The sequence below is a fragment of the Chitiniphilus shinanonensis DSM 23277 genome, from assembly GCF_000374805.1.
In the GTDB taxonomy this organism is placed as follows: domain Bacteria; phylum Pseudomonadota; class Gammaproteobacteria; order Burkholderiales; family Chitinibacteraceae; genus Chitiniphilus; species Chitiniphilus shinanonensis.
Map to the genome: position 1 here is coordinate 55,499 of NZ_KB895340.1, position 112,009 is coordinate 167,507.

General features: G+C 65.7%; 111 protein-coding genes and 1 other RNA gene (2 of these 112 cut by a window edge). 59 read left to right on the plus strand and 53 right to left on the minus strand.

Annotated features, from left to right (window positions below):
* The 4 genes from sdhA to C556_RS0108410 all read right to left on the minus strand — a co-directional run.
* Positions 1-525, minus strand: partial view of a succinate dehydrogenase flavoprotein subunit gene (gene sdhA, locus C556_RS0108395; protein ID WP_026262923.1) — the beginning only. Its footprint begins 1,248 nt before the window's first position; only the first 525 of its 1,773 coding nucleotides appear in the window; it begins with the start codon at positions 523-525; the stop codon falls past the left edge of the window.
* Positions 525-872 (minus strand): succinate dehydrogenase, hydrophobic membrane anchor protein, encoded by a 348-nt coding sequence (gene sdhD / locus C556_RS0108400; RefSeq protein ID WP_018747797.1) that lies wholly within the window; start codon positions 870-872, stop codon positions 525-527. The genes sdhA and sdhD overlap by 1 nt, the downstream gene beginning before the upstream one ends.
* On the minus strand, positions 866-1,240 hold the full coding sequence (gene sdhC, locus C556_RS0108405; protein ID WP_018747798.1) for a succinate dehydrogenase, cytochrome b556 subunit: 375 nt from the start codon (positions 1,238-1,240) through the stop codon (positions 866-868). The genes sdhD and sdhC overlap by 7 nt, the downstream gene beginning before the upstream one ends.
* A 142-nt stretch (positions 1,241-1,382) precedes the next feature.
* A complete protein-coding gene (locus tag C556_RS0108410) occupies positions 1,383-2,108 on the minus strand; it encodes a GntR family transcriptional regulator (protein ID WP_018747799.1) in 726 nt (241 codons plus the stop codon).
* A 235-nt stretch (positions 2,109-2,343) separates the two neighbouring features.
* On the opposite strand from C556_RS0108410, the gene C556_RS0108415 reads away from it, so the two are divergent.
* From C556_RS0108415 to C556_RS19810, 6 genes are all read left to right on the plus strand, one after another.
* Positions 2,344-3,321, plus strand: coding sequence for a malate dehydrogenase (locus C556_RS0108415; RefSeq protein WP_018747800.1), 978 nt, complete (start codon positions 2,344-2,346; stop codon positions 3,319-3,321).
* A gap of 348 nt (positions 3,322-3,669) precedes the next feature.
* On the plus strand, positions 3,670-5,943 hold the full coding sequence (gene pflB / locus C556_RS0108420; protein ID WP_040430824.1) for a formate C-acetyltransferase: 2,274 nt from the start codon (positions 3,670-3,672) through the stop codon (positions 5,941-5,943).
* Positions 5,944-6,060: 117 nt separating this feature from the next.
* A complete protein-coding gene (gene pflA / locus C556_RS0108425) occupies positions 6,061-6,864 on the plus strand; it encodes a pyruvate formate-lyase-activating protein (RefSeq protein WP_018747802.1) in 804 nt (267 codons plus the stop codon).
* A 104-nt stretch (positions 6,865-6,968) separates the two neighbouring features.
* Positions 6,969-8,204, plus strand: coding sequence for a lipoprotein-releasing ABC transporter permease subunit (locus C556_RS0108430; protein ID WP_018747803.1), 1,236 nt, complete (start codon positions 6,969-6,971; stop codon positions 8,202-8,204).
* Positions 8,197-8,892 carry a lipoprotein-releasing ABC transporter ATP-binding protein LolD gene (lolD, locus tag C556_RS0108435; RefSeq protein ID WP_018747804.1) on the plus strand — a complete coding sequence of 232 codons (696 nt, stop codon included), beginning with the start codon at positions 8,197-8,199 and terminating at the stop codon, positions 8,890-8,892. Before C556_RS0108430 ends, lolD begins: the two co-directional genes overlap by 8 nt.
* 278 nt (positions 8,893-9,170) lie before the next feature.
* On the plus strand, positions 9,171-10,778 hold the full coding sequence (locus C556_RS19810) for a DEAD/DEAH box helicase (RefSeq protein ID WP_018747805.1): 1,608 nt from the start codon (positions 9,171-9,173) through the stop codon (positions 10,776-10,778).
* Between the two features lie 139 nt (positions 10,779-10,917).
* Here the strand turns inward: C556_RS19810 and C556_RS0108445 are convergent, their stop codons facing one another.
* On the minus strand, positions 10,918-11,256 hold the full coding sequence (locus C556_RS0108445) for a YkgJ family cysteine cluster protein (protein WP_018747806.1): 339 nt from the start codon (positions 11,254-11,256) through the stop codon (positions 10,918-10,920).
* 114 nt (positions 11,257-11,370) lie between these two features.
* Here C556_RS0108445 and C556_RS0108450 point away from each other — a divergent pair, with 114 nt between their 5' ends.
* The 3 genes from C556_RS0108450 to C556_RS0108460 all read left to right on the plus strand — a co-directional run bounded on the left by C556_RS0108450 (position 11,371) and on the right by C556_RS0108460 (position 13,574).
* Complete coding sequence (locus C556_RS0108450; protein WP_018747807.1) at positions 11,371-11,865, plus strand: GNAT family N-acetyltransferase; 495 nt, start codon at positions 11,371-11,373, stop codon at positions 11,863-11,865.
* A 75-nt stretch (positions 11,866-11,940) separates the two neighbouring features.
* A complete protein-coding gene (rnk, locus tag C556_RS0108455; protein ID WP_018747808.1) occupies positions 11,941-12,318 on the plus strand; it encodes a nucleoside diphosphate kinase regulator in 378 nt (125 codons plus the stop codon).
* A gap of 77 nt (positions 12,319-12,395) precedes the next feature.
* Positions 12,396-13,574: a DUF2863 family protein gene (locus C556_RS0108460; protein ID WP_018747809.1), complete on the plus strand. Its 1,179-nt coding sequence runs from the start codon at positions 12,396-12,398 to the stop codon at positions 13,572-13,574.
* A gap of 57 nt (positions 13,575-13,631) precedes the next feature.
* Here C556_RS0108460 and C556_RS0108465 read toward each other — a convergent pair whose 3' ends face one another.
* A complete protein-coding gene (locus tag C556_RS0108465; protein WP_018747810.1) occupies positions 13,632-14,789 on the minus strand; it encodes an aminotransferase-like domain-containing protein in 1,158 nt (385 codons plus the stop codon).
* Between the two features lie 321 nt (positions 14,790-15,110).
* Between C556_RS0108465 and C556_RS19815 the strand changes: the two genes are divergently transcribed.
* The gene (locus tag C556_RS19815) at positions 15,111-15,596 is read left to right on the plus strand and encodes a MarR family winged helix-turn-helix transcriptional regulator (RefSeq protein ID WP_040430827.1); all 486 of its coding nucleotides are present in this window, start codon (positions 15,111-15,113) and stop codon (positions 15,594-15,596) included.
* A gap of 68 nt (positions 15,597-15,664) precedes the next feature.
* Positions 15,665-16,612, plus strand: a complete 948-nt coding sequence (locus tag C556_RS0108475) for a dihydroorotate oxidase (protein ID WP_040430830.1) — start codon at positions 15,665-15,667, stop codon at positions 16,610-16,612.
* A 62-nt stretch (positions 16,613-16,674) separates the two neighbouring features.
* On the opposite strand, the gene C556_RS0108480 is transcribed toward C556_RS0108475, so the two are convergent.
* Entirely contained in the window at positions 16,675-17,298 is a 624-nt protein-coding gene (locus C556_RS0108480) for a DNA-3-methyladenine glycosylase family protein (protein WP_018747813.1), read from the minus strand.
* Positions 17,298-18,629: a metalloprotease PmbA gene (gene pmbA, locus C556_RS0108485; protein ID WP_018747814.1), complete on the minus strand. Its 1,332-nt coding sequence runs from the start codon at positions 18,627-18,629 to the stop codon at positions 17,298-17,300. Before pmbA ends, C556_RS0108480 begins: the two co-directional genes overlap by 1 nt.
* A 76-nt stretch (positions 18,630-18,705) precedes the next feature.
* Between pmbA and yjgA the strand changes: the two genes are divergently transcribed.
* Genes yjgA through C556_RS0108505 form a run of 4 tightly spaced genes read left to right on the plus strand, consistent with a single transcriptional unit; the run spans position 18,706 to position 21,180 of the window.
* A complete protein-coding gene (gene yjgA, locus C556_RS0108490; protein WP_018747815.1) occupies positions 18,706-19,260 on the plus strand; it encodes a ribosome biogenesis factor YjgA in 555 nt (184 codons plus the stop codon).
* Positions 19,257-19,916, plus strand: a complete 660-nt coding sequence (locus C556_RS0108495) for an HAD family hydrolase (protein ID WP_018747816.1) — start codon at positions 19,257-19,259, stop codon at positions 19,914-19,916. Before yjgA ends, C556_RS0108495 begins: the two co-directional genes overlap by 4 nt.
* Positions 19,913-20,506, plus strand: a complete 594-nt coding sequence (mog, locus tag C556_RS0108500; protein ID WP_018747817.1) for a molybdopterin adenylyltransferase — start codon at positions 19,913-19,915, stop codon at positions 20,504-20,506. Before C556_RS0108495 ends, mog begins: the two co-directional genes overlap by 4 nt.
* Positions 20,503-21,180, plus strand: coding sequence for an alpha/beta hydrolase (locus C556_RS0108505; RefSeq protein WP_018747818.1), 678 nt, complete (start codon positions 20,503-20,505; stop codon positions 21,178-21,180). Before mog ends, C556_RS0108505 begins: the two co-directional genes overlap by 4 nt.
* A 64-nt stretch (positions 21,181-21,244) precedes the next feature.
* Here the strand turns inward: C556_RS0108505 and C556_RS0108510 are convergent, their stop codons facing one another.
* From C556_RS0108510 to rpoE, 14 genes are all read right to left on the minus strand, one after another.
* Positions 21,245-22,954, minus strand: a complete 1,710-nt coding sequence (locus tag C556_RS0108510) for a cyclic-di-GMP receptor FimW-related protein (RefSeq protein WP_018747819.1) — start codon at positions 22,952-22,954, stop codon at positions 21,245-21,247.
* A gap of 13 nt (positions 22,955-22,967) precedes the next feature.
* Positions 22,968-23,342, minus strand: coding sequence for a SpoIIAA family protein (locus C556_RS0108515; protein WP_018747820.1), 375 nt, complete (start codon positions 23,340-23,342; stop codon positions 22,968-22,970).
* Positions 23,343-23,437: 95 nt separating this feature from the next.
* Positions 23,438-24,190, minus strand: a complete 753-nt coding sequence (recO, locus tag C556_RS0108520) for a DNA repair protein RecO (protein ID WP_018747821.1) — start codon at positions 24,188-24,190, stop codon at positions 23,438-23,440.
* Between the two features lie 10 nt (positions 24,191-24,200).
* Positions 24,201-25,127 (minus strand): GTPase Era, encoded by a 927-nt coding sequence (gene era, locus C556_RS0108525; protein WP_018747822.1) that lies wholly within the window; start codon positions 25,125-25,127, stop codon positions 24,201-24,203.
* A gap of 23 nt (positions 25,128-25,150) precedes the next feature.
* Complete coding sequence (gene rnc / locus C556_RS0108530) at positions 25,151-25,858, minus strand: ribonuclease III (RefSeq protein ID WP_018747823.1); 708 nt, start codon at positions 25,856-25,858, stop codon at positions 25,151-25,153.
* On the minus strand, positions 25,858-26,220 hold the full coding sequence (locus C556_RS0108535; protein WP_018747824.1) for a DUF4845 domain-containing protein: 363 nt from the start codon (positions 26,218-26,220) through the stop codon (positions 25,858-25,860). The genes rnc and C556_RS0108535 overlap by 1 nt, the downstream gene beginning before the upstream one ends.
* Positions 26,221-26,243: 23 nt before the next feature.
* On the minus strand, positions 26,244-27,200 hold the full coding sequence (lepB, locus tag C556_RS0108540; protein WP_018747825.1) for a signal peptidase I: 957 nt from the start codon (positions 27,198-27,200) through the stop codon (positions 26,244-26,246).
* A gap of 14 nt (positions 27,201-27,214) precedes the next feature.
* Positions 27,215-29,008: a translation elongation factor 4 gene (gene lepA / locus C556_RS0108545; RefSeq protein ID WP_018747826.1), complete on the minus strand. Its 1,794-nt coding sequence runs from the start codon at positions 29,006-29,008 to the stop codon at positions 27,215-27,217.
* Positions 29,009-29,079: 71 nt separating this feature from the next.
* Positions 29,080-29,316 carry a glutaredoxin family protein gene (locus tag C556_RS0108550; RefSeq protein WP_373279192.1) on the minus strand — a complete coding sequence of 79 codons (237 nt, stop codon included), beginning with the start codon at positions 29,314-29,316 and terminating at the stop codon, positions 29,080-29,082.
* Positions 29,317-29,321: 5 nt separating this feature from the next.
* Positions 29,322-30,743 carry a DegQ family serine endoprotease gene (locus C556_RS0108555; protein ID WP_026262928.1) on the minus strand — a complete coding sequence of 474 codons (1,422 nt, stop codon included), beginning with the start codon at positions 30,741-30,743 and terminating at the stop codon, positions 29,322-29,324.
* Positions 30,740-31,234 carry a SoxR reducing system RseC family protein gene (locus C556_RS19820; protein ID WP_157236031.1) on the minus strand — a complete coding sequence of 165 codons (495 nt, stop codon included), beginning with the start codon at positions 31,232-31,234 and terminating at the stop codon, positions 30,740-30,742. Before C556_RS19820 ends, C556_RS0108555 begins: the two co-directional genes overlap by 4 nt.
* A gap of 2 nt (positions 31,235-31,236) precedes the next feature.
* The gene (locus C556_RS0108565; RefSeq protein WP_083930504.1) at positions 31,237-32,235 is read right to left on the minus strand and encodes a MucB/RseB C-terminal domain-containing protein; all 999 of its coding nucleotides are present in this window, start codon (positions 32,233-32,235) and stop codon (positions 31,237-31,239) included.
* Positions 32,235-32,723, minus strand: coding sequence for a sigma-E factor negative regulatory protein (locus C556_RS21590; protein WP_018747831.1), 489 nt, complete (start codon positions 32,721-32,723; stop codon positions 32,235-32,237). The genes C556_RS0108565 and C556_RS21590 overlap by 1 nt, the downstream gene beginning before the upstream one ends.
* Before the next feature lie 29 nt (positions 32,724-32,752).
* Positions 32,753-33,370 (minus strand): RNA polymerase sigma factor RpoE, encoded by a 618-nt coding sequence (gene rpoE / locus C556_RS0108575; RefSeq protein WP_018747832.1) that lies wholly within the window; start codon positions 33,368-33,370, stop codon positions 32,753-32,755.
* 181 nt (positions 33,371-33,551) lie between these two features.
* Here rpoE and nadB point away from each other — a divergent pair, with 181 nt between their 5' ends.
* The 3 genes from nadB (at position 33,552) to C556_RS0108590 (ending at position 36,909) form a co-directional block, all read left to right on the plus strand.
* Positions 33,552-35,132 (plus strand): L-aspartate oxidase, encoded by a 1,581-nt coding sequence (gene nadB / locus C556_RS0108580; RefSeq protein ID WP_018747833.1) that lies wholly within the window; start codon positions 33,552-33,554, stop codon positions 35,130-35,132.
* Positions 35,133-35,287: 155 nt separating this feature from the next.
* Positions 35,288-36,451, plus strand: coding sequence for an AAA family ATPase (locus C556_RS0108585; protein ID WP_018747834.1), 1,164 nt, complete (start codon positions 35,288-35,290; stop codon positions 36,449-36,451).
* A complete protein-coding gene (locus tag C556_RS0108590; RefSeq protein WP_018747835.1) occupies positions 36,448-36,909 on the plus strand; it encodes a hypothetical protein in 462 nt (153 codons plus the stop codon). The genes C556_RS0108585 and C556_RS0108590 overlap by 4 nt, the downstream gene beginning before the upstream one ends.
* Positions 36,910-36,941: 32 nt before the next feature.
* On the opposite strand, the gene C556_RS22905 is transcribed toward C556_RS0108590, so the two are convergent.
* Positions 36,942-37,103, minus strand: coding sequence for a hypothetical protein (locus C556_RS22905; protein WP_157236033.1), 162 nt, complete (start codon positions 37,101-37,103; stop codon positions 36,942-36,944).
* Between the two features lie 34 nt (positions 37,104-37,137).
* Positions 37,138-37,470 (minus strand): hypothetical protein, encoded by a 333-nt coding sequence (locus C556_RS22910; RefSeq protein ID WP_157236035.1) that lies wholly within the window; start codon positions 37,468-37,470, stop codon positions 37,138-37,140.
* Positions 37,471-37,563: 93 nt separating this feature from the next.
* Between C556_RS22910 and C556_RS19830 the strand changes: the two genes are divergently transcribed.
* From C556_RS19830 to C556_RS0108615, 4 genes are all read left to right on the plus strand, one after another.
* On the plus strand, positions 37,564-38,025 hold the full coding sequence (locus C556_RS19830) for an organic hydroperoxide resistance protein (RefSeq protein WP_018747837.1): 462 nt from the start codon (positions 37,564-37,566) through the stop codon (positions 38,023-38,025).
* A gap of 120 nt (positions 38,026-38,145) precedes the next feature.
* Positions 38,146-40,494: a heavy metal translocating P-type ATPase gene (locus tag C556_RS0108605; RefSeq protein ID WP_018747838.1), complete on the plus strand. Its 2,349-nt coding sequence runs from the start codon at positions 38,146-38,148 to the stop codon at positions 40,492-40,494.
* A 39-nt stretch (positions 40,495-40,533) separates the two neighbouring features.
* Positions 40,534-40,743: a heavy-metal-associated domain-containing protein gene (locus C556_RS0108610; protein WP_018747839.1), complete on the plus strand. Its 210-nt coding sequence runs from the start codon at positions 40,534-40,536 to the stop codon at positions 40,741-40,743.
* Positions 40,727-41,038: a metal-sensitive transcriptional regulator gene (locus tag C556_RS0108615; RefSeq protein ID WP_040430834.1), complete on the plus strand. Its 312-nt coding sequence runs from the start codon at positions 40,727-40,729 to the stop codon at positions 41,036-41,038. Before C556_RS0108610 ends, C556_RS0108615 begins: the two co-directional genes overlap by 17 nt.
* Before the next feature lie 108 nt (positions 41,039-41,146).
* Here the strand turns inward: C556_RS0108615 and C556_RS19835 are convergent, their stop codons facing one another.
* From C556_RS19835 to C556_RS0108630, 3 genes are all read right to left on the minus strand, one after another.
* On the minus strand, positions 41,147-43,282 hold the full coding sequence (locus C556_RS19835; RefSeq protein WP_211214698.1) for a putative bifunctional diguanylate cyclase/phosphodiesterase: 2,136 nt from the start codon (positions 43,280-43,282) through the stop codon (positions 41,147-41,149).
* 272 nt (positions 43,283-43,554) lie between these two features.
* A complete protein-coding gene (locus C556_RS0108625) occupies positions 43,555-45,375 on the minus strand; it encodes a M61 family metallopeptidase (RefSeq protein ID WP_018747842.1) in 1,821 nt (606 codons plus the stop codon).
* 4 nt (positions 45,376-45,379) lie between these two features.
* On the minus strand, positions 45,380-45,985 hold the full coding sequence (locus C556_RS0108630) for an RNA-binding S4 domain-containing protein (protein ID WP_245559227.1): 606 nt from the start codon (positions 45,983-45,985) through the stop codon (positions 45,380-45,382).
* Between C556_RS0108630 and C556_RS22915 the strand changes: the two genes are divergently transcribed.
* Together C556_RS22915 and C556_RS21595 are read left to right on the plus strand one after the other, a co-directional pair.
* Positions 45,984-46,745, plus strand: a complete 762-nt coding sequence (locus C556_RS22915) for a substrate-binding periplasmic protein (RefSeq protein WP_018747844.1) — start codon at positions 45,984-45,986, stop codon at positions 46,743-46,745. The genes C556_RS0108630 and C556_RS22915 overlap by 2 nt on opposite strands.
* Positions 46,746-46,972: 227 nt before the next feature.
* Entirely contained in the window at positions 46,973-48,910 is a 1,938-nt protein-coding gene (locus C556_RS21595; RefSeq protein ID WP_018747845.1) for a methyl-accepting chemotaxis protein, read from the plus strand.
* An 86-nt stretch (positions 48,911-48,996) separates the two neighbouring features.
* Here C556_RS21595 and C556_RS23805 read toward each other — a convergent pair whose 3' ends face one another.
* Both C556_RS23805 and typA read right to left on the minus strand, forming a co-directional pair.
* Complete coding sequence (locus C556_RS23805; protein ID WP_018747846.1) at positions 48,997-51,024, minus strand: polysaccharide lyase; 2,028 nt, start codon at positions 51,022-51,024, stop codon at positions 48,997-48,999.
* 200 nt (positions 51,025-51,224) lie between these two features.
* Positions 51,225-53,039 (minus strand): translational GTPase TypA, encoded by a 1,815-nt coding sequence (gene typA / locus C556_RS0108650; RefSeq protein WP_018747847.1) that lies wholly within the window; start codon positions 53,037-53,039, stop codon positions 51,225-51,227.
* A gap of 267 nt (positions 53,040-53,306) precedes the next feature.
* On the opposite strand from typA, the gene putA reads away from it, so the two are divergent.
* From putA to C556_RS0108685, 7 genes are all read left to right on the plus strand, one after another.
* Positions 53,307-56,849, plus strand: a complete 3,543-nt coding sequence (gene putA / locus C556_RS19855) for a bifunctional proline dehydrogenase/L-glutamate gamma-semialdehyde dehydrogenase PutA (RefSeq protein ID WP_018747848.1) — start codon at positions 53,307-53,309, stop codon at positions 56,847-56,849.
* A 193-nt stretch (positions 56,850-57,042) separates the two neighbouring features.
* The gene (locus tag C556_RS0108660; RefSeq protein ID WP_018747849.1) at positions 57,043-57,972 is read left to right on the plus strand and encodes a branched-chain amino acid ABC transporter permease; all 930 of its coding nucleotides are present in this window, start codon (positions 57,043-57,045) and stop codon (positions 57,970-57,972) included.
* A gap of 13 nt (positions 57,973-57,985) precedes the next feature.
* Positions 57,986-59,098, plus strand: a complete 1,113-nt coding sequence (locus C556_RS0108665; RefSeq protein ID WP_018747850.1) for an ABC transporter permease subunit — start codon at positions 57,986-57,988, stop codon at positions 59,096-59,098.
* Positions 59,095-59,865, plus strand: coding sequence for an ABC transporter ATP-binding protein (locus C556_RS0108670; RefSeq protein ID WP_018747851.1), 771 nt, complete (start codon positions 59,095-59,097; stop codon positions 59,863-59,865). Before C556_RS0108665 ends, C556_RS0108670 begins: the two co-directional genes overlap by 4 nt.
* On the plus strand, positions 59,862-60,578 hold the full coding sequence (locus C556_RS0108675; RefSeq protein ID WP_018747852.1) for an ABC transporter ATP-binding protein: 717 nt from the start codon (positions 59,862-59,864) through the stop codon (positions 60,576-60,578). Before C556_RS0108670 ends, C556_RS0108675 begins: the two co-directional genes overlap by 4 nt.
* Before the next feature lie 70 nt (positions 60,579-60,648).
* A complete protein-coding gene (locus tag C556_RS0108680; RefSeq protein WP_018747853.1) occupies positions 60,649-61,404 on the plus strand; it encodes a YdcF family protein in 756 nt (251 codons plus the stop codon).
* Positions 61,405-61,500: 96 nt separating this feature from the next.
* The gene (locus C556_RS0108685) at positions 61,501-61,884 is read left to right on the plus strand and encodes a hypothetical protein (protein WP_018747854.1); all 384 of its coding nucleotides are present in this window, start codon (positions 61,501-61,503) and stop codon (positions 61,882-61,884) included.
* Positions 61,885-61,945: 61 nt separating this feature from the next.
* Here the strand turns inward: C556_RS0108685 and C556_RS0108690 are convergent, their stop codons facing one another.
* The 6 genes from C556_RS0108690 to C556_RS19860 form a co-directional block, all read right to left on the minus strand.
* Positions 61,946-62,719 (minus strand): peptidylprolyl isomerase, encoded by a 774-nt coding sequence (locus tag C556_RS0108690; RefSeq protein WP_018747855.1) that lies wholly within the window; start codon positions 62,717-62,719, stop codon positions 61,946-61,948.
* A gap of 46 nt (positions 62,720-62,765) precedes the next feature.
* Positions 62,766-63,032 carry a BolA family protein gene (locus C556_RS0108695; RefSeq protein WP_018747856.1) on the minus strand — a complete coding sequence of 89 codons (267 nt, stop codon included), beginning with the start codon at positions 63,030-63,032 and terminating at the stop codon, positions 62,766-62,768.
* 10 nt (positions 63,033-63,042) lie between these two features.
* Entirely contained in the window at positions 63,043-63,345 is a 303-nt protein-coding gene (locus C556_RS0108700; RefSeq protein ID WP_018747857.1) for a YciI family protein, read from the minus strand.
* 4 nt (positions 63,346-63,349) lie between these two features.
* The gene (locus tag C556_RS0108705; protein WP_018747858.1) at positions 63,350-63,916 is read right to left on the minus strand and encodes a septation protein A; all 567 of its coding nucleotides are present in this window, start codon (positions 63,914-63,916) and stop codon (positions 63,350-63,352) included.
* Between the two features lie 301 nt (positions 63,917-64,217).
* Positions 64,218-64,315, minus strand: an RNA gene (ffs, locus tag C556_RS22200) — signal recognition particle sRNA small type.
* A 39-nt stretch (positions 64,316-64,354) separates the two neighbouring features.
* Positions 64,355-65,341, minus strand: coding sequence for an asparaginase (locus C556_RS19860; RefSeq protein ID WP_018747859.1), 987 nt, complete (start codon positions 65,339-65,341; stop codon positions 64,355-64,357).
* Positions 65,342-65,405: 64 nt separating this feature from the next.
* Between C556_RS19860 and smpB the strand changes: the two genes are divergently transcribed.
* Positions 65,406-65,861 carry an SsrA-binding protein SmpB gene (smpB, locus tag C556_RS0108715; protein WP_018747860.1) on the plus strand — a complete coding sequence of 152 codons (456 nt, stop codon included), beginning with the start codon at positions 65,406-65,408 and terminating at the stop codon, positions 65,859-65,861.
* Between the two features lie 27 nt (positions 65,862-65,888).
* Here smpB and plsY read toward each other — a convergent pair whose 3' ends face one another.
* Complete coding sequence (gene plsY, locus C556_RS0108720; protein ID WP_026262930.1) at positions 65,889-66,503, minus strand: glycerol-3-phosphate 1-O-acyltransferase PlsY; 615 nt, start codon at positions 66,501-66,503, stop codon at positions 65,889-65,891.
* 87 nt (positions 66,504-66,590) lie between these two features.
* Between plsY and C556_RS0108725 the strand changes: the two genes are divergently transcribed.
* The 11 genes from C556_RS0108725 (at position 66,591) to C556_RS0108765 (ending at position 76,070) form a co-directional block, all read left to right on the plus strand.
* Positions 66,591-66,947 (plus strand): dihydroneopterin aldolase, encoded by a 357-nt coding sequence (locus C556_RS0108725; protein WP_018747862.1) that lies wholly within the window; start codon positions 66,591-66,593, stop codon positions 66,945-66,947.
* Between the two features lie 132 nt (positions 66,948-67,079).
* Positions 67,080-67,754 carry a Tim44 domain-containing protein gene (locus C556_RS19865; RefSeq protein WP_157236037.1) on the plus strand — a complete coding sequence of 225 codons (675 nt, stop codon included), beginning with the start codon at positions 67,080-67,082 and terminating at the stop codon, positions 67,752-67,754.
* 172 nt (positions 67,755-67,926) lie between these two features.
* The gene (locus C556_RS22205; RefSeq protein WP_211214699.1) at positions 67,927-68,193 is read left to right on the plus strand and encodes a hypothetical protein; all 267 of its coding nucleotides are present in this window, start codon (positions 67,927-67,929) and stop codon (positions 68,191-68,193) included.
* A 36-nt stretch (positions 68,194-68,229) separates the two neighbouring features.
* Positions 68,230-68,895, plus strand: coding sequence for a Crp/Fnr family transcriptional regulator (locus tag C556_RS0108740; protein WP_018747865.1), 666 nt, complete (start codon positions 68,230-68,232; stop codon positions 68,893-68,895).
* A 100-nt stretch (positions 68,896-68,995) separates the two neighbouring features.
* Positions 68,996-69,961 carry an L-threonylcarbamoyladenylate synthase gene (locus C556_RS19870; protein ID WP_040430835.1) on the plus strand — a complete coding sequence of 322 codons (966 nt, stop codon included), beginning with the start codon at positions 68,996-68,998 and terminating at the stop codon, positions 69,959-69,961.
* A gap of 142 nt (positions 69,962-70,103) precedes the next feature.
* Complete coding sequence (locus C556_RS22210) at positions 70,104-70,571, plus strand: type IV pilin protein (protein WP_026262932.1); 468 nt, start codon at positions 70,104-70,106, stop codon at positions 70,569-70,571.
* Position 70,572: 1 nt separating this feature from the next.
* Positions 70,573-71,091 (plus strand): GspH/FimT family pseudopilin, encoded by a 519-nt coding sequence (locus C556_RS22215; protein WP_083930510.1) that lies wholly within the window; start codon positions 70,573-70,575, stop codon positions 71,089-71,091.
* Entirely contained in the window at positions 71,091-71,843 is a 753-nt protein-coding gene (locus C556_RS22220) for a PilW family protein (RefSeq protein ID WP_157236039.1), read from the plus strand. Before C556_RS22215 ends, C556_RS22220 begins: the two co-directional genes overlap by 1 nt.
* On the plus strand, positions 71,836-73,137 hold the full coding sequence (locus C556_RS22920) for a hypothetical protein (protein ID WP_157236041.1): 1,302 nt from the start codon (positions 71,836-71,838) through the stop codon (positions 73,135-73,137). Before C556_RS22220 ends, C556_RS22920 begins: the two co-directional genes overlap by 8 nt.
* Before the next feature lie 2 nt (positions 73,138-73,139).
* Entirely contained in the window at positions 73,140-73,547 is a 408-nt protein-coding gene (locus C556_RS22225) for a type IV pilus modification PilV family protein (RefSeq protein ID WP_157236043.1), read from the plus strand.
* 252 nt (positions 73,548-73,799) lie between these two features.
* Positions 73,800-76,070 carry an arginine/lysine/ornithine decarboxylase gene (locus C556_RS0108765; protein WP_018747869.1) on the plus strand — a complete coding sequence of 757 codons (2,271 nt, stop codon included), beginning with the start codon at positions 73,800-73,802 and terminating at the stop codon, positions 76,068-76,070.
* A gap of 67 nt (positions 76,071-76,137) precedes the next feature.
* On the opposite strand, the gene C556_RS0108770 is transcribed toward C556_RS0108765, so the two are convergent.
* Positions 76,138-77,145 carry a DUF4344 domain-containing metallopeptidase gene (locus C556_RS0108770; RefSeq protein ID WP_157236045.1) on the minus strand — a complete coding sequence of 336 codons (1,008 nt, stop codon included), beginning with the start codon at positions 77,143-77,145 and terminating at the stop codon, positions 76,138-76,140.
* Between the two features lie 7 nt (positions 77,146-77,152).
* Positions 77,153-77,488: a hypothetical protein gene (locus C556_RS0108775; protein WP_018747871.1), complete on the minus strand. Its 336-nt coding sequence runs from the start codon at positions 77,486-77,488 to the stop codon at positions 77,153-77,155.
* A 406-nt stretch (positions 77,489-77,894) separates the two neighbouring features.
* On the opposite strand from C556_RS0108775, the gene C556_RS0108780 reads away from it, so the two are divergent.
* Positions 77,895-78,851 (plus strand): 5'/3'-nucleotidase SurE, encoded by a 957-nt coding sequence (locus C556_RS0108780; protein WP_026262933.1) that lies wholly within the window; start codon positions 77,895-77,897, stop codon positions 78,849-78,851.
* A gap of 11 nt (positions 78,852-78,862) precedes the next feature.
* Positions 78,863-79,510, plus strand: coding sequence for a hypothetical protein (locus C556_RS0108785; protein WP_026262934.1), 648 nt, complete (start codon positions 78,863-78,865; stop codon positions 79,508-79,510).
* A 98-nt stretch (positions 79,511-79,608) separates the two neighbouring features.
* Here the strand turns inward: C556_RS0108785 and C556_RS22925 are convergent, their stop codons facing one another.
* A complete protein-coding gene (locus C556_RS22925; protein WP_018747874.1) occupies positions 79,609-79,746 on the minus strand; it encodes a hypothetical protein in 138 nt (45 codons plus the stop codon).
* Between the two features lie 35 nt (positions 79,747-79,781).
* Complete coding sequence (locus tag C556_RS19875) at positions 79,782-80,306, minus strand: hypothetical protein (protein WP_157236047.1); 525 nt, start codon at positions 80,304-80,306, stop codon at positions 79,782-79,784.
* A gap of 223 nt (positions 80,307-80,529) precedes the next feature.
* Here C556_RS19875 and rlmM point away from each other — a divergent pair, with 223 nt between their 5' ends.
* The 5 genes from rlmM to C556_RS0108820 all read left to right on the plus strand — a co-directional run bounded on the left by rlmM (position 80,530) and on the right by C556_RS0108820 (position 85,324).
* Positions 80,530-81,597 (plus strand): 23S rRNA (cytidine(2498)-2'-O)-methyltransferase RlmM, encoded by a 1,068-nt coding sequence (rlmM, locus tag C556_RS0108800; protein ID WP_018747876.1) that lies wholly within the window; start codon positions 80,530-80,532, stop codon positions 81,595-81,597.
* A 76-nt stretch (positions 81,598-81,673) separates the two neighbouring features.
* The gene (gene mscL, locus C556_RS0108805; RefSeq protein ID WP_018747877.1) at positions 81,674-82,102 is read left to right on the plus strand and encodes a large conductance mechanosensitive channel protein MscL; all 429 of its coding nucleotides are present in this window, start codon (positions 81,674-81,676) and stop codon (positions 82,100-82,102) included.
* Between the two features lie 376 nt (positions 82,103-82,478).
* Positions 82,479-83,408 (plus strand): ABC transporter substrate-binding protein, encoded by a 930-nt coding sequence (locus C556_RS0108810; protein WP_018747878.1) that lies wholly within the window; start codon positions 82,479-82,481, stop codon positions 83,406-83,408.
* A gap of 222 nt (positions 83,409-83,630) precedes the next feature.
* A complete protein-coding gene (locus C556_RS0108815; RefSeq protein ID WP_018747879.1) occupies positions 83,631-84,533 on the plus strand; it encodes an ABC transporter permease in 903 nt (300 codons plus the stop codon).
* Entirely contained in the window at positions 84,530-85,324 is a 795-nt protein-coding gene (locus C556_RS0108820; protein ID WP_026262936.1) for an ABC transporter ATP-binding protein, read from the plus strand. The genes C556_RS0108815 and C556_RS0108820 overlap by 4 nt, the downstream gene beginning before the upstream one ends.
* A 217-nt stretch (positions 85,325-85,541) precedes the next feature.
* On the opposite strand, the gene C556_RS0108825 is transcribed toward C556_RS0108820, so the two are convergent.
* Positions 85,542-86,309, minus strand: a complete 768-nt coding sequence (locus tag C556_RS0108825) for an HAD-IIA family hydrolase (protein WP_018747881.1) — start codon at positions 86,307-86,309, stop codon at positions 85,542-85,544.
* A 179-nt stretch (positions 86,310-86,488) separates the two neighbouring features.
* Here C556_RS0108825 and rarD point away from each other — a divergent pair, with 179 nt between their 5' ends.
* Positions 86,489-87,364 carry an EamA family transporter RarD gene (gene rarD, locus C556_RS0108830; RefSeq protein WP_018747882.1) on the plus strand — a complete coding sequence of 292 codons (876 nt, stop codon included), beginning with the start codon at positions 86,489-86,491 and terminating at the stop codon, positions 87,362-87,364.
* A 7-nt stretch (positions 87,365-87,371) separates the two neighbouring features.
* Here rarD and C556_RS0108835 read toward each other — a convergent pair whose 3' ends face one another.
* The 3 genes from C556_RS0108835 to C556_RS21605 form a co-directional block, all read right to left on the minus strand.
* Positions 87,372-87,602: a putative signal transducing protein gene (locus tag C556_RS0108835; RefSeq protein WP_018747883.1), complete on the minus strand. Its 231-nt coding sequence runs from the start codon at positions 87,600-87,602 to the stop codon at positions 87,372-87,374.
* A gap of 139 nt (positions 87,603-87,741) precedes the next feature.
* Positions 87,742-88,056 carry a nucleotide pyrophosphohydrolase gene (locus C556_RS0108840; RefSeq protein ID WP_018747884.1) on the minus strand — a complete coding sequence of 105 codons (315 nt, stop codon included), beginning with the start codon at positions 88,054-88,056 and terminating at the stop codon, positions 87,742-87,744.
* A gap of 115 nt (positions 88,057-88,171) precedes the next feature.
* Positions 88,172-88,807 carry an Ivy family c-type lysozyme inhibitor gene (locus C556_RS21605; RefSeq protein WP_018747885.1) on the minus strand — a complete coding sequence of 212 codons (636 nt, stop codon included), beginning with the start codon at positions 88,805-88,807 and terminating at the stop codon, positions 88,172-88,174.
* 131 nt (positions 88,808-88,938) lie between these two features.
* Between C556_RS21605 and C556_RS0108850 the strand changes: the two genes are divergently transcribed.
* The 3 genes from C556_RS0108850 to C556_RS0108860 all read left to right on the plus strand — a co-directional run bounded on the left by C556_RS0108850 (position 88,939) and on the right by C556_RS0108860 (position 91,886).
* Positions 88,939-89,784 carry a 23S rRNA (adenine(2030)-N(6))-methyltransferase RlmJ gene (locus tag C556_RS0108850; protein ID WP_018747886.1) on the plus strand — a complete coding sequence of 282 codons (846 nt, stop codon included), beginning with the start codon at positions 88,939-88,941 and terminating at the stop codon, positions 89,782-89,784.
* A 42-nt stretch (positions 89,785-89,826) separates the two neighbouring features.
* Complete coding sequence (locus C556_RS0108855) at positions 89,827-90,831, plus strand: DUF475 domain-containing protein (RefSeq protein WP_018747887.1); 1,005 nt, start codon at positions 89,827-89,829, stop codon at positions 90,829-90,831.
* Positions 90,832-90,920: 89 nt separating this feature from the next.
* On the plus strand, positions 90,921-91,886 hold the full coding sequence (locus C556_RS0108860; protein WP_026262937.1) for a hypothetical protein: 966 nt from the start codon (positions 90,921-90,923) through the stop codon (positions 91,884-91,886).
* A 357-nt stretch (positions 91,887-92,243) separates the two neighbouring features.
* On the opposite strand, the gene C556_RS0108865 is transcribed toward C556_RS0108860, so the two are convergent.
* The 3 genes from C556_RS0108865 to C556_RS22930 form a co-directional block, all read right to left on the minus strand.
* The gene (locus C556_RS0108865; RefSeq protein WP_018747889.1) at positions 92,244-93,014 is read right to left on the minus strand and encodes a hypothetical protein; all 771 of its coding nucleotides are present in this window, start codon (positions 93,012-93,014) and stop codon (positions 92,244-92,246) included.
* 136 nt (positions 93,015-93,150) lie between these two features.
* Positions 93,151-94,782, minus strand: coding sequence for a hypothetical protein (locus C556_RS0108870; protein ID WP_018747890.1), 1,632 nt, complete (start codon positions 94,780-94,782; stop codon positions 93,151-93,153).
* Between the two features lie 303 nt (positions 94,783-95,085).
* Entirely contained in the window at positions 95,086-95,247 is a 162-nt protein-coding gene (locus C556_RS22930; RefSeq protein WP_157236049.1) for a hypothetical protein, read from the minus strand.
* Here C556_RS22930 and C556_RS0108875 point away from each other — a divergent pair.
* On the plus strand, positions 95,246-97,126 hold the full coding sequence (locus C556_RS0108875; protein WP_018747891.1) for an ATP-dependent metallopeptidase FtsH/Yme1/Tma family protein: 1,881 nt from the start codon (positions 95,246-95,248) through the stop codon (positions 97,124-97,126). The genes C556_RS22930 and C556_RS0108875 overlap by 2 nt on opposite strands.
* 327 nt (positions 97,127-97,453) lie before the next feature.
* On the opposite strand, the gene C556_RS0108880 is transcribed toward C556_RS0108875, so the two are convergent.
* The gene (locus C556_RS0108880; protein ID WP_018747892.1) at positions 97,454-97,786 is read right to left on the minus strand and encodes a c-type cytochrome; all 333 of its coding nucleotides are present in this window, start codon (positions 97,784-97,786) and stop codon (positions 97,454-97,456) included.
* Between the two features lie 168 nt (positions 97,787-97,954).
* On the opposite strand from C556_RS0108880, the gene cysG reads away from it, so the two are divergent.
* The 3 genes from cysG to clpB all read left to right on the plus strand — a co-directional run bounded on the left by cysG (position 97,955) and on the right by clpB (position 103,697).
* Entirely contained in the window at positions 97,955-99,343 is a 1,389-nt protein-coding gene (gene cysG, locus C556_RS0108885) for a siroheme synthase CysG (protein ID WP_018747893.1), read from the plus strand.
* A 134-nt stretch (positions 99,344-99,477) separates the two neighbouring features.
* Complete coding sequence (locus tag C556_RS0108890; RefSeq protein WP_018747894.1) at positions 99,478-100,770, plus strand: diguanylate cyclase; 1,293 nt, start codon at positions 99,478-99,480, stop codon at positions 100,768-100,770.
* A gap of 350 nt (positions 100,771-101,120) precedes the next feature.
* The gene (gene clpB, locus C556_RS0108895) at positions 101,121-103,697 is read left to right on the plus strand and encodes an ATP-dependent chaperone ClpB (RefSeq protein WP_018747895.1); all 2,577 of its coding nucleotides are present in this window, start codon (positions 101,121-101,123) and stop codon (positions 103,695-103,697) included.
* Positions 103,698-103,917: 220 nt separating this feature from the next.
* On the opposite strand, the gene C556_RS0108900 is transcribed toward clpB, so the two are convergent.
* From C556_RS0108900 to bioB, 3 genes are all read right to left on the minus strand, one after another.
* Positions 103,918-105,501 (minus strand): methyl-accepting chemotaxis protein, encoded by a 1,584-nt coding sequence (locus C556_RS0108900; protein ID WP_018747896.1) that lies wholly within the window; start codon positions 105,499-105,501, stop codon positions 103,918-103,920.
* Between the two features lie 303 nt (positions 105,502-105,804).
* Complete coding sequence (locus tag C556_RS0108905; protein WP_018747897.1) at positions 105,805-107,439, minus strand: ABC transporter ATP-binding protein; 1,635 nt, start codon at positions 107,437-107,439, stop codon at positions 105,805-105,807.
* A gap of 205 nt (positions 107,440-107,644) precedes the next feature.
* Positions 107,645-108,634 (minus strand): biotin synthase BioB, encoded by a 990-nt coding sequence (gene bioB / locus C556_RS0108910; RefSeq protein ID WP_018747898.1) that lies wholly within the window; start codon positions 108,632-108,634, stop codon positions 107,645-107,647.
* A 73-nt stretch (positions 108,635-108,707) separates the two neighbouring features.
* Here bioB and C556_RS0108915 point away from each other — a divergent pair, with 73 nt between their 5' ends.
* The gene (locus tag C556_RS0108915; protein WP_018747899.1) at positions 108,708-109,409 is read left to right on the plus strand and encodes a ComF family protein; all 702 of its coding nucleotides are present in this window, start codon (positions 108,708-108,710) and stop codon (positions 109,407-109,409) included.
* 290 nt (positions 109,410-109,699) lie between these two features.
* On the opposite strand, the gene C556_RS19885 is transcribed toward C556_RS0108915, so the two are convergent.
* Both C556_RS19885 and C556_RS0108925 read right to left on the minus strand, forming a co-directional pair.
* Positions 109,700-110,797 (minus strand): SGNH/GDSL hydrolase family protein, encoded by a 1,098-nt coding sequence (locus tag C556_RS19885; RefSeq protein WP_245559229.1) that lies wholly within the window; start codon positions 110,795-110,797, stop codon positions 109,700-109,702.
* Between the two features lie 375 nt (positions 110,798-111,172).
* On the minus strand, positions 111,173-112,009 hold the end of the coding sequence (locus C556_RS0108925) for a translocation/assembly module TamB domain-containing protein (protein WP_018747901.1). 3,015 nt of this gene lie beyond the right edge of the window; 837 of the gene's 3,852 nt are visible here — the last part of the coding sequence; the start codon falls outside the window, past its right edge — the gene reads right to left on this strand; the stop codon is at positions 111,173-111,175.

A 112,009-nucleotide genomic window follows, 5' to 3' on the forward strand; every position in this document is an offset into this window, starting at 1 on the left:
GCCCTGCTCGTCGCGCACCAGATCCAGCGCCATCCATTCGACGAAGAACTGGGTGTTGGCGCGCACGTTACGCTGGTACAGCGCGTGCAGCATGGCGTGGCCGGTCCGGTCGGCGGCGGCGCACGCACGGCGCACCGGCTTCTCGCCGAAATTGGACATGTGGCCGCCGAACGGACGCTGGTAGATGGTGCCGTCGGCGTTGCGGTCGAACGGCATGCCGAAGTGTTCCAGCTCGACCACGACGTTCGGTGCCTCGCGGCACATGAATTCGATGGCGTCCTGGTCGCCCAGCCAGTCCGACCCCTTCACGGTGTCGTACATGTGCCAGTGCCAGTGGTCCGGCTCGGAGTTGCCCAGCGAGGCGGACACGCCGCCCTGGGCCGCCACGGTATGCGAACGGGTGGGAAACACCTTGGACAGCACCGCGGTCTTGAGGCCGGCTTCCGACAATTGCAGCGCCGCACGCAGACCGGCACCGCCCGCACCGACGATCACCGCATCGAATTTACGAACAGGAACCGCCATCACGCACCCCACACAACATGAATCGAATAGATAAAGCTGGCGACCAGCCACAGGATGGTCAGCACGTGCAGCGTCAGGCGGATGCCCACCGGCTGGACGTAATCCATCCAGATGTCGCGGATGCCGACCCAGGCGTGCCACAGCAGCGCCACCACGGTGACGGTGGTCAGCACCTTCACCCAGGTACAGGCGAACAGTTGCTGCCAGGCTTCGTAGCTGGCCCCGGAGGCCAGCAGCAGGAAGGCGACGATGCCGATCGCGTAGACCAGCATGATGACGGCGGTGACGCGCTGCACCAGCCAATCGCGCAGGCCATAGTGCGCGCCGACGACTTGACGATTTACCATGCCACCACCCCGATCACAGCAGTCAGAACCAGGCTCACGGCCAGCACCAGCTTGGCGGTCAACCGTGCGGTCGGCAGGTCGACGCCCTTGTGGATGTCCATGAACAGAAAGCGGATGCCGGCACAGGCGTGATGCAGGAATGCCCACAGCACCACCAGCAGGGCCAGCTTGATCAGCGGATGGGCGATACAGGCGCGGAACGCGTCGAAGCGTTCCGCGGAGGACAGCGTGCCCGCCAGGGCATACAGCACGAAGGGAATGGCCAAGGCCAAGAGAGCGCCACTGATCCGGTGCAACCCGGAAACGATGGCGGGCACCGGAAACTTGATGTTCCACAGTTCCAGGTGCTTGGGGCGTGTTTTGCTCATACGCGCTTCCTTATCACTACGGTCTTCGCCAAGCCGAAGCGGCCGGCCCTTCTTCGCCCAACCCGCTGAGGCGGGCCGGATAAATCCGAAATCTTAACAAACCTTGCGAGGCCGCCGCACACTGCGCCGATCCCCATTGGCGTCATCCCGTACCGCCAGGCGGCGGCTCGAACGCCACCTGCTCGGTGCGGATCCAGGCCACGCTCCACATCTGCGGGCGCCCCTCGAAATCCCGCGCCAGCCGCACCAGTTGCAGCAGTGGCTCGTTCAGCTCCACCTGCAACAACTTGGCCTCCGCCGCGCTCGCCCCGACCGCGCGCAGGCGCAGATCGCCATCCTTCAGGCGCACGCCGAAGTCCAGCCAGCACAGCGCGCGCAGGTTGCACTTCAGTTCGCGGATACGCCGCACGTCCAGCACCGGGAACTGCGCCTCGGGCAGCAGCATCTCCTCCAGCCCGATCAGGCGCCCCTGCAGGCGGATCAACCGTCGCACCTGCCACAGCGTCGCGCCACGGCGCAGCCCCAGCATCTCCGCCAGCGCCTCGCCCGCATGGATCTTCACGCAGCCCAGCAGCTCGAAGCTCGGCGCCATCGATCCATCGCCGGTCAGCGACGAAAACCCCGCTTCCGCGAGATAATCGCGCACGCCGGTGACAAACGTGCCGACGCCCTGCCTGCGCTGCAACACATCCTCGACCACCAACTCGTCCAATGCCTTGCGCACCGTTCCCTGGCTCACGCCGAAACGCGCGCCGAGATCGATCTCGCTGGGCAATGCTTCGTCTTCCCGCCAGGTGCCCGCCTGGATCTCGGCAAGCACTTCTCGCATCACTTGGCGGTAGAGCGGCAACTGGGAGAGTTTGGCCATGTGGGCGCCATTAGAGCATGTTGCGCAGGGGGAGTCCACTACAGTCTTATATAAGACAAAAGACATACAGCGAAACCCCGCCAAACGGCGCCCCGCCCTCTTACATTCAGCGGCTCGCGTGATAAACTGCGCCCGCACTGCACCACCTCGAATCTCGCGCAGGGCCATTCGAGTGCGTCCTGCCGTAGTCGTCCCGGGCGTGACAACGCCACACGTACAAACTCGGAGTTACACAATGAAGAAACCTGTTCGCGTCGCCGTCACGGGTGCCGCCGGCCAGATTGGCTACAGCCTGCTGTTCCGTATCGCATCCGGCGCCATGCTCGGCCCGGACCAACCGGTCATCCTCCAACTCCTGGATATCACCCCCAGCCTGCCCGCCCTGAACGGCGTAGTGATGGAACTGGACGACTGTGCCTTCCCGCTGCTGGCCGGCATCGTGCAGACCGACGACCCGAAAGTGGCCTTCAAGGACGCTGACATCGCCCTGCTGGTCGGCGCCCGTCCGCGTGGCCCGGGCATGGAACGCAAGGACCTGCTGGAAGCCAATGGCGCCATCTTCACCACCCAGGGCAAGGCGCTGAACGAAGTGGCCAGCCGTGACGTGAAGGTGCTGGTGGTGGGCAACCCGGCCAACACCAACGCCTACATCGCCATGAAGAATGCACCGGACCTGAACCCGGCCAACTTCACCGCCATGATGCGCCTGGACCACAACCGCGCCCTGACCCAGGTTGCCCAGAAGACCGGCACCACCATCGCCGACGTGAAGAAGCTCACCGTCTGGGGCAACCACTCCTCGACCCAGTACCCGGATATCTTCCACGCCGAGGTAAAGAGCCAGAACGCAGCCCAGCTGATCAACAACCAGCAATGGCTGGAGTCGGAATTCATCCCGACCGTGCAACAACGCGGCGCCGCCATCATCAAGGCGCGCGGCCTGTCGTCCGCGGCCTCGGCCGCCAACGCCGCCATCGACCACATCCGCAACTGGGTGCTGGGCACGCCGGAAGGCGATTGGGTCACCATGGGCGTGCCGGCCAACGGCGAATACGGTTACAGCGACCTGATCTACGGCTACCCGGTCACCTGCAAGGACGGCAAGTACACCATCGTCCAGGGCCTGGAAATCAGCGAATTCAGCCGCTCCCGCATGGATGCCAGCGCCAAGGAGCTTTCCGAAGAGCGCGACGCCATCAAGCATCTGCTGTAATTTGCCGCGCGGACAGCCACGCCGCGCCAGCAAGAAAGCAAAAAGCCGCGAAGCGATTCGCGGCTTTTTTATCGGGCGTCAAAAAAGAAGAAATGCATGGATCGGGCGCAACCCATAGCTATTTTCACTCGCCCAAAGGGCAAAGAGTATACCGATGCCACCGAGCGGATAAATTGACTTGGCTCAACACCCCGTGAAATAGCTAGACCTATGATTTGCGTAGAAATTTGGGCGGATGACAAGCGAGTCGAGTGCTAAGCTCTTTTGCATCCCATTTGCAGTTCAGGGCAGTTTCAACCGAGGCTGCTTTGCGATCATCCCACGCATAATCCCACGAGGAGCATCACCATGAACGCACCGGAAACCCGTATGGGCGAGCAAGAACAACAGCTGGAAGCCTGGCGCGGCTTCAAGAGCGGCGAATGGCAGGACAAGGTCGCGGTCCGCGACTTCATCCAGCTCAATTACACTCCCTATACCGGTGACGACCAATTCCTGGCCCAAGCCACCGAACGCACCAAGGCTCTCTGGGACAAGCTGTCCGACCTGCTTGCACAGGAGCGCCAATCCCCCGGTCAGGTGCTCGATGTGGCCGCCGACCGCGGTACCCGCATCAATGCCTTCGGCCCCGGCTACATCGACAAGAGCCTGGAAAAGATCGTCGGCGTTCAGACCGATGCCCCGCTCAAGCGCGCCATCTTCCCGAACACCGGCCTGCGCATGGTCGAATCCTCGCTGGAAGAAATCGGCCGCACCCTCGACCCCAAGGTCGAAGAAATCTATCGCCTCTATCGTAAGGATCACAACTCCGGGGTGTTCGACGTTTACAACCCGCTGATCCGTGCCTGCCGCTCCTCCGGCGTCATCACCGGCCTGCCCGATGCCTATGGCCGCGGCCGCATCATCGGCGACTATCGCCGCGTGGCCCTGTATGGCATCGATGCGCTGATCAAATTCAAGAATGCCGAAAAGGCGGAAACCGACGATCTCGACTTCACCGAGGACGTCATCCGCCTGCGCGAAGAACTCTCCGAACAAGTGCGCGCCCTGGGCGAGCTCAAGGAAATGGCCGCCAGCTACGGCTTCGACATCGGCCGCCCCGCCGCCACCGCGCAGGAAGCCATCCAGTGGACCTACTTCGGCTACCTGGCCGCCGTGAAGGAACAGAACGGCGCCGCCATGTCGATCGGTCGGATCTCCACCTTCCTCGACGTCTACGTCGAGCGTGACCTGCAGGAAGGCCGGATCACCGAATCCGAAGCCCAGGAAATGGTCGACGACCTGGTGATCAAGCTGCGGATCGTCCGTTTCCTGCGCACCGAGGAATACAACAACCTGTATTCGGGCGACCCGACCTGGGTCACCGAATCCATCGCCGGCATGGGCAAGGATGGCCGCACGCTGGTCACCAAGAACAGCTTCCGCTTCCTGAACACCCTGTTCAACCTGGGCCCGGCGCCGGAACCCAACCTGACCGTACTCTGGTCCACCGAACTGCCCAAGGGCTTCAAGGATTTCGCCGCCAAGGTTTCGATCGAGACCAGTTCCATCCAGTACGAATCCGACGACGCGATGCGTCCGCACTGGGGCGACGACTACGGTATCGCCTGCTGCGTGTCGGCAATGGAAATCGGCAAGCAGATGCAGTTCTTCGGCGCCCGCTGCAACCTGGCCAAGGCCATGCTGTATGCCATCAACGGCGGCGTCGACGAGAAGAGCGGCAAGCTGGTGGTGCCGGGCTTCGAACCGATCAAGTCCGAGTACCTGGACTACGAGGAAGTCAACGCCAAGTTCGACAAGATGATGGACTGGCTGGCCAAGACCTACATCAAGGCCCTGAACGCCATTCACTACATGCACGACAAGTACTCGTACGAACGCATCGAAATGGCGCTGCACGACCGTGACATCCTGCGCACCATGGCCTGCGGCATCGCCGGCCTGTCGGTGGCCGCCGATTCGCTGTCGGCTATCAAGTACGCCAAGGTGAAGACCATCCGCAACGAGCAAGGCATCGCGGTGGACTTCGAGATCGAAGGCGAATACCCGGCGTTCGGCAACAACGACGACCGCGTGGATTCGATCGCCGTCGACCTGACCGAGCGTTTCATGAACAAGGTGCGCAGCCACAAGACCTACCGCAACGCCCTGCCGACTCAGTCGATCCTGACCATCACCTCCAACGTGGTGTACGGCAAGAAGACCGGCAACACGCCGGACGGCCGCCGCGCAGGCGAACCGTTCGCTCCGGGCGCCAACCCGATGAACGGCCGCGACAGCTCGGGCTTCGTCGCAGCGGGTGCCTCGGTGGCCAAGCTGCCGTATGAAGCCGCGCTGGACGGCATCAGCTGGACGGCCTCGGCCACGCCGGACGCCCTGGGCCATACCCTGATCGACCGGGTCAACAACCTGGCCAATTGCCTGGATGGCTTCTGCGGTGCCACCGGCTTCCACATCAACGTCAACGTGCTCAACCGCGAGACGCTGCTGGATGCCATGGATCACCCGGATCGCTATCCGCAACTGACCATCCGGGTATCGGGCTACGCGGTCAACTTCATCAAGCTGACCCGTGAACAGCAACTGGACGTGATCAACCGGACGTTCCACGTCCACGCTTGATGCAACACACCGCCCCGGCGTCAACCGGGGCGGTGGCCGGCAAGCCATTTGCCGTGCAACCAGCTAAGCTGAAAACGAAGGGCGGCATCGACCGCCCTTTTTCCATCTGGAGCCAACATGAACGCCATCGCCAAACCTCTGGGCGAGATTCCACCCGCTGTCGTCGACGAAAACGGACGCATGTGCGGCTTTGTCCATTCGATTGAAACCGGCGCCGCAGTCGACGGGCCGGGCGTGCGCTTCGTCCTGTTTGTCTCCGGCTGCCAGTTCCGCTGCCTGTATTGCCATAACCCCGATACCTGGAAGCTGCACAACGGCGCCCCCCGTCCGGTGGACGACGTGGTGGCGGAGATCGGCAAGTACGCACGCTTCCTGAAGTTTGCCGGCGGACTGACCATCAGCGGTGGCGAGCCGCTGATGCAGGCGCACTTCGTGCGCGAAGTGTTCTATCGGGTGAAGAAGGAATACGGCCTGCATACCGCGCTCGATACCCAGGGTTTCCTGGCCGCCCACCTGCCGGACGACTGGTTCGACCCGGTGGATCTGGTACTGCTCGACATCAAGCACATCGACCCGGCCAAGCACGAGGCCCTGACCTCCAAGCCCCTGCAACCCACGCTGGATTTCGCCGAACGCCTGGTCGGCATGCGCAAGCACATGTGGATCCGCTATGTGCTGGTGCCGGGCTGGACCGACGACTGGCACGATGTCGAACGCCATGCCGACTACGTGAAATCGTTGTCCGACCGGGCGCCCGGCTGCGTGGAACGGGTCGAGGTGCTTCCCTTCCACAAGATGGGCGAGCCCAAATGGCAGGAGCTGGGGCTGAAGTACGAACTGGCCGACACCCCGCCGCCCAGCACCGAGCTGACTGAACGGGTGCGGGAACAATTCCGCGCGCGCGGCCTCTTCACCTGTTGAATGAGCGCCGGGGTGACAATGGAATCTTTCACCCCGGTCGGCTTCGCCTGACACCACGATGCGCGTGCTACACTCGCCGCGCCTTTGCCCATCCTCGGTCCTCCATGTACGAACTGTTGATCGGCCTGCGTTACACGCGCGCCAAACGCCGCAACGGCTTTATCTCCTTCATCTCGTTGGTTTCCATCCTCGGCATCGCGCTGGGCGTGGCGGCGCTGATCATCGTGCTGTCCGTGATGAACGGCTTTCAGGAAGAGGTACGCAACCGCATCCTGGGGATGGCGTCGCATGTGCAGGTCACCGGCCCGGACGGCACCTTGCAGCACTGGAATAGCGTCGCCGGGCCAGCTTTGAAGTTCGAGCATGTCCGGGCCGCCGCGCCGTTCGTGTCGGGCCAGGGTCTGCTCAACTACAGCGGCCAGGTGCGCGGTACGTTGATCCGAGGCATCGATCCCAAGCTGGAACCGGGGGTCTCCGAAGTCACCCGCAAGATCATCGGCGGCAGCCTCGACCACCTGAAACCCGGTCAGTTCAACATCATCCTGGGCTGGCAACTCGCCGCCGAACTCGGTGTGCAGCCCGGTGACAAGGTGACGCTGATCACCCCGCAGGGTCAGGTCACCCCCGCCGGCCTGGTACCGCGCTTTCGGCAGTTCACCGTCGCCGGCCTGTTCCGCGCCGACTATTACCCCTACGACGCCGGCCTGGGTCTGATCGAGCTGAGCGACGCGCAAAAGCTGTTCCGCACCGGCGAAGCGGTGTCGGGCATCCGCCTCAAGCTCGACGATCTGTTCAACGCGCGCCAGGTTGCGCGCAACCTGGCCGATGCCATGCCCGGCCTGCTCGCCAGCGACTGGACCCAGGAGAACCCCACCTACTTCCGCGCGGTGGAAATCGAAAAACGCATGATGTTCATCATCCTGACGCTGATCGTGGCTGTGGCCGCCTTCAACCTGGTCTCCACGCTGGTGATGGTGGTGACAGACAAGCAATCCGATATCGCCATCCTGCGCACGCTGGGCGCTTCGCCGTTGTCGATCATGAAGATCTTCGTGGTACAGGGCGCGATCTCCGGTTTCATCGGCACCCTCACCGGCGTGGTCGGCGGAGTGTTGATCGCCTTCAACCTGGACGTGATCGTCCCGGCGATCGAAAAGGTGCTCGGCTTCCATATCCTGTCGCCGGATGTCTACCTGATCACAGAACTGCCGTCGCGGGTCGAGTGGTCCGACGTCGCCGGCATCGCCGGCATTTCGCTGCTGCTGGCCCTCTTCGCCACGCTCTACCCGAGCTGGCGCGCCTCGCGCGTGAACCCGGTGGAGGCGCTGCGCTATGAGTGAACTCGTCCTGCAAGCCCAGGGCCTGGGCAAGACCTACCGCAGCGGCAAGCTGGAAACGCCGGTGCTGTCGGATATCGATTTCACGCTGGCTCCGGGCGAGACCGTGGCCATCGTCGGCGCCTCGGGTTCTGGCAAATCCACCCTGCTGCACTGCCTGGGCGCGCTGGATCAACCCACCAGCGGCAACGTCAGTCTGCTCGGCAAGGATCCGTTCCGCCTTGGCGAACAACTGCGCGGCGCGCTGCGCAATCAGCACCTGGGTTTCGTCTATCAGTTCCACCACCTGCTGCCCGAATTCAGTGCCCTGGAAAACGTGGCCATGCCACTGCTGATCCGCCGCATCAGCAAGGCCCAGGCCTTCGACGCGGCCCGCGAGATGCTGACCCGCGTCGGACTCGGCCACCGGCTGGATCACAAGCCGGGCGAGTTGTCCGGCGGCGAACGCCAACGTGCCGCCATCGCGCGCGCGCTGGTCACCCGGCCGGCCTGCGTGCTGGCGGACGAACCCACCGGCAACCTGGATCGCGGCACCGCCGACGCCGTGTTCGCGCTGATGATGGAACTCAACACCCAGCTCACCACCGCCTTCATACTGGTGACCCACGACCCCGACCTCGCGGCGCGCTGCCAGCGGACCTTGCACTTGCGCGACGGCCGCCTGGTCAGCGAGCCGGCCCCCGCGCAATAACCACTGCCAATCGGGCCGACACGGGCTCGCCGCGAGGCGGGCAACCGTGGCGTCCGCCCGCACTTTTTACGAAAAATCATAAACTTGTTGCATCGCAACGGGGATGTGTGGATAATCCGCACCTTCGTCCGGCCCAAGCAGGGTCGGTGATCAACGAGATTCATCGCCTCTAGCCTTTTCCGCGGTTTCGAGCCTGGTTCCATGCAGGCGTGTGTTGCGGTTGTTCCGGTTAGCGTCGATGCCTTGCGCCACAGGGCGCCTAACCAAGGAATGACTGCATGACTCACCCCGTCCAGGGCGAGAGCGGCTTTGCTGCGCTCGGCCTTTCCACCGAACTCATCCGTGAACTGACCAAACAAGGCATTACCGAGCCGACGCCGATCCAGGCGCAGGCGATTCCGGTGATGCAGGAAGGCCACGACCTGATGGCTTCCGCGCAGACCGGCACCGGCAAGACCGCCGCGTTCCTGCTGCCCGCCATCAACCGCCTGTCCCGCCCCGCCACCCATCATGGCAAGGGCCCGCGCATCCTGGTGCTGACCCCGACCCGCGAACTGGCCGAACAAGTGGCCAAGGTCGCCATTTCCTATGCCCGCAGCACCCAGCGCTGCAAGGTCGTCACCGTCACCGGCGGCGTGCCCTACCCGGTGCAGCACCGTGAACTCGCGCTGCCGCTGGAAGTGCTGGTCGCCACCCCGGGTCGCCTGACCGACCTGATGCGCTCCGGGCGCATCGATTTCCGCCGCCTGGAACTGCTGGTGCTCGACGAAGCCGACCGCATGCTCGACATGGGCTTCATCGACGAAGTGGAAGCCATCGTCGCCCAACTGCCGCAAAACCGGCAGACCGCGCTGTTCTCGGCCACCCTGTCGGAAGCCGTGCAACGCTTTGCCGCGCCGATGCTGAAGGACCCGCGCAAGGTCGAACTGGCGCCGCAAGGCCTGCCCACCGCCAACGTGCAGCAAGCCGTGCACTGGGCCGACGGCTACGAGCACAAGCTCAAGCTGACCGCCAAGCTGCTGCAAGCCGCACCGGAAACCCAATCCATCGTCTTCGTCGCCACCAAGGCCGACGCCGACAGCATCGCCGACTGGCTGCGCCTGGAAGGCATCCGCGCCGACGCCATGCACGGCGACCTGCAACAGCGCGTACGCCGCAAGGTGCTCGACCGTCTGCGCCGCAGCGAGATCGATGTACTGGTCGCCACCGACGTGGCCGCTCGCGGCATCGACGTGGCCGGCATCGGCCAGGTGCTGAACTTCGACCTGCCCAAGTTCGCCGAGGACTATATCCACCGCATCGGCCGCACCGGCCGCGCCGGTCGCAAGGGTTCGGCGATCTCGCTGGTCACCAAGAACGACTTCGGCGCCTATACCCGCATCAGCCGTCGCTACGAAGTCCAGTTCGAGCAGATGGAACTGGAAGGGCTGGAGGCGCGCTTCCGTCCGGGCCAGGGCCGCCCGCAAGGCGACCGCGGTGCCCGCAAGCCGGGTGGCTACGCCGGCAACAAGCCGCGTACCGGCCAGGGAGGCGGTGGCTGGAAGGGCCGCGACCACGAGCATCGTGCGCCGCGTACCGACCGTCCCCACACCCACACCGAGGGTGGCGAGCGTCAGTTCGAACGCGCCCCGCGCGAAGGCTTCCAGCAGCGCGGCTACGAGGATCGCCAGCACAAGTCGTATGGCCATCAGGCACGTGAAGGCCAGCCGCGCGAATTCAACCGCGACCGCGCCCCGCGCGAAGACCGCTACGCCGGCAAGAGCGGCGAAGCCCGCGGCGACAAGCCCTATGGCAAGTCGTATCGCGACGGCAACCGCGACGGTCAGCGTCGTGAGTTCCATCACGACGGCCCGCCGCGCGGCAACGGCAATCGCTATCAGGGCTGATCGGGCCTAGGGAATCGCCCCGCCGGCATGGTCGCGCGGGTCGTTCTTCCTGAAATCGGTTCCATCACGGCGCGGCAACGCGCCGTGATTGCTTTGGGGCTCGCCCCACCACACCTATGGCGCATCCCTGCCCACCGCCTCAGTCGACGACTTCCAGCGGCGGCAGGCCGTGGCGGGCCCGGGCGCGATTGCAGGCGTCGCCGAAGATGCCAAGTTGTGCCAGCGGCGCGAACTCGCGACAGGGCCCGGGCCGCTCCAGGTAGATGCCGCAACGCACCGCTACGCCGATGTCGCCGACCAGCGCCAGGCAGCGCGGTCGCGCGTAATCGGTGCCCTTGAGCCGGGCCAGCGTCGCGTTCTCGCGGTCGGCCAGCCCGTCGGGCACGCACCCGCCTTCGCTCTCCAGCTCGGAGATATCGAAGCTCACGCGGAAGGCGGCGCAACAGGCGCCACACGAAAGACAGGGGTTGTCGCTCATGGTCGGAAAACGGCCGGGCAAAGGCGGAATGGTATCCGCGCCGCGCCATTGCCGCGACCGGTGAATCCGGGCTACCCTTGATCCTTGAATCACTAGAAAGGTTGTCGAGTACCCATGCAGCTTCGTCTGCTCCAGGAATCCGATCTGGACGCCGTGATGGCGATCCAGGCCCAGTGCTACCCCGAGGCATGGTTGGAAAGCCGGGCGGTGTTCGCCCGCAAGCTCACCGTCTCGCCCGAATCCAACTGGGTGGCGGAGGATCGCGAAGGCGTGGTGGGTTATCTGTTCACCCACCCATGGCGCGGTGCGCGCCTGCCCGAGCTGGATACCGCATTGCAAGCGTTGCCGCACGACGCCGACCAGCATTTCCTGCACGACCTCGCCGTGCATCCGCGCGGCCGCGGCCGTGGCGTGGCGGCCCGACTGGTGCTGCACGCGCTGGCCTGGGGCGTTGCGCGCGGCTTGCGCGAAGCACGGCTGATCGCCGTGCTGGGCGCGGATCGCTTCTGGCACGACTTCGGCTTCACGCCGCTTGCCGTGGCACACGACCAGCTCGCCGGCTATGGCGAGCAGGCGCGCGCCATGGGACGCGTGCTCGCCCCAACCTGACCGGACCAACCGTCATCACGGAGGGCCGGCCCACACAGCCGGCCCTCTTCTTTTTCAAGCCAAGGAATCTTCTTCATGAAACCGCACATCGTTCTCGCCGAATCCGACCTGGAACGCCTGGAAACCCTGATCGGGCGGCAGACCACGCGCACCCCCGCCATCGACGCGCTGGAGGCGGAGATCGCCCGCGCCGAGGTGGTCGCCGCCGATGCGCTGCCGCCCGACGTGGTCAGCATGGGCAGCACCGCGCGCTTCCGCGACCAGGCCACCGGCCAGGAATACGCCTACACCCTGGTCTACCCCCACGAGGCCGATATCGTCGCCGGGCGCATCTCGGTGCTGGCGCCGGCCGGCAGCGCGCTACTGGGCCTAGCCGTCGGGCAGACCATCGACTGGGTCGCCCCGGACAGCCGCGTACTGCACCTGCAGGTGCTGGCGGTCAGCCACGGCTGAGCCCCGCCGGCCGACCGGGCCGGGGATGCGCGGCTACGGTACAATCGCCTTCTTCGAATCCCGAGCAGGAGCAGCGCATGATCAAGCGCAATCGACCTTCGCGCCGAGGACGCAGCACCGCCAACGAAGCGGACCTGGTGCGTCTGGCCGAAGGCATGGCCGATTCCTCCAGCAGGCTGGAGGACGGCTTCTGGGCCGCGCGCCTGTCCGCCGCCGTGGCGCGCCTGATCGCCGAGCGCGACGAAGACACCCTCAACGCGGCGCTCGACCAGCTGAGCCAGCACGATCCGGATGCCTACAACGCATTGGCCGACGCGGTGGAAGGTGCCTGCGAATCGGCGCGCATCGAGCGCAACGGCGCGGCCTGGGATGTGCTGCTGTTCACCGCGCCGGTACTGGCGTGGTCGCGTTGGCAGATTCCTTCCGAGGGCATCGGCGCCGACGCCTTGCGCAACCTGCGAGTCCAGCTGGGCGCCCATGTGTTGGCGCGCGACGTCAAGGTGGCGCTCGCCGACTACCTGTTCAGCCCCGATCAATTGCCGCGCGGCTTCGTCCCGACCGCCGAACTCACCCAGGCCCTGGCCGAGGCGGCCTTCGGCGACGGCAGCCTGAAGGTGGCGGTTCGCGAATTGCCCGAAACCAAGCAGTTCCTCTCCGACACCCGCTATCTGATCGGCGCGGCGCTGGTGCCGGCCGGCGGCGCCATCTTCCGCTGGCAGGAAGAGGACGGCGACCGCGAGGAAGCCTTCAAGCAATGGACCAAGCAAGGCGGCGCGGCACTGCAACCGCTGTTGCCCGGCTGCGCGGTAGAGCCCTGCATGCCCGGCGCTTACCACGCCGCCTGGCGCGAAGCCGACCGGGAATCGCGCGCGTATTCGTTGCGCGCCACCGTGACCTTCCTGATGCTGTCGCTCAACCTCGACGCCCGCCAGTTGCAGGCCGCCATCGCTCCCTTCGTGGGGCGGCGCCTGGAGGAATACCGCGTCGGCTTCGTCAAGGCGGGCAGCGACCAGGTACTGCACGGCGTGGTCTGGCCGCTGCTCGACGGCGAGGACGAGAACACCGACATCGTCGGCGACATCGAGGCAGTGCTGAAAGAGCTGGGCGTCACCGAGATCCGCGTGCACGAGCACGACTTCCCGCTGGATTACTGCGACGACTGCGGCTCGCCGCTGTATCCCAACCCGGACGGCGACGTGCTGCATGCCGAGCTGCCGGAGGAAGAAGCGCCGGAGCAGCCGCGGCACCTGCACTGAGCGGCTAAAGGGTCAGACAAAAGGCCGGCGTTTGTGCCGGCCTTTTGCATGGTTCCCTCAGGCGGCCAGCGCCTGGGCTCGGAGCAAACCCGCCAGTCGCGCGATGCCCTCGTCGATCCGCTCGATCGAGGCATGGCTGAAGTTGAGGCGCAGGTAGGAAGCATCGGCCTCGCCCTGGAAGAACGCCTCGCCCGGCATCAACGCCAGATCGTGGCGCAACGCCTCGCGCATCAGCGCCATGGTGTCGCGGCGCTCGGTCAGCCGCACCCAGAAGAACAGTCCGCCCGCCGGGCACGCCCACTGTGCCAGATCGCCCAGATGGCGCCGCAATGCCGCGTCCATCGCATCGCGCCGCGCGCGGTACAGCGGCAACACCGCCGCGACATGCCGGTCCAGCGTGCCGTCGGCCATCACCTGCGCCACCAGATGCTGCGACAGGCGATTGCTGTGCAGATCCGCCGCCTGCTTCAGTCGCACCAAGTGCGGCATCAGCGCCGGATGCGCCACCAGATAGCCCAGGCGCAGCCCCGGTGCCAGCGTCTTGGAAAATGACCCCTGGTACACCCATTGAGCCTGCCGCAGCCGGCCGGCGATCGGGGCGGGCGCCGGGCCGTCGTACGACAGATCGCGATAAGGATCGTCCTCGAACAACACCGCGCCGGCGCGATCGAGCACCGCGGCCACCTGATTCCGCTCCGCGTCGCCGTAGCAGTAGCCGCTGGGGTTCTGGAATGTCGGGGTCAGATAGGTCAGACGTGCCTGGCTGGCCAGGGCCTCGAAACGCGCGGGATCGACGCCCGCCCGCGGATCGACCGGCACCGGCAGGCATTGCGCGCCGAACAGACGGAACGCCTGCAACGCCGCAAGGTAAGCCGGTGCCTCGACCAGCACCGGCGTATCGCGCTCGATCATCAGCTTGGCCACCAGATCGATGCCCTGCTGCGAGCCGTTCAGGATCAACACCTGCTGCGGCGTACACGCCAGGCCCAGCGCATTGACCCGCAATGCGACCAGCTCGCGCAACACCCACTCCCCTTCGCTCTGGCCGTATTGCCAGACATCGGGCAAGGATTGCATCGCGGCGGGGCTGGGACGGAACAGGGCCTCATCGGCGGGCAGGCCGCCGGCAAAGGAGATCACTTCGGGACGCTGGGCGGCGGCGAGGATGTCGCGCACCAGGGACGAGGTCAGGCGGTCGATACGTTGGGCAAGCATGGGGCAACTCCGGCAAGGGCGAATGGAACGGTTCGCAGGCCGGTGCGGATGGTCACCGTGGTTCACGCCCAGGGCCGGAAACTGGTACGGTTTGGCCCTGCCGTCGCAAAGCCCGCGAGGGTGTGCGGTTGCGACGGGTGAATGGATGCGATAGGCGCCGCAGGCAAAATCCGGCTGGCTGCGTCACCGGGCGGCGGGCCGGAGCGAGTTCGGTTGATCGCCGTTCGGCACGTTTCGCGCAGGATCGCTTCGCTGGATTTTGTTCGCGGCTTTAAGTCAAGATACTTGCCTTATCATGCCACGCGAGATACATAAGTCAATATGGTTGATATAAATCAGCAGGACGAGCGGCTCAACGCGGCATTGGAGTTGTTCTACTACGCGTACCGCGTGTTCACGGCCCAGCCCGATGCGTTGCTGGCCGAGCGCGGCTGGGCGCGGGTCCACCATCGAGTGCTGTATTTCGTCGGCCGCGAACCCGGCCTGTCGGTCAACACCCTGATCGCCCGGCTCGGGGTCAGCAAGCAGGCGCTGCATGGCCCGTTGCGCGATCTGCAAGAGGCCGGGCTGGTGCTGGCCACGCCCTCCGCGCAGGACAAACGGGTACGCTGCCTGTCGCTGTCGGCCGCCGGCGCCGCGCTGGAGGAGGAAATCTCCAGCGGCCAGCGCGCGCTGCTGGCCGGAATATTCAGCGAGTGCGGCGTTCCCGCCGCGCAGGGCTGGCAGGCGGTGATGGGCGCCTTGGCCCAGCTGGACCACAGTGTGAACAGACGGCCCGCCGAACAGGATATCCAGCCGATTCTTTGATTACGCGCACGGCAATCCGGGGGACCGCAGCCTAAGCTTGTCCCATTCGGCAAATCTGGAGCCCCCCAATGCCCCCTAATGCCAGCCCCGATCTTGCGACCTCCTTTCTGGAGCAGCCGCTCGACAACCCGTTGATGAACGCCGCAGGCGTCTGGTGCACGCTGGCCGCGCAGCTCGACGCCCTGGTGGAAAGCAGTGCCGGCGCGCTGGTCACTAAGAGCTGCACGCTGTCGCGCCGCGATGGCAATGCCGAGCCGCGTTATCGCGCGCTGCCGCTGGGCAGCATCAATTCGATGGGTCTGCCCAACGAGGGTTATGCCTATTACCTGGACTACGCCGCCTGCCACGACTACGAACGCAAGCCGCTGTTCGTATCGGTGTCCGGCCTGTCGCTGGACGACAACCTGACCATCGTCGCCGCCTTGCGCGAGGCGGTGCTGCCGGCGTTCCTGGAATTGAACCTGTCGTGCCCCAACGTCGAAGGCAAGCCGCAGCCCGGCTACGATTTCGAGGCGATGGACCAGTTCCTGGCCGAAGTGGCCACCGCCTATCGCCGTCCCTTCGGTGTGAAGCTGCCGCCGTATTTCGACTTCGTCCATTTCGACACCGCGGCGGAGATCCTCAACCGCTACGACAACCTCGCCTTTATCACCTGCATCAATTCCATCGGCAATGGTCTGGTGATCGATACCGACAGCGAGAGCACCGTGATCCGGCCGAAGGACGGCTTCGGTGGCCTGGGCGGCGACTACGTGCTGCCGACCGCACTGGCCAACGTCAACGCCTTCTACCGTCGCTGCCCCGGCAAGACCATCATCGGTTGCGGCGGCGTGCAGACCGGCGCGCACGTGTTCCAGCATCTGCTGGCGGGCGCGACGCTGGTTCAGGTCGGCACCGCGCTGCACGAGGAAGGACCGTCGATCTTCGATCGGCTGCAACACGAGCTGCGCGAATTGATGGCCAAGAAGGGTTACTCGCGCATCGAGGAGTTTCGCGGCCGTCTCAAGACGTTGTAATCCCACGCCCTGCCCGGCAAGACGGCGGTCATCGACCGCCGTTTTTCGTGGCCGTCATCCGCTCAGTACGACACCGGCACCGGGTCCAGGCTGCGCCACAGGTACCAGGTGGCGACCGAGCGGAACGGTGCCCAGCGCTCGCCCAGCGCCACGATCTCGCGGCGCGACAGGCGCTCGCCATCGTGGTAATGCAGGGCGATGGCCTTGAGCAGGCCGATGTCGTCGAGCGGCAGCACATCCGGCCGCATCAGGTGGAAGATCAGGAACATCTCGGCGGTCCAGCGGCCGATGCCGCGGATGTCGGTCAGCTCGGCAATCACCGCCTCGTCGTCCATCGCCGCCAGCCGCGCCGAATCCAGGCGTCCCGCCACTTGGTGTCGCGCCAGGTCGAGCAGGTATTCCACCTTGCGTTGGGACAGCCCACAGGCACGCAATGCGACCAGATCGGCCCCCAGCAGCACCTCGCCTTGTAGTGGCCCGGTCAAAGCGACCAGCCGCTGCCAGATGCTGTCGGCGGCCTTCACCGAAATCTGCTGGCCGACGATGGATCGCGCCAGCGTCAGCAGCACATCGCCCCGCCCTTCCAGCGCCATGCCGGGATAACGGGCGATCAGCGCCGCCATCACCGCATCGTTGCCCGCGAGCGCGCCGCAGGCATCGTCCCAGTACGCTGGCTTGCCCAGCATCACTCGCCGGCCACCGTCATCTTGCCGATCAGGATGGAGCCGACCCGGCGGCTGCTGGAAGTGAGCACATCGTCGCCGATGCCGACGATATCGCAGAACATGTCGCGCAGGTTGCCAGCCACGGTGATCTCTTCCACCGGGTACTGGATCACGCCGTTCTCCACCCAGAAGCCGGCCGCACCCCGTGAGTAGTCGCCCGTCACCAGGTTGATGCCGTGCCCCAGCAACTCGGTCACCAGCACGCCGGTGCCCAGTTGCGCGAGCAGTGCGTCGAAGCTGGCGGTCGGCTTGACCAGCAGGTTGTGCGGGCCGCCGGCGTTGCCGGTGCTGACCATGCCCAGCTTGCGCGCGGAGTAGCTGGACAGGAAATAACCGTCGAGCACGCCGGCACGCACGATGTCGCGCCGCCGCGTGGCCACGCCCTCGGCGTCGAAGCCGCCGCTGGCCAGGCCCTTTTTCAGGAACGGGTCTTCCACGATCTCGACGCAGGGAGAGAACACCTGTGTGCCGACGCTGTCCAGCAGGAACGATGACTTGCGGTACAGGCTGGAACCGCTGACCGCCGACACCCAGTGCGACAGCAACGAACTGGCGACCGACGCCTCGAACAGCACCGGGTACTCGCCGGTCTTGCAACGCCGCGCGCCCAGCCGGCGGACGGTGCGCTCGCCGGCCTTGCGGCCGACGCTGGCCGCGGATTCCAGATCGGCCGGATCGCGCGTGGCGCTGTACCAGTAGTCACGCTGCATCGCGCCGTGCTCCTCGGCGATCACCGCGGCGGACAACGAATAACGGGTGCCGCTGCCGCCGCCGCTGAATCCCAGGCTGTTGGCATAGACCCAGCGCGAGGCATGGGTGGACAGGCTGCCGCCGTCCGAATTGCGGATGCGCGCATCGACCTCGCGCGCGGCCTGCTCGCAATCACGCGCCAGTTCGATGGCGCCCTCCACCGACAGATCCCACGGGTGGAACAGGTCGAGATCGGGAAAGACCGTGGCCAGCGCGGCCTGGTCCGGCAGGCCGGCGAACGGGTCTTCGGCGGTATAGCGGGCAATGGCCAGCGCCGCGTGCACGGTGTCCGCCAGCGCCTGCGCAGAAAAATCGGACGTGCTGGCGTGGCCCTTGCGCTGGCCCAGGTAGACGGTGACGCCCACCCCCTTGTCGCGGTTGTATTCGATGGTTTCCACCTCGCCCAGGCGCACGCTGACGTTCTGGCCGACCGATTCCGAGATCTCCACATCCGCCGCGGTGGCGCCCTGTGTCCTGGCCTGATCGAGGACTTGCGCGGCGAGCTGCTGCAATTGCGATTCGCTGAAGGAGAAATCGGACACGGGAATTCCTTGGCAGTGGAACAAATGAGGGAGGGTCGTTTGGTATCATAACGGTTTTGCAAAAGCCGCCCCAAACATGAGCCAGGACGATCCCGACCGCGACGACGACGATATCGAACTCGTGAGCAAGACGCGCATGAAGCGCGAAGCCGAAACCCTGCAATCCCTGGGCGAGGCCCTGATCCCGCTGGATCGCAAGCACCTGGAAACGCTCGACCTGCCCGACAAGCTGTTCGATGCGCTGCTCGAAGCCAAGCGCCTGAAGGCGCACGGCGCGATCGCCCGGCAGAAACAATACATCGGCAAGCTGATGCGCCAGGTGGACCCGGCGCCGATCCAGGCGCTGCTCGATACGCTGGCCGGCGTGTCCGACCGGCACACCGCCTGGCTGCACCAGCTGGAACGCCTGCGCGAAGCGCTGATCGCCGATCCCAAGCGGCTGGAGGGCTTCGTCGCCGAACATCCCGGCGTGGACATCCAGCGCCTGCGCCAGCTGATCCGCAGCGCGCAGAAGGAGCGCGCCGACGCGGCCGCCGGCAAGCAGGTCCCCCCCAAAGCGTTCCGCGAGCTGTTCCAGTTGTTGAAGGACCATATCGCCGAGCCGCCGCTCTCTTCCCAGGATTCGATATGACCCTCGCCTTGCCCGCCACCTTCGACGCCCTGTTGTTCGACATGGACGGCACGCTGATCGACTCCACCCCGTGCGTCGAGCGCATCTGGCGCCGCTGGGCCGCCGACATCGGCATCGAGGCCGACGAACTGATCGCCAACATGCACGGCGTGCGTGGTCAGGACACCATCCAGCGCTTCGCCCCCCACGTGGACCAGGAGCGCGAATTCAAGCGTCTGCTCGACTGGGAACTGACCGACCTGGAAGGCACGCTGCCGGTGACCGGCATCCTCGAACGGATTGCCGAGCTGGACGGCGCGCGGTACGGCATCGTCACGTCGGCGATGCGCCAGTTGGCCACGCTCAAGCTGGAGTACTGCGGCCTGACGGCGCCCGCCGCCACCGTGTGCAGCGAGGATGTGGCGCGCGGCAAGCCCTATCCCGATCCCTTCCTGCTGGGTGCCGAGCAGCTGGGCGTCGATCCGACGCGCTGTCTGGCATTCGAGGACGCGCCCAGTGGCGTGCGCGCGGCCAAGACCGCCGGCATGACGGTGATCGCGCTGACCACCTCGCACCGCCCCGACCAGTTGGCGGAGGCCGACCTGCTGATCGGCGACTGGCGCGAGCTGCGTTTCGCCACCGATGGCCGCGGCGGCGTCACCGTGAGTCGCGCATGACCGTGCTAAAGATCGGCCTCGTGGCCACTTCCGACCGTGCCAGCCAGGGCATCTACCGCGACCAGGGCATCCCGGCGCTGGAGGACTGGCTGGCCCGGGCGCTGGCCACACCGTACCAGACCGTGACGCGCCTGATCGCCGACGAACAACCGCAGATCGAGGCCGCGCTGATCGAGCTGATCGATGCGCAGGGTTGCCACCTGGTGTTGACCACCGGCGGCACCGGCCCGGCACCGCGCGACGTCACGCCCGACGCCACGCTGGCGGTCGCCGATCGCGTGATGCCCGGCTTCGGCGAACAGATGCGCCAGGTCAGCCTGCACTTCGTGCCGACCGCCCTGCTCTCGCGCCAGATCGGCGCGATCCGCGGCGCCAGCCTGATCCTCAACCTGCCGGGCCAGCCAAAGTCGATCAAGGAAACGCTGGAAGGCGTGAAGGATGCATCGGGCGTCACCGTAGTGCCTGGCGTGTTCGCCGCCGTGCCGTACTGCCTGGAGCTGCTCGGCGCTCCCCGGGTCGATACCCATCCCCAGGTGGTGGCGGCATTCCGCCCAAAATCCGCCTCCGTGCCCAAGGAACCGCTTGCATGAGCCAGAACGAACTGTTGCCCTGCGTGGAAATCGAAACCGGCGCCGACCCGGTCGCCAGTGTGATCTGGCTGCATGGCCTGGGCGCCGACGGCAACGACTTCGCGCCGGTGGTGCCCGAGTTGGGTCTGCCCGACAACCTGCCACTGCGATTCGTGTTCCCCCATGCGCCGTACATGCCGATCACCTGCAACAACGGCTACGTGATGCGCGCCTGGTACGACATCGTGTACTTCGACAGCATCGATCGCCACGCCGACGAAGCCGGCGTAATGCAGTCGGTGACCCTGGTGCGCGACCTGATCGCGCGCGAGAACGAACGCGGCGTACCGACCGAGCGCATCGTGCTGGCCGGCTTCTCGCAAGGCGGCGCCATCGCCTACACCGCCGGGTTGCTGCACCCGCAGCGCCTGGCCGGCATCGTGGCCCTGTCCACCTATTTGCCGATCCCGCGCCTGATCGACGAATCCCGCGATACCGCCAACGCGCAGACGCCGATCTTCGCCGGCCATGGCACCGCCGATCCGGTGGTGCCCCTCGCCCTGGGACAGGCCGCGCAGCAGCGCGTGGCCGCGCTGGGACACCCGGTACAATGGCAGACCTACCCGATGCAGCACTCGGTGTGCCTGCCGGAGATCCAGCACATCGGTGCCTTCCTGCAACGCGTACTGGCCTGAGCGGCAACGCGCCCCAACAAAAACGCCCTCACAGACGAGGGCGTTTTTGTTGGGGCCGGCCGGACTACTTGATGACCTGCAAGGCCACCCAGATCCAGTCCACGCCCTTTTCCAGCACCGAACCCAGACTGACAGTGAAACTGCGATCGCGCGCCTGCACCCGGTAGAGGCGGTCGCTGGCGTAATCCGCGCCATACAGGATCAGCGTATTCATGTTGCCGCCATCCTGGCCGCGATATGGCAAGTACAGCGCCAGCTTCTGCGCCGGCAGCTCGGCGCCGAGGTCGGACAGCTCCGTCACCACCATTGGCTCGTTGCGCGCGCCGCCGTTTGCCTGCTGGATGCTGACCGCCACCGGCGTGGCGGACAACACCTGGATCCCCGTATAGATCTCGTCGTTGCCGCGTCGCGCCAGCCGGCGTACCACGCCCACCTGCCAGTTCTGGCCGTCACCCAGCCGCACCCCGAGCAAGCGTCCGGGGCGCACCCAGTCGTTCTCGGAATAGCGCAGCACCGCGCCGAAGCCACCTTTCGATTCGTTCTCGATCAGCCACGACTGGTATTCGACGCGTGGCGCACCGATGGTCCCGGTGGGGGTCTGTTGCAGCTTGGAGCGGGTTCGCGCCGAGACGAAGCCATACAGCCGCATGTCCATCAGCTCGTCGTAATCGACCTGGGTGCGGGTCTCGGTCGGCTGGCGGCTGTGCTTCTCGTTGTCGGCGCGCACCTGCTGGCAGATCACGTCCAGCCCGTGCACCACGTCTGCCGCCTTCTTCACGTCGTAGCGCTCGCTGCGCTGGATCTGCGCGTTGCGGATCGACATGGTCCAGAAGGTGTCCAGGTGCTTGAGCAGTTCCAGGCACGACGGCGCGCGACAATCGCTGCCCAGGCCCAGATCCGCCGGCGCGACGCCGGATTCCAGGCGCTTGATGACCTCCTGCACCTCGTGCAGCAGATCGAACAGGCCCCAATAGCGATACGGCTCACCGGTGGATTCCGGCTGGATCTTCTGCGGCCCCTGGGGTTCTTGCAGGTTGACGCAGAAGTGGTCGCGGTCCTCCTGGTGGCGGCGATTGATCTGGACCAGCTTGGACCAGTTGTCCAGCCACTGGTCCACCCAGTCGAGCTGGCGCACCGACAGGTTGTTGGCCGACAGCGTCGCCAGCATCAGCAGCTGGATGTACTCGTCGGCGCAGGAGCTGACCACCTTGTCGCGCACCGGGTAGAGCGCGAACGGATTGCTGTCGAAGCCCTCGATCTCGGACAGGCGATAGAACCGATGCGCCAGCGTCCACAGCTTGCCGGGCACCTTTTCGAAGCGGAAGTAGTGCCATTTGGCTTCGAGGGCGATGTAGTGCAGGCTGCGCGCCAGTACCAGCGGCATGTGCTCGGAAAAGCCCGCAGTGCGGTAGACCTCGTCGCCTTCATGCTCGATGAAGCGCTGGTAGCTTTCGATCATGTGTTGCGAAAAGCCGACGATGTCGCGCCACAGCCGCTGCTCCATGTCCTTGGCCATGCGTGGGTTGGAGACATACTGGAAGCGGATCGCCTCGAACGCCGGCTGCACCATGTTGTCCACCAGCACCAGCGCCTGCAGCGATTCGAAGTCCGGCTTGGCGGGGTGTTCCAGGTACTTGGCGACCGCCTCGCCGACCTTGTCCAGCTGGGTTTGTGGATCCAAAGTCTCGATGCGCCGACACCAGGCCACGGCAACCTTGGGGCTGGAAAGCGGCGATTTCTCGCGGGAGAGCAGGCTGGTGATGAATTCACGCATCTTGGATGTCTGGTTATGTTGAGACTGGCGCTCGATCGGTGTCGCTGTCGACCAGCCACAACTTCGCGCTTTCGAGATCCGGGAACAGCTCGATCTGCGCATCGGTGAACAGTTGGGCCAGCCAGGCGGACCACGTGACCCACTGATCGTTGGTCAGGATCGCCACCTTGCCGAAATCCTGCCGATGGGACCGGCTGAAACGCACTTCCTCGACCGCCATGTCGATCGTGTAGCTTAGCATTTCTGTCAGATCGAACAGTAAATTTGCGCGTCCGCGGAAGCGTATTTCATACAGTACGTTTTCCTCGAATTCACGAAAATCGCCCAGCGTGAACTCGCCCAGCACGGCGACATGCACGAAGTTCTGCTCGTGAGTGATGGTGATCATGATCCAGCCCTCCCGACGTTACCGACAATCTCCAGTTGTCAGCATAGCCCGTCCGGCCAGCGAACGGTTGGCGCGAGCGCGCCCTTCGTCGGTGGTCAGAGGCGTTGCAGGTCGATCAGCAACTGCCGGGTATGCAACGGATTGGCGCCGATCAGCGAGGCAATCATCTGTCGCATCAGCGGCTTCACCTGCAACAGCCATTGCGGCTCCAGGCTGCCCGCCGCCAACGCGAGCAATGCTTCCCCGGGGCAGCCGGCGCGCGTGCCGCTGGGTGTCAGCCCGCTTCCCGGCTCGAAACCATACCGTTGCCGGGGCTGTACCGCCTGCCCCTCGGCGGTGATGCGCCAGTCGGGCGCGTAGCCGAGCGACGACAATAGCGCCAGCTCGAAGCGCCGCAGGATCGGCTCCACCTCGGCGCCCGGTTCGCGCGGCAGCAGCGACAAGGCCTGGATGGCCTCGAAATAGGCGGCGAACAACGGCGGATTGGGCGCGTCGCGCGGCAACAGCCGTTGCAGCAGTTCGTTCAGATAGAAGCCGCAGAGCAAGGGTAGGCCGGCCAGTTGCGCAATGCCGCCCTGCCACTCGGCGGCGTGCAGGGTCTTGAGTTCACCGGCACCGAACCAGGACAGCAGCAACGGCTGGAACCCCAGCAACACGGCGCGCGCCTGCGAGCCGGGCCGTTGCGCGCCGCGGGCGACGATGGCCACCCGGCCATGGTCGCGCGAGAACACATCCAGTAGCCGGCTGGTTTCGCGATACGGCTGTTGATGCAGCACCAGCGCCGGCTGCGCATCGACGCGCGGCGTGTCAGCCAACGCTTTGCGTCGCGGCTTTTTCGCCACAGCCATACTTGTTTGCTTACTCGAAGCCCTGCTGGCGCAAGACCCGGGTGTCGTCGGCCCAGCCGCTCTTCACCTTGACCCATACCTCCAGGTACACCTTGGCGTCGAACAGCTTTTCCATGTCCTGCCGCGCCTCGGTCGCGATGCGCTTGAGCTTCTCGCCATTGCGTCCGATCAGGATCGCCTTCTGGCTGTCCCGGTCGACCAGCACGGCAGCAAAGATCCGGCGCAATTCGCGACCGTCCTTGGTCTGCTCTTCGTCGAACTTCTCGATCTCGACCGTCATCGCATACGGCAGTTCGTCGCCCATCAGACGGAAGATCTTTTCGCGCACGATCTCGGCGGCGAGGAAGCGCTCGTTGCGGTCGGTGACCTGGTCCTCTTCGTAGAGCGGCACCGATTCCGGCAGCAACGGCTTGACCGCCTTCAGCAAGCCGTCGAGTTGCTGGCCCTTCTGCGCCGATACCGGCACCACGGCGGCGAAATCTCGCAGCGCCGCGACACGTTCGATGAAGGGCAGCAAGGCGCTGCGGTCGGCCAGCAGGTCGACCTTGTTGATCACCAGCAACGCCGGGCGATCCGGTGGGATCAACTTGAGCACCGCTTCGTCCTCCGCGCTCCAGCGGCCGGCTTCGACCACCAGCAGGATCACGTCCACATCGGCCAGCGTGGTGGTGACGTTGCGGTTCATCGCCTGGTTCAGCGCGTTGCGATGGCGGGTCTGGAAGCCGGGGGTGTCGACGAAGACGAACTGCGCGTCGGGTTCGGTCAGCACGCCGGTGATGCGGTGACGCGTGGTCTGCGCCTTGCGCGAGGTGATGCTCAGCTTGAGACCGATCAGGTGGTTGAGCAGCGTGGATTTGCCGACGTTGGGACGGCCCACGATGGCCACAAAGCCGCAACGGTAGCCATCGGCCCCTTGCGTTTCGAGATGTTCGGACATGGATTTCCTCGGGGCGGCCTGCGTCAGAAACGCTTGGCCTTGCCCGGATAACGGTCTTTCAAAGTGCCCAGCGCGTCGGCGGCGGCGGCCTGCTCGGCCACGCGGCGGCTGGCGCCTTCGGCACGGGTTTCGACGCCGAGCGCCTCGATGCGGCAGGCGACCTCGAATATCTGGTTGGGCGAATCGCCGTCCTGGCGCAGCAGCAGATACTGCGGCAAGGCCACACGGCGCGCCTGCAACCACTCCTGCAGGGCGGTCTTGCCGTCCTTCAGCGCCCGCGACGGGTCGATGGCGGCGATGCGCGGTGCGAACAACCGCTCGACCGTGGCCTGAGCCGCCTCGAAGCCGGCATCGAACCAGATGGCGCCGAACAGGGCTTCCAGCGCGTCGGCGAGGATGGATGGACGGCGATGGCCGCCGCTCTTCAACTCGCCTTCGCCCAGATGAAGATAGTCGCCGAGATTCAAGGTTCCGGCCACTTCGGCCAGCGCCTCCTGACAGACGAGGCTGGCGCGCAGCCGTGACAGCTCGCCTTCGGTCAACTGGGGAAAGGCCACGAACAGGGCCCGGGCGACCACCGCGTTGAGCACGCTGTCGCCGACGAATTCGAGCCGTTCGTTGTGGGTGGAGGAGAAACTGCGATGGGTCAGTGCCTGGCGCAGCAATCGGGGATCGGTAAAGGCATGGCCGAGCGCCTTGGCCAGGCGCTCGGCGGGCAAGACGACGCTCACTACTCGCTCGACCCCGACACAGCCTGGGTTTCGAAGTCGAACAACAGGCTGACATTGGCCACCAGCGGCACCACTTTCTCGTAGCTGGCGCTGATGGTGGTACGGCCGCCGGTCTGCACGATGACCAGATCCTGGGGCTGCACCGACTGGATGTTGCTGATGTTGGCGTGACGCATGTACGACTCGCGGATCGCCGACGGCGGCTCCGCCGCGTGCTCGCGCACCAGGGTCTTGAGCGTGCTCTTGACGCTGAAGTACTCCACGTAGGCGGGGATGACCTTGAAGAAGGTGATCGCCGCCAGCGCCACCAGGATCGCGATCATGATGAAGCCCACGAAAGACAGGCCCGATTGCTTGCGCATTGACTACTCCCCTGTGCCGGCCATCAACGGATGACGGTGCCGATGCGGCCGAGTTGCTTGTAGTTGAACCAGACGAAGAAGGCGCGACCGACCACGTAGTCGTCCGTCACGAACCCCCAGTATCGGCTGTCCGCGCTGTGATCGCGGTTGTCGCCCATCATGAAGTAATGGCCTTCCGGCACCTTGCAGACGAAGCCGCTGTCATCATAGCGGCAGTTCTCGCGGTACGGGAAGCTGTCCACCTGGTCTTCCTTGATCCAGGGCTGATCGGGCACCACGAAGGTGTCGTACTGCTTGTTTTCGAACTTCTCGTGCACGCGCAGCACCGGGTTCATGTAGATGCCTTCGGCGTATTCGTCGGGGCCGGCCACGTCGGCGGTCACCGTCTGGCCGTTCACGGTCAGCTTCTTGTCGCGATACTCGACGGTGTCGCCGGGCAGGCCGATCACGCGCTTGATGTAGTTGATCGACGGGTTCTTCGGGTAGTTGAACACCATCACGTCGCCATGCTGCGGCGTGCCGACCGGAATAACCACCTTGTTGAGCACCGGCAGACGGATACCGTAGGCGTACTTGTTGACCAGGATGAAGTCGCCCACCACCAGGCCGGGACGCATCGACGACGAGGGAATCTGGTACGGCTCGACCAGGAACGAGCGCAGCAGGAACACCACCAGGATCACCGGGAAGAAGCCACGGCCGTATTCCACCCAGTCCGACGGGCGCTCGCCCTGGCGCTTTTTGGCGAGGACGAACTTGTCGGCCACCCAGATCACGCCGGTGATCAGCACGAAGATCAGCATCGCCGCGGCGATCGAAAAGAAATTCACCAGCAGGATGAACACCCCGACGATCACGGCCAGGTAACCGTACTGCACCAGTTGCGGCGGCTCGTCGCCCTTGCGTTCGTGCTTGGCACCGATGATCGACATGATCACGCCGACCACGGTCACCACGACGCCGATGAGTTGCCAGTTCATGCGGATTCCTTCTTTTATTTATCGGAGACTTGCAGGATGGCGAGGAACGCCTCCTGCGGGATTTCCACGTTGCCGACCTGCTTCATGCGCTTCTTGCCGGCCTTCTGCTTTTCCAGCAGCTTCTTCTTGCGGGTGATGTCGCCGCCGTAGCACTTGGCCAGCACGTCCTTGCGCATCGCCTTCACCGTCTCGCGGGCGATGATCTGGCCGCCGATGGCCGCCTGCACCGCCACGTCGTACATCTGGCGCGGAATCAACTCGCGCATCTTGCTCACCAGTTCGCGGCCACGATAGACGCTGTTGGCGCGGTGGACGATCAGGCTGAGCGCATCGACGCGCTCGCCGTTCACCAACACGTCCAGCTTGACCAGGTCGGCCGCCTGGAATTCCTTGAAGTCGTAATCCAGCGAGGCATAGCCGCGCGACACCGACTTCAGCTTGTCGAAGAAATCCATCACCACTTCGGCCATCGGCAGCTCGTAGGTCAACATGACCTGGCGGCCCAGGTACTGCATGTTGCGCTGCACACCGCGCTTGACGTTGCATAGCGTCATCACCGGGCCGACGTAATCCTGCGGCACGAGGATGGTGGCGGTGATGATAGGCTCGCGGATCTCCTGGTATTTGGACGGGTCGGGCAGCTTGGACGGGTTTTCGATCTGCGTGACCGTGCCGTCCTTCATCACCAGTTCGTACACCACCGTGGGCGCGGTGGTAATGAGGTCCATGTCGAACTCGCGCTCCAGGCGCTCCTGCACGATCTCCAGGTGCAGCAGGCCGAGGAAGCCGCAACGGAAGCCGAAGCCCAGCGCCTGCGACACTTCCGGCTCGAAATGCAGCGAGGCGTCGTTGAGCTTGAGCTTGGTCAGCGAGTCGCGCAGCGACTCGTAGTCGTGGGATTCCACCGGGTACAGGCCGGCGAACACCTGCGATTTCACGTCCTTGAAGCCGGGCAAAGGCGTATCCGCCGCCGGGCGCACGTGGGTGATGGTGTCGCCCACCTTGGCCGACGCCAGTTCCTTGATGCCGGCAATGACGAAACCCACCTCGCCCGCCTTCAGCGCCTCGCGCTGGATCGACTTGGGCGTGAACACCCCCACCTGCTCGCACAGGTGCTGGGCGTGGGTGGACATGAACAGCAGCTTGTCCTTGGGCGCGATCTGGCCGTCGACCACACGCACCAGCATCACCACGCCGACGTAGTTGTCGAACCAGGAATCGATGATCAGCGCCTTGAGCGGGCCATCCGGGTTGCCGGTGGGCGGCGGGATCCGGTTCACCACTTCTTCGAGGATGTCCTCGATGCCGATGCCGGACTTGGCCGATGCGCGCACCGCGTCGGCGGCCTCGATGCCAATGATGTCCTCGATCTCCTGCGCCACGCGCTCGGGTTCGGCGGCCGGCAGGTCGATCTTGTTGAGCACCGGGCGCACTTCCACGCCCAGCTCGATGGCGGTGTAGCAGTTGGCCACCGTCTGCGCCTCGACGCCCTGCGATGCATCGACCACCAGCAGCGCGCCCTCGCAGGCCGACAGCGAACGGCTGACTTCATAGCTGAAGTCGACGTGCCCCGGGGTGTCGATCAGGTTCAGGTTGTAGATCTGGCCATCGCGGGCCTTGTACTGCAACGCGGCGGTCTGCGCCTTGATGGTGATGCCGCGCTCCTTCTCGATGTCCATCGAGTCGAGCACCTGTTCGCTCATCTCGCGCAGCTCCAGCCCGCCGCAGAACTGGATGAAGCGATCGGCCAGGGTGGATTTGCCGTGGTCGATGTGGGCGATGATCGAGAAATTGCGGATATGCTTCATGTACGGCTTGGATTTCCATTAAAAAGGGCACGCAACGCGTGCCCCTGCTGCATTTTGAATAGCCGTGGATTCTAGCGGAATTTCGCCAGGCGATCATCCAGCGCCGCCAGGTCCAGATGGTAGTGGCAGATTTCCGCGTCGTCGGGGTCGGCCAGCACCGGCACCCACTCGCCGTGGCGGGTTTCCAGCGCCTCGTCGTCGTCGATGTCCACCCAGCGCACGGAGAACCCGCGGTCAGGCGCGAGCCGCACCAGCTGCTCGCGCATGCTGGTGCACAAGCCGCAGTACTCGCGCCCGTAGAGCGTCAAGGCGATCACTTGTCCGGCGCCTTCAGCGAGATGAACAACGACGCGCCGCCGCGCAGCACGCGCAACGGCAGGGCCTGCCCGGGCTTGAGGTCGTCCAGCGCCTTCTTGAGCTGTGCGGTGCTGCTCAGTTCCTGGCCGCCGATGCCGGCGATCACGTCGCCCTGCATCAGGCCCGCCTTGCCGGCCGCGCCGCTCGCCCCTTGCACGATCAGCCCGTACTTCAGCCCCAGTTCCTTCAATTGGCGCGGATTGGTGATCTCGCGCACCGACAGGCCGAAGCGGTTGCTGTCCTCCTTCTTGCCGCCCTTGTACTCGCGGCCGGCCGTCGCGCGGTCGGGCTGTTCCATCTCGCCGATGACCACGCTGATGTCGCGGGAAGCCTTGTCGCGCCACACCTGGAGCTTGGCATTGGTGCCGGGCTTGGTATCGGTGACCATGCGCGGCAGGTCCGCCGTGGTCTGCACCGGCTGGCCGTTGAACGCCGTCACGATGTCGCCCGGCTTGAGGCCCGCCTTGTCGCCCGGGCCGTCCTTGTCCACCGACGACACCAGCGCGCCCGACGCCTTGGGCAGGCCGAAGCTCTTGGCCAACTCCTCGTTCACTTCCTGCACCGTCACGCCGATGCGACCGCGCGACACCTTGCCGTGCGCCTTGAGCTGATCGGCCACCTTCATCGCCACGTCGATGGGAATGGCGAACGACAGGCCCATGTAGCCGCCCGAACGGCTATAGATCTGCGAGTTGATGCCGACCACCTCGCCCTTCATGTTGAACAGCGGGCCCCCGGAGTTGCCCGGATTGATCGCCACGTCGGTCTGGATGAACGGCACATAGGTTTCGTCCGGCAGGTTGCGCCCCTTGCCCGAGACAATGCCGGCGGTCACGGTGCTCTCCAGGCCGAACGGCGAGCCGATGGCGACCACCCATTCGCCCACCTTCAGCGCCTCGGCGTCGCCCAGATCCACCTTGGGCAGGTTGGGCGCCTCGATCTTGAGCAGCGCCACGTCGGTGCGTGCATCCGAGCCGATCACAGTGGCCTTGAATTCGCGCTTGTCGACCAGCTTGACCTTGATCTCGTCGGCGTCGGCGATCACGTGCGCATTGGTCAGCACGTAGCCCGAACCGTCGATGATGAAGCCCGATCCCAGCGATTGGGTCTGACGCTCGCGCGGGCCTTGCGGTCCCATCGGCGGCATCGGGAAACCGAAGCGGCGGAACAGGTTGAGGGTGTCGTCGTCCAGGCCGTTGAAGCCGTTCTCGGCCTCGCGCACCGTGCCGGTGGTGGATACATTGACCACGGCGCGGCCTTCCTTTTCCACCAACTGGGTGAAGTCGGGCAACGACGCCGCGTTGGCGGCAAACACACTGGCAGCCCCAAGGGCCACGACACTGGCGAACATCCAGGCTTGAGTCGATATCGTTTTCATGGCTTTCGATGGAGGTTGGAACGGGAACAGTTGGCGACGGGCGGGATCGTCCCGCCGTCGGGATAACGGGCGAGGATGCGCGGCTCGGCGGTATGCGGCGCGCGGCGCTTCAACCAGAGGAAGGCCGCCGTCAATGCAAAGGTCGCGCCGACAATGGCGCCGACCTCACGCCACGACGACGGCACCAGCCAGCTTCCCAGCAGCGCGCCACCCAGCAAGGCGGCCAGCGGCACGCCGTAGCCGCTCAGCGCGGCGGACAACAGCGCACGGTCCGCGACGCCGACACGGACCCGCTCACCGGGTTGCGCATCGAGATCGTTTTCCACCCGGAACCCACGCTGCGCCTGATCGAACAGGCGGCTCAACGCCACGGCCTTGCAGCCGGTGGCCGGATCGCAATGGCCACACGGGGCATGCGGACGGATCGTCACCCAGGCATGGCGGCCGCTCACGCGTTCCACCTGGGCATCGGTTTCGATCCACCCGGCCATGTTCATTGCGCCGTATCGGTCTCGCGCAGCACGTAGGCGTTGCTGATCAGCTGCACCGCCTCGGCGGGCACCTCGCCGACCACCGTCAGGACATAATTGCCGAGCGGCCGGCTGAAGAAGCTCATGCCACCCTGCTGCGACAGGCTGGGCGCCATCGACCGCTGCTTGGGCTCGATGAACACGGAGACCGTGACCAAGCCATCGCTATAGAGATGATGCGTCACCGGGCGCCCCTTGCCCCACATGCTGCGCTTGGCCTTCACCAGCCGGAAACCCGGCGGCATGGCATGCACTTCCCACTCGGGGTCCTGCACTCTCAACGCGTCGCCATCGCCGTTCTCCAGCGGAACGGTGCGCAGCGGGTGGCTGGGCTTGAGCAGCTTGCGGTCGATGTTGCCGCCGATCTGGATCTGCGAGAACGTGAACAGCTCGATGGGCTCGCTGCGCACGCCCAGCATCATCGACTTCAGCATCAGGCCGGTTTCGGGATGGATCCAGTAGCGGTGCGGAAAGCGGAAGCGGTCGCGTGGCTCGAATTCATAGATGTCGGTGGCCACCCCGGCGACGCGGGCGTGGCCGGTGCGGCGTACCACGTAGCCGGACAGCAGTTGCTGCGCCTGCTCGGGCCATGCGCGCGGGAACAACTTGGACATCATGCGACGGTCGATCGAGGTCGGATAGGCCTCGTCGGGCAGGAACAGGCCGACGCGGTCGCCGTCGCGCATCAGTTCCAGCGGCGGGCCGTCGAGCGTCTCGCGGCGCTCGATGTCCTTGTCGCCGTCGGCGATGTGGACCACGCGGACCGTCTCGAAGCGGTCGCCGTACTGGTGGACATACACCCCCTGGTAGGACACCAGCCTCGGGGCGTTGGCCACGCGTTGCACCAATTGATTGGCTTCGGCGGCCGACAACGGCGCCGACGTCGCCGGCCCGGCGGCCAGCAGGGAAGCACTGGACAGCAACACACCGCCGGCCAGCAACCACACGCTCGGAATTCTCATTACTTTGCTTGCGAGGGGTCGAAGGAAGCCTGCATGAATTCGCGTCCGGCAAACGGATTGCCGGAGTCGTGGCGGTGCGCCGCCAGGTAACCCTGGATGCGCGCGCCCTCGTCGTCGAGGCCCTGCGTCTGTTGCGCCAGGGCGACGGCCGGAACGGCGTTGCCGCGGGAAGCGCCGTAGTAGGCCTGCCAGCCGACCACGCTGACGAAGGCCACCGACGCCGCGGCGGAAAGGGGAACCAGCGCCCGCCGCAGCAGCGAGCGCCGCTTGACCGGCACCATGACGATGGGCTCGGCGGCAAGCCGCTCGGAGAAGCGCTTCATGAAATCGGGAGACAGCAGAGGATGCTCCTGCATCACGTCGCCGACCAGATGCCAGTCATGCCAGTCCTGGCGCAGATCACCATCGACACCGAGCTGACCGAGCAACCGGTCGCGATCATTCGCTTCGAGCTCGCAGTCGATCAAGGCGGACAACTGCTCTTTCATGGTGGGAAACCCTCTTTATATGTGCCGGCCTACCAGCGCCGGTCCTTGCCTACCGTTTCCAGCAACGGCTTCAATTTTGCCGAAATAGCCTCGCGAGCGCGAAAGATTCGTGACCGCACTGTACCAATCGGGCAATTCATCACGCTGGCGATGTCCTCGTAGGAGAGGCCTTCCATCTCTCGCAGCGTGATCGCCGTCCGAAGCTCGTCGGGCAGTGTCTCGACCACTTCGTTGACAGTTCGGACAATCTCGCGGTTAGCAAGTTCAGACTCCGGGGTGTGGTAGTCGGGAATTTGCGCCGCGGCGTCCAGCGTCTCGCCGTCTTCGTCCTCGTAATCGGCGGAAAGTTGCGGCCGCCGCCCGAGCGAGGCGAGGTAATTCTTCGCCGTGTTGATGGCGATGCGATAGAGCCAGGTGTAGAAGGCGGATTCGCCGCGGAACGACGGCAAGGCGCGGTAGGCCTTGATGAAGGCCTCCTGGGTGACATCCTCGATTTCGCCGGGATCGCGGATCAGGCGTGACAGCAGGCGGGCGATGCGCCGTTGGTATTTGGCCACCAGCAGCTCGAAGGCGCGCTTGTCCCCTGCCTGGGCGCGGGAGACCAATTCTTGGTCGATCTCCCGTTCGGTGCGTTTCTCCAAAAGCATGCTCCGTTCATCGGCCCGCGTGGCAGGCGCTTTCTCGTGATGCCGTAGCAGATGGTGCCGGACGAACGGTTTTGCAAGAGGCTTGATCCAGCCCATCTTTTCCCGTTGTGTCGGCGCCCCGCGCAGGCCCGCTCTGTTATATTCGCTGGCTTCACAATTCACCAGTGAAAATGAACACGCCATGCAGCAATTCGACGTTCTGATCATCGGCAGCGGCCTGGGCGGCATGACCATCGCCCTCAACCTGGCCGACACGCTGAAAGTAGGTCTGGTCACCAAGCGCGCGCTGCGCGACGGCGGCAGCGGCTGGGCCCAGGGCGGCATCGCCGCCGTGCTCGATGGCCAGGACAGCATCGAGCTGCACATCAAGGATACGCACGTGGCCGGCGCCGGCCTGTGCGACGCCGACGCCACGCGCTTCATCGTCGAGCACTCGCGCGATGCCATCGACTGGCTGATCGACATGGGCGTGCCGTTCACCCGCGACCAGGGCGGCGAGACCAGCTACCAGGGCTTCCACCTCACTCGCGAGGGCGGCCACAGCCATCGCCGCATCATCCACGCCGCCGACGCCACCGGCGCGGCGGTGATCGACACCCTGGCCAAGAAGGTGGCGGCGCACCCCAATATCACGGTGCTGGAAAACCACATCGCGCTCGATCTGATCACCGCCGCCAAGCTGGGTCAGGACGAGCCGCGCGCCTGGGGCGCCTACGTCTACGACATCGAGCACGACCGGGTGAAGACCGTGCTGGCCGGGCAGACGGTGCTGGCCACCGGCGGCGCGGGCAAGGTGTATCTCTATACCAGCAACCCGGACGTCTCCACCGGCGACGGCATCGCCATGGGCTGGCGCGCCGGCTGCCGGGTGTCGAACATGGAATTCATCCAATTCCATCCGACCTGCCTCTACCACCCCGACGCCAAGTCGTTCCTGATCACCGAGGCGGTACGCGGCGAGGGCGGCATCCTGCGTCTGCCCGACGGCACCCGCTTCATGCCCACACACGACGAGCGCGCCGAGCTGGCCCCGCGCGACGTGGTGGCCCGCGCCATCGACTTCGAGATGAAGCGCGGTGGCCACGACTGCGTCTACCTGGACATCAGCTACAAGCCCGCGGCCTTCGTGATGGAGCACTTCCCCACCATCTACCAACGCTGCCTGGAACTGGGCATCGACATCACCAAGCAGCCGATCCCGGTGGTGCCCGCCGCGCACTACACCTGCGGCGGTCTGGTGGTCGATCTGGTGGGACACACCGACCTGCCCGGCCTGTACGCAGTGGGCGAAGTGGCCTGCACCGGCCTGCACGGCGCCAACCGGCTGGCGTCCAACTCGCTGCTCGAATGCATGGTGGTCGGCAAGGCCGCCGCCGCCGACATCCTGGCCGCCGGCAAGGTCACGCTGCCGCAGGTGCCCGAGTGGGACGAAAGCCGCGTCACCGACCCGGACGAGGAAGTGGTGATCTCGCACAACTGGGACGAGCTGCGCCGCTTCATGTGGGACTACGTGGGCATCGTGCGCACCAACAAACGGCTGGAACGCGCGCTGCACCGCATCCAGTTGCTGCAAGGCGAGATCCAGGAGTACTACAGCAACTTCCGCGTCTCCAATGACCTGATCGAACTGCGCAATCTGGTGAGCACCGCCGAGCTGATCGTGCGCTGCGCCATGGCGCGCAAGGAAAGCCGTGGCCTGCACTACAGCCGCGATTATCCGGGCATGCTGCCGCAGGCCGAACCGACCATCCTGAAGCCGTAGGAACCGGGCGGGCGACGCCAGCGCCCTGCCCTTCCGCGTCACGCAGGCCGGCAAGTTCCGTATGGTGGTTGCCGGCCTGACGCCGCCCCCGGCAGACCCGCCTTGATCCCGGCGCGATTACCGTCGCGCCTCGCCGTCGCCGAACGAGGTTCCGCTTGCTGACCACCCTCGCCATCGCCAACTACCGTTCGCTGCGCGCGCTGATCCTGCCGCTGACGCGGCTCAACCTCGTCACCGGCGCCAATGGCAGCGGCAAATCCAGCGTCTACCGCGCGTTGCGGCTGCTGGCCGAGACGGCGCAGGGCGGCGTGGTGCCCAGTCTGGCTCGCGAAGGCGGCCTGTCCTCCACGCTGTGGGCCGGGCCCGAAACGCTGTCGCGCGCCATGAAGCGCGGCGAGGTGCCGGTGCAGGGCACCGTGCGCTGCGAGCCCGTCAACCTGCGGCTGGGCTTCGCCTGCGACGACTACGGCTACGCCATCGATCTCGGCCTGCCCCCGCCGGTGCCGCGCACCTTGTTCCAGCACGATCCGCAGATCAAGCGCGAGTGCATCTGGGCCGGCCCCATATTCCGCGAAGCCAGCCTGCTGGCCGATCGCCGCAACGGCGTGCTGCGGCTGCGCGAGGGCCGTGCCTGGCAGGTGCTGCACCAGAACGTGCCCAGCTTCGACAGCATCTTCAGCCAATGCGCCGACCCGCGCGCCGCGCCCGAAGTGCTGACATTGCGCGAGCGCATCCGCGGCTGGCGCTTCTACGACCATTTCCGCAGTGACGCCGACGCACCGGCGCGCCAGCCGCAGATCGGCACCCATTCGCCGGTGCTGGCCAACGACGGCGCCAATCTCGCCGCAGCCTTGCAGACCATCCGCGAGATCGGCGACGCCGAGGCGCTGGATGCCGCCATCGACGATGCCTTTCCCGGCGCACGGCTGGAGATCGACGTGTTCGAGGGACGCTTCGCCATCGCCATGCGCCAACCCGGCTTGTTGCGGCCGTTGCGCGCGGCGGAGCTGTCCGACGGCACCTTGCGCTACCTGCTGCTGGTCGCCGCGCTGTGCTCGCCTCGCCCACCCGGCCTGCTGGTGCTCAACGAGCCCGAGACCAGCCTGCATCCCGACCTGCTGCCGGCGCTGGGCAGGCTGATCGCCCTGGCCGCGCACGACACCCAGGTGCTGGTGGTGTCGCATGCCGCGCGCCTGATCGCCAGCCTGGAGCGCAGCGACGACTGCCAGTCGCTGCACCTGGAAAAGGAGCTGGGCGAAACCCGCATCGCCGGGCAGGCGCCGCTGGACCAGCCACCCTGGCACTGGCCGGCAAGATGATCCCCGCGCTGGTGCTGCATACCCGCTGGCTGCTGTCGAGCTGGATGGGTGGACGCTCGCTCGGCCCGCTGGTGATGATCCGCCCGGAACATCGTGGCGACGCGGCGCTGCTGGCGCACGAACTGGAGCACACCCGCCAGTGGTGGTGGCTGGCCGCACCGACCTGCGTGCTCGCCTTGTTGCTGGCGCTGCTGCCGGGGCTGGCCGACTGGCGGCCCTGGTGCGGCGCGCTGGCCGCGCTGGGACTGGTGTTGCAGGGCATCCTCTACCTGCTGGTGCCGTCCTATCGTCGCTGGTCCGAAGTGCGCGCCTACCGCGTCAACCTGGCACTCGCCGACCCGGCCGATTTCGAGCGCACCCTGCGCTTCGCCGCCCACGCACTGGCCCACCATTACTGGCTGCGGCTGAGCGAGGACGAAGCGCGGCGCCTGCTGCTCGATCAATCCAGAAGCAGGTAAAAGCGCCGCCGGGCATGCCGCTTTTTACACGGTCAGACCCCCAGGTCGTCGCTGGCATCGCGGCGCTGCCGCTGCCGTTGCTCGCTGACCGTCGGATCGGATGCCACGTAATTGCCCTCCCCGCGCTCGCGGGCCGACGGATCATCGCAGCGCCCCCGCTCCACCGCGGTTTCATCGACTAAGAGCCTGTTCAAGACCTTTTCGCGGCAGCGCCGGGCCGGAAAACGGTCAGGCACAAGGCGTATGACGCAGGCAATAACGAGTTATTACCAAGGAGTACAACGCAGTGGATGGCCGTTTTCCGGCCCGGCCCTTCGGGTTCGGGGCATTGCCGGCGCACGGCTGCGTTGCACGCCGCTCACGGTATTCATACCGCCGCGCGTCCTGCGCCTTGCCGCGCACCGGCACTGCCCCGAACGCTGTCGTGAAAAGGCCTTGAACAGGCTCTAAGCTTTCGCTGTCGACATGATCCACCCGCCGCGGGCGGACCCGATGTTCGCGGTCGGCCGCGTCGCTGGCCACCGCTTCGCCTGCGGGGTGGTTCGGGAACGAAGCTTGCATGATCGGCACCTCATCGCAGTCCTTCCGGCACATGCCGGCGCCCTGGCCGATGCAAAGGCCGTGCCGGCGTGCCCACCACTCACAGGAGCATCCATGAGCGACATTCTGTATACCGCGCAAGCCACCGCCCACGGCGGTCGCGAAGGCAGCGTGAAATCGTCCGACGGCGTCCTCGACCTGAAGCTGGCCGTGCCCAAGGAACTGGGCGGGCCGGGCGGCGCCGCCACCAACCCGGAGCAATTGTTCGCCGCCGGCTACGCGGCGTGCTTCGAATCGGCGATCCGTTTCGTCGGGCGGCAACGCCACGTCAAGTTCGACGACGTGCAGGTCACCGCCGAGGTCGGCATCGGCAAGCGCGACGCCGGCGGCTTCCAGCTGGCGGTGAAGCTGACCGCCGCCTTTACCGGCCTGGAATACGCCCAGGCCAACGATCTGGCGCAGGCGGCGCACCACGACATCTGCCCGTACTCGCACGCCACGCGCGGCAACGTCGAGGTTACGGTGGCGGTGACCGGCGCCGACGGCCAACCGTTGCCGGCCACCAACGCCAGTTGATCGGCCCCGGCATGGCGCGCACCCACCGCGCCATGCCCTGCCCCGCCGTTCACCGGGAAGGCTTGCCAAATACCCCCCGGGGGTTCAATATACCCCCACACCGTATTTGAGAAAGCCATCATGAACCGGGAAATCACCCTGCCGATCTCAGGCATGAGCTGCGCCGCCTGCGCCACCCGCATCGAAAAAGTGCTCAACCGTCAGCCGGGCATGCAGGCCACGGTGAACTTCGCCACCGAGACCGCGCATATCGCCCTGGAAGGCGACGCCACCGCCGCGCAGGCGCAGGAAGCGATCCGCAAGGCCGGTTACGACGTGCCCCGGCAGACGCTGGAACTGGCCATCGACGGCATGACCTGCGCCGCCTGCGCCACCCGCATCGAAAAAGTGCTGAACCGCCAGCCGGGCGTCACGGCCACCGTCAATTTCGCCACCGAGACCGCCCACCTGGAATTCGCCGCTGGCGCCATCAGCGAGCAGGATGCGGTGCGCGCCGTGGAAAAGGCCGGCTACCAGGCGCGGGTCCGCACGCTGGATACCCCCCCGGTGCATGACGACGGCGCACTGCGCCGCGCCTGGTGGTCGTTCGGCATCGCCGCGGTGCTGACCGCGCCGCTGTTGCTGGAGATGGTCGCCATGTTCGGCGGCGGCCACGAGCTGGTGCCGCGCAACCTGCAACTGCTGCTGGCGACACTGGTGCAGTTCACCGTCGGCCTGCGCTTCTATCGCGGCGCCTGGCACGCCCTGCGCGGCGGCGCCGCCAACATGGATGTGCTGGTGGCGCTCGGCACCACCATGGCCTGGGGCTACAGCGCCGTGGTCACGCTGACCGGCGCCCATCACCAGCACGTCTACTTCGAGGCCAGTGCCGCGGTGATCACGCTGGTGATCCTCGGCAAGCTGCTGGAGGCCCGCGCCAAGGGACGCACCGCCGGCGCCATCGCCGAACTGCTGGCACTGCAACCCAAGACTGCGCGGGTGGAACGCGACGGCAAGCTGCTCGACCTGCCGATCGGCGACCTGCGCCCCGGCGACGTGGTGGTGATCCGCCACGGCGAACAGGTGCCGGTGGACGGCGAGGTGCTGGAAGGCCAGGCCGCCATCGACGAAGCCATGCTCACCGGCGAATCGGTGCCGGTGCCCAAGAGCGAGCGTGACAAGGTCTACGCCGGCACCCGCAACGTGGACGGCATGCTCAAGGTGCGCGCCACCGGCGTCGGCGGCACCACGCAACTGGCCGAGATCGTGCGACTGGTGGCGCAGGCCCAGGGCTCCAAGGCACCGATCCAGCAATTGGCCGACCGGATTTCCGCCGTGTTCGTGCCGGTGGTGGTCGCCATCGCCGTGGTCACCTTCGGTGCGACCTGGTGGTGGACCGGCGATTTCGCCACCGCGCTGATGCACGCCGTGGCGGTACTGGTGATCGCCTGCCCCTGCGCGCTGGGTCTGGCCACGCCGACGGCGGTGATGGTCGGGGTCGGTCTGGGCGCGCGCCACGGCATCCTGTTCCGCAATGCGGAGGCCCTGGAGGCGGCCGGCAAGCTGGACGTGCTGGTGGTGGACAAGACCGGCACCCTGACCGAGGGTCGCCCCGCCGTCACCGCCGTGGTGCCGGCCGCCGGGCTGGATCAGGCCACGCTGCTGCGGCTGGCCGCCAGCGTCGAGGCCGGCTCCGAGCACCCGCTGGCCCGCGCCGTGCTGACCCGCGCCGAAGCGGATGGGCTGGCACGCCAGCCGGTGAGCGATTTCACGGTCGAAGCCGGCCACGGCCTGTCGGGCCGGGTGGATGGGCGGATAGTGCGGGTCGGCACGCCCGACTGGACCGTGGCGCTCGACGACGCCGGCCGCGCCGAGGTGGCCCGACTGGCCGCCAGCGGCCAGACCGTGGTCAGCGTGGCAGTCGATGATCGATTTGCCGGCCTGATCGCACTGGCCGACGCGGTGCGCGCCAGCTCTCGCGATGCCGTGGCGGCACTGCAACGACAAGGCGTGCGCGTGGTGATGATGACGGGCGACAACGCCGAGACGGCAGCAGCCGTCGCCCGCCAGCTCGGCATCGACGACGTGCGCGCCGGGGTGAAGCCCGCCGACAAGGCCGGCGCGGTCACTGCCTTCAAGCAGCAGGGCCGCGTGGTGGCGATGGCCGGCGACGGCGTCAACGATGCGCCCGCGCTGGCCGCGGCCGATGTCAGCTTCGCCATGCGCTCGGGCTCGGACGTCGCCATCGAGGCCGCCGACATCACCCTGATGCACAACGATCTGGCGCACGTGGCGGCGGCGATCTCGCTATCGCGCGCCACGGTGAGCAAGATCCGGCAGAACCTGTTCTTCGCGTTCTTCTACAACGTGCTGGGCATTCCGCTGGCGGCGTTCGGCCTGCTGTCGCCGGTGATCGCCGGCGCGGCGATGGCCGCGAGTTCGATCTCGGTGGTCAGCAACGCGCTGCTGCTCAAGCGCTGGCGCGGCTGAGCCACCCCACTTTCCTCCCCAACCCCAGGAGCATTCACCATGGAACAGATCAATATCGGCATTTCGGGCATGAGCTGCGGCGGCTGCGTGGCGTCGGTGACCCGCGCGTTGCAGGCGCTCGAAGGCGTCACCGAGGTCGCGGTCACGCTCGATCCGGGCGCGGCCAAGGTCACTTTCGACCCGGACGACACCGACCGCCGCACCATCGAAAGCGCCATCGAGGACGCCGGCTATGACGTCGTCCGCTGACGAGTGCTGCGCCGGCCATGACCCGCGTCACGTGGCGCGCGACAACAAGCCCGCGCTGATCAGCCGGCTGAACCGCATCGAAGGCCAGGTGCGCGGCATCAACAAGATGGTGGCGGAGGATCGCTACTGCATCGACATCCTGACCCAGATCGCCGCCGCCAAGTCGGCGCTGGACAGCCTGGGGATGCAGTTGCTGGAAGCGCACGCGCGCGGCTGCGTGGCCAACGCCATCCAGGCCGGCGACGGCGCGGCGGCCATCGACGAATTGATGACGGTGCTGCGCAAGCTGGGCTGATGCCCGCGCAAACGATCGCGGCGCCCGAGGGCGCCGCGATCGTTTTGGCTTGTTACCGCCCGCGTTCCGATGCGGGCGCCGGCCCGCGCATGCGGCGATCCCGCCCGCTCAGCCGTTGTCCGGCGCGCGCACGCCCGACAGCTGGTGCAGCACCTCCGGCAGCGTATCGGCGTCGTAGACCGACATGTCCGGCGGGGTATACGGCAGCATCGGCGTAGCCAGGTACCAGCGCGCGAACTCCTCGGCCGGCATCGGCTTGGCCACCAGGTAGCCCTGCGCCTCGTCGCAGCCCATCACCGCCAGCGCCTGCCACGCCGATTCGGTCTCGACGCCCTCGGCCACCACCTGCAAGCCCAGGATGTGCCCCAGCTCGATGATGGAACGCACGATGGAGACGTTCTCGAACTTGTAGTCCAGCGCCTGCACGAACGAGCGGTCGATCTTCAGCTCGTGCACCGGCATCTGCGCCAGATAGGCGAACGACGAATAGCCGGTACCGAAATCGTCGATCGACAGGCGCACGCCCAGACGACGCAACCGCTCCAGGTTGCCCATCAGCTCCACCTGCCGGCTCATGCCGCCGGTCTCGGTGATTTCCAGACACAGCCGCGACGGGTCCACCTGCAACCGCAGCAGCGCGTCCTCGACGAAATCGACGAAGGTGGCATCCTCGGCATCGCTCATGCCGACGTTCACCGACACCGCGATGCAGATGCCGTCGCGCTCCCACTCGACCGAGCGCTTGAGCACGTCGTCGATCACCCACTGGGTGATGGCGCGCAGCCGGCCGGTCTGTTCGGCGAACGGAATGAAATCGCCCGGCGGAATCCAGCCGCGCTCCGGGTGGCGCCAGCGCACCAGCGCCTCGGCGGCGTCGATCTCGCCATCCTTCATCCGCACCTTGGGCTGGTAGCACACCACGAACTGGTTCTCGGCCACCGCGTTGCGCAGGTCCGACAGCAGCGCCAGCTGGGTCTGGCGGTTCTGCTCCAGGCCGGGGTCGTACAGCGCGTGGCTCTGGTGCTGGCGCTTGGCGGCGTACATCGCCACCTCGGCGTGCCGCAGCAGCAGATCGCCGGAATCGCCGTGTTCGGGGTACAGGGCCACGCCCATGCTGGCGCCCAGCTCCAGCCGCTGCCCCGCCACCACCACCGGCTGCGCCAGCATGGCCTGGATGCGCGCCAGCCGCTCGGGCAGGCGGCGCAGGTCGGTTTCGGGGAACAGCACCGCGTATTCGTCGCCGGACAGCCGCGCGCAGACCTCGCCGGCGCTGCCCAGCGCGCCGGCCAGCCGCCGCCCCAGCGCGGCAATCGCGGCATCGCCCACCTGATAGCCCAGGTAGTCGTTGATGTACTTGAACTGGTCGAGGTCGAACAGCACCACGGCGAAGTGCGCTGGTTCACCCACCAGGTGGCTTTCGATGGCCTCGATCAGCCGGGTGCGATTCGCCAGCCCGGTCAGCGGATCGACGAAGGCCAGCCGCAGCATTTCGCGCTCGCGCTCGGCCACCGCGCCGCTCATGGTGTTGAAGCTGGTGGCCAGCTGGCCCAGTTCGTCGCCGCTGCGCCACGCCACCCGTGCGCTGTAGTCGCCCGCCTCGATGCGCCGCACGCCGGACACCAGCGCCTCCACCGGGCGCGACAGCTGCCAGGTCAGCAGCAGCGACAGCATCAGGCCGACGCTGAAAGTGGCCAGGCCGATGAACAGCGACTGCCGCAACGCGCCGCGCAGCTGGCTGGCGATGTAGCCGGTGCCGACATCGGCGCCGATCAGATAGGGGCGGCCATCGGCGGTGACGCCGGGCACGAACAGCGAGCGGAATTCGCCATAGGCATCGCGGTATTCGACGAAGCGCGGCTGGCCTTCGGCCAGGATGTTCTTCAGGGTGGAGATGGGCCCGCTGTACGGCGTGAAGTAGCGGCCGTAATGGCCGCGCTGCACCTCGGCCGGGGTGGCGCTGTCCATCAGGTAGACCAGCCGCTCGCCCACCGGCATGAAGACGTAGAGGTAGCGCAGGCCGACGGTCTGGCAATAGCGGTCGAAGTCGGACAGCAGGCGGCGATACTCCGCGCTGCCGATGGCCCCGGGCGCGGTGGCCCGGTCGAAGTAGTCGCGCGGCAGCATCAACGGCGCCGCGGCGGTGGCCGAATGCAGGCGCCGATCGACCTCCTGCCGCACCGCATCGGACTTCAGCGAGTAGATGTAGAAGCTGTACGCGCAGGTGGCCGCCAGATTGATCAACACGAATACGGCCAGGATCTTGCCCCGTATCGTGCTGGCGAAGCCCCATCCCCTTGGTCTCGTCATGCTGGCGTTTGCCTCTTCGTTCGGCGTTCCGTGGGCCGGTCGCTCTTGGGCTGGTCGATGGCTGCGATCGACCAATGACATTTGCATGTCTGCGTGTAAGGCAAGTCAGTGTAGCAGTAACACCTGGCGATCCAAGCGGTATGTTGTAAGCCGTCGCCGCGGCGCAACACGCCCACCGCCGGGCGACAAAAACATACACAAACGACCGTTTATGCGCTACCCAGCCAGGCACGCCGCCGCGCCAGCGCCGCATCGTCGGCGCCTGTGCTCGTCCGAAGTCCCCAGGTGTCGGCGACGGCGGCTGTCAGCATCAGTTCGCGTTCGATCAGCTCATCGCGGCGGAAGGCGTGCGCGACCACGCGGCTGCCGGCCGGCCAACTGCCCAGGTGCGCGTCGAGATTGCCGGCGTTCACCCGCAGGCCGTCCAGCGCGACCAGTACGTCGCCGGCCGACAGACCGGCGACATGGGCGGCTCCGCCCTCCAACACGTGGGTCAGCTTGACGCCGCCCGCCTCGGCCGCCACCCGCGCGCCCAGGCTGTTGCCGGCGCCGCCGGGGGCCAGCTCCTTCCAGCCGCCCTTGTCGGCGCCGCCCGCCATCGGCCGCAACTGACTGTCGATGCCGAACCGGCCCAGCAGTTCGGGCAGCGGCAGCGCCTCGGTGCTGCGCAGCGCCTGCTCGAAGAAATCGGCGAGATCCAGCCCCGCCGCCTCGCTGGCGACACGCTCCCATTCGTCTTCGGCCACACCCTGACCGTGGACCTCGAAGTTCATGCCAAAGCGGCGCCACAGCGCGCGCATCACGTCGTCCAGGCTGCGCGCGCCGTCGCTGCGCAGGCGGATGGTCAGGTCGAGCGCGGCGGCCGCCAGCGCGCCCTTGGTGTAGTAGCTGACCAGCGCATTGGGGCTGTTCTCGTCCTGGCGGTAGTACTTCACCCAGGCGTCCAGGCTGGCCTCCTCCAGCGTCTGCTTCAGCCGGCCCGCGCCGCGTTGCACCTGGGTCATGGTCTGCGACAGCAGCTCCAGGTAAGAGGCGACCGGGATCAACCCGGCGCGCAGCAGGGTCAGGTCGTCGTAATACGAGGTGATGCCCTCGAAGGCCCACAGCAGGCGGGTGTAGCTTTCGCGGTGCAGGTCGTAGGGTGCGTAGGCCGCCGGCTTGATCCGCTTGACGTTCCAGCTGTGGAAATACTCGTGGCTGCACAGCCCCAGGTATTGGCGATAGGCCGGGCGCAACTCGGTATCGTGGGCGCGCGGCAGGTCGTCGCGCGCCGCCATCAGCGCGGTCGAGGCGCGGTGCTCCAGCCCACCGTAGCCATCGCCGGTGACCATGGTCATGAACACGTAGCGCGGGAACGGCGCCGGCTCGCCGAACAGGCGGATCTGGTATTCGCAGATCTTCTTCAGGTCGCGCTTGAGCCGCTTGAAATCGGCACGGTGCCGCCCGGCGATGACGATCTGGTGTTCGACGCCGCAAGCCTTGAAGGTGTCGCTGGCGAAGTCGCCCAACTCTACGGGATGGTCGATCAGTTCGTCGTAGCTGCCGGCACGATAGCGGCCGAACTCGCCGGCCTTGGCGCCATCGGCCGGCAGGCTGGTGGCGACGCGCCATGGCTTCTGCGCCTTGCCCTTGGGCGCCACCAGCTTCACCCGGCACGGCCGCGCCTCCTGCCCCGCCACCGCCAGGAACACCGCGGTGCCGTTGAAGAAGCCGCGCGTCTCATCCAGGTAGGCGCCGCGCACCGACAGGTCGAAGGCGTAGACCCGATACTTCACCGTGATCGGGCCGGCGGCCGGCGGCAGCTGCCAGCGATGCTTGTCCAGCTTGGTCACCGCCAGCGCCGCGCCGTCGGCGTTGCCGGCCTCCAGCGCAACGATATGGCGGGCGAACTCGCGGATCAGGTAGCTGCCGGGAATCCACACCGGCAGCCATAGCACCTGCCCGGCCGGATCCGGCTCGGCAATGGTCAGCGTGACGTCGAAATAGTGGCCGGACAGGTCGGCGGGCGCGATGCGGTAGTCGATCGTCATCGGATCAATCCTTGAACTGTTTGCGGTCGAACTGGTGGAGCTGCCGGCGCCACTTCTTGGTGGGGCGGCCTTTGGACAGCGGATGGTCGAACTGGGGCGCGAGTTCCCGTTCCAGCGTGGTGGCTTCGCGGCGCGCGGCGCTCTGCTCGGTTTCGCGGTACAGCGTGCGCGCGATGTCGGCGCCGCCGCGCCGGTCGGACAACGCCATCACCTCGACTTCGAACTCGCCGTGCGGCACCTGGATGCGCAGCAGGTCGCCGATCCTGACCGAGCGCGCCGGCTTGGCGCGCTCGCCATTGAGATGGACATGGCCGCCGTCGATGGCGTCGGTGGCAAGCGAACGTGTTTTGAAAAAACGCGACGCCCACAGCCATTTGTCCAACCTGACCTTTACGTCGTCGCTCATATGCAGATGTAATACGCTCCGCACTGTCCATCGCACGGCGGGACGGCGAAGCGGCTCCAGGGGAAATGAACCAGCGCAGATGGTACTACGCCATTGCTGGCTGCGCGTTTCGGCCTCGCCGGGACGCGCGACGCCAGCGGCGGACGACGACTCCACCATTCCCAGGGCCGCCATGTCCCGCTTCCGTCTTGTCGTCCAGGTCATGCTGCTCCTGCTGCTCGCCCACCCGGCGCGCGGCGAATCGCTGACATTGGGCAACGGCGAATGGCCGCCGTACTTCTCGGCGTCGCTGCCGGGCCAGGGCAGCTTTTCGCGGATCGTGCAGGAGGCGCTGCGGCTGGAAGGCATGCAGGTCCAGTACGTGTTCCAGCCCTGGAAGCGCAGCCTGGAACTGGCAAGGGCCGGGGAACTGGACGGCTCGGTCGGCTGGATGAATACGCCGGAGCGCCAGCGCGCCTTCGTGGTCAGCGTGCCCATCCTCGACTCGGAGTGGGTGGTGTTCTACCGGCGTGGCCATCCGGTGGACGGCGCGACCGATCTCGACGCCCTGGCCCGGCTGCGTTGGGGCGCCACGCTGGGCTACGACTACGGCGAACGCCTGAACGGGCTGTTCCGCCGCCGCGGCGTGCAAGTGGAGTACACGCCCCGCGACGAACAGAATCTGGCCAAGCTGGCGGCGGGCCGCATCGACGCCTTCGTGATGGAGCGCGAAGTGGGCCTGATGATGCTGGCGCAAATCCCATCCCGCCAGGCCATCGCCTACGATGCCACCCCGGTGTTCAGCCGGCCGCTGCACGTGATGTTCTCCCGCAGCCGCCCCGATGCCGACCTGTGGGCCGCCAAGCTGGCGCGCGGCGTGGAGCGGCTGCGCAACGACGGCCGCCTGGCACGCATCGTCGAGGAAGGCCGCCAGGCCGCACTGACGGCCGCGCCACAGGCCGTCGAGCCCTCGCCCAGACGCTGAAACGTATCAGCCCTTTACCCCCGGTTATCGCGACAACCGAAATCAAGTTCGATTACGGGGGGCCGTTCTCCTGCGCCGCCCTGTCCCGTCCTCCCCGGCGACATACTGGCGACGCTGTCCCGCGCACGCCTTTGCACCTGTAGGCAGCCGCGCACCGCCCCTGATCCTGCAATACCCGGCCGCCCCCGGCACCCAGGGTCGGCCCTTGCCGTTTGGAGTACCCGCAATTGAAGATCAAGTTCAAGTTGATCCTTCCCGTGGCGGCGTTGATGGTGGTGTGCGTCGTCGCCATCCTGACCACCGTCATCCTGTCGTTTTCCACTTACGTCGAAACCTCGCTCAGCCACTCGCTGGCTACCGACGCCGCCGTGGTCCAGTCCCAGGTCGATACCCTCAAGTCACGCGCCACCGCGGCCTCGCTGCTGATGTCGTTCGATCCCCGCATCGTCGCGGCGATGGAACGCGGCGACCGCGAAGCGCTGATCCGCCGCGCCATCGAGCTGCAACGCGAAAGCGGCGTGGAGTTCACCACCATCACCGACGCCGCCGGCCAGGTGCTGGCCCGCTCGCACGAGCCGGACAAGTTCGGCGACAGCGTGAAGAACCAGGCCAACGTCGCCCAGGCGCTGAGCGGCCGGCAGCTGACCACCATCGAATCGGGCACCCAGGTGCGGTTGTCGATCCGCTCCGGTACGCCGGTCCATGCGGCCGACGGCCGCCTGCTCGGCGTGGTGTCGTCCGGCTTCCGGCTCGACCAGCCGCAGTTCGTCGATGCGCTGCAACGACTGCTGGGGGTGGAAGTCACCGTGTTCCTCGGCGACACGCGCATCGCCACCACGGTGAAGAACGCCGACGGCCAGCGGGCGATCGACACCAAGGCTTCGGCGGAGGTCAGCCGCCAGGTGCTGGGCGGCATGCCGTACTCGGGCCAGGCCCAGGTGCTCGATCGCAGCGCCCTGGTCCGCTACCAGCCGCTGCGCGACACCGCCGACCGGGTGATCGGGATGCTGTTCGTCGGCCAGTACACCGCCGTGCGCGACCAGACCGTCCGCGATTTCCTGTTGCACGGCGTGATGGTCGGACTGGTGTTGCTGGGCATCGCGGTGCCGGCGCTGCTGGTGCTGGTCGGCCGCATCGTCGGCCCGGTGCGCGACATGGTGACGGCCGCCGACAAGCTGGCGCAGGGCGACGTGGACATCGATCTGCGCATCCACAGCCGCGACGAGATCGGCACGCTCGCCGCCGCGTTCCAGCGCATGATCGCCGGCATCCGCCAGCAGGCCGCGTCGATCCGGCAGGCGGCGGAGGGCGATTTCAGCCAGCCGGTGCCGATCCGCTCGGACAACGACGTGATCAATCGCGCGCTGGCCGACCTGATGCGCAACAACAACACCGCGCTGGCCAAGATCAACCAGTCGGCGCAACAGGTCTCGCTGGAAGCCGGCCACGTGGCCGATGGCGCGCGTCACCTGGCGGAGGGCGCCACCGAGGAACTGGCCACCGTCGCCGAGCTGTCCGCCACCGCCGAGCAGCTCTACCAGCAGACGCGCAACAACGCGGGCAGCGCCAGCCAGGCGTCGGCGTTGACCGGCGAGGTGGATGCGCTGATGCAGGACAGCGTGGCGCAGATGCACGAGCTGCTCGCCGCCATGGCGGAAATCGGCCAGGCGTCGGAAGACATCGCGCAGATCATCAAGACCATCGACGAGATCGCCTTCCAGACCAACTTCCTGTCGCTGAACGCGGCGGTGGAGGCAGCCCGCGCCGGCGAACAGGGGCGTGGCTTCGCGGTGGTGGCCGAGGAAGTGCGCGCCCTGGCGGCGCGCTCGGCGCAGTCGGCCAAGCAAACCGCCGCGCTGATCGAGGGCAGCACCCAGTGCGTGTTGCGCGGCAACGAACTGGTGAGCAGCACCAGCGAGCGCCTGAATCGCGTTGCCCGCCACGCCAGCGAGTCGTCGCAACTGATCGCGGGCATCGCCGAGGCGTCGCGCCAGCAGGAGCACGCCATCGCCCGCTTCAACGAGGGCATCGCCGGGATCTCCGGCGTGGTCCAGACCATCGCCGCCACCGCGGAGCAATCCGCCGCGTCGGCCCACGGGCTGTCCGAACAGGCGGCGCGGCTGGAAGACGTGGTGGCGCACTTCCGGCTCGCCGACGGCGACTGACGCCACTGCACGAAAAAAAGACGGCGCCGAGGCGCCGTCTTTTTTATTGGGCCAATACAGTGCGCCCCCTGCCCGGCCGCCCCCGGTTACTGCCAGGGCCGTGCCAGTTCCATCCACTTCTCGCCGTTGTCCAGCTTGGGCGAATACACGCCGGCGTGGACCTCGGGCAGGCTCGATGCCAGCGGATCGATATTGGCCGCCACGTAGTAGCGCGCCTTGAAGTAGCGATGGCGACCGTTGTCGATGCGGTAGACCTTGCTGCCCTCGGCATAGGCGATGCCGGACTGCCACGCCGCGTAACCGGCCAGCGGATTGCTGAACTGGGGATCCGGCTTGGCGGTGTCGACCAGCGCCAGCGGCGATTCGGTGGACACGCGTACGTCGTCGAAGTAGGCGTACTGGTCGCTGGGCGGCGCCCAGTCGGTGGTCGAGCCGCCGAAGAAGGTGTGGAACACCACCGCGTCGATGCCCACGGCCGCGCCGTCGCGCCACTTCATGCCGGACAGCGCCAGCGTCGGCTCGCCGTCGAGCCAGGCCTTGATGCTGCCGTTGGCCTGGCCGGCGTCGTTCAGTTGCACCTCCTGGGTGATGGTGTACCACTTGCCCGCCTCGAAGCGCTTGGCGTAGCTGAAGTAGTCACCGCAGCGTTCCGCCTTGCCGGGGAAGTACAGGTACTGGAACACCAGCCCGTTCTCGCGCCACATGTTGCGGGTGGTGAAGCCGTCGAAGGTACCGTTGTCGATGCAGCCGGTGGGCGTATCGGCGCCGCCGAGTCCGGGCAGCTTGCCGCCCTTCACCCACTGGAAGCCGTTATCGAAGCGCACCTTGTATTGCAGGAACAGGTGGCTGTGACCGGCCGGCAGCGGCGCGTCGAATACGCTGGCTGAGTTGCCGCCGATCTCGCCGCCCTTGTAGGTCACGCGCAGCACCTTGTTGGCGCTGTTGTCCGGGTCCGCGACGATGGCCAGGCGCCCCGCCGACACGCCGGACGACCCCGAGGGCGTGGTGTTCCAGTCGGCCTGGAACTGCGCCGCGCTGTAGCCGCCGATGGCGTGGCCGTCGAAGCGCACATCGAGCAACGCGTTGCCGGCAGGCGGTGTCGGGGTCGGAGTGGGTGTGGGAACCGGCGTCGGCGTGGGCGTCGGCGCCGTAACGGTCACCGTGCCCGGCCGACTGGTGAAGAACAGCGTGCCGTCGGTGTAGTAGAGGCGCACCACATAGGTATGCGTACCGGGCGCCACGTTCGTCAGCGTGCCCTGCCCCGACCAGAGGTAGCCATCGAAGCAGAACGTCCCCGCGCAGGAGCCGGTGAAATAGCTGCTGGCGGACGTGCTGGTCAGCACGGCGACGTTGTTCTCGACCAGCTCCCAGCGCAACAGGCCCGGATAGCTGACCAGATCGCTTTGCCACGACACCCCCACCGCGCCGCCGGCGTCGCTCAGCCTCAGGTACTGGTAGTTGGTGTTGGGCACGCTGGTCGGTGTCGGTGTCGGTGTCGGTGTCGGTGTCGGTGTCGGTGTCGGTGTCGGCGTCGGCGTCGGCGTCGGCGTCGGCGTCGGCGTCGGCGTCGGCGTGATGCTGCCGCACGGGCCAAGATCCTTCCACACGCCCCATTCGCCCGATTGCGCGGGGTTGTCGCCCTGGGTCCACCAACGGGCTTCGTAGTTACGGCCGTTGTAGCTGATGCGCAGGCCGGAGGTGTACGCGGTACCGCCGATCCAGGCCGGATAGCAGTTGCCGGAGGGCGTCGGCGTCACCGTCGGGGTGGGACTCGGCACCGTGGTCGGCGTGGGAGTCGGTGCCTGGGTCGGGGTCGGCGCCTGGGTGGGCGTGGGGCTCGGCACCGTTGTCGGGGTGGGCGTCGGAGTCGGCGTGGTGCCGCACGAACCACCGCCCTGCCACAGCGTGGGCGTCGCCGCCGGGTTCCAGTTGGTGCCGACATAAGCGGTGTGGGTACTGCGCGCCGTGTAGTTGGCCCCGGCGTAGGTCACCACGTCGCCCGCCGTATAGTTGTTGCCCTCCGCCCAGGCGCCGCGGCATGCGGCCTGGGCATCGAGCGCCAGCGCCAGCAGCACGCAGCCCGGCAGCCACCGTGTGAACAGTGATCGATCCATTTCCATCCTCCTGGTCCGGCTTGGCCGGCTCCGTCTTGAACGGCCCTCACTGGTATCAAGGCTTTCCAGCGAGCAGGCCACCTGTTTGGCGGGGAGACTGGAATACGTGTTTCGATCCGTCAAGCGCGCAGGTCGGCGACATGCGACGGATACGAAAAAGCCCCTGTCGAAACAGGGGCTTGTCCGGGCTTTGGCAAGGCTCAGCCTTCGCTCTTGGCGGCGCGGCGGCGCTCGTGTTCCTGCAAGTGGCGCTTGCGGATACGGATCGACTGCGGAGTGATCTCGACCAGTTCGTCGTCGTCGATGAATTCGACGGCCGATTCCAGCGTCAGCTTGATCGGCGGGGTCAGGCGCACGGCTTCGTCGGTGCCCGAGGCGCGCACGTTGGTCAGCTTCTTGCCCTTGATCGGGTTGACCACCAGATCGTTGTCGCGGCTGTGGATGCCGATGATCATGCCTTCGTACAGCTTGTCGCCGGGGCTGACGAACATGCGGCCGCGGTCTTCCAGGTTCCACAGCGCGTAGGCGACGGCTTCGCCGTGCTCCTGCGAGATCAGCACACCGTTGTGGCGACCCGGCAGGTCGGCCTTGGCCGGTGCGTAGTCGTCGAACACGTGGCTCATCAGGCCGGTGCCGCGGGTCATGGTCATGAAGTCGCCCTGGAAGCCGATCAGGCCACGCGCAGGAATGTGGTATTCCAGGCGGGTGCGGCCCTTGCCGTCCGATTCCATGTTGGTCAGCTCGCCACGGCGGCGGCCGATTTCCTCCATGATCGCACCCTGGTGTTCGTCTTCCAGGTCGATGGTCAGGTTCTCGTACGGCTCGCACTTCTCGCCGTCGATGTCCTTGTACACCACGCGCGGCTTGGCCACGGCCATTTCGAAGCCTTCGCGGCGCATGTTTTCCAGCAGGATGGTCAGGTGCAGCTCACCCCGGCCCGAAACGCGGAAGATGTCGGCGTCGGCGGTATCCTCGACACGCAGCGCCACGTTGGTCAGCAGTTCCTTTTGCAGGCGGTCGCGGATCTGGCGGCTGGTGACGAACTTGCCTTCGGTGCCGGCCAGCGGCGAGCTGTTCACCATGAAGTCCATGGTCAGCGTCGGCTCGTCCACCCCCAGCACCGGCAGGCCGATCGGGTTGTCCTTGTCGCAGATGGTGACACCGATGCCGATGTCCTCCAGGCCGGAAACAATGATGATGTCGCCCGCTTCGGCGCTCTCGACCGGCACCCGCTCCAGGCCCTTGAAGCCCAGCACCTGGTTGATGCGGCCGGTGGCGACCTGCTCTTCATGGTTCATCACCACCACTTGCTGGCCCGGCTTGATGCGTCCGTTCAGCACGCGGCCCACGCCCAGGCGGCCGGTGTAGGTGGAGTAGTCGAGCGCGGCCAGTTGCAGTTGCAGCGGCGCATCGGCATCGCCGGCCGGGGTCGGCACGTGGCTGAGCACGGTCTCGAACAGCGGGCGCATGTTGTCGGATTCCTGGCTCAGCTCCAGCTTGGCGAAGCCGTTCAGGCCCGAGGCGTAGATGATCGGGAAATCGAGTTGCTCGTCGGTGGCGCCCAGCTTGTCGAACAGGTCGAAGGTCTGGTCCACCACCCAGTCCGGGCGCGCGCCCGGACGGTCCACCTTGTTGATCACCACGATGGGGCGCAGGCCCAGCGCCAGCGCCTTCTTGGTGACGAAGCGGGTCTGCGGCATCGGACCTTCCACGGCATCGACCAGCAGCAGCACGCCATCGACCATGCCCAGCACCCGCTCCACTTCGCCGCCGAAGTCGGCGTGCCCCGGGGTGTCGACGATGTTGATGTGCACGCCTTCGTATTCGATGGCGGTGTTCTTGGCCAGGATGGTGATGCCGCGCTCGCGTTCGAGGTCGTTGCTGTCCATGACCCGTTCGTCCACCTGCTGGTTTTCACGGAAGGTACCGGACTGGCGCAGCAACTGGTCGACGAGGGTGGTCTTGCCGTGGTCGACGTGGGCAATGATGGCGATATTGCGGATGGGGCGGGACATGGGTGAGGTAAGCCGGAGGGATGCAAAGCCCGCGATTGTAGCACGATGAAAAGACGACTCATCAGCGGCAATACGCCCGGCCGATGGATGTCGCGGCGACGCCATCCCGTGGCGCGACGCGCACGAATCGCCATGAAAAACAGCCGCTTGCGCTCGTAATGGGCGCGCGCTTCGGCATCGATGCAACAACGGCGGGCAAGTAGGCTCGCGCAGGCGGCCCCGGACCGCTAGTTTGAAAGCTACACCCGCCATTGTCCCGGAGTCGTCATGATGCCTGCCGAGTTCGCCCTGCCCGAGGCGGACCGCGAGCCCACGCTGGATGCCGCCCGCCACGCCGACGAAATCCTGGCCCTGCGCGCCCTGTTGCCGCTGGCCCGCCTGTCGCACGAGGAGAATGTCTTCGTCGAAGGCCAGGGCGAACTGATCCTGGATGCGCTGCGCGACAGCCGCCGCCACGGTGGCAGCGCCGACGCGCTGTTCGCCGCCTTCCCGCTGGCCAGCCCCGCCGGCCGCGCGCTGCTGACGCTGGCCGAAGCGCTGATCCGCATTCCCGACGCGCCGACCATGGATCGCCTGATCCGCGACCAGTTGCACGCCGCCGACTGGCAACAGGGCGGTCACAGCCCGTCGCTGCTGGTCAACCTGGCGCGACGCGGACTGATCGCCGCGGAGAGCTGGAGCGAATCGCGCCCCGGCGAGGCGCTGGTGCGCTTTGCCCTGCGCCGCGCCATGCGCCACATGGGCGAGCATTTCGTCATCGGCGAGAACATCTCCAGCGCGCTGGCGCAGCGGGTGCCGGGCTTCAGCCACTCGTTCGACATGCTGGGCGAGGCGGCGCTGACCGAAGAGGACGCCGAGCGCTACACCGAGGGCTACGCCAAGGCGCTGACCAGCCTGGCGGCGCTGGGCGGCGCCCGTGGCGCGCGCTCGCCGTGCGGCATCTCGGTCAAGCTGTCGGCGCTGCATCCGCGCTTCGAGCGTCGCCAACGCGAGCGGGTACTGCGCGAGCTATACCCGCGCCTGCTGGCGCTGGCCGCCATGGCGCGCGAGGCCGACCTGCCGTTCACCATCGACGCCGAGGAAAGCGAACGGGTGCCACTGACGCTGGCGTTGTTCAAACGCCTGCTGACCGAGCCGGTGCTGGCCGGCTGGGACGGCCTGGGGCTGGCGGTCCAGGCCTATCTGAAGAACGCACCGCAGCAGATCGACTGGCTGATCGGCCAGGCCGCGGCGCATCGACGGCGCATCGTGGTCCGGCTGGTCAAGGGTGCCTACTGGGACAGCGAGATCAAGCGCGCACAACTGGAGGGGTGGCCGGACTACGCGGTGTTCACCCGCAAGCACCATGCCGACGCCAGCTTCCTGGCCTGCGCCCGCAGGATGCTGCGCGCCGACGAAGCGCTGTACCCGGCTTTCGCCACCCACAATGTCTTCAGCGCGCTGGCGGTGCACGCCATGGCCGGCGGACGCGAATTCGAATACCAGTGCCTGTTCGGCATGGGCGAGGAGATGTATCGGCTGCTGCGCGGTCACGGCGTGGAGCGCCCATGCCGCATCTACGCGCCGGTCGGGCGCCACGCCGCGCTACTGCCATACCTGGTGCGGCGGCTGATGGAAAACGGCGCCAACCAGAGCTTCGTCCACCTGCTGCTGGCCCGGGGCGACACCGATCCGGCCACGCTGGACCCGGTGTCGGCCAGCGTCCAGCAACCCGGCCCCGGAGTGCCGCCGCCCACCGCGCGTCGCGGCCAGCACGCCGTCGCGCCCGGACTGGACTGGAGCGACGAGCCGACGCTGACCGCGCTTTCCCAACTGATGGCGGCACCGCACCTCCCCGTGCACGCTGCACCGATGCTGGCCGCAGCGAGCGCGACCGCCGGGCCGGAGCGCCCGGTGCTCAACCCGGCGGCGACCACCGAAGTGGTGGGCACCGTGCAGGAAGCCAGCGCCAGCGATCTCGCCACCGCCTGCGATACCGCCGCCGCGTTCGCACCGCTATGGGCCGCGTTGCCGGCGGCCGAGCGTGCCACCGCGCTGGAGCGCGCGGCCGAACTGCTCGTGGCGCGGCGGGATGAGCTGCTGCCGCTGCTGTGCCGTGAGGCCGGCAAGACCCTGCCGGCTGCGCTGAACGAAATCCGCGAGGCGGCGGACTTCTGCCGCTACTACGCCCACGAGGCACGCAGCCAATGGCCCGAGCGCATGCCGAGCGCGCTGGGGCCGGTGGCGGCGATCAGCCCGTGGAACTTCCCGCTGGCGATCTTCGTCGGCCAGATCGCCGCCGCGCTGGCGGCCGGCAATCCGGTGCTGGCCAAGCCGGCGGAGGAAACGCCGCTGGTCGCGGCCCAGGCGATCCGGCTGCTGTGGCAGGCCGGCATCCCGCACGCCGCGTTGCAGTTGCTGCCCGGTGGGCCAGAACTGGGCGCCGCGCTGGTCGGGCATCCGGCGATCCGCGGCGTGTTGTTCACCGGCTCGCTGCCCGCCGCCCAGGCGATCCATCGCACCCTGGCGACCGGCGACGCGCGCCGCCCGCTGATCGCGGAAACCGGCGGCATGAATGCGATGCTGGTCGACAGTTCGGCCCTGCCGGAACAGGTGGTGCAGGACGTGCTGACCTCGGCCTTCGACAGCGCCGGCCAGCGCTGCTCGGCACTGCGCGTGCTGTGCCTGCCGACGGCGACCGCCGACCTGATCAGCGACATGCTGCGCGCCGCGATGCGCGAGCTGAGCATCGGCGATCCGTGCCGGCTGGACACCGACGTCGGCCCGCTGATCTCGGCCGAGGCGCTGGCGCGGGTCGAAGCCGCGCTGCGCGATTTCGTCGAGCAGGGCCAGCCGGTGTACCAGCCGCCGCTCGCCATCACGGGCGGGCATTTCATGGCACCGGCGCTGGTGGAGATCAACGCGCTGTCGCGCCTGCCGGGCGAGATCTTCGGCCCGGTGCTGGCGGTATTGCGTTATCGCCCGGAACAACTGCCGGGCCTGCTGGCCGAGCTGGATGCGCGCCAGTACGGCCTGACGCTGGCGGTGGCCAGCCGCTGCCCCAGCTTCGTCGAGCAGGTGACGACGGCGGTACGGGTGGGCAATGTCTACGTCAATCGCAACCAGATCGGCGCCGTGGTCGGGCACCAGCCGTTCGGTGGCGAGCGGCTGTCGGGCACCGGCCCCAAGGCCGGAGGGCCGTGGCTGCTGTGGCGGCTGTTGCGCAATGCCGCGCCCTGCGCCGCGCCGGCCGGCCTCACCGCGGCGCATCCCGCGCAGCCGGTGCTGCTGCGCCTGGCGCGCGAGCTGGGCCGCCACGATGCGCTCTACCCGATGATCGTCTCGGCGTTCCAGCGTAGCCCGCTGGCGCAACGGCGCGAATTGCCGGCGGTGGTGGGCGAACGCAATGTGCTGGCCTACCGTGGGCGCGGGCTGGTCGGCTGCATGGCAGGCGACGCCGGCGAGACCCTGCTGCAGATGGCGTCGGCGCTGGCCGCCGGCAACCGCGTCTGCCTGCCCGAAAGCCCAACGCATGCGGCCTGGCGCGCCGCACTGCCGGAATACGTGACGCTGAGCCCCGATCCGATCGGCGACGCGGTGGACGCGCTGTTGTGGGACGGCGTGACCGATCCGGACCTGCCGCGGCGGCTGGCGGCCCGGCCGGGCGCCATCGTGCAGCCCATCCTGCCGTTGCCCGAAGGGGACTATCCGTTGTACCGGCTGCTGACCGAGTGCGTCACCACCATCAACACCGCGGCGGCGGGCGGAGACGCCGAACTGATGGGCCGGGGCGCGGCCGGGCAGGACGACAGCCCGGTGAAGGTCCGATGAGATACGGGCGCCATCGGGCCGATTGCGTAGGGGAAAGCCGCAGTTTCGACACACCGAGACGGGTCTGTAAGGTGCGCCCCACAACTGTTACGGTAGTATTCACGCCGAACTGCACCCAAGGCACAGCCTGAATCCAATACGCCGCCGCGCACCCGCGCGCAACGGTGGCCCAAGACCCAAAGAGGCGCGAGACGTGGATATCTTCATCCAGCAACTCATCAACGGGCTGATCGTGGGCAGCATCTACGCCCTGATCGCGCTCGGCTACACCATGGTGTACGGCATCATGCAGCTCATCAATTTCGCCCACGGCGAGATCGTGATGATCGGCGCCATGGTCACCATCACCTGCATCAACCTGCTGCTGGGCCTGGGCGTCCAGTTGCCCGGCCCGCTGCTGTTGCTGGCGGGCCTGCTGATGGCGATCCCGGTATCGATGCTGCTGGGCTTCACCATCGAGCGGGTGGCTTATCGGCCGCTGCGCCGCGCGCCGCGACTGGCGCCGCTGATCACCGCCATCGGCGTATCCATCGTGCTGCAACAGCTCGCCATGCTGATCTGGGGCCGCAACTACCGCCCCTTCCCCGCCATCCTGCCGACCGTGGTCCATGACTTCTATGGCGCCGCCATCACCGACCTGCAGATCGCCATCTTCATCCTGGCGTTCCTGTTGATGGGCGGACTGTTCTTCCTGATCGAGCGCACCAAGCTGGGCCGTGCCATGCGCGCCACTTCGCAGAATCCGGACGTGGCCGGGCTGATGGGCGTGAACATCAATACCGTGATCTCGATGACCTTCGTCATCGGTTCGGCGCTAGGCGCCGTGGCCGGCGTGATGGTGGCCGCCAATTACGACCAGGCGCATGCCTACATGGGCTTCATGATCGGCCTCAAGGCCTTCACCGCGGCGGTGCTGGGCGGCATCGGCAACCTGGCCGGCGCAGTGGTGGGCGGCATCCTGCTGGGGCTGATCGAAAGCCTGGGCTCGGGCTACCTGGGCGATCTGACCGGGGGCTTCCTGGGCAGCCATTACAAGGACATCTTCGCCTTCGTGGTGCTGATCGCGGTGCTGATCTTCCGCCCCAGCGGCCTGATGGGCGAACGGGTCGCCGAGCGCGCCTGACCGGGAGAACGCCATGAACTTCGCTTTCCTGCAAACCCCGCGCGGCAAGCTGATCACCTACGCCATCCTGGGCATCGTGCTCGCGGTGCTGCCGTGGGTGCTCACCGGCGGCTTCGAGAACGGCAAGGCCTGGGTGCGCGCGGTGGACTTCGCGCTGCTCTACATCATGCTGGCGCTGGGCCTGAACATCGTGGTCGGCTACGCCGGCCTGCTCGATCTGGGCTATATCGCGTTCTACGCGGTGGGCGCCTACTGCTATGCGCTGCTCAATTCACCGCACCTGCAGGCGATGCTGCCGTATTGGGCACACAACCCGCCCTTCCTGCTGATGCTGCTGGTCGCCGCGTTCACGGCCGGGGTGTTCGGGCTGCTGCTGGGCACGCCGGTGCTCAAGCTGCGCGGCGACTACCTGGCCATCGTGACGCTGGGCTTCGGCGAGATCATCCGCATCTTCATGAACAATCTGGATCGTCCGATCAATATCACCAACGGTCCGCAGGGCATCAACAACATCGAGCGCGTGCATTTCCTGGGCATCGATTTCGGTCGGCCGGTGCAATGGCTGGGGCTGACCTTCGACATGGTGCACCTGTACTACTACCTGATCCTGGCGTTCTGCGTGCTGATCATCTTCGTCACGCTGCGGCTGCAACATTCGCGCATCGGTCGCGCCTGGGTGGCGCTGCGCGAGGACGAGATCGCCGCCAACGCGATGGGCATCAACATCCGCAACGTCAAGCTGCTGGCGTTCGCCATGGGCGCGTCGTTCGGCGGGGTGTCGGGCGCACTGTTCGCCAGCTTCCAGGGCTTCGTCTCGCCAGAGTCGTTCGTGCTGATGGAATCGATCATGGTGCTGTGCATGGTGGTGCTGGGCGGCATGGGGCACATCCCGGGCGTGATCCTGGGCGCCATCATCGTCTCGATCACGCCGGAAATCCTGCGCGACGTCATCAACCCGATGCAGGAGGCCGCGTTCGGCAAGCGGGTGCTCGACCCCGAGAACCTGCGCATGCTGATCTTCGGTCTGGCGATGATCGCCATCATGCTGGTCCGGCCCGAAGGGCTGTGGCCGTCCAAGCGCCGGGCCCGTGAGTTCCACGAGCACGACGAGGAGGCCCGCGCATGAGCACGCCCCTGCTGCAGATCCAGGGCATCCACAAGCGCTTCGGCGGCCTGCACGCGCTGAACGATGTCGGGTTGTCGATCAATGCCGGCGAGATATACGGCCTGATCGGCCCCAATGGCGCGGGCAAGACCACGCTGTTCAACGTGCTGACCGGGCTGTACCAGCCCGACGAGGGCCGCTTCACTTTCGACGGCCACGACCTGTTCCGCAAGAAGCCCTACGTGGTGGTGCGCAGCGGCATCGCGCGCACCTTCCAGAACATCCGGCTGTTCGCCAACATGACGGCGCTGGAGAACGTGATGGTGGGCCAGCATGTGCGGACCCATTCCGGCGTGATCGGCGCCATCTTCCGCCATCCCAAGGCGCGCGCCGAAGAGGCCGCGATCCGCACGCACGCGCTGGAACTGCTGGAGTACGTCGGCATCGCCAAGCGGCGCGACGAGCTGGCGCGCAACCTCAGTTACGGCGACCAGCGCCGCCTGGAGATCGCCCGCGCGCTGGCCACCCGCCCCAGGCTGCTGGCGCTGGACGAGCCGGCCGCCGGGATGAACCCCTCGGAAACCGAGGGCCTGAAAAAGCTGATGCAGAAGATCCGCGACGACGGCGTGACCATTCTGCTGATCGAACACGACGTGAAACTGATGATGGGGCTGTGCGACCGCATCGCGGTACTGGACTACGGCAAGAAGATCGCCGAGGGCCGGCCGGAGCAAGTGAAGAACGATCCGCGCGTGATCGAGGCGTACCTGGGAGTCGCACCCGAATGAGCGAAGCATTGCTGCAAGTGAAGGACCTGAAGGTGGCCTACGGCGGTATCCACGCCGTGAAGGGCATCGACCTGGAGATCGGCCACGGCGAGTTGGTGGCGTTGATCGGCGCCAACGGCGCGGGCAAGACCACCACGCTGAAGACCCTGGTCGGCATGATCAAGCCGGCCGGCGGCGAGATCCTGTTCGACGGCCAGCCCACCGCGCGGTTGGCCTCGTACCAGTACGTGGGGCGCGGCCTGGTGCTGGTGCCGGAAGGCCGCGGCGTGTTCCCGCGGCTGACGGTGGCCGAGAACCTGCTGATGGGCGCGCATGTGCGCAACGACAAACCCGGGATCGCGCACGACATCGAACGCGTCTATCACCTGTTCCCGCGCCTGAAGGAGCGGCAGGCGCAACTGGCGGGTACGCTGTCCGGCGGCGAGCAGCAGATGTTGGCCATCGGCCGCGCCATCATGAGCCGGCCCAAGCTGTTGCTGCTGGACGAGCCGTCGATGGGGCTGGCGCCGATCATCGTGCAGAAGATCTTCGAGATCATCCGCATGATCGCGGCCGAGGGCGTGACCATGCTGCTGGTCGAACAGAACGCCAAGCTGGCGCTGGAAACCGCGAATCGCGGCTACGTGATGGAATCCGGCCGGATCACGCTGGCGGACAGCGCCGCCAACCTGCTGGCCAACGAAGCCATCCAGAAAGCGTATCTGGGCGAATGACCGCCGGCTTGACTGGCACGACGACGGGCCGCAATGATGCGGCCCGTTTGCATTTGCGCACAGGCCCGTCATGATCGCCACCAGTGTCCTCCTCAAGAACGCCATCGGCAGCCTGTTGCTGCCGCCGGGGGTGCTGATCGCGGCGCTGCTGCTGGCGTGGCTGCTGCGCCGGCGCCTGCCGCGCGGCAGTGCCTGGTTGTTCGGTTGCACGCTGGCTGCGTTCTACCTGCTGTCCACCCCGTGGTGCTCGACCTGGCTGCTGCAAGGGCTGGAGCCCCCTCCCCCGACACCTGCCGCGCTGGCACAAGTGGACGCGCTGGTGGTGCTGGGCGGCGGCAAGCGCTGGCACGCGCTGGACCAGCCCGGCGGGGAGGCGCTCAACAATCCCACACTGACCCGCATCCGCTATGGCGCCCAACTGGCGCGTCGGCTGGGCAAGCCGCTGCTGGTCAGCGGCGGCGCGCCCAAGGGCGGCATCGCCGAGGCGGTGCTGATGCGCGAAGCACTGGAGCGGGAGTTCGGCGTGCCGGTGCGCTGGGTCGAGACCCGGTCGGCCGATACCGCCGACAACGCCACCGAAACCGCCCGACTGCTGTTGCCGGCCCATCGTCGGGTCGCCCTCGTCAGCCAGGCATGGCACCTGCCGCGGGCGACACGAGCCTTCGCCTCGGCCGGGTTCGAGGTCGTTCCGGCCGGCACCGACTACGCCTCGCCCGAACCCTCGACACTGCTGGCGCTGCTGCCCAACGCCACCGCGTTGTGGCAAAGCCGGATCGCGCTGCACGAATGGCTGGGGCTGCTGTGGCACCGGCTACGCGGCCAGTGACATGCAGGGCGGCGGCAGGCGGGACACGCTACAATCGCCGGGCGCGGCGACGGCCCCCGCCTGCCGTGCCCACGAAAAATGATCCCGGAGGAGTCCATGAATCGAATTTCCGCGCTCGCCGCCCTCGCCGCGGCGCTGCTGCTGGCCGCCTGCGAGCCCACGCCCGACCCCGACGCGCCCAAGGCCGACGTCGTGGCGCAGCAACAGCAGGTCGATCCCGCCTATGTGCCGAACCCCTTGCTCGACGCGCCACCCGATGTCTACCTGGCGGTGATCGGCGATTGCGGCAAGCCCATGTTCGAAGACCAGCAGAAGGCCGACGTGTCCGCCTGCCTGACCAGCATCCGCCAGCGTGCGAAGGACAAGGGCCTGGGCGAGCTGACCGATGTGCAGCTGGCCGACGTGAACGTCGGCAACCGTTGGCGCCACGAGCAATCCAAGCTGCAACACGCAGCCGACGCCAGCGCCGCCGGCCACTGACCGGCAAGCGCCAAAACAAAAACGCCCCGCGATGCGGGGCGTTTTGCCTGGCAGATCCGGATTACTGGACCTTGGCCTTGCCGACCAGTTCTTCGACGTACTTCTGCACCTTCTGGCCTTGCAGCTCGCGTTGCAGTTCCGGCTTCACTTCCTCGTAGCTCGGGCCCTTGGCATCGCGCACGTCATCCAGCTTGATGATGTGGTAGCCGAACTGGGTCTTCACCGGCTCGGACAGCTTGCCCTTCTGCAGCGCCTTCAGCGCACTGCCGAACTCGGGCACGAAGGCATTCGGATTGGACCAGCCCAGGTCGCCGCCATTCTGCGCGCTGCCCTTGTCGAGCGACTTGGCCTTGGCGATATCCTCGAACTTCTTGCCCTTCTTCAGATCGGCCAGCACCGCCTTGGCTTCGGCTTCGTCCTTCACCAGGATGTGGCGGGCCTTGTATTCCTTGCCGCTCATGTTGGCCTTGATGCGGTCGTATTCCTTCTTCAGATCCGCTTCCGACACCGGGTTGGCCTTGACGTATTCATTGACCAGCGCACCGACCAGCACTTGCTGGCGGGCCAGATCGACACGGGTCTGCACGTCGGGGCTCTTATCCAGGCCCTTGCGCACCGCTTCCTGGGTCAGCACTTCGTTGCGAACCAGCTCTTCCTTCACGCGGGTGCGCAGCTCCGGGCTGTCCTTCTGGCCACGCTCGGTCACTTGCTTGACGAAGAAGTCGGAACGGCTGTCGGGAATGACGACGCCGTTGACGGTGGCCACCGCAGCAAAGGCACCGGCCGTGGACAGGGCCAGGGTAACGGCGACGGCGAGTTTCTTGGTTTGACGCATTATTGCTTGGTCCTTTCTCGGAAAATCCCGGGGATCGTTGCGGGAATCAAAATTCGTCGGGGCTCAGCGCCCTGATCTGCAAGGCGTGAATTCGGCTGGGAATCAGATCGGCCAACAGCGTATACACCTGCCGATGACGCGCCAAGGCCGATTGTCCGGCAAAGACGGCCGACACGACCGTCAGTTCGAAATGCCCGCCGCCGCTGGCGGCCCCGGCATGGCCGGCGTGCGCAGCGCTGTCGTCGTGCACATCGATGGATTCCGGCGCCAGAACGGCAAGGCGCCGGGAGATTTCTTCGCTGACGTCCATCATACCAAAACCTTTATGGCAACACCTGCTTGAAAGGCTTGACGCTGACAGACTCGTAAACCCCGGCCGCGCAATACGGATCGGCATCGGCCCAGGCGCGCGCGGCATCCAGTGACTCGAATTCGGCAACGATCAGGCTGCCGCTGAAGCCCGCAGCGCCCGGATCGACCGCGTCCACGGCCGGGAACGGCCCGGCCAGTACCAGGCGCCCTTCCTGCTTCAGCGCATCGAGCCGCGCCAAGTGTGCCGGGCGGACGGAAAGCCGGTTGGACAGGCTGCCGGGATGATCGGTACCGATGATGGCATACAGGGGCATGGGCTTATTTCTCTTCACCAGCGGATTCAGTCACCGGCTCGTCCTGCATGTAGCGCGCCAGCATCAGGCCTTGGCCGATCACGAACACTAAAGTGAGACCCAATGTGCCGAAGAGCTTAAATTTGACCCAGGTAGCTTCGGTAAACGAAAAAGCCACATACAGGTTAAGGAACCCCATTCCCACGAAAAAAGCGATCCATGCGTAGGTCAGCCGGGTCCAAATTTGGTCAGGGAGTAACAGTTGCGCCCCCATGACGGAGCGCAGCAAGTCACGCCCCTTAAGCAACTTCGCCCCCGCCAGCACTAGCGCAAATGCCCAGTACAGAGCAGTGGGCTTCCACAGCATGAATGCTGATTTATGGAAAAACAGAGTAGCGCCTCCAAGGACCATGATCAGCGCATAGCTAAAGAGGAGCATCGACTCCACTTTGCGCCATCGCCACCATGCAAAAGCCACTTGGATGGTACTCGCCCCCATGGCTACCTTGGTCGCAAAGAACAGATCCCCGCCGCTACCAAAATATGCGCCGAAGAACACCAGGACAGGGAAGAGATCGAAGAGAAACTTCATGGACTGTCACACGCGAAGGATGGCGCATTATGCAGCGCGGCCTCTTTCGATTACAAGGTAGTACTTCGGTTCCTCGGGCACGTTCCTTCGGCACAAAAAAAGGCCCCGCGCTAGGCGCGGGGCTCAATTACCACTGGAGATACACGAAGCATCAGCTTGCGTAACGAATAGTGCGCCGCTGCGACCCTGGTCACCTTGACCGAAGTCAACTTTTTTCGGTGATTTCAGAAATTCTTGAAAACTGATGCGGCAACCAGGAAACACCATGTTTGGCGCTTCCTGATCGAGGGGGAATTGGGGAGGTGGCGAGCCTGACCCCCGGCACTGGCATCAAGAGCTGTGGCTGCTTCCTTCCGGACCTGACCAGGTTCACTCCTTAGCCATGCGGGGAGACCCGCCATGGAGACGACGACTATACCACGCACCGCTACCGAACGCCTACGTCGCGCGATCATCCAGCAATGAGGTTTCGAACAAGGCACGTCGAACAGCAAGATCCGGTGTCTGCGACATGACCCAATACAACTTCGCCAGACTCGCCTCGGGCGTCATGTCGGCGGCGTCGAAGACACCTGCCGCCGCAAGTGGACTGCCTGCCGCGTATTGGCCAAGTTGTACCGTGCCACGCAGACATTGCGTACACACGGCCACCGGAATGCGGGTTGCCAGTGCCCCGAGCGTATCGAGCAAAACCGACTCCTCCGGCAGGTTGCCGCTACCATAGGCTTCCACAAGCAGTGCCTGTGGTGGCGCCTGACGAAGCTGCTCACCGAACCAGCGTGCGTTGAAACCCGGCGCCAGCCGTACGCTGAGCACCTGCCAATCCGGGTTTATCGGCTGCAACCGATCCACCACGGCAGGCACCTGGGTCAACCGCAGCGCATCCAGGCGCCACTGTCTTCCAACGTATTCGCCCAGCGTCGGCGCATTGGGGCTGTCGAATGCCTCGTCCGCGCTGCAATCGAGCTTGCGTACCCGGGTAGCCCGGTAGACCCGATTGGCGAAGACCACGCCCACCTCGCGGAATGCCGGCTGATGCAGCAAGGCCCAAGCCGCCTCGACATTACCGGGCGCGTCGCTGTCCGGCGCACTCCATGGGCGCATCGCTCCAGTGACAACGACTGGCCGACCGGCCCCCTGCAATTGATACGCCAACGCAGCGGCGGTCCAGGCCAGGGTATCGGTGCCGTGCAATACCAGAAAGCCATCGAAATCCGCGACCCGCGCCTGGATGTCGCGGGCAATCTGCGCCCAGTGCCGAGGCGTCATGCTGCTCGAGTCGAGCAACGGCGCATATTCCAGCAGCTCGGCTCCTGGGCAACGCTGCGCCAGCGGCGCGGCCAAACCACCGGCCAGCGGCGCCAGGCCTCGTGGTCCCTGTGCCATGCCGATGGTGCCGCCGGTATAGATGATCAGAATGCGCACTCAGTGCCTCGTCGATTTGCTTGCCCGTTGGTTACAATCGCGGTTTACCTTGATGTCGAGTGCCATGACCATCGTCGATAACCGCAAGGCGTTTCACGACTATTTCATCGAAGAGCGTTTCGAAGCGGGCCTTGTATTGCAGGGTTGGGAAGTCAAAGCCATCCGCGCCGGACGAGTCCAGCTCAAGGAATCCTACGTCACCTATATGTCGGGCGATTTCTGGCTGCTGGGCGCCCATATTTCAGCGCTGGCCACGGCGTCCACCCACGTGCAACCAGACCCGGTGCGCCCGCGCAAACTATTGCTGCATCGCCGTGAAATCGAACGGCTGTCCGGCCTTGTCGCGCGCTCCGGCTATACCGTGGCGGCGCTGAATCTGCACTACACCCGCGGCCGCATCAAGCTGGACATCGGGCTGGCCAAGGGGAAGAAGCTGCACGACAAGCGCGAAAGCACCAAGGAACGCGAGTGGCAGCGCGAAAAGCAGCGGTTGGTCCGCAACGACAGCAAGCGCGGCTAGGTTGGTCCCGAATCGGCAGAAAAGCGACTACTCCGGCTTGTCGGCCGCTTGGCCGATCTTGCCTTCCTTGCCGCTGAGCAAGTCGCGGATATTGCGGTGGTGGCGGGCGATGAGCAGTGCCGACAGCAGCAACGTTGCATAGAGATAGTCGCGCTCCGGCATCAGCCACGCGGTCAGCAACGGCGCCAGCAACGCCGCGACCAAGGCTGCCAGCGACGATATCTTGAATCCCTTGGCGATGATCAGCCACACCACCAGTACTACCAACCCTACCCGCCAATCCAGCGCCAGCAGGATCCCCGCCGCGGTGGCAACGCCTTTGCCTCCCTTGAAGTGGAAGTACACCGGCCACAGGTGCCCCAGGAATACGGCGACCGCCACCAGGGCAATGTCGCGCACCGTCAGGCCGGCCCAGGAGGCAAGTGTCAGGGCGAGGAACACTGCCAGCCAGCCCTTGAGCGCGTCGCCCACGAGCGTCAGCAATGCCGCCTTCTTGTTGCCGGAACGCAATACGTTGGTGGCGCCGGGGTTGCCCGAGCCATAGGAGCGCGGATCGTCCAGCCCCATCAAGCGGGACACGATCACGGCAAAGGAAAGGGAACCCAGCAGATAGGCCGCCAATACGGCAACTAACGATGTCATCGTGAAATCCACTACAATCGAGCGCTCGGCATTGTAAGTCATCCGGCGCCCGCGACGTCAAACCGCGCTCCGCCCGTCGGCGAATCCATGGACATTATCTTTTTGCATGGCGTGCGGGCCCGCACGCTGATCGGTTGTTACGACTGGGAGCGCGAAGCCCCCCAACCCGTCGAGCTCGACCTGGACATCGGCTTGCCGTCCTCGCGTGCCTGCCAGACCGACAACCTGACCGACACCATCGATTACGCCAGCGTTGTAAACCGCATCCACACTGAACTTGCGGCCCAGCACTTCCTGCTGCTGGAAGCGTTGGCCGAACATCTCGCCCAGGTTCTGCTGCGCGACTTTTCTGCTCCCTGGGTTCGCGTTTCGGTCACCAAGCCCGGCATCCTGCCGGATGTCGCCCGCGCCGGGGTGACGGTGGAACGCGGCCAACGCCACTGAACCCCGCCAGAGTGGTGGCAGCACGGCCACCGGCTTTCAGCTATCTTTATGCCTGAGCGAACAAATCTGGCTAAAGACTCGATCTTGCCCAACGAAATACCGCTCACAACGCCACCTACCTCGCCCGGTTACATGGAACGCTTACGCGCTCGCCATCTCTCCTTCGTCGTTGCAGCATTGGCGCACAGCATGGCCTACGGTGCGCCACAGGCCGCCTCGGCCCCCGCCGACGCCGCCAATGGCAGCCTGCCCTGGGCTTGGTTGATCCTGCTGGGCGGACTGACACTGGGCGGGCTGTTCTACCTGCGCCGCAGCGAGCGCCCGGTGGTCGATCCTTACCCCGAAACCCGCCCGATGCCGGGCTGGAACGGGGACGCCGACACGGAGAAGCAACGCTTCTATCACGTCAGCAAGGACATCGACACCGCGATTGCCAAGTCTGGTCGCCTGCCGGACGGCACCGATACCGCCGCCTTCCTGCGCCATGCCAAATCCACTTTCCTGTATCTGCGAGCCCAGAACGATCCGGCCAAACTCGAACAGCTGCGCAAGTACATGACGCCGGAGTTGTTCGAGGATCTGACCAGCGCCGACGTGGCTCGTGGCGAACGCGCCGATTTTCCCGAATTGCACATCGAACTGGTTGCCACCCGAGACGAAGCGGCCCACCTGCAAGCACAGGTACGCTTCTACGGCAAAGTGCTGGCCACCAACAATACCGCGCCATTCCAGGAAACCTGGCGTTTCATCAAGGAGCACGGCACCAACAAGCGCTGGCTGCTCTGGTCGATGAGCGAGCGCGACTGAGGCTGCGCCAGCCTGAACGGACATAAAGCGCGAATTGGCGTTTTGCCCATATTTCGCGGTGTTCGCGATTCTCCTACAATCGGCTAACCATCTACGCCCCCTCCTCAGCCCAATGCGCCGCCTCGTTCCGTTACTGCTGCTCGTCGTCTCGCTCTCCGGATGCGACCAAGTGATGAATGCCATCAACAAGCAAACCGAAAACGGCAAGGCGATCGGCGCGGCCTGCCGGCACAGCGGCAGGGCACTGGAGGATTGTTTCCGACGCAACCCCCGGGTGGCCAAGGCAGATATCTTCGATGGCTGGAAGGAAATGAACGAATACATGCTGCAAAAGAAGCTCGATATCGTTCCACCGCCTCCCGATCCTGTCGTACAGCGTAGAGCGGAACCAAGCGACAAAGATGCCTCTAAAACAGAAGCACGCGCTCAAACCAAGTAAGTCACCGATTACTAGAAAAGCTACCGGAGAAACTTCATGGACCCCACCGTCCGCATTTTCCTCAGCCAGATTCCCATTTTTGAAGGCTTTTCCGACACCGACCTCGAAGTCGTGATGCAGGCCGCGGTGAAACGACAATTGCCCAAGGGCAGCTTCCTGTTCCGCGAAGGCGACCCCGCCGAAGCCATGTACTTGCAGATGGAAGGCCGCACTCGCTCCTTCACCAGCGACAACCAGGGCAAGGAGTTCGTCTTCCAGATCGGTGAACCCGGCGACGTCTACGGCGAGATCTCGATGATCGACGACGAGCCGCGCAGCTGGTCGGTGCAAGTGGAGGACGACTCCACCTTCATCATGTTCAGCAAGCAGGATTTCCGCACGGCGCTGGAGACCTACCCCCAGCTCAAGGACAAACTGATCCTCAACCTGTCGCGCATCATCCGCCGCCTGTCGCTGACGATGAAGAACCTGGCCCTACTCGACGTCTACGGCCGGGTACGCGCCCTGTTCGAAGAGATGGCGCAAGACTATGAGGATCACTGGATGATCCCCGAGCCGCTCACCCAGCAGGCCATTGCGGATCGGGTCGGCTCCTCGCGCGAAATGATCGCGCGCATTCTCAAGGAGTTGGTGTTCGGCGGTTACGTCAAGCTGGAGAACAAACGGATCATCATCCTGCAAAAGCTGCCCGAGCGGTTCTGAGCCGCATCGCCCCGCAAAAGCCGGCCCCGCGCCGGCTTTTTTGTGGGCCGAACCCCGGGTCCGCCTACGATATACTTCGCCTTTTGCCGATGTGATCGACATGAACGAGCTGGAACTTGCGCTCGCTCGCCTTCGGGCTGGCGAACTCGTCGCCATTCCGACCGAGACCGTCTATGGGCTGGCCGCCGACGCCGCCAATCTGGATGCGGTCGCCAGGATCTTCGCCCTGAAAGGTCGCCCGGCCGATCACCCGGTCATCGTTCATATCGCAGGCAGCGCGCAATTACCGCAATGGGCCCGGGATATTCCCGACTCTGCCTGGAAACTGGCCGAAGCCTTCTGGCCCGGCCCGCTGACCCTGATCCTGAAACGCCAGCCCCATGTGCTCGACGCCGTCACCGGCGGTCAGGACACCGTGGGTCTGCGCGCCCCGGCGCATCCACTGACCCATGAATTGCTGGTCCGCTTCGACGGCGGCCTGGCCGCCCCATCCGCCAATCGCTTTGGCCATGTCAGCCCGACCCGCGCCCACCATGTGCGCGACGAGTTCGGTGCCGAATGTCCATTGGTCCTGGACGGCGGCCCTTGCGATGTCGGCGTGGAATCCACCATCGTCAGCCTGGCAGGCGAACACCCGGTACTGCTTCGCCCCGGCGGCGTCACACGCGAAGCCATCGAAGCCTTGCTGAACACGCCCCTGCTCCACCATCAGGACAGTGCCAGCGCCAAGATGCGGGCCTCCGGTTTGCTGGATTCGCACTACTCCCCGCGCACGCCCTTGGTGACCGGCGAGTATGCGAACATCCTGCCGGCCATCGAGCAAGCCCTAGCCGCCGGCGAGCCCATCGCGATCATCAGCATCGGCACTTGGCCAGCCCACGGCCCTCAAGGTGACGTTTACCCGATGCCTGACAACCCCGAGCAATACGCTCGACTCATTTATGACAAACTTCGTCAGCTAGATAAGCAGACCTACTCGCGCATCTTCCTCCAGCTCCCACCGATAACCCCAGGTTGGCTGGCTGTAAACGACCGCTTGCGCCGCGCGGCACATAGCAGAATCTAGCCACCACTAGTCCAGCAAAACTCGGCCGATCGTCAGTTCTGACATTTCTTCAGAGACTCAGCCCGCCCCATAGGTTGATGCTCGTAAAGGAAAACCCGTAAGATGAAAGGAAAAGGCTAACGGCGATCCTAAGGGGGCAAAGATGCGACCACGCCTAGAAGTACGGTCTACCGGTTTCACGCTGATCGAACTGATGGTGGTCGTCGCCATCATCGGCGTACTGGCGGCCATTGCCCTCCCTAGCTATCAAGAATATGTTCGAAAGTCGCGCCGATCAGATGCCGTGGTGATGTTTGCAAAGATTCAGCAAGCACAACAGAAATGGCGCGCCAACAATACAAGTTATACCAATAATTTTGGTGGGGATGGTCTGCGACTAGCGTCATCCAATAGTGTAACTTCACTAACCAGTGAAGGCGGTTATTACACCTTGAGCATTAGCGTTGACGCCGCCACACCTGGGCAAAAATATACCGTGACAGCAACTGCGCAAAATGCACAATCGCAAGATAAAAGCTCCTGCCGCACCTTGAGACTTGAAGTTAACCAAGGAAACTCCAGAATATATGATGGGGCCTCTGGCACAAACCAGAATTGCGTGAGCAAATAGCATGACCAAGAAAAGCGTGCACGGCTTTACATTGGTTGAAATGATGGCAGTGGTAACCATCCTTGGAATTGCGTTAGCTATTGCCATTCCTTCGGTGACCTCCTTTATTGCCAAGGAACGGCTGCGTTCCGCAGCTGGCGATTGGCGTTCCGCATTCTCACTGGCCAAAAGTGAAGCAACAAAGCGCAATATACCTCTTTATTTTGTGATATCTGCAAATCCCTCTACAGAGCCAGGGACTTGGTCATTAATCGTTAGCACCGCCTCCAGTTGCGCGCTTAATGCTGCCTGCGACATCAAATCCCTCAGAAGCACAGAATACAAGGGAATTCAGGTTACAGCCTTGGATGAAGATTTAAATGGTGCATCGATTGGAACATCACGTCCTCTGCCCAGCTTTTCAACCACTCAATCCATCACATTGACCAATACTTGGGGTTCTATTCAATTGAGTATGTCTCCAACTGGCTTGGTAAGCCAGTGCAGCACCCCAGCAATGCGTGATTATCCAGAATGCTAATGAGACAACGCGGCTTCTCTCTTATAGAAATACTTGTGGCGCTAGCGATAGCGATATTTCTACTTGGCGTGGTTGGCACATATCTGCTTACCAATTTACGCGCCCAAAGCGCCCACCTCCGCTCTGTCGCCTTAACGGACAATATGAATACGGCGCTTGATCTTATGACGAAAGAAATTCGTCGAGCTGGCTTCCACCAAGGCCCCAGTTATATATCGGCAGCTCAAGTCGCAAACATAAATACGATAGGTTATGCTTTTCCCGCCTCAGCCAGCACTGACGACCTAAAACGCAGCATTAATAAGACACTTTTCAAAAGTGACCGGCCTTCCGATAGTTGTGTTTTGTACAGCTACAATCGGAATCGTAATTTTGCCGCAACCACCCCAGCCAACCTGATTGATGTTGTAGATAATGATGAGCAGCAGGGATTTAAACTGGCCGATAACAGTATCCAAATGCGCACTTCTTGCTCTGGCTCCGCGTGCATGAGTTCATGTGATACTGGCACTTGGACAGCATTGTCAGATATAAAAAAAATGAAAATAGAAAAATTGCTTTTCTGCTATTACCCCACAGATAGTGAACCACCAAATCTGTATTACACCTCAGAAGCAGATAAAAATGAGCCGGGCACGGCAACATGCAGTGGCGTTGGTTCAAATATGATTATTTATTTGCGCGCAAGCGACCCAACCGATACGAGCGTGATGCGCACCGTCAAATCCAGTGTCAAAATTCGCAATGAATAATATGACCCTTTCTCGCCAAAAAGGGGTAGCCACACTCTTGGTCACCCTGGTCTTTTTATTGATAGCCACGATAGCGGTACTCGGCAGCAACAGAATAATTTACTCTCAACAACGGGACACCACAAACGTCTATCACAGTACTCAAGCCAACGAAATGGCAGAGGCCGCCATTGAATTTTTTATAGCGGAAGTCCAGCGCAATCGCAACAGCTATTTAAATGCGTCAAACGGATTAATTAGCAACAACACCATCAGCAACGGGACTCCGGGCACAAACAATTTACATGCTCGCATTACGGGCACATTCATTGGTGATTCCAGTAAAGCCGCGATGCTTTATGCGGCCGAAGTTTCTCTAATGAAACTCCGACTGCGGAGTATTGGGTTTTCCGATTGTAGCGGCCTAACCTCAAGTTCAAGCTTGGCAGATACCACCGCAAAATGTGGCGCCAAAATTGAACTCATTCAGGATATCGATCTAACTCAAATTGGATTACGCAATGCACTGACTGTCCAGTGTCAGATGCAATCTACGGGTTCGACCAATGTTCTTCTTGGCTGGAAAGCAACCCCTCCCTACCCCCCGGCCCTTTCCGGTTATGCAATCGAGACCGGCGGCGCCGAAAATAACGCGGGTAGCGAATACTACGTCAATCAAGGGGATAGCTCGAAAAAGCAAAATCTGAACCCTGATTTGTGCAGCATGAATCGGGATGATTATTTCAAATCATTCTTCAACAAAACTCCTGCTCAATTGCTTGACAGTACAAAATCTCTACGCCCCACTGATACGGATTTTTTGATTGCTCCTGTTAAGCGAGTAAGTGCCTCTGAATTTGCTGCTGCATGCCAAGACCCAAGCAGTTTTTTGCGTGACCCAGCCAAAACTGCTACGGTAGGCGTAGTGTGGGTAGATGGCAAAATCGATGATCCGACCAATGGCAATATCATACTCGGAAGTAGCTCATCATCGATGAGCAATTGCCAAGCAGGCTATGATAACGGTGCTGGAACCATTAATACCGCAAAAGTTATTTTTGATGGTAACACAACCATCTATGGCTCCATGAGCATTACAGGATTTATGTACGGGCGCAGTGACGGATCAGGATGGACGCATAGCCAGAAAGGGGCCTTATCCATATATGGAGCAGCAGCTTTCGAGGGTTCATACAATGGTACATCTCTCGTGCCCGGAATGACTTTGCATGTAGCAGCAGAAGAAAAATTCATCAATTCACTTGGCATGGCCAATGGCATTTCGGCAGCCAAAGGTAATTGGCGAGATTTTTGATCATGAAGAAAAATGGATTCTCGTTGATTGAAGTTCTGATCTGCATTGTGATCATTGCGGTCGGATTGTTGGCGCTATCTCGCCTCAATGCCTTGCTGTACAACGAGCAAGCATCAGCCAGACAACGCAGCGAAGCCCAACAGCTTTTACAGCAAACCACTGAAAACTTAAGAAGCATTACTTCGTATGGCACCAGTTCTCAATTGACTGTTGGTAACCACACCTCGGCTCAAACATTCAATGGTGGCAGTGGCGCGGAATACTCAATTGGCTGGACAGTGGCGAATGCCTGCACCGCGCCTACTGGTGGTACATGCGGTGATGCAGTGTTAGTTGTGGCAACAGTTAGCTGGGTAGACATAACTGGAAACCAGAGTCTTTCAGCTCGGACTCTTTTCCATACCAACTAGAGCGTGGCATTTACTGAGATTTCGATTCGGGCCAAGCGAGCGTCTAAGCAATATTGCAGACCTGAAAATTCCTTTCAAAAGAAAGCATCAAGCCCCGACCCGTGCAGCGGCTTTTAACTTGCATAGCAAGAGTTTTGGTTTACACTGCGCGCTTTCGGGACGTCCCAGGCCGGTAACAGGGCTGCTGCAACGGCAGCCCTGCCAGAGGTACCGCGCTCCCTTTCCTCCACTCTTTGGAAAGGTTCATTCCTCATGCGTTTTCACTTCCCTCTCGTCATCATCGACGAAGACTTCCGCTCCGAAAACACCAGCGGCTCCGGCATCCGCGAGCTGGCGCAGGCCGTCCAGGCCGAGGGCATGGAAGTCGTGGGTTACACCAGCTACGGCGATCTGACCTCGTTCGCCCAGCAGCAAAGCCGCGCGGCCGGTTTCATCCTGTCGATCGACGACGAGGAATTCGGCGCAGGCAGCCCCGAGGAAACGCAATTGGCGCTGGCGCAGCTGCGCGCCTTCGTCGCCGAAATCCGCCGCCGCAATGTGGACATCCCGCTGTATATCTATGGCGAGACGCGTACCGCGCGCCATATCCCGAACGACGTGCTGCGTGAACTGCATGGCTTCATCCACATGCATGAGGACACTCCGGAATTCGTGGCGCGCCACATCATCCGCGAGGCCCGCAGCTATCTGGACGGCCTTGCCCCGCCCTTCTTCCGTGCCCTCACCCACTATGCGCAGGACGGTTCGTATTCCTGGCACTGCCCCGGGCACTCCGGTGGCGTGGCCTTTCTCAAGAGCCCCGTCGGCCAGATGTTCCACCAGTTCTTCGGCGAAAACATGCTGCGCGCCGATGTCTGCAACGCGGTGGACGAACTGGGGCAATTGCTCGATCACACCGGGCCGGTCGCCGCGTCCGAGCGCAACGCCGCGCGCATCTTCAACGCGGACCATCTGTTCTTCGTCACCAACGGCACCTCGACTTCGAACAAGATCGTCTGGCACTCCACCGTGGCGCCGGGCGATATCGTGGTGGTCGATCGCAACTGCCATAAGTCGATCCTGCACGCCATCATGATGACCGGCGCAGTGCCGGTGTTCCTGATGCCCACGCGCAATCACTACGGCATCATCGGGCCGATCCCGCGGTCGGAATTCGAGCCGGAAACCATCCGCCAGAAGATGCTGGCCAATCCGTTCTGCCGGGAGAAGCTGGAAAAAGACCCGCACACCAAGCCGCGCGTGCTGACGATCACCCAATCCACCTACGACGGCATCATGTACAACGTCGAGGAGATCAAGGGTCTGCTCGATGGCCACATCGAAACCCTGCACTTCGACGAAGCCTGGCTGCCCCACGCGGCGTTCCACGATTTCTACGGCGATTACCACGCCATCGGCGAGGGCCGCCCGCGCTGCCAGACCTCGATGGTGTTCTCCACCCAGTCCACCCACAAGCTGTTGGCCGGGATTTCGCAGGCGTCGCAGATCCTGGTCCAGGATGCCGAACACAACCGCCTGGATCGCGACGTCTTCAACGAAGCGTATCTGATGCACACCTCCACCAGCCCGCAGTACGCCATCATCGCCTCGTGCGACGTGGCGGCGGCAATGATGGAGGCCCCGGCCGGCACGGCGCTGGTCGAGGAATCGCTGACCGAGGCATTGGATTTCCGCCGCGCCATGCGCAAGGTGGATGAAGAATACGGCGACGACTGGTGGTTCAAGGTGTGGGGGCCGGACGACCTGACCGATGAGGGGCTGGATCATCGCGATGCCTGGATGCTGAAGTCCGGCGAAAACTGGCACGGCTTCGGCGACGTGGCCGAGGGCTTCAACCTGCTCGATCCGATCAAGGCCACCGTGCTCACCCCGGGGCTGAATGTGGACGGCGACTTCTCCGAGACCGGCATCCCCGCCGCCATCGTCAGCAAATACCTGGCCGAACACGGCGTGGTGATCGAAAAGACCGGCCTTTATTCCTTCTTCATCATGTTCACCATCGGCATCACCAAGGGCCGCTGGAACACCATGGTGACCGCGCTGCAGCAGTTCAAGGACGACTACGACAAGAACGCGCCGCTGTGGCGCATCCTGCCCGAGTTCGTGTCGCAGTTCCCGCAATACGAGCGTATCGGCCTGAAGGACTTGTGCCAGCAGATCCACGGCATCTACAAGTCGCGCGACGTGGCCCGACTGACCACCGAGATGTATCTGTCGGACATGACCCCGGCGATGAAGCCCGCCAAGGCCTTTGCCAAGATGGCACATCGCGAAATCGATCGCGTGCCCATCGACGAACTGGAGGGCCGCATCACCGCCGTGATGTTCACGCCTTACCCTCCAGGCATTCCGCTGTTGATCCCGGGGGAAGTGTTCAACGCCACCATCGTGGATTATTTGCGTTTCGTGCGTGAATTCAACGGCCGCTTCCCTGGCTTCGAAACCTATATCCATGGGCTGGTTGCGGAAAAGGTCAATGGCGAATTCCGCTATTACGTCGATTGCGTACGCCCCGAAGTCTGATTCGCCTTAATTATTGTTTAATAAAAAAGGCCAGCATTGCTGGCCTTTTTTATTGCGAAGCACCGCCTCAGCCGGCATTGCCCTGCTGCATTTTCTTGATCGAGGACGCATCGTAGGCCGAAGGATCGAAAGCCGGATAATCCTTGTTCTGCAATCTCTTCACTTCCGCCGTATCGAGATGCGGCACCACCAGTTTGTCCATCGCACGATCCAGGCGCCGCCAATCCTGCGGGCAGGATTCCGCCCGCCCCTTTGGCAGCAGCCCCTTTTCCACCAGGAAGCCGTAGCGCTTGGTATCGCTGCCGTAGGCATCGCATAACATATTGAAATAACGCTGTTGATGCAGCGGGTGCGCGTCGGCGAACGAGCCGAACTCCAGGTCGGAAGTGCTGGTGAAGTCCGCGTGATTCTTCATGAAGAAGAACTTGGCGCCTTGCAGAATCCAGTGTACCTGCGGGTCCTTGGACTTCAACAACATATAGATGGCGAAGGCATCGGCCGCATCCTCGGCATTGCCGATGATGGGCACATCGAAGGCATCGTAGACCGCATGGCCCAATTCATGAAGAATCAGGAATTTGACACCGCCGATGGCCACATTGCGCCGATATTCCGGTGTCCGCTTGGTCATTTCGGTTTGTGCTTTGTCGTGGAAATCCTTGAACAGCTCGTAACACACCACGATCGTGGCCTTGCTTGGCCAGTAATAGGCATTGGAAACCCCGCATTCCTTGGTTTCCAGCTTCAGCCCGTTCGGCCAATTGACCAGCTTCAACACAGGCTCCATTTTCTTTCCTGCGTCTTCGTCTTTCAGCCACTCATAGTACTTTTGCAATTCAGGATTCTTGGGCGGGTCATAGAGATACTTGAAAGTCTTGTTCACCTTGGGAGCAGGTGAATCCGCCGGCTGCGCAACGGGCGCATTGTCTTTGCATCCCACCGACAGCGCCAGGGCGCCGGCCAGGATCAACGCAAGGTGAACACGCATCTGATATCCCCCGAAACGAAAAAAAGGACAGAATAAAATTCTGTCCTTTTTATAAGTGGTGGCCTGCTCGACTGCAAGCCACGCCATCCGCGGCTTACTGGGCCGGCTTGGTGGCCTTTTCCGGTTCCGCGCCATCGCCGGCTTGCGGCTTGGTGGCGTTTTCGGCTTCGGCGCCGTCACCTGCTTGGGGCTTGGTGGCCTGTTCGCCTTCGGCACCGTCACCAGCTTGCGGCTTGGTGGCCTGTTCGCCTTCGGCACCGTCACCAGCTTGCGGCTTGGTGGCTTGTTCGCCTTCGGCACCGTCGCCGCCTTGCGGCTGCGTGGCGGTTTCCGACTGGGCGCCGTCACCGGCTTGCGGCTCTTGCTTGCTGCAAGCAGCAATCGACAGCGCGAAAACACCAGCGAGCAGGGCAGTGAGGATCTTGGACATTTGCAGGTACCTCGTTATAAGGGTGACAAGAAATTGCACGGTCAAGCGTAGTGGTATTTCGGGCGCAATCCAAGAGCGGAAAACCCCCGTGTATAAAAAACCACACATTCATTACAGTCGGTTACGGGTGTGGGGGCTGGTTTGTTGAATATCGCAGCGAAAGAAATTCCGGTTTATTACCGGTGGAAAACAAATGGTTACGTCTGGCGCTTCCACCGCTCTTTTAGTCGAGCCCCGCCTAATAGAATAGTCGTCTCGTTGTAATTGTCATCCCCTCCTCGCGTCGTCCCCCTCATGCCGCAACGCACCGCCGGTGGCGTGCGGCACGGCGCACTTCATATAAATTACACACAACCTTGTTTCAATCCTGCCTCCACCAGACCAACTACCCCAGGGGAACAGGACAATGAGACTCCGCCACACGGCCGCCGCACTGCTGGCACTCGGCATGACCACGCCAGCGTTCGCGCTGAACATCCTGCTGTCGAACGACGACGGCTTCGCCGCCGCCAACGTGCGCGCGCTCTATACCCAGCTGAAGGCGGCCGGCCACGATGTGATCGTGTCGGCGCCGTGCCAGGACCAGAGCGGCAAGGGCGCTGCGGCCAACTTCCTCACCCCGTTGACTCCGCTGACCAAGGATTGCCGTGGCGGCACGGTCAAGGCTGGCGCGCCCGGCGTGGGCAGCGACCCGAGCATCGCCGATATCCACTATGTGGACGGCACGCCGGTGATGGCAACCATGTATGGGCTGGATGTCCTGGCGCCCGCGCGCTGGGGCAAGGCGCCCGACCTGGTGATCTCCGGCCCGAACGAAGGTCAGAACCTCGGCAGCCTGGTCAATTCGTCCGGCACCGTCAGCAATGCCATTTTCGCCGCCGGCCGCGGCATCCCGTCGATCGCGATCAGCGCCGACACCAATACCAAGGACAACGCCGCACTGGCCGACGAGGCCGCGGTGCTGACCGTGAAGTTTGTCGACGCGCTGCTGGCCAAGCGCGGCAACGGCCCGATCATGCCCGCAGGCACCTCGATCAACGTCAACCTGCCCAAGTTCGAAGCCGGCGGCAGCAGCAAGGTGCAGTGGGTGTTCAGCCGCTTCGGCAGCTACACCGCGATGATGCCCAAGTTCGTCGCCAACCTGGCGCAGGACCCGATCGCATCCGCCTATGGCATCAGCTACCCGTACCCGGGCGTCACCTTCTCGCTGAACAACAACCCTGGCGCCAACGATGCCGGCAGCGAATCGGCGCTGAACGCCAAGGGTTTTGCCACCGTGACCACCATGCAGGTGGGTTTCGAGGCGCGTCCGCAGGCGCAGCAATGGCTGCGGCTGCGGCTCAAAGACCTGTTGGCTCAGTGAGGGGCAGGATCATGAACGCACTTCGATATTCCGTGCCCTTGCTGGCGAGCCTGCTGCTTGCCGCGTGCGGCAGCGACGGCGATTCGCAACCGTCCCCGCCGACGTCCCCCAAGGTCAGCGTCGACGCGCTGCCCGCAGGCAGCTACACCGTCGCCATCGGGGCGGGCGATGCGTTGCAGGTGGGTCAGTACTACGCCGGCAGCGACGGCAGCCGGCTGCTGATCGTCAACGGCGACGACGAGACCGCACAGGCGCTCTACCAGCAAGGCAACGACGGTAAATGGCGCGCGGTGCCGGCGCCCAAGGCCGACGTGACGGTCAGCCTCGCCGGCGCCGAATCGCGCAACAGCACCGCGCTCGACCTCGCGCAGCTGGCCGGCACTTATCAAGTGCCGCTGGCCGGAGGCGCAGTCGCGGTGTTCAGCCTGTCCGCCGATGGTGTGATCACGCCGCAGGGCGCCGGCTGCCGCCTCAGCGGTCAGGCCAGCGCCGGCAAGCTGCCCGGCAGCCTGGCGCTGACGCTCACCCTGGCCGATTGCGCCGGCCTGCCCGCCCAAGGCAGCGGCGCCCTGTTCGCCGACCCGGACTACGCCCCGGCGTTGCGCCTGATCGTCGACGATGGGGCCAAGCTGGCCGATCTGTGGGCCTATGCGGTCTGACTCAGCAAAAACGGCTTGCCATATGGCAAGCCGTTTTTCTCATGGAACGCCCAGGACAAATAATTGCCCTTCAAACGCGGCGCGAAGGTCGATTCGTCCTAACCCTGGCGTGGAGGAGGCGAATCGGAACTGGCGGTGCGGTTGCGCAGCAGGTCCGACACATCGTGCAGCCAGGGGCTGGTCGCGACGACGCCGACGATGACCACCAGCCAGAGCCCTACCAGTTTCCTAGCCATCTTTCACCTCCTCCAGTGCGCCACGCGCCCTGTCGTCACCAGGCGAAGTGCACGTTCCTCGCCGCGTTGCCCTTCACGCTGACCGTGCGGGCCAAGGTCTTGCCTTCGTAGGTGGCCGAGATCCTGTAGTTGCCGTCGGGCAACTGCACGAAGAAGTACGGCCCCTTGCTTTCACTTTCCAGAATGGTGGTCCCCTTGCGATCGACCACCGTCACCGGCACGCCCGCCACATAGGCGCCGTCCTTCTGGGTCAACAGCAGGCGCACGTTGTATTGCGGCTTGACCGCGTTGAGCGATGCCAATTCCTCGTCACCCACCCCACCGGTCACGAAATTCGGCTGGGCGGTGGCATCCGCGGCGAACAGCGGGGCGGACAAGGCCAGACACAGCGCACCGTAGATACCCAGGTTGCGGATTTGCTTCATTTGATTGTCCTCCATGGAGCCGCCAACAAAACCCTCCTGGCTGCGTCGCGCGAACTTGCCGTACACCTTGTACTGTCTGCGTTTCGCGCTTCTTGCCAGGACCACTTCGCTGGGTTTTGTTAGCGGCTCGTCCATACGGAGCGCCCTGAGGCGCGCTCGGGAACATCCCGACACCGATGTTGGAGCCCAACCACACTGCCGTGTTCTGCCACTATTTACGATATCGTTAAAAAGTTATATGTAAGTTGCCAGTCGGCATAAATCAGGTGCCAGCAGGTTTCTTTTCCCGGCCAGACGGGCAGGCTCGTCAAAGCCGGTACGGCGCACTACACTGCCGCACCTTTCCGGAGCCCGTGCCATGTCCTCGACCCTGCTGTTCTACTGCCGTCCCGGCTTCGAAAACGACGTGCGCCAGGAATGGAGCGGCCGGTATTCGGAGGACGGCCGCTGGGAGAGCGGCGACGGCTATGCCCTGCTCCATCTGCAACAGACGCCCCCGCCCGAAGCGCTCGACGCGGCCAACTGGATCTTCGCCCGCCAGGTGCTGAGCGTGCTGGGCCAGGTCAAGCTGGGCGAACGCGACCGGCTTTCGCCGATCCTGGCGCTGCTCGACACGCTTCCGGCCGGCCAACGCGGGCCGTGGTCGGCGGCCTGGCTGGAGCATCCCGACAGCGACGCCGGCAAGCCGCTCTCGGGCTTTTGCCGCCGCTTCACGCCGATTCTGGAGAAAGCGCTCGGCGAGCGTGGCCTGCTGCTGGACAACGCCAAGGCGCCGCGCCTGCACCTGTTCTTCACCGCGCTGGATCAGGCGTGGATCGCCACCACCGATCCGCGCCACGCCAGCCCTTGGCCGCTGGGCGTGCCGCGCGTGCGCATGCCCAGCGAAGCGCCCAGCCGCTCCACGCTGAAGCTGGCCGAAGCCTTCATGACGCTGGTGCCGGATGCCGACGACCGCCTCAAGCCCGGCATGGTCGGCGTGGACCTGGGCGCCGCGCCCGGTGGCTGGACCTATCAGCTGGTGGCGCGCGGCCTCAAGGTGTTCGCCATCGACAACGGCCCGATGAAGGGCAACATGGCCATCCACCCGCACGTCAAGCACCTGCGCGAGGATGGTTTCCGCTTCCGGCCGCAACACCCGGTGGATTGGCTGGTGTGCGACATGGTCGAGCAGCCCGTACGCATCGCCAAGCTGATCGCCGACTGGTTCGTCCAGGGACAGACCCGCCATGCCGTGTTCAATTTGAAGCTGCCGATGAAGAAGCGCTGGCTGGAGATCGAGCGCTGCTTCGGCCTGATCGAAGGTGCGCTGGACGAGGCCGGGCTGCGCTATACCCTGTGCGCCAAGCAGCTCTACCACGACCGCGAAGAAATCACCTGCTACCTGGCGCTGACGCGCAGCGAACAGGCACGCCGCCGTCGCCGCTGAGGGCACGTGGCGGTTTGACAGCGCAAACGGCCGCCGCCTACCCTTCGGCTGTCCAAAAACACAACGGAGCTGCTCGATGCTGAAGGAATTCAAGGAATTCGCCATGCGTGGCAACGTCGTCGACCTGGCGGTCGGCGTCATCATCGGTGCCGCGTTCGGCAAGATCGTCGATTCGCTGGTCAAGGACATCATCATGCCGCCGATCGGCCTGCTGCTGGGCAAGGTGGATTTCTCCAACCTCTACATCCTGCTCAAGGACGGCGACAAGCTGGCCGGCCCCTACCCGACCCTGAAGGCGGCCCAGGATGCCGGCGCGGTCACCCTCAACTACGGCCTGTTCGTCAACGCAGCCTTCACCTTCGTGATCGTCGCCTTCGCCGTGTTCCTGCTGGTCAAGGGCATCAACAACCTGCGCCGCAAGGAAGAAGCCGCGCCGGCAGAACCGGCCGCACCGCCCGAAGACATCCTGCTGCTGCGCGAGATCCGCGATTCGCTGAAGAAATAAGCCCGATCTCCGCACCGCCGCGCGAACGTCCCACCTCGCGGCAGCAAGTCAGACGCCACGCCACCGCGTGGCGTTTTCGCATGCGCGTTCGGCCAGCCGGCGGCCGAACCTGCACAGGTTCTGCGCCAGAACACAATTTCCCCCGCCGCGCCGGTGTACAACAGCCGGGACCGTCGCATCCGCGCCACCCGCCGTGTTTCCCTAATTGTCGGGGCCTGCGGGAAATGCGATGTTCCGCCAGCCCGGAACCGGCACCGACTTTGTCATAGAATTGACCCGCTCGCTTCGCAGGCTCACCGCTACCGCATTCACTTTTCGGATACTGATCATGACCCGTGTAACCCGTCGCATCGCCCTGAGCTGTCTGGCAGCCGGAATGCTGGCTGCCTTCACCCCCGCCGCCTTCGCCGCCGAACTGAAATCGGTGGGCGTCACCGCCATCGTCGATCACCCGGCGCTCGACTCGGTGCGCAAGGGCATCGAGGACCAGTTGAAGGACGAAGGCTTCGAACCGGGCAAGCAGATCAAGTACCAGTACCAGAGCGCCCAGGGCAACACCGCCACCGCCGCGCAGATCGCCCGCAAGTTCGTCGGCGACAAGACCGACGTGATCGTCGCCATCGCCACGCCCAGCGCGCAGGCGGCCGTCGCGGCCACCCGCAGCATTCCGGTGGTGTTCACCGCGGTGACCGACCCGGTGGCCGCCAAGCTGGTCAAGAGCTGGAAACCCAGCGGCACCAACGTCACCGGCGTGTCCGACCGCCTGCCGCTGGCCCCGCAGATCGACCTGATCCAGAAGGTGAAGCCGGGCGCCAAGCGCGTCGGCATGGTCTACAGCCCGGGCGAAGTGAACTCGGTGACGGTGGCCAAGGAGATGAAGGCCGAGCTGGCCAAGCGCGGCATGACGCTGGTGCAGGCCGCCGCCGCGCGCAGCGTGGACGTGGCCCCCGCCGCCAAGAGCCTGATCGGCAAGGTGGACGTGATCTACACCTCCACCGACAACAACGTGATCTCCACCTACGAATCGATGGTGCGCGTGGCCAGCGACGCCAAGATCCCGCTGGTGGCCGCCGACACCGATTCGGTCGGCCGTGGCGCCATCGCCGCGCTCGGCATGAACTACTACGACATGGGCCGCCAGACCGGCAAGGTCGTGGCGCGCATCCTCAAGGGCGAGAAGCCCGGCAAGATCGCCCCGGAAACCGGCATCAAGACCACGCTGGTGGTCAACCCCGCTTCCGCGCAGAAGCAAGGCGCGCCGCTGTCCGAGGCACTGCTCAAGGAAGCCAAGGAAGTCGTGAAGTAACGAGCCCGCAACGGCTGGCGGCACCGCCGCCGGCCGGGGTTCCACAAGAATGCCGCGTCGGGGAGGCGCGGCCTGGGAGACACCCGCCAAGCACGACAGCCCGCCCCGCCCGACCCGGCCGCGTTCGACATGCGGCATTTGCTTTTCGGGCTGCGCGTTCACACAGTGGGCAATGAAGCTGTCGCTGGCAATCGGCCTCCCAAGCATAAGAAAGAGGTTTTCATGTCGTTCATATCCCTGATGGGGGCACTGGAAATCGGCCTGATCTTCGCGCTGGTCGCGCTGGGCGTGCTGATTTCCTTTCGTATCCTGAATTTTCCGGATCTCACCGCCGACGGCAGCTTCCCGCTGGGCGGCGCCGTGGCCGCCACGCTGATCGCCGGCGGCTACGATCCCTGGTTCGCCACCGCGCTGGCCATGGTGGCCGGCGCCGGCGCCGGCTTCGTCACCGGCTGGCTCAACGTGCGGCTCAACATCCTGCAACTGCTGGCCAGCATCCTGGTGATGATCGCGCTGTACTCGATCAACCTGCGCATCATGGGCGCGCCCAATGTGCCGCTGATCGGCGAGCCCACGGTGTTCTCGCCCTTCCTGCCCGGCGAGGGCGACGCCGGCTACTGGATCCAGCCGCTGGTGCTGGCGGTGATCGTGATCGTCGCCAAGCTCGCGCTCGACGCCTACTTCGCGTCGCAATCCGGCCTGGCGATGCGCGCCACCGGCGCCAACCCGCGCATGGCGCGCTCGCAGGGCATCTCCACCGACCGCGCCGTGCTGACCGGCATGGCGATCTCCAACGCGCTGATCGCCCTGGGCGGCGCGCTGTACGTGCAGACGCAGGGCGGCTCGGACATCTCGATGGGCATCGGCACCATCGTGGTCGGCCTGGCGGCCGTCATCATCGGCGAAACGCTGATCCCCAGTCGCTCGCTGTGGATCGCCACCCTGGCCGCCGTGCTCGGCGCCATCCTGTACCGGCTGCTGATCGCGCTGGCGCTGACCGCCGACTTCATCGGCCTGCAGGCGCAGGACCTGAACCTGATCACCGCAGTGCTGGTGGGCTTCGCGCTGGTGCTGCCCACCATCAAGGCCAAGCTGCGCAAGACCCTGGGAGGACGCAACCCATGATGCGCGCACAAGGACTGACCAAGACCTTCAACCCCGGCACGCCGATCGAGAACCGCGCGCTGCGCGGACTGGATCTCGACATCCCCACCGGCCAGTTCGTCACCGTGATCGGCAGCAACGGCGCCGGCAAATCCACCTTCCTCAACGCCATCAGCGGCGATCTGGCGGTGGACCAGGGCTCGATCCACATCGACGACAAGGACGTCACCCGCCTCAACGCCTGGCAACGCGCCGGGCTGGTGGCGCGCGTGTTCCAGGACCCGATGGCGGGCACCTGCGAAGGGCTGAGCATCGAGGAGAATCTGTCGCTGGCGTGGCAGCGCGGCGAGCGCCGCGGCCTGCGCCGCGCGGTGACCCCGGCGCTGCGCGAGGCATTCCGCGCCAAGTTGTCCACCTTGAAGCTGGGGCTGGAAAACCGCCTTTCCGACCGCATGGGCCTGCTCTCGGGCGGCCAGCGCCAGGCGGTCAGCCTGCTGATGGCGTCGCTCAAGCCATCGCGCATCCTGCTGCTGGACGAGCACACCGCCGCGCTCGACCCGCGCACCGCCGCCTTCGTGCTGGAGCTGACCGACCAGATCGTCGCCGACGGCAAGCTGACCACGCTGATGGTCACGCACTCGATGCGTCAGGCACTGGACCACGGCGACCGCACCGTGATGCTGCATCAGGGCCGCGTGGTGCTCGACGTGTCGGGCGAGGAACGCGCCAGACTGGATGTGCCGCACCTGCTGGCGATGTTCGAGAAGACGCGCGGCGAAACGCTGGACGACGACGCGCTGCTGCTTGGGTGATTGGAGCAGGACGCCGCTAAAACCAACTTCAAATCTTGAAACACAGAGGACACGGAGAACACAGAGAAAACCAGAGGTAAACAGGACTGCCCATGAAGGTGTCCCTTCAAAGCAAGCCTTCCTCTGTGTGACTCCGTGTTCTCTGTGCTCTCTGTGTTTCAAGATGTGGGGTTGAGGGTTTGAAGTAACTCTTCCCCCTTCCCTCTTCCCAGCAAAGCTACAGCGCGGCCGGGTCGATCTGGCCCACGTGGTCGAACACGAAGCTGGGCTTGTAGGGGAAGTTGTCGATCATGTCGCGCGTGGTCACGCCCGACAGCACCAGCGCCGTGGTCATGCCCGCCTCCATGCCGCCGACGATGTCGGTATCCATCCGATCACCCACCATCACCGCATCCTCCGGGTGCACGCCCAGCTTGCGGGTGGCCAGCGTCATCATCAGCGCGTTGGGCTTGCCGACGATGTAGGGCTTCTTGCCGGTCGCCGCCGAGATCGCCGCCAGCAGCGTGCCCGCCGCCGGTTCGTTGCCGCCTTCCACCGGGTCGATCATGTCGGGATTGGTGCCGATGAACTTGGCACCGGCATCGATCAGCCGCACCGCCTTCTTCAGCGTCTCGAACGAGAAATTGCCGGTCTTGGACACCACCACGTAGTCCGGGTGCGATTCCGAGATCGAAAAGCCGATGTTGTACAACTCGTTGATCAGGCCGCCGCCACCCACCACGAACACCGTGGCGCGTTCCTTCTGCTGGCGCAGGAACATCGCCGTCGCCATCGCGCTGGTGATGAAGTTCTCCTCGGTCACGCCGCGGATGCCGAGGTACTCCAGCTTGAGCTTCAGATCGAGCGGCGTCTGCTCGGCGTTGTTGGTCAGGAACAGGAACGGCACTTTCTCGGACAGCAGGCGCTGCACGAACTCGTTGGCACCGGGGATCAACTGCTTGCCGCGGTAGATCACGCCGTCCATGTCGGAGATGATGGCTTTCATCGAAGAACCTTGTGCGAAGTGGAAAGTCGGGGAAACACGATGCCGGGAGTCTACGCCGCACGCCGGAACGAGCCTATCCCGAGATCAAGTTTCCGTGCTTGCCCAACGGGGTTTCCCCCATGCCGCGCGCGCGGCAAACAGGCTAAAGTCGAACGCCCTGTTCCGCCCCCCGCCCCGCCATGCAAACCGGCATCGTCTACGCCCTCGCCGCCTACCTGATCTGGGGGCTGCTGCCCCTGTTCCTCAAGCAACTGCAAGGCATCCCGGCCGCCGAAGTGCTGCTGCATCGCATGGTGTGGTCGCTGGTGTTCCTCGGCATCGTACTGGCGCTGCGCCGCAACTGGCGCTGGCTGGGCGAGGCGCTGCGCCAGCCCCGGGTGCTGGGCGGCTTCGCCGTCAGCGCCGCGCTGCTGGCGATCAACTGGTTCGTCTACATCTGGTCGGTGCAGGCCAACCGGGTGGTGGACGCCAGCCTGGGCTACTTCATCAATCCGCTGATCAGCGTGCTGATCGGCGTGCTGGTGCTGCGCGAGCGGCTGCGCGTCGGGCAATGGCTGGCGATCGCGGTCGCCACCGCCGGCGTCGCCTGGCTGACCTGGCAGGCGGGGCAACTGCCGTGGATCGCCATCGCGCTGGCGCTGTCGTTCGGCTTTTACGGCCTGATGCGCAAGACCGCCGCGCTCGGCGCGCTGGAAGGATTGTCGCTGGAAACGCTGGTGTTCTTCCCGGTGGCGGGCGGCGCGCTGGCCTGGCTGATGGCCAGCGGCCAGGCGGGGTTCGACCACGCCACGCCGTGGGTACAGTTCCTGTGCCTGATGGCCGGGCCGATCACCGCCGTGCCGCTGCTGCTGTTCGCCGCCGGCGCGCGCCGCATTCCGATGTCGCTGCTGGGCATCCTGCAATACGCCGGCCCCACGGTGCAGCTGCTGCTGGGGGTGTTCCTGTGGCACGAGCCGTTCGGCCCCGCGCGCGCGGTGGGCTTCGCGCTGGTCTGGGCCGCCTTGCTGATCTACACCGCCGAGGGTTTCTGGGCCGCACGCCGCAAGGCGATGTGATGGCCGATCAGGCCGCGTCCTCGCCCGGCGCGGCGGCGAACCATTGCGCGATCACGTCGCGCGCCTGATCGGCCTGGTGATCTTCCACCCACAGCGCCACCAGCGATCCGACCGGCAGTTCGCCCAGCGCGCCTTGCAGGTATTCGCCGCGCACCTCGCAGGGAATGCGGCAGGCATCGAGCCAGTGCTTCACCAGGTGGGCCTCGATGCCGTTGCTGGCTTCGAACACGCGTTGCATGGCACTTCCCTTTCGCGGATGACGATACGGTCAATGTAGGAAACGCCGCCCGATGCGCCACCCCGGGTGTGTCCGCCACCGACCGCGGCAGGCGAGGCAAACCCGCGCGGAGCCAGCCTTCCACCCCAAGCAATGCGCCTCAGGGCGCCGGGTACTTGAGCGCGTTCTTGGCCATCTTGTCGCGGATCGCCGCTTCCACATCCACTCCCAGCACATCGGCCAGGCGCAGCATGTAGATCAGCACGTCGGCCATTTCCTCCTCCACCGGGCCGCGCCGGGCCGGATCGTGCGCCACGGCCGCCGCCTGCTCAGGGGTCAGCCACTGGAAGTGTTCCAGCAACTCGGCCATTTCCACCGACATGGCCATGGCGAGGTTCTTGGGGGTGTGGTACGGCAGCCAGTCGCGCGCCTCGGCGAAGGCGCGGATCTCGGTGGTCAATTGGGACAGGTCCACGATGGGGCTCCAACGGCGGATCGCCGCAAAAGCCCGCATCGTACCCGACGTCCGGAGCCCTGCCGCATACCGGCGCAGCCTCGAACGCTTGCGCGAGAAGCTCGAAGACCGGCTCTCAGACGCTGTTGAGGTTGGTCAGCAACGTCTGCACATCCTTGGGGCGCGGCAGCGCGTCGCCGGGCGAGGCATACACGGTGAGCTTGCCCTGCTCGACCAGGCCCACTTCCAGTCGGCGCTTGGCGGTGTCGATCAGCAGGTAGGCCGCGTTCTCGCCGCCCTGGTGCGGCTTGTTGCCGGTGACGAACAACACCTGGTCGCGCGACAGCGGCCCCTGGGTGCCCATGTGGTCGCGGAAGGTGTCGAGCTTGTCGCCCAGCAGTTTCTTCAGCTCGGGCATGATCGGGCTCAGCTCGGTGAACAGCCCCATATCGCGCGGATACTGGCCCACGTAATCGTCCAACGGCCGCCAGTCGGTGCCGGCCAGGCGGCGCGCGCTGTCCTTGAGCGCCTCGCCGTGCCGCTTCACTTCGGCCGCCACGCCGCTGGCGTCCACTCCGGCAAGCGCTTCGCCCGCCTGCTGCTTCACCTGGTCCAGCGCCTGGCGCGCCTCGCTCGCCACGGCCGACGCCGCGTCGCGGGTCACGTTCTCGATCACGGCGTTGCCGTGCTTTTCGACCGACTCCGCCGCCTTGTCGCAGGCGACCAGCCCGAATGCCAGCGGCAGCGCCGCCAGCAAACCGATCGGTTTCATGGATGTGTCCTCCTGTTGCGCTCTCATCGGGGTATCGGAGCTTTCCCACGTCGCGCAAGTTCCCGCACGGATTGGCAACACGGCCGCCAGGCGCTACCCTCGCGGCCTGAATTCCTTTTCGCGCCGTCCCGATGCTCAGCTACCGTCACGCCTTCCACGCCGGCAATCACGCCGACGTGCTCAAGCACTTCCTGCTGGTGGAATTGCTGACCTACCTGAACCAGAAGGACAAGCCCTACTGGTACCTGGACACCCATGCCGGCGCCGGCCTGTACGCGCTGACCGAAGGCTACGCCGCGCGCAACGCCGAGTTCGAGTCGGGTATCGCCCGGCTGTGGCAGGCAACCGACCTGCCCGAACCGCTGGCGCGCTATGTCGAGGTGATCCGTGGCTTCAACCCGGACGGCAGGCTGGCGTTCTACCCCGGATCGCCGCTGGTGGCGCAGCGCGTGATGCGGCGCGACGACAAGCTGCGCTTGTTCGAGCTGCATCCCAGCGATGCCAAGCTGCTGGCGGACAACGTCGCCACGCTGGGACGGCAGGCGCAATGGCAGCAGGCCGACGGCTTCACCGGCATCAAGGCGCTGTTGCCGCCGCCGCCACGCCGCGCGCTGACGCTGATCGACCCGCCCTACGAGGACAAGCGCGATTACCGCCACGTGACCGACGCGCTGGAAGAGGCGCTGCGCCGCTTCCCTGGCGGCGTCTACGCGGTGTGGTATCCGTGCCTGTCGCGCGAAGAATCGCGCGAGCTGCCGCAGCGCCTGAAGAAGCTCCCGGTCAAGAGCTGGCTGCGCGCCGAACTGCACGTGCAGCGCCCGGCGGCCGACGGTTTCGGCATGCACGGCAGCGGCATGTTCGTGCTGAACCCGCCGTATACGCTGGCCGCCACGCTGGGCGAAGTGCTGCCGCGGCTGGTCGCCCTGCTGGGCCAGGATTCCGGCGCGCGCCAGGTGCTGGAACACCACGCGGCCTGAGCCGCGACCGCCCTCTTTCAACCTCTTGCCCGGACCGCTCCCATGTCCACCCTGTTGCGTTTCTTCAAAGGCTCGTTGCTGGTCGCCGTGGCCGGCCTGCTGGCCGCCTGGCTGCTCGGCGGTGCCAAGGCCGTGTTCATCGTCGCCATCCTCTGCGTGCTGGAGATCTCGCTGTCGTTCGACAACGCGGTGGTCAACGCCACCGTGCTGCGCGACATGAACGCGGTGTGGCGCCGGCGCTTCCTCACCTGGGGCATGCTGATCGCCGTATTCGGCATGCGCGTGGTGTTCCCGGTGGCCATCGTCGCGGTGGTCGGCCACCTCACGCCGTGGGATGCCTTGCTGATGGCGGTCAGCCGCCCCGACGACTACGCGCGCACGCTGACCTCGGCGCACGTCGCCATCGCCGGTTTCGGCGGCGCCTTCCTGCTGATGGTGTTCCTGAAGTTCTTCTTCGACCAGGAAAAGGACGTGCACTGGATCGGCGTGATCGAGCGCCCGCTGGCGCGCACCGGCCGTATCGAGGCGGTGGAGATCGGCGTGAGCCTGATCGCGCTGTATGCGATCTCCACCTTCCTGGCCGGGCACGGGCAACTGGAATTCGTGCTGTCGGGCATCGCCGGCATCGTCACCTATATCGCGGTCGATGGCTTCGGCAGCCTGTTCGAAGGCGGCGGCCAGACCGCGGCGCGCACCGGGCTGTCGGGCTTTCTCTACCTGGAAGTCCTGGATGCCAGCTTCAGCTTCGACGGTGTGATCGGCGCCTTCGCGCTGTCGAACAATATCTTCATCATCGCCATCGGCCTGGGCGTGGGCGCGATGTTCGTGCGTTCGCTGACCATCCTCTTCGTCGAGCGCGAGACGCTGGACGCCTTCCGCTATCTGGAGCACGGCGCGTTCTACGCCATCGGCGCGCTGGCGACCATCATGTTCGTCGGCACCTTCCACGAGATCTCCGAGGTGATCACCGGCCTGATCGGCGCCGGCTTCATCGGGCTGTCGCTGTACTCGTCGATCCGCCACAACCGCCGCGCCCACGCCGCATGAAGCACCGGCCGCGCAACGCGGCCCGGCGTTCACAAAAGCTTCAAGCGGACAACTGGCGGGACGAATGGTGACAACCTATGGTGAACGGCATGAAAAATAATCCCGTTCATCGCGCCGCGTTCCTTGCCTTGGCCGCCACCGGCGCGGCCCTGCTCGACCCCGCCCACGCCGCCCCCGGCGACCGGCTCGAAGCCCGCATCGACAACCGCCTGCAACAGCGCGCCAACGGCATCCTGTCGCTGATGGCGTATTCGGTGGTGCCGGACCTGACCACCAGCTCGCTGTCGATCCAGGAAGCGGAGACCGGCAACCCCGGCATCACCATGAGCCAGCTGGGCGGCGGCTTCACCGTCAGCAAATCGTTCCCGCTCTACCTGGAAGGCGCCATCGCCTACAGCCGCTACGACCCGGAATTCGTGGTCACCCAAGGCGAGGAATCGCGCACCATCCCGGTGAAGTGGAACACCGTGTCCGCCACCGGCGGCATCGGCTGGGATTTCCCCATCACCGACGAGCTGGCGCTGCGCCCCATCGCCAACTTCGCCCTCGGCTACATGGCCAGCGACGCCAGCCTCGCCAACTGGTTCGTCGGCCATCGCACCGGCTACGAACTCGACTTCCTCGACGACGGCAACCTCTCCGCCGTCGGCTACGGCGGCTCGCTGATGCTCGACTACGAGCACTATCGGCCCGGTTACGAAATCGATGTGGAGTTGCGCTACACCTACATCCGCCTGGAAAGCATCGGCGGCAGCGAAGCGGTGCAGGGCCACGCCGACGCCAAGACCGCCAACCTGTGGGCCCGCTGGCGCGCACCCACCGGCTTCACCGCGCTGGATCGCCCGTTGCGCTATGTGCTGGAAGTGTCGCACTCGCAATTCCTCGGCAGCCAGGCCGGCATCCTGGGCTTCGATTCGCTGTCCACCCTCGGCGTGGGCCTGGAACTCGATTCCAGCAAGTACGACATCTTCGTCACCCGCTGGCGGCTGGTGGCGCGCCACGTGATGGGCGACAACGTGTCGGGGATGTCGCTGGGCTTCGCGGTCAGTTTTTAGGGCGAATCGATATTCAAACGTAAGTGCGAAGGGCGAAGGCCGGGATGCAGGGTAAGGCGTGCCGAGTGCCGCGGGGTCACCCCCGCAAGCGAAGTACAACGCGGCCATGCGCCCGGCCTTCGTCCGTCCCTACGGGTTGGTCCGTGGGTCGGCGTCTGCTTTGTCGCACGGCTTGCAGACGGACCAACGCATCCCACGTTTGAATGTCGATTCGCCCTAGGAGTGGCCGCCAAAACCCTTCTGGCGGCGTCGCGTGGGGGCGCCGAGCTGAAACTTGCCGTACCACACGTACTGTCTGCGTCTCGCGCTCCTTGCCAGCACCGCTACGCTGGGTTTTGTCAGCCGCTCCAAAGCCTATCAGGCCGGACACACGAACGCGCTCATGTAGTTGGCGGTGCCCTGCCGCGAGCGGGTGGTCTGGATCGCCTGGCCGCCCACGCCCGCACCGCCCATCACCTCGCGCAGGTGCGCCGCCACCGCCTCCTCGCCCTCGTCGGCCCGGATCACGTAGCCGGTCACCCGGTAGCCCGCCTGGGCATTGATCGAATCGGGCAGCATGCGCACCCGCGCCTGGGCCACGCCACTATCGCGCAATGCCGCGCCGATCCGCGCCGCCTGCGCCTGCCCGGCGGCGCCCAGCCGCTCGCACCAGAACACGTCGAAGCGATAGCGCGAGAACTCGGCCGGATGCTGCGGTTGCGCGCGCGGCGCCGACGCCACGACCACCGGCGGCTGCTCCTGCTTGAACAACTGCTCCTGCTGCACGGTGCGCACGGCGGCCTGCTTGATCTCCTGCACCTGCGACTTGGTCAGCACCAGCAGCAATTCATGTCGCAGCGGGTCGCTCAGCATGCTGGTCACCAGCGCCATCGCCACCTCCTGGCGGCGGCGGTCGTCGGATTCCAGCGAGCGCACCACGGCCTCGTAGACACTCATCTGCCGCCGCTCCAGGCTTTCGCGCTCGGCGCGCCGCTCGGTCGATTCCTGCGTCTGCGCCTCCACCCGCTTGAGCACCACGTCGGCCTGGTCCAGCTTGGCCTTGGTCCAGATCCCGACCGAGGCGGCGACGATGGTCACCACCAGGTTGATGCTCGTCAGGATCCCGCCTGTCCCCAATCCCTCGCTCATCGGCTGCTCTCCGTCGTCACGCGATGCTATGGGGATAGACGGCGCGCGATGCGGCGACCGTCCCAGGCGATGCGCGGCGGGCGGACAAACGAAAACCCCGGCGTCGTGCCGGGGCTTCGTCGGTTGGCGTGGCAGGTCAGCGGCGCGGCGCCACCGCGCGGACCAGACCAGCCGTGTCGAGCGGGCCGGTCATCACCTCGTCGGTCGCGGCCGAGGCCGCCACCGGGTTCACCACGTTGTCCGGCGGCACATAGGTATCGCGCACCGGGTTCATGGCGGGGTTGGTGGGCGCGCCATAGACCATGTACGGCTGGGTATTGCCCAGGCCCGGCGTGAGTGTGTCGTGGATCAGCCGTTGTTCCAGCGCCTGGCGCGGATCGGGCTGAGCGGCGGCGGCGACCGTGGTGGTGGTCGGCGTGGTGGCCTGCGGCTGGGGTTGAGCCGGCTCGGGCAACGCGGCGGTCAGCAATTCGTCGGCCAGCATCTGTTCGCCGTCCGGCAATGCCGTGCTGCGCGCGGCGAGTTCGGACAGCGCCGACAGCGGCGCGTCCGGCGCGGCGCGGCTGACGTCCTCCGCCTGGGCGTTGGCGGCCAGCCCGCTCAGGCCGCCCAGCGCGCTCTCGATCTCGCGCCGGGCGAGCAGGCCATCCAGCTGTTGCGCCTGGAATGCGTTGCGCAGGGTCTGGCTGGTGAACGCGGCGTCCAGCAGCAGTTCGTCTTCCAGTTGCTGCTCGGCATCCGCGGCGGCCTGGGCCTGCGCCTGCGCCAGTTGTTCGGCGGCGGTCCGGTCTTCCACCCGTGCGGTCGCGGCCTGGTCGGCCAGATTGTCCAGCACCGCGGCCGGCGTGGCGCCGAGCGTGGCGGTGCCGGTGGCCGTGGTGGCGCCGGCCGCCGGCAAGCCGGCCTCGGCCAGCGCGGCGGCGGCGATCTGCGCGGCCGTGCCGCCGCTGGCCGCCACTTCCTGCGGCGTCAGGCCGGAACGGCCGGCGATGGCGGTGTCCTCGTCCACACTGTCGGCCTGCGCCTGGGCCTGGGCCCGCGCCGCGGCGGCGATCTGCTCGCCGGTGCCGCCGGCCTCCGCCACCTCCTGCGGCGTGGGCGTGGCCGCGCCGACGCCGAACAACAGTGGGTCGACCGTGGCATCGAACACGAAGGGCTCGCCCCCTTCGCTGAGCGGCAGGCCGCTCTGCGCCCTGGCCGCCAGCGCCACCTGCGCGCCGCTGCCGCCTTGCGCGGCCACTACCGCGGGATCGAGCGCGCCGGTGCGCAACGCCGCGGCGGTTACGCCGGCGCGGATCAGCGCTTCGGTGGAGTCGGCAACCTGCGTGGGGCCGACGGCGGCAGTTGCCGCGGCCCCGGCCGCCTGCTGCGCCGCCACTGCCGCTGCCGCCGGTGCGGCCGCAGCCGCCTGCTCGGCGGCGGACGGTGCGCTGGTGGTCGCCCGCCCGGCAGCCGCGGGCTGCGCCGCCGCGCCGATCTCGTCGGCGGCACGGCTTGCGGCAAAGCCCAGGCTGGAAAGATTGAACACATCGTCGAACGGCCCCGGCACGCGCAGCCGGGTGGGATCGGCCTCCACCCGGGCGGCCGAGGTGGCGTCGATCTCTTCCACCAGTCGCGACACCGCCCCGCCCTGTCCGTCCTCGTTCACCGGCGTGACCAGCAACGGCAACGGCTCGGTGGTGCGCACCACGCCGGGCTGGGTGGCGGCCGGCAGGATCACCGGCGCCACCTGGTTCGGGGAAACCGCAGCAATCGGGTCGATGGCCATGACGTTCTCCTGTTGGGATGCCGGATCAGCGATCCGAGTACGCGGGAGCCAATCGTTAGAGTGGGCCGCCGTCGGCAAAGTGCCGTACCGTCGCTCCCCAACCGACCAGCGTGCCGTGTGCGATGCGCAACATTGCCGCCGCAACCTGACAACCGGTGCATTGCAGCAGCGAGACCGAGTGATAAGCTGACAACTCAAATCCAGCAGCACCTCCATACAAAGGCAGGCGACGCCATCCGAGCAGTTGCCGCCCCTCCCCGCCAGGCCATGAAAATGGCTTCAAACAAGGATCCGCGTGATCGCTCACGCCGGCATCCCTTGCCGACCATCGCTGCGGCAAACCCAATCAGACATTTTGGCGCAAGCAAAAATATTTCTTGCAAAGAAAGAATTTGAATCGACCGAGTCCATGACGACATGACGTTGTCTGTTGGCGAGGTGCTTCATCCCCAGAGGTTTTTTCATGCTGTCGAAACTGCTTCGCAACAAAGCCGCGCTGGCGGCGCTGGCCCTCGCGCTGCTCGGTGGCGCCGGCTGGTACGGCTGGCAACGTCATCAGGCCGACGACCAGCGCCAGGCGCTGGCGGCCGGTTCGCTGCCGGAAACAGCGCGCGCCATGCGCGACGATCCCGATGCCTGGTTCGCCGCCGAGCGCGACCTGTCCACCCTCGGGCACGACCTGGACGGCGGGCGCGTCGCCACGCTGGGGCTGGCGCGCAACAGCGTGCTGGTCAGCACCCGCGACGGCGCGCGCTACTTCGTGCAGGACGGCGATGCCACGCCGGTGGCGCAATGGGTGCTGAACCGCTATCGCGACCGCGCCGCGCCGTTCCAGGTGGTGATGCTCAACAACGTGAGCTACAAGGGCGCCGGCGGCGATGCCGGCAACGTGCTGGAAGTGGTCGGTCGCTCGCTCAATATCCTGCTGATGCTGGGCCTGCTCGGCGTCACGGTGTGGATGGTGCGCGGCGGCAACGTCGGCGGCCGGCAGTACGACCTCAACCTGAAGGTGGAGACCACCTTCGACGACGTGATCGGCGCCAAGGAGGCCAAGCATGCGTTGCAGGATATCGCCGCCTTCCTCAAGACCCCGGAATCGTTCGCCGCGCTCGGGGCGCGCCCGTCGGCGGGCGTGCTGATGTCCGGCCCGCCCGGCACCGGCAAGACCTTGCTGGCGCGCGCGCTGGCCGGCGAATGCGGGGTGTCGTTCATCTCCGCCTCGGGCAGCGATTTCACCTCCAAGTTCTACGGCGTCGGCCCAATGAAGGTGAAGGCGCTGTTCAAGGCCGCGCGCAAGCACGCGCCGTGCATCCTGTTCATCGACGAGATCGACGGCATCGGCAAGCGCACCAGCAGCGGCAACGGCCCGGCCGAAAGCGAGGGCAACCGCATCATCAACCAGGTGCTGGTGGAAATGGACGGCTTCGCCCCCGGCGACGGCGTGATCGTGGTCGGCGCCACCAATCTGGTGGACAACGTGGACGAGGCGCTGCTGCGCGAGGGCCGGTTCGACCGCCGGGTGCACGTCAAGCTGCCGGACGTGATCGACCGCGAGGGCATCTTCCGGCTGTACAGCGGCAAGGTGAAGACCGAGCCGGGCATCGACTACGAACAACTGGCGCGCCTGACCACCGGGCTGTCGCCGGCGGCGGTGGCATCCATCGTCAACCAGGCCACGCTGCTGGCGGCCAAGGCCGGCAAGGCGTCGGTCGGCCAGCACGAATTCCAGGAAGCCATCGAGATCTCGCGCATGGGCGAGATCAATGGCGCGGTGCGCGCGCTGACCGAAGCGGAACGCGAGCGCGTGGCGGTGCACGAGGCCGGCCATGCCGTGATCGCGCAACTGCTGGGCGTGGGCCGGGTGGAGAAGGTCACCATCCTGCCGCGCGGCGGCGCGCTGGGCGTCACCCTGGTATCGCCGCCGGAGGATCGCCACCTGCACCGCAAGTCCGAACTGGAACATCGCATCGTGATGCTGCTGGGCGGCCGCTGCGCCGAACTGCTCACCTACGGCGAGGCCTCGACCGGCGCCGCGCACGACCTGCAGGAAGCGTCGCGCATCGCGCTGGCGATGGTGGCGCAGTACGGCTTCGGCGGCAGCGGTTCGCTGTTCAACCTGGCGGCCATCGACAACCCCGCGCTGGTGCAGCCCGAGATGGGCAACGCCATCGAGGAGGCCAAGCAACTGCTGTCGCGGCTGGAGGAACAATGCAGCGCGCACCTGACCAGCCACGCCGGCGCGCTGCGCCATATCGTCGCCGAGTTGCTCGACAAGGAGACGGTGCCCGGCGAAACCGTGGCCCGGGCCGTGGCGGAGGTATCGCCCGAACTGCGCGCGGCGTGACCCAGGGATGAAATATGCAAGCGGCAGTGGCATGCTGCGCAGGAATGATCGATCCGGGGCGACAGACCTCGGGCGGATACTCACCGGGTAGCCGGGGGGACAGCCATGATCGCCGTGTCGGGGGGCGCGGCATCATCGCAGCAGACTTGGAGCGGCCGGAATAGGCCACGGCGGGAAGGGGAGCGACCGCCAGCATGCTCCGAGCCGACGCGGGCACCGCGTCACTGAGAGCCGGCCTTGCGCCGGTTCTTTTTTCGCGGCGCGGCCGGGGCCGGAAACACCGTCTGGCGCGCACGCGACAGGGCCGGACACCGCGCCGCCACGCGCCTACTTCCGGTCGAGAATCCAGCGTGCCAGTTGCGCCGCCTCGGCCTCGGTCACGCGCGGATTGGCGGGCATCGGCAACTGGCCCCAATGGCCCTTGCCGCCCTGGCGGATGGTCCGCGCCAGCGCCGCCGGCGCCTTGGCGTCGCCGCGATAGCGGTCGGCGATCTCCTTGAACGACGGCCCGACGATGCGCGCCGCCGGCGCGTGGCAGGACAGGCAGGCACGGCTGGCGGCCAGCCTGGCCGGATCGACCGGATCGGCCGCCAGCGCGCAGCCGCCGGCAAAGCTCAGCATCACGGCGACCGTGCCGTACCAGGGTGAAAACCGGGGCATTGCAATACTCCACGCGATTGAAGAACATCCCGCCTCCGCCTCCGCCACCGCGCCGATGGCGCAACAGCGCTGCCTGAAGCCGGAGGAAAGCGGCGGTTACAATAGAGCCCATCGCCGCGCCGCGGTCGTGCACCTTGTTGCCCATTGATAACGATCAAGAATCACCACATGGACTACTTTCCGCTCTTCCTCGACCTGCGTGACCAACCCTGCCTGCTGGTGGGCGGCGGCGAGGTGGCGCTGCGCAAGGCGCATCTGCTGCTGGCCGCCGGCGCCCGCCTGACGGTGGTCGCCCCGGCGCTGTGCGACGCACTGGCGGCCCAGCGCGACCAGGGCGCGCTGATCCACCTGCCGCGTGCCTGGCAGGCCGGCGACATTCACGGCATGCGACTGGTGATCGCCGCCACCGACGACGCGGCGGTCAATGCCGAGGTGCATGCACGCTGCGAGGCCGCCGGCATCCTGGTCAACGTGGTGGACGACCCGGCGCGCTGCCGTTTCGTCACACCGGCCATCGTCGATCGTTCGCCGCTGATGATCGCCATTTCCAGCGGCGGCAATGCGCCGGTGCTGGCCCGCCTGATCCGCGCGCGGATCGAGGCGTGGCTGCCGCACGGCTACGGCACGCTGGCGCGGCTGGCCGGCCGTCTGCGTCAGCGGGTGCAGGCACGCTTCGGCGGCGACGACCGCGCGCGCCGCCGCTTCTGGGAACAAGCGCTGGACGGCCCGGCAGCCGAGCGCGCGCTGGCCGGCGACGAAGCCGGCGCCGAGGCCGAACTGGAAGCCACGCTGGCCAGCGGCGACGCGGACGCGCTGGCGCGCGGCGCGGTGTATCTGGTCGGCGCCGGCCCCGGCAATCCCGACCTGCTCACCTTCCGCGCGCTGCGGCTGATGCAGCGCGCCGACGTGGTGCTCTACGACAACCTGGTGTCGCCCGCCATCGTCGATCTGGTGCGGCGCGACGCGGAGCGGCTGTACGTGGGCAAGAAGGCCAGCAACCACGCGCTGCCGCAGGAGGACATCAACAAGCTGCTGGTGCGGCTGGCGCGCGAAGGCAAGACGGTGCTGCGGCTCAAGGGCGGCGACCCGTTCATCTTCGGCCGCGGCGGCGAAGAGATCGAAGAGCTGGCGGCGGCCGGCATCGAATTCCAGGTGGTGCCGGGCATCACCTCGGCCGCCGGCGCCTCGTGCTACGCCGGCATTCCGCTCACCCACCGCGACCATGCGCAATCGGTCACCTTCGTCACCGGCCATCGCCGCGGCGAAGAGATCGAGCTCGACTGGCCGCGCCTGACCTCGCCCAGCGAGACCATCGTGGTCTATATGGGTGTGGCACAGGCACCACGCATCTGTGCCCAGCTGATCGCCCATGGCCGCGCGCCCGACACCCCGGCGGCCATCGTCGAGAAAGCCACCCTGCCCGACCAGCGCACGCTGGTCGGCACGCTGGAGACGCTGCCCGGCCTGCTGGCCACTTCACAGGTCAAACCTCCGGCGCTCATCATCATCGGCAACGTGGTGCGACTGGCCGAAAAACTGGGCTGGCGGCCAAGCTGACAAATCCGTTGGAATTTGCGACGTCATTGTCAGGATAATTCTTTCAATCAATAAAAATAATCTTTTGCTTATATACCGAGTGTAAGAAACCGCCGTATACTCTCTTCGCGGCCATACCTCTGGATCAGCCCCAGATGCGAATCGTCAAATACCCTCGTTTCAGCGTACTCGTCATGCTGCTGCTCTCCGGCGTGCTGCTGCTCTGGCAGCACTTCGGCATGAACCGGGTGATTCGCATCGATGCCGCCACCACCCTGCCGATGGCCTTGCAGGACGACCGCAGTTCGGGCGGCGCGTCGGTGGCGCGCCTGATCCGCGACAACGACGCCTTCGCCCTGCACTGCCTGCTGTCCTCCACCTACGAATGGCCGTACTGCGAGATGTCGATCAGGCTGACCGACAAGCCCGAGGGCATCGACCTGTCGCGTTTCGACTCGGTGAAGCTGAATGTCGAATACCGCAGCCCGGGCGCGCGCGCCTTGCGTTTCTTCGCCCGCAGCTACGATCCCGCCTATGGCAAGGCCAACGACGACACCACCTGGAAGGCCAACGAACTGGCCTTCACCCCGGCCGTCGGCGGCGAGGTCAAGACCATTCCGCTGCACAGCTTCAATGTCGCCAGCTGGTGGCTGAGCGAGCACAACATCCCGGTGGAGTACGCCGGCCCCGACCTGCAACGCGTGCGCATGATCCAGTTGTCCACCTCGGGTCTGAAAGAGCCGGGCGAGCACGTGATCCGCGTGCGTTACATCGAATTCCACGGCAAATGGGTCAGCCGCGAGCAGATGGCGCTGCTGGTGGTGGCGCTATGGGTGGCGCTGGCCGCCAGCGTGCTGGTGAACGATCTGCGGCAGATGCAACGGCGTCTGCGCCACAGCCGTCGCCGCGAGGAAGACCTGCGTTCCCTGACCAAGGCATTACAACTGGAAAACAAAGTGATTGGGGAATTGGCGCGGCGCGACCCGCTGACCGGCGTGCGCAACCGCGCCGGCATCCGCGACGAACTGCTGCGCGAGGCCGAGCTGTCGCAGCCCGAGCGGCCGCTGGCGGTGATCTTCATCGACCTGGACCACTTCAAACGCATCAACGACGAATACGGCCACGACACCGGCGACCTGGTGCTCAAGCAGTTCACCGCCGAGGTCGGCACGCTGATCCGCCGCGAGGATTACCTGGTGCGCTGGGGCGGCGAGGAATTCGTGCTGTTCTGCCCCAACACGCCGCTGGCGTCGGCGATCCAGCTGGCGGAAAAGATCCGCCTGCACCTGCGCGACCTGGAGTGGGTCTCCGACCTGCACGTCACCGCCAGCTTCGGCGTCACCGTGCTGGCGCAGGAGCCGGTGGCCGACAGCCTGAAGCGCGCCGACGAGGCGCTGTACCAGGCCAAGCACGAGGGCCGCGACCGCGTGATCGCGCATCGGCCGTGAAATGTGAGGGGTGAAGTGTGAGGGGTGAGGAGTGAGGTGTGAGGGGTGACTTCAAAGGCAACGGCGCGGCAGTGGCAGCGCTTGCGTCCTCACTCCTCACTCCTCACTCCTCACTCCTCACTCCTCACTCCTCACCCGCTTTCCCCCTCATCCCCGTCCGGCGACCGCCTTGAAAACCCCCGGGCCCTCCCCAAATATCAGTGCAAAGACACTGAGAGCCGCCAACAAAACCCTCCTGGCTGTGTCGCGCGAACTTGCCGTACTACATGTACTGTCTGCGTTTCGCGCTTCGTGCCAGGACCGCTGCGCTGGGTTTTGTTGACCGCTCCATTTCCCGGAGGGTTTCCCCAATGCGTTTCGACAAGCTCACCACCAAGTTCCAGCAGGCGTTCGCCGACGCGCAAAGCCTGGCACTGGGCCACGACAACCCCTACATCGAGCCGCAGCACCTGTTGTCCGCGCTGCTGGGCGATCCCGATTCCGGCGCCATCGCGCTGCTGGCACGCGCCGGCGTCAACGTGGTGCCCTTGCAGAACGCGTTGAAGGACGCGATCGGCCGCCTGACCAAGGTGGAAGGCACCGGCGGCGAAATCACCGTCTCCAAGGAGCTGGCCAACCTGCTCAACCTGGTGGACAAGGCCGCGATCAAGCGCGGCGACCAGTTCATCAGCAGCGACCTGTTTCTGCTGGCACTGGCCGACGACAAGGGCGAGACCGGTCGCCTGCTCAAGCAGCACGGCGGCAAGAAGGACGCCATCGAGGCCGCCATCGACGCGGTGCGCGGTGGCGAGAGCGTGCAGAGCGCCGAGGCCGAATCGCAGCGCGGCGCGCTGGGCAAGTACACCATCGACCTCACCGAGCGCGCCCGCGCCGGCAAGCTGGACCCGGTGATCGGCCGCGACGACGAGATCCGCCGCGCCATCCAGGTGCTGCAACGCCGCACCAAGAACAATCCGGTGCTGATCGGCGAGCCGGGCGTGGGCAAGACCGCCATCGTCGAGGGGCTGGCGCAGCGCATCGTCAACGGCGAAGTGCCCGAGTCGCTCAAATCCAAGCGCGTGCTGACGCTGGATCTGGCGGCGCTGCTGGCCGGCGCCAAGTATCGCGGCGAGTTCGAGGAACGCCTCAAGACCGTGCTCAACGAGCTGGCCAAGGACGAAGGCAACACCATCGTCTTCATCGACGAGATCCACACCCTGGTCGGCGCCGGTAAGGCCGAAGGCGCGCTGGACGCCGGCAATATGCTCAAGCCGGCGCTGGCGCGCGGCGAGCTGCACTGCATCGGCGCCACCACGCTGGACGAATACCGCAAGTACATCGAGAAGGACGCCGCGCTGGAGCGCCGCTTTCAGAAGGTGCTGGTGGACGAGCCCAGCGTGGAAAGCACCATCGCCATCCTGCGCGGTCTGCAGGAGAAGTACGAAATCCACCACGGCGTGGACATCACCGACCCGGCCATCGTCGCCGCGGCCGAGCTGAGCCACCGCTACATCACCGACCGCTTCCTGCCGGACAAGGCCATCGACCTGATCGACGAGGCCGCCAGCCGCATCAAGATGGAGATCGACTCCAAGCCCGAGGCGATGGACAAGCTCGACCGCCGCCTGATCCAGCTGAAGATCGAGCGCGAGGCGGTGAAGAAGGAAAAGGACGAAGCCTCGCAACGCCGGCTGGCGCTGATCGAGGAAGAGATCGGCCGGCTGGACAAGGAGTACTCCGACCTGGAGGAAATCTGGAAGGCGGAAAAGGCCGCCGTGCTCGGTTCGCAATCGATCAAGGAAGAGATCGAGCAGGTGCGCAACGCCATCCAGGCGGCGCAGCGGCGCGGCGAATGGGACAAGGCGTCCGAGTTGCAATACGGCAAGCTGCCCGAGCTGGACGCCAAGCTGAAGGCCGCCGAGGCCGCCGAAGGCCAGGATCGGCCCAATCGCCTGCTGCGCACCCAGGTGGGCGCGGAGGAGATCGCCGAGGTGGTCAGCCGCGCCACCGGCATTCCGGTCAGCAAGATGATGCAGGGCGAGCGCGACAAGCTGCTGCACATGGAGGACGCGCTGCACCGGCGCGTGATCGGGCAGGACGAAGCGGTGCGGCTGGTGAGCGACGCCATCCGCCGCTCGCGCTCCGGTCTGGCCGATCCGAACCGGCCCTACGGTTCGTTCCTGTTCCTGGGCCCCACCGGCGTGGGCAAGACCGAGCTGACGAAGGCGCTGGCCGAGTTCCTGTTCGACACCGAGGAACAGATCGTGCGCCTGGACATGAGCGAGTTCATGGAGAAGCACTCGGTGGCCCGCCTGATCGGCGCGCCGCCGGGATACGTCGGCTACGAGGAAGGCGGCTACCTGACCGAGGCGGTGCGCCGCAAGCCGTACAGCGTGATCCTGCTGGACGAGGTGGAAAAGGCGCACCCGGACGTGTTCAACGTGCTGTTGCAGGTGCTGGACGATGGCCGCCTCACCGACGGCCAGGGCCGCACCGTGGATTTCCGCAACACGGTGATCGTGATGACCTCCAACCTGGGCAGCCAGCAGATCCAGATGATGTCCGACGACGACTACCAGATCGTCAAGCTGGCGGTGCTGGCCGAGGTGAAGACCCATTTCCGGCCCGAGTTCGTCAACCGCATCGACGAGATCGTGGTGTTCCACGGCCTGGAGGCCGCGCAGATCCGCAACATCGCGCGCATCCAGCTTCAGCGGCTGACGCAGCGCCTGGCGCAGCTGGAGATCGGCTTCGAGACCAGCGACGCCGCGCTCGATCTGGTGGCGGAAGCCGGCTTCGACCCGGTGTACGGCGCGCGCCCACTCAAGCGCGCGATCCAGTCCGAGATCGAGAACCCGCTGGCGAAGAAGATCCTGGCTGGCGAATTCGGCGCCAAGGACGTGGTCAGGGCCGACGCCCAGCAGGGACACATCGTGTTCAGCAAATAAGGCCGCGCCCATCGCGCCAAGGCCCGCCATCCGGCGGGCCTTTTTGCCGAGTCGCCATTACGGCGGAGCGACTGGGAAAACCCAGCGTAGCGGTCATGGCAAGAAGCGCGAGACGTCCTGAAAGGCGGCAAACCGGACTTCCTTCGGCCGCACACCGTACGAGGCGGCAAGTGAGGCTCGGCGCCCCGCGCGACGCCGCCAGGAGGGTTTTGCCAGCCGCTCACAGCGATTTTTCGAATTGCGCCACCAGTAACCGCAACTCGCGCGCCACGTCGGCCAGGCGATGCGCCGCCGCATCCACGCCCGCCAGCGTCTCGTCGTTGTGCCCGGCCAGCGCGCTGATGCGCTCCATGCTGGTCGCCACGTCCTGCGCGGCCTGGGTCTGCTGCGACAGCATCTGGTCGATCTCGCGCGCCGAGCGGTCCACGCCCTGGCTGGCCGTCTCGATCTGCAACAGCGTGGCGGTCGAGGCGTCGATCAGTCCGCTGCCGTGGCGCACCCCGTCCAGCGCCTGGCGCATGGTATCGGTGGCGACGCCGGTGCGCGCGGCGATGGCTTCGATGGTGCTGGTGATGGTGCCGGTGGAGACGCTGGTGCGCTCGGCCAGCTTGCGCACTTCGTCCGCCACCACGGCGAAGCCGCGTCCCGCCTCGCCGGCCCGCGCCGCCTCGATGGCGGCGTTCAGTGCCAGCAGATTGGTCTGGTCGGCGATCTCGCGGATGGTCTGGGCCAGGCTGTGGATGCCGCGCACCGCCTCGGCGAGTTCGTCCAGCGTGGCACAGGCGCCGTCCACCACCGTCGCCACCTGGTGCGTGGCCGCCTGGGCCGCGCGCATCTCCTCACCGCCGGTCCGCGTCAGCGCCGACGCGCGCGCCGCGTGCTCGGCGCTGTGGCGCGTCGAATCCTGGATCTCCGCCACCGAGGCGGTCAGTTGCTCCAGCGCCGCCGCCACCCCGCTCACCCCTTCCGACTGCACCCGCGAACGCTGCGCCAGCTCGCCGGACTGGCCGGACAACTCGCCGGCGCGGCGCCCCACTTCCTCAGCGGCCGACACCACGTCGGCGATCACCGCGCGCAGATTGATGCGCATGCTCTCCAGTTGCAGCAGCAACTGCGAGAATTCGGCCGGCACCCGGGTATCCACCTGGACCCGGAAATTGCCCTCGGCCAGTTGCGCGAACACCTGCGCCGCGTGCGCCAGCGGCTGGCGATGGCTGGCATTCAACCAGGCCCAGCCGGCCACGCCCGCCGCCACGCCCAGCCCCGCCAGCGGCCAGCGCGCCGTCTCCAGCAGCAACGCTCCCAGCCACGGCAGCGTGGTCGCGCCCAGCACCAGCGCGGTACGCCAGCGCAACGCCAGCCGCTGCGGCCAGCGGGTGGCCGGCACCGCGGCGCGGCCGGCGTTCACCTGGCGGTACAGCGCGTCCGCCGCCTCAATCTGCGCGCGGGTGGGCGCGTTGCGCACCGACATGTAGCCCACATGACGACCGTCCTCGTACAGCGGCGTGACGAAGGCCTCGACCCAGTAGTGGTCGCCGTTCTTGCAGCGGTTCTTGACGATGCCGCGCCAGGGCTGGCCGGCCTTGATGGTGCGCCACAGGTCGTCGAAGGCGGCCGCCGGCATGTCGGGGTGGCGCACCAGGTTGTGCGGTGCGCCGATCAGTTCGTCGTGGCTGAAGCCACAGATGGCGACGAAGACGGGGTTGGCGTAGGTGATGCGGCCCTTGAGATCGGTCTTGCTGACGATGGGGTGACGAGGATCGACCAGCACCTCGTGTTGCGTGACGGGTTCGTTACGACGCATGACGGTGAATACCTCCTGGCAAACCAAAATTGTTGTTGTTGTGTTGAGCGCGGCTGACAAAACCTTTCTGGCGGGGTCACGCGGAGGCGCCGAGCCTCACTTGCCGCCTCGTACGGTGGGCGACCGAAGGAAGTCCGGTTTACCGCCGTGCAGGGCATTTCGCGCTCTTGCCGGAACCGCTTCGCCGGGTTTTGTCAGCCGCTATAAATCAGCAAATTCTAATGAATAAATGTAAGAAAAATCTCCGGATGGGGCATCGCGGAAAACCGCAATCCCGTACAAAAGAGTTGGTAAGGAGGGGGATCAGGCCGCGGGCAGGTATTGCGCCGCGGCAAGCAACTGCCGGGTGTAGGGGTGTTCCGGCGTGGTGAACAACGTTTCGACGGTGCCGCGCTCCACTACCTCGCCGGATTGCAGCACGATGACGCGGTGCGCCAGGGCGCGCACCACCGACAGGTCATGGGTAATCAGCACGTAAGACAGCCCGTGCCGGCGTTGCAGCTCCGCCAGCAATTTGAGCACCTGCAAGCCGATGTGGGCATCCAGCGCCGACGTCGGCTCGTCCAGCACCAGCACTTCGGGCGCCAGGATCAACGCGCGGGCGATGGCGATACGCTGGCGTTGCCCGCCGGAGAACGCGTGCGGATAGCGTTCCAGCACATCCGTCTGCAAGCCGACCTCGCCCAGCACGTCGATCACGGCCTGACGCCGTTGCGCCGGGGTCAGCTCGGGGCGGTGGATCAGCAACCCTTCCTCGACGATCTCGCCCACCGTCATGCGCGGCGACAACGACGAAAACGGGTCTTGCAGCACCACCTGCATGCGGCTGCGCGCGGCACGCAACGCGGGGCCGCTCAGGCGATCGAAGCGCAACTGGCCGTGCTCGCCGCCGCCCAGCACGATCTCGCCCCGCCCTTCGCGGGCCAGCCGCAGCACCGACAGCGCCAGCGTGGTCTTGCCCGAGCCGGATTCGCCGACGATGCCCAGCGTTTCGCCGCGCGCCAGCTCGAAATCGGCCGGCGCCAGCGCACGCACGGTCTGCGGGCGCTTGAAGATGCCGGGCTGGTGCAGGTAGTCGCAGCACACGCCCTTGACCGACAAGGCGGCGGGCGCGCCCGAGGCCACCGGCGGCGCCAGCCTGGCCTGGCGCACCGCCAACAGCGCGCGGGTGGCGGGATGCGACGGCGCGTCGAACACCTCGCACGCCGCCCCGGTTTCGACGATGCGGCCTTCGCACATCACCGCCACGCGGTCGGCGAAGCCGCGCACCATCACCAGGTCGTGCGAGATCAGCAGCAGACCCATGCCGTCGGCGGTGGCGATGCCCTTGAGCAGTTGCAGGATCTGTACCCGCAGGTGGGCATCGAGCGCGGTGGTCGGCTCGTCGGCGATCAGCAATCGCGGCCGACAGGCCAGCGCCATGGCGATCAGCACCCGCTGGCGTTGCCCGCCGGACAACTGGTGCGGATAGGCGCCGAGCACGCGGGGGTCCGCCAGATGCACCCGCTCCAGCAGTTCGAGCACCGCGGCGCGCAACGCCTTGCCGGCGATGCCGCGATGCAGGCCGAGCGCCTCGCCGATCTGGCGGCCGATGCTGTGCAGGGGGTTGAGCGCGGACAGCGGCTCCTGGAACACCATGCCGACGCCCTCGCCGCGCAGGCGGCGCAAGGTGGCCGGGCTGGCGCCGATCAGTTCCTCGCCGGCGAAGCGCACGCTGCCGACGTAGCGCGCATTGGGATCGAGCTGGGCGATGGCGCGCGCGGTGACGCTCTTGCCGGAACCGGACGCCCCGACCAGCGCCAGCGTCTCGCCGGCCGCCAGCGTGAAGGCGACCTCCTCGACCGCCGCACGCTCATGCCCCGGATATTCGACATGCAGCCCCGCCACGTCGAGCAACGGCTCGGCGGTCTGGGCGGGGGTGGCGATCGGGGCGGACATGCCCGCGATGATAACCCGAATGGGAAGAGTTCAAATCTTGAACCGCCGAAATTCAAACCTTGAACCACAGAGAGCACGGAGAACACAGAGTTGCACAGAGAAAACCCAAACCATCCCGATCCGACCTGTCGAGGTTCTTTCCGGTTTTCTCAGTGAAACCTCTGTGCTCTCTGTGTCCTCAGTGGTTCAAGATTTAGGGTTCCCCCTATAGCGGCAACAAATCCAGCTTGGCGAACAGTCGGCGGTCGCCTTCGACGTCGGGGTTGCCGGTGGTCAGCAGTTTGTCGCCGTAGAAGATCGAGTTGGCGCCGGCCATGAAGCACAGCGCCTGCATCGCCTCGGGCATTTCGCGGCGGCCGGCCGACAGCCGCACGAACGAGCGCGGCAGGACGATGCGCGCCACGGCGATGGTGCGGACGAATTCGGTCCAGTCCAGCGGCTCGGCATCGGCCAGCGGCGTGCCCGGCACCGGCACCAGGTTGTTGATAGGCACCGACTCGGGCTGCGGGTCGAGGTTGGCCAGTTGCGCCAGCAGCCCGGCGCGCTGCTCGCGCGTCTCGCCCATGCCGACGATGCCGCCGCTACAGACCGACAGGCCGGCGCGGCGCACCTTGCCCAGCGTGTCCAGCCGGTCTTCGTAGTCGCGGGTGGAGACGATGTCGGCGTACTTGTCCGGCGCGGTGTCGAGGTTGTGGTTGTAGTAGTCGAGCCCGGCGCCTTTCAATTGCTCGGCCATGCCGTCCTTGAGCAGGCCGAAGGTGCCGCAGGTTTCCAGGCCCAGCGCCTTCACTCCGGCGATCATCTTCTTCAGTTCGTCCAGGTCGCGCTGCTTGGGGCCGCGCCAGGCGCCGCCCATGCAGAAGCGGCTGGCGCCATTCTCCTTGGCCAGCCGCGCGGTCTCGATCACTTCGTCGGCCTGCATCAGGCCCTGGTTCTCCACGCCGGTGTGGTAGCGCGCGGACTGGGGGCAATAGCCGCAATCCTCGCTACAGCCGCCGGTCTTGACCGACAGCAGCGTGGAAAGCTGCACGCGATTGGCGTCGAAATGCTCGCGGTGGGCCTGCTGGGCACGGAACAGCAGGTCGTTGAACGGCAGCGCGAACAGCGCCGCCACCGAGGCGTCGTCCCAGCGCGCCTGCTCGGGGTGCGGCGTGCTGCGGGTCATCTGGATGGTCTGGGTCTGCGGCGCGTTCATCGGCGGCCCTGCTGGTCTAGAAAGGGATGGGCCGGATTGTCCGCACCCGGCCGCGCCATTGTCAATTTTCGATATGAATTTTCTGAACAACTACCGCATCCGCGCCACACTGCGCAGCCTGGCCGACTGGCGCCCGCCCGCGGCCTGTCTGGGGTGCGGCGCCGCCTGCCGCGACGGCCTGTGCATCGGCTGCCTGGACGACCTGCCGGCCCTGCCCTGCCCGTGTTGCGCGATCTGCGCCATGCCGGTGCCCGCCGGCAGCGTGTGCGGCCGTTGTCTGGCCGCGCCACCGGCCTTTGCCGCCACCCACGCGCGCTTTGCCTACGCCGGCTGGCTGGCGCAGGCGATCCAGGCCGCCAAGTTCGGCGGGCGCTGGCACGCCTTCGCCCTGCTCGGCCGGCACCTGGCGCGCGCCCTGCCCGCGCCGTGCGTCGATTGGGTGATCCCGGTGCCGCTGGCCGCGCCCCGGTTGCGCGAACGCGGCTTCAACCAGGCGCAGGAACTGGCCGCCACACTGGCGCGCGCCTGGCGGCTGCCGCTGCGCCACGATGCGCTGCTGCGCCTGCGCGACGGTGCGCATCAGGCCCGCTCCAGCCGCGCCGCCCGCGCCCGCAACGTACGCGGCGCCTTCGCCGCGCCCCGGCCGCTGGATGGCACGGTGCTGCTGGTGGATGACGTGATGACCAGCGGCGCCAGCCTGCACGCCTGCGCCCGCGCGCTACGCGAAGCCGGCGCGCGCCGGGTGGAGTGCTGCGTGCTGGCGCGGACGTTGTAGCGCGGGAGAATGTACAAACCCCACACCTTGAACCACAGAGGACAGTGAGAACACGAAGGAAAAACGGAGCAAGGAAAAACGAAGATCCGTAGACACCGAGTTCACAGAGAGCACAGAGAGCACGGAGCAAACCACCCGATTCTTACCGGGTTTCTCCGTGTTCTCTGTGCTCTCCCCGTTCTCTGTGTCCCCAGATTTGGTTTTTACATTTGAGGTTTGGTTTTCTCCCCACCCCTCCGTGTTCTCACCGTTCTCTGTGGTTCAAGGTGTGGGGTTAAAAACAGCGTCGCTCAATGCGCGGCGACCTGATCGGCCAGCAGCGTCGCGGTCACCTGGTCGGCCCAGATGGCGTGGGCGCGCGCGGTGGGGTGGATGCCGTCGGCGAACAGGTAGGTCAGGTCGGCCTTGGGCGCCACCAGCGTGCTCGGCGAGCAGATCAGCGCCGACAGCGTGGCCGGGTTGCCCGGCGTGGTGTAGCTGTTGCAGGCCGGGGTCTGGACATTGGTGAAGCCGTAGTTGGCCGGCGCGGCCACCACGTCGCGGATCAGCTTGGCGGTGTCGAACACCGTCACGCCCATCGCACCCAGTTGCTGCGCCACCGCGTTGTTGTAGGACTGCGACAGCGCCGTGGCCTGGCCGGCGACGGTGGGGCCGAGCGCGAGGAACTGCGGCGTGTAGCCCAGCTCCGGCAGGTTGGCGTAGATGATGTGGCTGGCGCCGGCGGCCTTCAGGCGGCCGATCTGGGTCACCAGCGAAGTCACCGTGGCCTGGATGAAGGCCGGCGCGGCGGTTTGCAGGTTGGCCGGCGGCGTGGTGCTGAAGAAGTTGAAGAAGTCGTTGGCGCCGCCCTGGATCAGCACCAGCTGGCCGTCGTTGAAGGCACTGCCGTGCTCGGCGAGGTAGTCGTCGATCTGGGTCTTGATCGAGCGGCTGGTGGCGCCCTGCACCGGCACGGTGCCGATACCCGGAATGGTCTGGGTGGTGACGCCGCCGTTGGCCGCGTCCACTTCCAGGCGGGCACCGCCCTCGGCGTAGTCGGTGCCGCCCAGCTCGATCACCTTGCCGCCGTTGCCGACGATGCCGAAGTTGACCTGCTGGTTGGGCGTCAGCGACAGACCCAGGTTGGCGGCGATGTAGCCGGCCCAGGTGCCGCCCGGCTTGGTGGTGAACATCAGGCCGGTGGCGCTGTCGTTGCTGGGGTCGGCGTCGGCGGTGGTGGGGTTGAAGGTGCCGGCATCGGTCAGGCTGTCGCCGAACGCCACGATCTGGGTGTAGCCCGCGGAATGGCTGGGCGGGGTTTCGTTGACCGACTCGACGCCGTCGCCGCCACACGCGGCGAGGAACAGGGCGGTGAGTGCCGCGGCAAGCGGACGGGTACGCAAAGGCATGCGGATCACGAACATCTCCTTGATTGTGGTTTTTGTGGTGCCGCCGGCGGGGCGGACTTGGTCAGGCACCGGCACGGTGCGGGCGCAGGTGACACTGCACTGTCGTGAAACAGAACACGCCGTCATTGTCGGTAACAATAAGCGCTTTCGCCAAGACGCTCGTTTGAAACGCTGGGGTGGGGTTGGGGAACCCTAAATCTTGAACCACAGAGAACAACGAGGACACACAGAGGGACACAGAGAAAACCAGGATCAATGTCAATGTCGAGGTCATCGAACTGCCTGATCCCACTGCTTTATTGGTTTCTACTGTGAAACCTCCGTGCTCTCACCGTTCTCTGTGGTTCAAGGTTTGAATTTCCCCAACCACACCGCTCAATCGAAGCTGATCGTATACAGCGCATCCAGCGTGCTTTCGTCGGTGCCGAACTTGGTCACCACCGACCAGCGCCGCGACAGCAGCACGGTCAGCGAGATGGCGTCGGACAGGCCGTCGAAGCTCTTTTCCAGGCCGACGCGCAGGCGGTTGCCGATGCGCTTGCTCACCGTGACCACCTGCGAGGTGGTGCCGCCGGCGCGCTCCTCGGAGCCGAAGCCCACTTCGTCGATGCCCAGCGTCTCCAGGAACTGGTCGGTCATGCCCTCGCCGGGATTGCCCTCGGTGAGGATGGCGTTGAGCGCCTGCACCATCACGGCGGCGTCGCCCTTGTCCATGTTCTCGGCGCCGTGGCCGAACAGCAGCCAGGACAGCTTTTCGTTGTCCGACACGTTGGGGTCGGAATACAGCGACACCTGCGGCGATTGCGCCCAGCCCTTCACCTGCACCCCTGCCTCGACCGCGCCGCCGCGCCGCACCGCCAGGATGTCCAGGCTGGGGTTGTCCAGCGGGCCGGTGAACGACAGCACGCCGCGCTCGATGTCCAGCTTCTGGCCGTAGGCGCGGTAGGTGCCTTCGTCCACCTTCACCGCGCCGCTGGCCGACAGCGCCTGGTCGGGCGAGGCGCGGAAGCGCAGTGCGCCGGACAGGTCGGCCTCCAGGCCGTAGCCGCGGAACTTGAAGTTGTCGCCCAGATCCACGTCGAACAGCAGATCGGCCAGCTTCATGCCGCCGCCGCCGGGCTGGCGCGGCTCGCGCCCCACCACCACCACGTCGTCCGACAGCGCCGGCACGTCGTTGCCGTGGTATTCGATGTTGCCGCGGTCGGCGCGCAG

Bases quoted from the DNA above. Each gene is read 5' to 3' on its own strand.
- lepA (WP_018747826.1), bottom strand. From the start codon at position 29,008: ATGAAGCATATCCGCAATTTCTCGATCATCGCCCACATCGACCACGGC.
- C556_RS0108605 (WP_018747838.1), top strand. From the start codon at position 38,146: ATGAACCGGGAAATCACCCTGCCGATCTCAGGCATGAGCTGCGCCGCC.
- C556_RS22920 (WP_157236041.1), top strand. From the start codon at position 71,836: ATGAATAATATGACCCTTTCTCGCCAAAAAGGGGTAGCCACACTCTTG.
- cysG (WP_018747893.1), top strand. From the start codon at position 97,955: ATGGACTACTTTCCGCTCTTCCTCGACCTGCGTGACCAACCCTGCCTG.
- C556_RS0108415 (WP_018747800.1), top strand. From the start codon at position 2,344: ATGAAGAAACCTGTTCGCGTCGCCGTCACGGGTGCCGCCGGCCAGATT.
- C556_RS22220 (WP_157236039.1), top strand. From the start codon at position 71,091: ATGAGACAACGCGGCTTCTCTCTTATAGAAATACTTGTGGCGCTAGCG.
- C556_RS21590 (WP_018747831.1), bottom strand. From the start codon at position 32,723: ATGAAAGAGCAGTTGTCCGCCTTGATCGACTGCGAGCTCGAAGCGAAT.
- C556_RS0108700 (WP_018747857.1), bottom strand. From the start codon at position 63,345: ATGCCCCTGTATGCCATCATCGGTACCGATCATCCCGGCAGCCTGTCC.
- rpoE (WP_018747832.1), bottom strand. From the start codon at position 33,370: ATGCTTTTGGAGAAACGCACCGAACGGGAGATCGACCAAGAATTGGTC.
- C556_RS0108695 (WP_018747856.1), bottom strand. From the start codon at position 63,032: ATGATGGACGTCAGCGAAGAAATCTCCCGGCGCCTTGCCGTTCTGGCG.
- C556_RS0108670 (WP_018747851.1), top strand. From the start codon at position 59,095: ATGAGCACGCCCCTGCTGCAGATCCAGGGCATCCACAAGCGCTTCGGC.
- C556_RS0108615 (WP_040430834.1), top strand. From the start codon at position 40,727: ATGACGTCGTCCGCTGACGAGTGCTGCGCCGGCCATGACCCGCGTCAC.
- clpB (WP_018747895.1), top strand. From the start codon at position 101,121: ATGCGTTTCGACAAGCTCACCACCAAGTTCCAGCAGGCGTTCGCCGAC.
- C556_RS0108510 (WP_018747819.1), bottom strand. From the start codon at position 22,954: ATGCGTGAATTCATCACCAGCCTGCTCTCCCGCGAGAAATCGCCGCTT.
- C556_RS0108835 (WP_018747883.1), bottom strand. From the start codon at position 87,602: ATGCAACGCGTGTTCGAAGCCAGCAACGGCATCGAGGCCCACCTGGTG.
- C556_RS22215 (WP_083930510.1), top strand. From the start codon at position 70,573: ATGACCAAGAAAAGCGTGCACGGCTTTACATTGGTTGAAATGATGGCA.
- C556_RS0108870 (WP_018747890.1), bottom strand. From the start codon at position 94,782: ATGGCCATCGACCCGATTGCTGCGGTTTCCCCGAACCAGGTGGCGCCG.
- C556_RS0108535 (WP_018747824.1), bottom strand. From the start codon at position 26,220: ATGCGCAAGCAATCGGGCCTGTCTTTCGTGGGCTTCATCATGATCGCG.
- mog (WP_018747817.1), top strand. From the start codon at position 19,913: ATGACCGTGCTAAAGATCGGCCTCGTGGCCACTTCCGACCGTGCCAGC.
- era (WP_018747822.1), bottom strand. From the start codon at position 25,127: ATGTCCGAACATCTCGAAACGCAAGGGGCCGATGGCTACCGTTGCGGC.
- C556_RS0108555 (WP_026262928.1), bottom strand. From the start codon at position 30,743: ATGAAAACGATATCGACTCAAGCCTGGATGTTCGCCAGTGTCGTGGCC.
- C556_RS0108780 (WP_026262933.1), top strand. From the start codon at position 77,895: ATGAGACTCCGCCACACGGCCGCCGCACTGCTGGCACTCGGCATGACC.
- C556_RS0108465 (WP_018747810.1), bottom strand. From the start codon at position 14,789: ATGCTTGCCCAACGTATCGACCGCCTGACCTCGTCCCTGGTGCGCGAC.
- sdhC (WP_018747798.1), bottom strand. From the start codon at position 1,240: ATGAGCAAAACACGCCCCAAGCACCTGGAACTGTGGAACATCAAGTTT.
- C556_RS0108775 (WP_018747871.1), bottom strand. From the start codon at position 77,488: ATGTCCAAGATCCTCACTGCCCTGCTCGCTGGTGTTTTCGCGCTGTCG.
- C556_RS0108565 (WP_083930504.1), bottom strand. From the start codon at position 32,235: ATGAGAATTCCGAGCGTGTGGTTGCTGGCCGGCGGTGTGTTGCTGTCC.
- C556_RS0108590 (WP_018747835.1), top strand. From the start codon at position 36,448: ATGATCCCCGCGCTGGTGCTGCATACCCGCTGGCTGCTGTCGAGCTGG.
- bioB (WP_018747898.1), bottom strand. From the start codon at position 108,634: ATGAACGCGCCGCAGACCCAGACCATCCAGATGACCCGCAGCACGCCG.
- C556_RS0108815 (WP_018747879.1), top strand. From the start codon at position 83,631: ATGTCGTTCATATCCCTGATGGGGGCACTGGAAATCGGCCTGATCTTC.
- C556_RS0108480 (WP_018747813.1), bottom strand. From the start codon at position 17,298: ATGCTGGGCAAGCCAGCGTACTGGGACGATGCCTGCGGCGCGCTCGCG.
- C556_RS22205 (WP_211214699.1), top strand. From the start codon at position 67,927: ATGAATGCCATCAACAAGCAAACCGAAAACGGCAAGGCGATCGGCGCG.
- C556_RS22910 (WP_157236035.1), bottom strand. From the start codon at position 37,470: ATGCAAGCTTCGTTCCCGAACCACCCCGCAGGCGAAGCGGTGGCCAGC.
- rnk (WP_018747808.1), top strand. From the start codon at position 11,941: ATGAAACCGCACATCGTTCTCGCCGAATCCGACCTGGAACGCCTGGAA.
- C556_RS19865 (WP_157236037.1), top strand. From the start codon at position 67,080: ATGGAACGCTTACGCGCTCGCCATCTCTCCTTCGTCGTTGCAGCATTG.
- C556_RS0108665 (WP_018747850.1), top strand. From the start codon at position 57,986: ATGAACTTCGCTTTCCTGCAAACCCCGCGCGGCAAGCTGATCACCTAC.
- C556_RS0108675 (WP_018747852.1), top strand. From the start codon at position 59,862: ATGAGCGAAGCATTGCTGCAAGTGAAGGACCTGAAGGTGGCCTACGGC.
- C556_RS0108850 (WP_018747886.1), top strand. From the start codon at position 88,939: ATGCTCAGCTACCGTCACGCCTTCCACGCCGGCAATCACGCCGACGTG.
- C556_RS0108915 (WP_018747899.1), top strand. From the start codon at position 108,708: ATGAATTTTCTGAACAACTACCGCATCCGCGCCACACTGCGCAGCCTG.
- recO (WP_018747821.1), bottom strand. From the start codon at position 24,190: ATGGCTGTGGCGAAAAAGCCGCGACGCAAAGCGTTGGCTGACACGCCG.
- mscL (WP_018747877.1), top strand. From the start codon at position 81,674: ATGCTGAAGGAATTCAAGGAATTCGCCATGCGTGGCAACGTCGTCGAC.
- smpB (WP_018747860.1), top strand. From the start codon at position 65,406: ATGACCATCGTCGATAACCGCAAGGCGTTTCACGACTATTTCATCGAA.
- C556_RS0108460 (WP_018747809.1), top strand. From the start codon at position 12,396: ATGATCAAGCGCAATCGACCTTCGCGCCGAGGACGCAGCACCGCCAAC.
- lolD (WP_018747804.1), top strand. From the start codon at position 8,197: ATGAGTGAACTCGTCCTGCAAGCCCAGGGCCTGGGCAAGACCTACCGC.
- C556_RS0108630 (WP_245559227.1), bottom strand. From the start codon at position 45,985: ATGACCTGGACGACAAGACGGAAGCGGGACATGGCGGCCCTGGGAATG.
- C556_RS0108445 (WP_018747806.1), bottom strand. From the start codon at position 11,256: ATGAGCGACAACCCCTGTCTTTCGTGTGGCGCCTGTTGCGCCGCCTTC.
- yjgA (WP_018747815.1), top strand. From the start codon at position 18,706: ATGAGCCAGGACGATCCCGACCGCGACGACGACGATATCGAACTCGTG.
- C556_RS22225 (WP_157236043.1), top strand. From the start codon at position 73,140: ATGAAGAAAAATGGATTCTCGTTGATTGAAGTTCTGATCTGCATTGTG.
- C556_RS0108855 (WP_018747887.1), top strand. From the start codon at position 89,827: ATGTCCACCCTGTTGCGTTTCTTCAAAGGCTCGTTGCTGGTCGCCGTG.
- C556_RS0108680 (WP_018747853.1), top strand. From the start codon at position 60,649: ATGATCGCCACCAGTGTCCTCCTCAAGAACGCCATCGGCAGCCTGTTG.
- C556_RS0108505 (WP_018747818.1), top strand. From the start codon at position 20,503: ATGAGCCAGAACGAACTGTTGCCCTGCGTGGAAATCGAAACCGGCGCC.
- C556_RS0108410 (WP_018747799.1), bottom strand. From the start codon at position 2,108: ATGGCCAAACTCTCCCAGTTGCCGCTCTACCGCCAAGTGATGCGAGAA.
- C556_RS0108865 (WP_018747889.1), bottom strand. From the start codon at position 93,014: ATGAGCGAGGGATTGGGGACAGGCGGGATCCTGACGAGCATCAACCTG.
- C556_RS0108430 (WP_018747803.1), top strand. From the start codon at position 6,969: ATGTACGAACTGTTGATCGGCCTGCGTTACACGCGCGCCAAACGCCGC.
- C556_RS22915 (WP_018747844.1), top strand. From the start codon at position 45,984: ATGCTGCTCCTGCTGCTCGCCCACCCGGCGCGCGGCGAATCGCTGACA.
- C556_RS0108475 (WP_040430830.1), top strand. From the start codon at position 15,665: ATGCCCCCTAATGCCAGCCCCGATCTTGCGACCTCCTTTCTGGAGCAG.
- C556_RS0108515 (WP_018747820.1), bottom strand. From the start codon at position 23,342: ATGATCACCATCACTCACGAGCAGAACTTCGTGCATGTCGCCGTGCTG.
- C556_RS0108875 (WP_018747891.1), top strand. From the start codon at position 95,246: ATGCTGTCGAAACTGCTTCGCAACAAAGCCGCGCTGGCGGCGCTGGCC.
- C556_RS0108880 (WP_018747892.1), bottom strand. From the start codon at position 97,786: ATGCCCCGGTTTTCACCCTGGTACGGCACGGTCGCCGTGATGCTGAGC.
- C556_RS0108825 (WP_018747881.1), bottom strand. From the start codon at position 86,309: ATGAAAGCCATCATCTCCGACATGGACGGCGTGATCTACCGCGGCAAG.
- C556_RS23805 (WP_018747846.1), bottom strand. From the start codon at position 51,024: ATGGATCGATCACTGTTCACACGGTGGCTGCCGGGCTGCGTGCTGCTG.
- plsY (WP_026262930.1), bottom strand. From the start codon at position 66,503: ATGACATCGTTAGTTGCCGTATTGGCGGCCTATCTGCTGGGTTCCCTT.
- pflA (WP_018747802.1), top strand. From the start codon at position 6,061: ATGAACGCCATCGCCAAACCTCTGGGCGAGATTCCACCCGCTGTCGTC.
- C556_RS0108690 (WP_018747855.1), bottom strand. From the start codon at position 62,719: ATGCGTCAAACCAAGAAACTCGCCGTCGCCGTTACCCTGGCCCTGTCC.
- C556_RS19875 (WP_157236047.1), bottom strand. From the start codon at position 80,306: ATGGACGAGCCGCTAACAAAACCCAGCGAAGTGGTCCTGGCAAGAAGC.
- C556_RS0108740 (WP_018747865.1), top strand. From the start codon at position 68,230: ATGGACCCCACCGTCCGCATTTTCCTCAGCCAGATTCCCATTTTTGAA.
- C556_RS0108900 (WP_018747896.1), bottom strand. From the start codon at position 105,501: ATGCGTCGTAACGAACCCGTCACGCAACACGAGGTGCTGGTCGATCCT.
- C556_RS0108905 (WP_018747897.1), bottom strand. From the start codon at position 107,439: ATGTCCGCCCCGATCGCCACCCCCGCCCAGACCGCCGAGCCGTTGCTC.
- C556_RS0108770 (WP_157236045.1), bottom strand. From the start codon at position 77,145: ATGGCGTGGCTTGCAGTCGAGCAGGCCACCACTTATAAAAAGGACAGA.
- C556_RS19885 (WP_245559229.1), bottom strand. From the start codon at position 110,797: ATGCCTTTGCGTACCCGTCCGCTTGCCGCGGCACTCACCGCCCTGTTC.
- C556_RS0108725 (WP_018747862.1), top strand. From the start codon at position 66,591: ATGGACATTATCTTTTTGCATGGCGTGCGGGCCCGCACGCTGATCGGT.
- C556_RS0108860 (WP_026262937.1), top strand. From the start codon at position 90,921: ATGAAAAATAATCCCGTTCATCGCGCCGCGTTCCTTGCCTTGGCCGCC.
- typA (WP_018747847.1), bottom strand. From the start codon at position 53,039: ATGTCCCGCCCCATCCGCAATATCGCCATCATTGCCCACGTCGACCAC.
- C556_RS0108890 (WP_018747894.1), top strand. From the start codon at position 99,478: ATGCGAATCGTCAAATACCCTCGTTTCAGCGTACTCGTCATGCTGCTG.
- nadB (WP_018747833.1), top strand. From the start codon at position 33,552: ATGCAGCAATTCGACGTTCTGATCATCGGCAGCGGCCTGGGCGGCATG.
- C556_RS19870 (WP_040430835.1), top strand. From the start codon at position 68,996: ATGAACGAGCTGGAACTTGCGCTCGCTCGCCTTCGGGCTGGCGAACTC.
- rarD (WP_018747882.1), top strand. From the start codon at position 86,489: ATGCAAACCGGCATCGTCTACGCCCTCGCCGCCTACCTGATCTGGGGG.
- C556_RS22925 (WP_018747874.1), bottom strand. From the start codon at position 79,746: ATGGCTAGGAAACTGGTAGGGCTCTGGCTGGTGGTCATCGTCGGCGTC.
- putA (WP_018747848.1), top strand. From the start codon at position 53,307: ATGATGCCTGCCGAGTTCGCCCTGCCCGAGGCGGACCGCGAGCCCACG.
- C556_RS22930 (WP_157236049.1), bottom strand. From the start codon at position 95,247: ATGAAAAAACCTCTGGGGATGAAGCACCTCGCCAACAGACAACGTCAT.
- C556_RS0108820 (WP_026262936.1), top strand. From the start codon at position 84,530: ATGATGCGCGCACAAGGACTGACCAAGACCTTCAACCCCGGCACGCCG.
- C556_RS0108625 (WP_018747842.1), bottom strand. From the start codon at position 45,375: ATGACGATCGACTACCGCATCGCGCCCGCCGACCTGTCCGGCCACTAT.
- C556_RS0108765 (WP_018747869.1), top strand. From the start codon at position 73,800: ATGCGTTTTCACTTCCCTCTCGTCATCATCGACGAAGACTTCCGCTCC.
- C556_RS0108450 (WP_018747807.1), top strand. From the start codon at position 11,371: ATGCAGCTTCGTCTGCTCCAGGAATCCGATCTGGACGCCGTGATGGCG.
- C556_RS0108685 (WP_018747854.1), top strand. From the start codon at position 61,501: ATGAATCGAATTTCCGCGCTCGCCGCCCTCGCCGCGGCGCTGCTGCTG.
- sdhD (WP_018747797.1), bottom strand. From the start codon at position 872: ATGGTAAATCGTCAAGTCGTCGGCGCGCACTATGGCCTGCGCGATTGG.
- C556_RS21605 (WP_018747885.1), bottom strand. From the start codon at position 88,807: ATGAAACCGATCGGTTTGCTGGCGGCGCTGCCGCTGGCATTCGGGCTG.
- C556_RS0108610 (WP_018747839.1), top strand. From the start codon at position 40,534: ATGGAACAGATCAATATCGGCATTTCGGGCATGAGCTGCGGCGGCTGC.
- C556_RS22210 (WP_026262932.1), top strand. From the start codon at position 70,104: ATGCGACCACGCCTAGAAGTACGGTCTACCGGTTTCACGCTGATCGAA.
- pflB (WP_040430824.1), top strand. From the start codon at position 3,670: ATGAACGCACCGGAAACCCGTATGGGCGAGCAAGAACAACAGCTGGAA.
- rlmM (WP_018747876.1), top strand. From the start codon at position 80,530: ATGTCCTCGACCCTGCTGTTCTACTGCCGTCCCGGCTTCGAAAACGAC.
- C556_RS0108495 (WP_018747816.1), top strand. From the start codon at position 19,257: ATGACCCTCGCCTTGCCCGCCACCTTCGACGCCCTGTTGTTCGACATG.
- C556_RS0108785 (WP_026262934.1), top strand. From the start codon at position 78,863: ATGAACGCACTTCGATATTCCGTGCCCTTGCTGGCGAGCCTGCTGCTT.
- C556_RS19815 (WP_040430827.1), top strand. From the start codon at position 15,111: ATGGTTGATATAAATCAGCAGGACGAGCGGCTCAACGCGGCATTGGAG.
- C556_RS0108705 (WP_018747858.1), bottom strand. From the start codon at position 63,916: ATGAAGTTTCTCTTCGATCTCTTCCCTGTCCTGGTGTTCTTCGGCGCA.
- lepB (WP_018747825.1), bottom strand. From the start codon at position 27,200: ATGAACTGGCAACTCATCGGCGTCGTGGTGACCGTGGTCGGCGTGATC.
- C556_RS0108810 (WP_018747878.1), top strand. From the start codon at position 82,479: ATGCTGGCTGCCTTCACCCCCGCCGCCTTCGCCGCCGAACTGAAATCG.
- C556_RS19810 (WP_018747805.1), top strand. From the start codon at position 9,171: ATGACTCACCCCGTCCAGGGCGAGAGCGGCTTTGCTGCGCTCGGCCTT.
- C556_RS19820 (WP_157236031.1), bottom strand. From the start codon at position 31,234: ATGGCCGGGTGGATCGAAACCGATGCCCAGGTGGAACGCGTGAGCGGC.
- C556_RS19830 (WP_018747837.1), top strand. From the start codon at position 37,564: ATGAGCGACATTCTGTATACCGCGCAAGCCACCGCCCACGGCGGTCGC.